This window comes from Catenuloplanes niger (genome assembly GCF_031458255.1).
Classification (GTDB): Bacteria; Actinomycetota; Actinomycetes; order Mycobacteriales; family Micromonosporaceae; genus Catenuloplanes; species Catenuloplanes niger.
Genome location: NZ_JAVDYC010000001.1, coordinates 2,697,474 through 2,812,816, shown reverse-complemented (window position 1 = coordinate 2,812,816; position 115,343 = coordinate 2,697,474). Strand labels below are relative to the sequence as shown.

Genomic DNA, 115,343 nt, shown 5'->3' with positions numbered 1-115,343 from the left:
GCACGGCGGCCGCGTTGATCGCGTCGATCGCGGTGCTGATCGCGCCGTCCGGGCGGTTCTTCATGCCGATCGGCATCGACAGGCCGGACGAGAGCTGGCGGTGCACCTGGCTCTCCACCGTGCGCGCGCCGATCGCGCCCCAGGCCACGGTGTCCGCGATGAACTGCGGCGTGATCGGGTCGAGGAACTCGCAGCCGACCGGCAGGCCCAGCTCCAGCACCTGGAGCAGCAGCTGACGGGCGACGCGCAGGCCGGTGTTGACGTCTCCGGAACCGTCCAGCGCCGGGTCGTTGATCAGGCCCTTCCAGCCGACCGTGGAGCGCGGCTTCTCGAAGTAGACGCGCATCACGATCAGCAGGTCGTCGGAGAGCCGCTCGGCGACCGGGCGCAGCCGGCGGGCGTAGTCGAGCGCGGCGGCCGGGTCGTGCACCGAGCACGGGCCGACCACGACGATCAGCCGGTCGTCCTCGCCGTCGAGGACGCGGGCGACCGCGCGGCGGCCCTCGACCACGCGGTCGGCCAGCTCCTCGCTCAACGGCAGGTGGTGGTGGAGCAGGTCGGGGGTCATCAGCGGAACGACCTTGTCGATCCGCTGATCGGTGACCCGTTGTGAGGACGTCATTGCAGATTTCCTTTCACCGGCCCGCCCCAGGGCCGGTGACCTGGAGAGCCGGGCAGCGTGTTCTGTCGCATGCGAAAAGGGCAGGGAAGAAGCTCCCTGCCCTTGCCGGCTCTCTGAAGGCTGTGGTGACGTCAGACCAGGGTCGAGTCACCGGCGCTCAGGGCCGGCCACCCAAACCAATAAAAGGACTTCGTCACGCCGGATACCTTACCGCGTCCGGCGCCGCTCGTCTGCCATCAGGGTCGTGATGGTGACTGAACACCCTCTTCGTGGGTACGAGAGGGACATGACTGATCGGGTGGAGAGCCGGGCCGCGTCGCTGCTGCCCGAGGAGCGTCGCGTCGGCAGTGACGACGTGGAGGCGCAGGCGGAGGAGATCCTGCTGGAGTCGGACGAGCGGACGGCCGACTCGACGGCGGCGCCCGACTCGTTCGTCGAGCACCGCACGTCGGTCGAGGCCGCCGGCGCGTCGCAGGAGCCACCGGACTGACCGTCCGGCCGGGTCTGCGGGACCACCGCGGGACGTGCAGGGAGGCCGCCCGCGGCCGACCGGTGCCCGCGGGAGCACTGGGAACGTGCCCGCGCCGGAAGCGGGAAGATGGGTTCAATGCCCTCTTTTGAGCCATTCGTCGAGGTGGGGTGCCTCGGCGCCGATGGTCGTGCTGTCGCCGTGCCCGGTGTGCACGACCGTCTCCGCGGGCAGGGTCAGCAGCTTCGTCCGGATCGACTCGACGATCGTGTCGAAGCTGCTGAAGCTGCGGCCGGTCGCGCCCGGGCCGCCCTGGAACAGCGTGTCCCCGGTGAAGACCGCACCCAGCGCGGGTACGTGGAAGCAGCATGCGCCAGGGGCGTGGCCGGGCGTGTGCAACACGTGCAGCGCGACGCCGCCCACCTCGATCGTCTGGCCGTCGCTCAGCTCGCCGTCGATCGTCACGTCCGGATGGGTGAGCCGCCAGACGACCAGGTCGTCCGGGTGCAGCCAGATCGGCGCGCCGGTCGCCTCCGCCAGCGCGGGAGCCCGCCGGACGTGGTCGTCGTGCGCATGCGTGGCCAGGATCGCCTTCACCGTGCGGCCGCCGACCACCCGCAGGATCGCGTCGACGTCGTGCGGGGCGTCGATCACCACGCACTCGGTGTCGTCGCCGAGCACCCAGACGTTGTTGTCGACGTCGAACGTCTGACCGTCCAGCGAGAACGTGCCGGACGTGACCGTGTGGTCGATGCGGGCCGGCATCAGAGGACCACCACCGAGCGGAGGACGTCACCGCGGTGCATCTTGGTGAACGCCTCCTCGACCTGCTCCAGGCCGATCTCCTCGGAGACGAACGCGTCCAGGTCCAGCCGGCCCTGGCGGTAGAGCTCGGTCAGCATCGGGAAGTCGCGGGTCGGCAGGCAGTCGCCGTACCAGCTGGACTTGAGCGCGCCGCCGCGGCCGAACACGTCCAGCAGCGGGATCTCCGGGATCTTCATCTCCGGCGTGGGCACGCCCACCAGCACCACGGTGCCGGCCAGGTCGCGGGCGTAGAACGCCTGTTTCCAGGTCTCCGGGCGGCCGACCGCGTCGATCACCACGTCCGCGCCGAAGCCGCCGGTCAGCCCCTGGATCGCCGCGACCACGTCGCCCTCGCGTGCGTTGACCGTGTGGGTGGCGCCGAAGCCCTTGGCCCACTCCAGCTTCCGGTCGTCGGTGTCGACCGCGATGATCGTGGTCGCGCCGGCCAGCGCCGCACCCGCGATCGCGCCGTCACCGACGCCGCCGCAGCCGATCACCGCGACCGAGTCGCCGCGCTGCACGCCGCCGGTGTTGATCGCGGCGCCGATGCCGGCCATCACGCCGCAGCCGAGCAGGCCGACCGCGGCCGGGCGGGCCGCCGGGTCGACCTTCGTGCACTGGCCGGCCGCGACCAGCGTCTTCTCGATGAACGCGCCGATGCCGAGCGCGGGCGAGAGCGGCGTGCCGTCCTCCAGCGTCATCGGCTGCTTCGCGTTGTGGGTGGCGAAGCAGTACTGCGGCTTGCCCCGGCGGCAGGCCCGGCAGTCACCGCAGACCGCGCGCCAGTTGAGCACCACGAAGTCGCCGGGAGCCACCTCGGTCACGCCCGCGCCGACCGACTCCACCGTGCCGGCCGCCTCGTGACCGAGCAGGAACGGGAAGTCGTCGTTGATCCCGCCCTGCTTGTAGTGCAGGTCGGTGTGGCAGACCCCGCACGTCTGGATCCTCACGACCGCTTCGCCGGGACCCGGGTCGGGAACGACGATCGAGACCACCTCGACCTCTGCGTTCTTCGCGCGAGCGATAACCCCGCGGACTGTCTGGCTCACGGTGTCCTCCTTCGTCTTGTCATTTTCGCCGTCAATCCGTAACACAGCGGTTGTGGGAATCGCGCCTCCTTGCGCGGATTAATCGCGTCGACCCCGTCGCGCAGGGCCGGCGAACATCGAGGCATGTCGCCGGCGGGGGCGGCCGCATTCCGGCTTCGCCATGGCGATCAACCACATGGGTACGCCGGCGCGGTACCCGCTGAGGCTCTACGGCGTGGCGGTGCGCGGGATGCTGTCGCTGGTGGTGCCGTTCGCGTTCACCGCGTTCTTCCCGGTCTCCTGGCACCTCGACCCGGACCGGAGCCGGTGGACCGCGCTGGTCACACCGGTGGTCGCGGGGGCGTGCGTGGTGGTGGGCGTGCGGATCTACCACCGGGGCGTGCGACGGTACGAGAACGCCGGGCACTGGACCCGCTTCGAGGCGGGGGCCAAACCCGCGACCTTGTCACAGATGTCGATCAGCCGCACGGCGACTCGGCGGGAGCGCTGGTAACGTTGCCGGGTGATTTTCGCCGTCGACGACGATGGGGCTGATACCGCCGGGCGCTTCGGGGCCACCGGCTTCGGGGCCACGGGCTTCGGGTCCGCGGATTTCGAGACCACGGGCCTCGGGGCCGCGGGTTTCGGGTCTGCCGGCCCGGCGTCCTCCGGGCCTGGCTCTGCGGGGCCCGACTCCTCCGGGCCGGGGTTTTCCGGGTCCGGGTCCGGGTCTGAGTCCTTCGAGCCTTCCGGGCCGCAGTCTTCCGACTCTTCCGGACCGGGGCCTTTCGGCCCGGGCGCGTCCGGGCCGGAGTCTTCCGGGCCGCACAGCGTGGAGCTGGTGGGGCTGCTGCACGAGCTGACCGCGATGCTGCTCGGCGCCACGGACATTGAGTCGGCGCTGGCCGACCTGTCGCGGTTCGCCGCCTTCGCCGTACCCGGCGTCGTCCGCTGTTCGGCTCTGCTGATCACCGAGGGCCGTCCCGCGGTCTCCGCGTCGTCCGAGACCAGCCGCCGCAAGATCGACGATGCGCAGCAGGACGAGGCCGCGGGACCGTCGCTGGACGCCATCCACACCCGCGAGCCGGTGGTCAGCACGGACCTGTACACCGACGAGCGCTGGCCCGCCCTCCAGCCGGCCGCGGTCGGGGCCGGCCTGCGCACCGCGATAGCGCTCCCGATCGACGTGAACCGGGACGCGGTCGGCGCGCTCACGCTCTACCTCACCGAGCCGGACGCCGCCGGACCCGGCCGGATGGTCGCCGCCCTGGCCATCGCCGGCCAAGCCGCGCTGCTGCTCGGCGAGGTGCTGCGCCGAGCCGAGGAGACCACGCCGCCGCTGGTCGCCCAGGAACCCTCCGACGCCACCGTCAACCACGCCGTCGGCCTGATCATGGCCCAGCGCGGGTGCGGCCCCGCCGAGGCCTTCGAGGTCATCGACGAGACCGCCACCCGCCTGGCCGTCAGCCCCCGGGTGGTCGCCGAACGCCTGCTCGAGACCGCCCAGCGCCGCTCCGGTTCCTAGCGAGTCCGCTTTTCCAGCGAGGTTGGTTTCCGGGCAGGCCGGTTTTCAGGCGGGCCGGTTTCCGGGCGGCCCCACCCGGCCCGCCGAGGAACCGGCCGGTCTCCGGCTTGCCCGCTTCCCGGTCGGGTGGACCGGTTCTCGGGAAGGCCGGTAGGGCAGGTGCCCGGCCACAGCCTGGTGTGCGGCCGATGGTTCGGTGGGCCACCAGCCTCACGGGCGGCCTGCGGTTTGGCGACGGCAGCGGCCCGTTGTCGGCTGCGGGCGGCCGGTCGCCGGTGGTGGTCAGGCGTTCTGGACGACCTCGAACTCCAGCAGGCTCGCGCCGCTCGCCACCGGGCGGGACCGCTCGCCCGCGTGGGCCGCGCGCCCGGAGCCCTGTGCCCAGGCCTGGTAGTCCTCTTCCGTCTCCCACTTGGTGTAGACGAAGTAGCGGGTCTCGCCGCTCACCGGCCGCAGCAGTTCGAACCCGAGGAAGCCCTTGGAGTTCTCCACCGCGCCCTGCCGCGCCGCGAACCGCTTCTCCAGCTCCGGGCCCGCGCCGTCCGGCACGTCAATCGCATTGATCTTCACAACAGCCATACCCCAGAGCCTAGAACCGATCCGGGGGTACGTCCCGTCCGCCCGCACCCCGCACCGCTCCCGGGCGGGTCGCCGGTCGTCGGGCTGGCACGCGCCCGGACGAGGTCTCCGGCGACGGACGAGACCTCCGGCGCGGGCCAGGACCGGCGGTGCAGGCCGGGGACCGCCGGCGCCACACGGAGCCGGCGGCGCCAAGAACGGGACCGGCGGTGCAGGCCGGGACCGGCGGCGTGAAACGGAATCGGCGGCGCCAAGAACGGGACCGGCGGAGCACGCCGGGACCGGCGGCACCGGGGGGTTTCGGTGACCACCGGTGAACCGGCTCCGATGCGGCGTCCGGAGCGAAGGCGGAGGCCGCCGCGAGGTTTGCCCGCGGGAGCATGCGGGCCGCACCACGCCGGAAGCGGGAAAAGGAAAAGGGATTTATCGGTTTTCGGCGGCGGCCTTCGCCTCGGCGTCCTCGGCGGCGCGGGCCGCGGCGGCGGAGCGGTTCTGGAGGGGGAGTTCGGGGAGGAAGAGGACGACCGCGAGGCCGGCGATCATGATGAGGGCGGCGATCAGGAAGACCAGGCTCATGGACTCGGAGAAGCCGACCTTGAAGGGGTGGGCGATCACGTCGTCGAGCGTGTTGATGAACGAGGTGTCGTCGAGGCCCTCGGCGGACTGGCCGGCCTGCAGCGCCGGTGCCTGTTCCGGGTTGTCGCGCAGCGCGGCCTGGAACTCCGGGTCGGTCTGCGCGGTGGTGAACGCGTCACGGATCCGGCCGGGGACGGCCGCGAAGAGGACCGAGAGGAACACGGCGGTGCCGAGCGTGCCGCCCATCTGGCGGAAGAACGTGACGGCGGAGGTGGCGGTGCCGATCTCGCGCGGGGAGACCGCGTTCTGGACCGCGGTGACGATGGGCTGCATGTTGCCGCCGAGCCCGAGGCCCATCAGCAGCATGATGCCCATCGTGAGCGGGAGCGGCGTGTCCGCGGTGATCAGCGAGAACAGGAACAGCGCGGCCAGCATCAGCGCGGAACCGACGATCGGGATGAAGCGGTACCGGCCGGTCCGGAAGATGATCTGACCGAAGACGATCGAGCCGGTCATGATGCCGAGGACGAACGGGATCATCTGCAGGCCGGCGACCATCGGGGACGAGCCCTTCACGATCTGCAGGTAGAGCGGCACCATCATCAGCCCGCCGAACATCGCCATGCCGACCACGAAGCTGCTGGCCGCGCCGACACCGAAGGTGCGGATCCGGAACAGCCGGGGCGGGAGCAGTGCCTCGTCCTTGTACGCCCGTTCGGCGAGGACGAACGCGACCAGGCCGACCGCGCCGATCACGTAGCAGAGGATCGCGCGGCCGGAGCCCCAGCCCCAGTCGCGGCCCTGTTCGGCGACGGTGAGCAGCGGGACCAGGCCGACGACCAGGGCCAGCGCGCCGGGCCAGTCGATGCGGTGGTCGGTGCGGTGGTGCGGCAGGTGCAGCACGCGCGCGACGACGGCCATGGCGACCAGGCCGAGCGGCACGTTGATGTAGAAGATGTAGCGCCAGCCGGCGATGCCGAGGACGTCGTCGGCCTCGGCGAACAGGCCGCCGAGGACCGGGCCGAGCACGCTGGCGCTGCCGAAGACGGCCAGGAAGTAGCCCTGGTACTTGGCGCGCTCGCGGGGCGGCACGATGTCCCCGATGATCGCCAGCGCGAGCGACATCAGGCCGCCGGCACCGACGCCCTGGACCGCGCGGTACGCGGCGAGCTGGTACATGTCGCCGGCCATGCCGCAGAGCGCGGAGCCGATCACGAAGATGCCGATCGCGGCCAGGAAGAACCGGCGGCGGCCGTAGATGTCGGAGAGCTTGCCGTAGAGCGGCGTCGAGATCGTGGACGTGATCAGGAACGCGGTCGTGGCCCACGCCTGGACGGAGAAGCCGTGCAGGTCGTCGGCGATGGTCCGGATCGCGGTGGCGACGATGGTCTGGTCCAGCGCGGCCAGGAACATGCCCATCATCAGCCCGGCCAGGATCGTCATGATCTGGCGGTGGGTGAAGTCGCCCTCGGCGGCCGACGAGGCGGGGGTGGTGGCAGAGGCGCTCACGCGTGCTCCCGGGAGATCGATTTGCTTGCACCCTACACACGTTGGGTGCTCGGCTCGTCGGATTCCCGGACGGGGCACGCGAAGACCCGCGCGGGGCGGGTCCCTCGCCTGCCGGGGAATCAGGCCACTCGCTGCACCGGCAGTCCGTGGTGGTTGGTGAGGGCCAGCCGGCTGGAGAGCGTGCCCTTGCCGGCGATCTGCGCGAAGTAGCCGGCGCGGCGGCGGGCCACGCAGCCGTCCGGGCGGCCGTTGTTCTTCACCTGGTCCGGGTCGAGGTGGCTGTTCAGGCCGTCCCGGAGCAGCACCAGCGCCTCGGCGCGCAGCTGGGAGATGCGGGATTCGGTGACGCCCAGCTCGGCCGCGATCACGGCCATCGGCTCGTCGTGCAGGAAGTACCGGGTGATCACCACGCGCAGGCGCTCGGGCAGTGCCTCGACCGCGTGGTGCAGGTAGCCGATCTTCTCGCGGTGCACCAGCATCTCCTCCGGGCCCATGGTCGGCTCGGTGACCATGTCCTCGGCGCTGCCGGTGGTGAAGCCCTGCAGCGAGAGCACCACCGCGCGCTGCACGTCGTCCTCGACCGAGGTGATCTCCGAGACCGCGATGCCGAGGTGCTCGGCCAGCTCGTACGCGGTGGGCGTGCGGCCCAGCATCGCGGTCAGCGCCTGCCGGGCGACGTCGGTCTGCCGGGCGCGGTGCCGGACCGAGCGCGAGGCCCAGTCCAGCCCGCGCAGCTCGTCCAGCAGCGCGCCGCGGATCCGGGTGGCCGCGAACCGGTGGAACGGGATGCCCCGCTCCGGGTCGAAGCCGCGCGCGGCGGTGACCAGCGCGGCCAGGCCGGCCGAGGTCAGGTCGTCGCGGTTGACGTGCGCCGGGACCCGGCCGAGCATCTCCCGCACCAGGTGACCGACCAGAGCCATGTTCGCGCGGATCAGGTCCTCGCGGTCCCGGTCGCTCATCGGTGCGGGCGCGATCGTCGTGGTGCTGCTCATCTGCGTTCCCCCTGGAAGTCGTGGCTCGCTGGCCAGGGAGAACTCTCGAATCGCACGGGTGCGGAACCGGTTGCGAACGGTTGCTATTCGGTTGTAGCGGTGGGGGACCGCTCAGGAACGCGTTCCTGAGGCTTTCTCAGCGGCGGGCGCGCCGCGCGTAGTAGACGAACGCGGGCGGCAGGTTGGCGGTGACCGTGCGGCCCAGCACGACCTCCTCGAACGCGTCCTCCAGCATGCGGCGGAAGCGGCGCGCGGCCGGCGTCCGGGCCGCCATCGTGTACGCGAACGTGGTGAACGCGCCGCCCGGGCTGAGCGTCGCGCACACCGCGTCGAGGATCGACCGCTGCGCGGACAGCGGGAACGACGCCCACGGCAGGCCGCTGATCACCACGTCGGCCCGCTCGACGCCGCGCTCGGCCAGCAGCCGGGGCAGGTCCGCCGCGTTGTCGTTGATCACCTCGACGGCCGGGTGCCGCTCCGCGATGTGCGTGGCGAGCGCCGGGTTCAGCTCGACCGCGAGGTGCCGGCCGCGGCCGGCCAGCCGCTCCTGGATGACCGAGGTGAACGCGCCGGTGCCCGGGCCCAGCTCGACCACGACCGGGTCGCCGTTCTCCGGGATCGGCGCGGTGACCGCGGTGCCGAGCCGGCGCGAGCTGGGTGCGATCGCCCCGGTGCGCGCGGGCGAGCGGAAGAACTCGCGCAGGAAGAGGGCGTTGGCCATGAGGACTCCTTGGGTGCGTGGTCGCACCAGCCTGTCAGAGGCGCTCGGACGGGTGCAGCGGAGTGTCCGCCACCGCGCAGTGGGTCCGCACCGGCGTGTCCGCGGCCCGGGTGCGGCCCGGCACGCCGAACAGCGCGATCAGCGCTCCGGCGACCATCAGGCCCGCGCAGATCCACATCGAGGACCGGTACGTGGGCGCGAGCGCGGCCGGGTCGGTCAGGCTGCCGGTGCCGATCCCGGCCGCGAGCGGCAGCACGGCCACGGACAGCAGCCCGGCCGCGCGGGCCACCGCGTTGTTCACGCCGCTGGCCACGCCCGCGTACCGGGAGTCGACCGAGCCGAGCGCGGTCGCGGTCAGCGGCGCCACGGTCGCGGACAGGCCGAGGCCGAGCACCAGCACCGGCGGCAGCACGTCGCGCACGTAGCCGGAGTCCGGGCCGATCCGGGCGAACAGCACCAGCGCGACCGCGCAGATCAGCGGGCCGAGCGTCATCGGCAGGCGCGGGCCGATCCGTTCGGCGAGCGCGCCGGCCCGGGATGACAGCACCAGCATCAGCGCGGTCACCGGCAGCAGCGCCATGCCCGCGGCGAGCGGGCTGAACCCGGTCACCACCTGGAGGTTCAGCACCACGAGCAGGAACACGCCACCGTTCGCCGCGTAGACCGCGAACGTCGACAGGTTCGTCGCCGAGAACGCGCGCGAGGAGAACACGGTCAGCGGCAGCATCGGGTGCGGCGACACGCGCTCGACCACGACGAACGCGACCAGGCCGGCTACGCCGAGCGCGAGCGTGCCGAGCACGACCGGGTCACCGCCGCCGAGCGTGGGCCAGGCGGTGAAGCCGTAGGTGAGCCCGCCGAGCCCGGCCGCGCCGACCACCGCGCCGGTCAGGTCCAGGCCGCGTGGCGCGTCCGCGTCCCGGGTCTCCGGCACGTGCCGCAGCGCGACGCCGATCACCAGCACCGCGAGCGGCACGTTGATCAGGAAGACCCAGCGCCAGCTCGCGGCCTCGACCAGCCAGCCGCCGAGGAACGGGCCGATCGCGCCGGCCACGCCGCCGAGCCCGGACCAGGCGCCGATCGCCTTCGCGCGGTCCTCCCGGACGAACACGGCCTCCAGGATGGCCAGCGAGCCCGGCGTGAGCAGTGCGCCGCCGATGCCCTGCAGCACGCGCGCGGCGATCAGTGTCTCCACGTTCGGCGCGAGGCCGCAGAGCAGCGACGCGAGCGCGAACCAGGCGACGCCGAGCACGAAGACCGTGCGCCGGCCGTAGCGGTCGCCGAGCGAGCCGCCGAGCAGGATCAGCGCGGCCAGGCTCAGCGTGTATCCGTTCACGGTCCACTGCAGCGCGGCGGCCCCGGCGTCCAGCTCCTCGCCGAGCCGGGGCAGCGCGATGTTGACGACCGTCGCGTCGATCGAGGCCAGGCCGGAGCCGAGCACGGTGGCGAGCAGGACCCAGCGGCCCGCGGGGCGGCCGAGTCGGACATCCGAGTTCATCGCGGATCAAGCTACCGCCTCCAGTGCTGGCGTTTCCTCTCGTCCCGCAACGAGATCCCGAGCCGGGCCAGCTCCCGCCGGATCGCGTCCGCCTCCTCGTGGTCGTCCCGGTCGAGCGCGCGCTGCCGGGCGAAGAACAGCGCGTTCGCGCCGCGGGGCAGGCCGTCCGGGGCGTCGTCCTCGGGAAGACCCTCGACCCAGCGGCGGTACGACGACGCGTGCGGATCACCACCGTCGTGCCAGCGGATGCCGTGCTCGGCCAGCACCGCCCGGATGTTGCCGCGTGGTGGGAGATCACCGCGGACCCGCCACAGCTCGATGCCGTCCCGGCCCAGCACCACCAGGTCCTTGCTGGTCAGGCCGCCGGACTCGTCGGCCCAGACGGTGCCGATCGCGGCGCGCCGGGCCCGCTCGGTCCGGTCGCCGCGCCGCACCACCAGCTCGTCGCCGTCCACGCCGATCACGGTGTAACCCCAGAACGCGGACGCGGTCAGCGCCAGGCCGAGCGCCAGCCCACCACCGGTGAAGCCGATCAGCGCCCACGGCTCCGGCCAGCCGCCGACCCAGCGGACCAGGCCGTGCACCGGAAACCAGTCGAGGCCGACCAGCCAGTCCCAGAACCGGTGGATCAGCAGGCCGAGGCCGGCCCCGAGCGCGGGGAAGCCGGCACAGACCAGCGCGAGATCCCAGAACGACCGTTTCACCTTCTGCACGGCCTCAGCCTGGCGCGCCCCGCCGTACCGGCGCGACCGGCATTGGTCGATCTCCCCGTAGACCAAAGTCGAGGGGCGTGGCGCTCACCGGTGCGCGCGCTCGGCGAGCCGGCGTTGCGTGGTGATGATGCGGGCGGCCTCGGCGAGGAAGGCGCGGGGGTCGTGCGCGAAGCCGGCGAACGCGGCCGGGGTGATCGCGGTGAGGACGGCGGCGAGCGTGCGGCGGGTGAGGCCGGTCGCGCCGGCCAGGTCGCCGAGCAGGTCGCCGAGCAGGTCGTGGGCGCCGGCCGGGGCGGGTTCCACGGCGCCGTCGCGGGTGCCGGCCGCGGTGGTGACGGTGCGGCGGGCCGGGACGGCCGGCAGGTGGGCGTCGAGCGCGGCGACGCAGGCGGTGACGAGCGCGGCCGAGTCGAGCGTGATCAGGCGGGTCGGCTCCGGCTGCGGCACCGGGCCGGGCCGGTCGCGGCGCGCGTCGCGGACCGCGGGCGGGCGGGGGAACTCGCGTTGCAACCCGGCCACGAAGTCGCGGTAGGTCTCCGGGGTGATCACGAGCAGCTCGTTGAGTGCGGGGTCGGTGAGCCGTTCGCCGTCCGGGCCGACCGCGAGGCGCAGGCCGCGGCCGACCTCCTGGCGGCGGGAGATCGTGCTGTCGCCGCGCTTGAGCAGGCAGATCACGAAGACGTTCGGGTTGTCCCAGCCCTCGCGCAGCGCGGAGTGCGAGAACAGGAAGCGCACCGGCTCGTCCGGCGAGAGCAGCCGCTCGCGGTCGCGCAGGATCAGGTCGATCGCGTCCTCGTCGTCCGGCGCGGCCGGGTCGGTGAGCCGCCCGGTCCGGCGGTCGACGGAGAAGTAGCCACGGTGCACGGCCTCGGGCGCGCCGGCGCCGCCGGCCCGGCGGTACTCGTCCTCGAAGACGCGCGCGTAGTCGCCCTTGCCGTCCGGGCGCGCGTAGTCGCGATAGCGCGCCACCGCGTCGATGAAGAACAGCGACAGCACCTTCACCCGGTACGGCCGGAGCCGCTCCTCCCGTTCCAGGTGCGCGCGGACCGCCTCCCGGATCTGGATCCGCCGCAGCTGCGTCTCGCTCCGGCCGGGCGCGGTCACGCCGTGCACCGCGATGCGCTTGACCAGCCCGCGCCGGTGCGCGTCGGGCGCGTCGAGCCGGTGCACCAGGTTGCGCACGACGCGGTGGGTGGCGGACCAGCGCAGGATCGCGATCGGGCGGAACGAGGCGAGCGCGTCCAGCGTGCGGCCGCCCTCCATCCGCTGCGGCTCGTCCAGGACCAGGATCGGGCGGGTGCCGGCCAGCACGTCGATCGGGCGCCGGGACTGGAAGTCGTCGCGCTCGGTGTGGATCCGGCGTCGCTCGGCCCCGGTGAACGACTGCATGTTTATGATCATGACGTTGATGCCGGGGCCGGACGCGAAGCTCTCCAGCCGGTGCAGGTGCCGGGAGCGGTAGACGAAGAACCGGGCCTTCCTGCCGTACGCGGCCATGAAGTGCTCGGCGGTCTGCGCGAACGCGCGGTCGACGCCCTCGCGGATCGCCAGGCCGGGGACGACCACGACGAACCTGCCCCAGCCGTACGCCCGGTGCAGCTCGAAGATGGTCTTGATGTAGGCGTAGGTCTTGCCGGTCCCGGTCTCCATCTCCACGTCGAGGTTGACCGGGCAGCCCGCGCTCGGGACCAGCGTCGCGGAGGCGGGCAGGCCGCGTTCCGCCTGGACCGCGCGCACGTTCGCCAGCAACCGGTCCGCGCCGATCCGCAGCGGCGCGTTGGCCGGGCCGGACAGGTGCGGCTGACCGGCGAACGCGGCCACGATCGCGTCCACCGGCTCGGTCTGGTGCGGCTGCACCGCGTACCGCAGGCGCATCAGAGCACCCGCAGGTCGATGCCGGGGCCGAGCAGCCGCTCCGCGTTGATCCGCAGCTCGTCACCGGCGAACCCGGCGTCGCGCAACACCATCCGGGCCGGCCGCCGGCGAGCCGCCTCGACGAACAACTCCGGCGTGTACGGCGGCACGGTGGAGAGACAGGCCAGCAGATCACCGGCCGCGAACACGTCGTGCCCGGCGATCCGGCCCCGGACGATGCGCGCGGCCGGGTCCACGCCGAAGCGGAGCAGCACGTCGAAGAGCAGATCCTCGTCGGTACGGCCGGGGACCGCGCGGTCGGCGTACGCCGCCAGGTCCTCCTGCCGCACCCCCGGGGGCGTGTCACGCAGACTCGGCGCGTCGACGCGCAGGCTGCGGAAGCCGACGTCCCGCAGCCAGCGCCCGTGGTGCCGCGCGGCCGCGACCTCCGCGCCGGAGCGGCGGATGCGCTCCCGGGCCAGGTCCGCGATGGTGCCGAACGCGGTGCCGGGGAACGGCTCGGGGAACTGCACCAGGACGAACCGGCGGTTGCCGCCGTCGGCCGCGTTCGCCCGGAAGACCGCGTGCGCGGTGGTGGCGGAACCGGCGAAGAAGTCCAGCACCAGCGCGTCGTCGTCCGGCGTGCTGAACGTGCGGATCAGGAACTCGATCAGGAAGACCGGCTTCGGGTAGGAGAACTCGATGCCCCACCCGGCGAGCATCGCGCTGTTCTGCTTCGTGGTGCCCATGTTGCGCAGCACGGAGACGACGTGGCCGGCGTCCGGCTCCCGGTGCTTGACGTAGTAGACGGCGCCGCGGTCGGTCAGCGCGAACGTGGTGGCGCGGCCCTTGGCGTCCCGGATCGGCGTGCAGCCGTTGGCTATGAACAACTCCAGCAGGTTCCGGCTGCTCCAGCCGCTGCGCAGCCGGGCGCTCCTCGTGAGCCGTCCGTTCCGTACCGTGATCGGGTCCAGGATTCTGGGATAACGGTCGTCCCGGGTGGCTATCTCGCCGGTCTCGAACGACGCCGGGAAACCGGCCGGCAGGGTTATCACCGACTCCGGGTTGGCCGGCCCGTTCTTGGTGACCGAGTTCTCGATGCGCTCGTTGAACAGCTTGGACTCGTCCGCCACGTTCGGGTCGATGATCGCCGGGCGGCCGAGCCGGGGCAGATCCCGGGCGTACGCGAGCACGTACTCGTGCACGCCCTTGACCGCGCTCTGCTGGTCGACGTTGCCCTCGTTGAGCCAGACGAACTGGGTCAGGAAGTTGGCCTCGCCGAAGATCTCGTCGCAGATCCGGCGCAGGTGCGCCTGCTCCACGTCGTTGATCGAGACGAGCAGCACGCCGTCCTCGCGCAGCAGCGTGCGGGCCAGCGTGAGCCGCTGGTACATCATGGACAGCCAGGTCGAGTGGAACCGGCCGTCGGTGGCCGAGTTGCCGCGCAACCCGGCCCGCGCGCGGTAGTCGTCCGCCCGCTCGCGGAACCGGTCCGGGTAGACGAACCGGTCGCTGCCCGTGTTGTACGGCGGGTCGATGTAGATGACCTTGACCTTGCCGAGGTAGGTCTCCTGCAACAGGCGCAGCGCGTCCAGGTTGTCGCCCTCGATGAACAGGTTGCGGGTGCCGTCGAAGTCCTCGCTGCGGTCCCGCTCCGGGCGCAGTGTGCGCCCGGCGGGGCGGTTCGCGGCGAGCAGGGCGTCCCGTTTGCCCGGCCAGTCCAGGTGGAAGCGCTCGCGTGGGCCCTCCACCAGGTGCTCGCCCAGCTCGGTGCGCAACAGATCGAGATCGATCGCGATGCGCACCGAGCCGTCCGGGTCCCTGGCCTCCGTCACACACCCCGGGAAGAGGCCCGCGAGCAGCGCCGCGTTGCGGGCGGCGCGGCCCTCCGGGACGCCGTGGCCATCCCGGGTGCTGTGGCCGTCTCGGGTGCTGTGGCCGTCTCGGGTGCCGTGGGCCTCGGGGGCGGTGCGATCCGGGGGACTCGTCACGTCCGTCGAGCGTAGTGCGTCTACCGGTCCTGGCAGAGCGCGTCGGTGATCAGGCGGGCGGCGCGAGCGGACGCGTTGTCCGGGTCGGTCGGGGCCGAGCTGATCGAGATGACCACCGATCGGTCGCCGTCCGGTGTGACGGCGTCCATGGTGTACATGCCGGGCACGCCACCGTCGTGACCCCAGAGGTCACCGCACTCCGACGGGGTACGGAAGACGCCCAGGCCGTACCCGGAGCCGTCCTCGCCGAGCGGCACGGTCCGGTGCATCTCGCGGAACTCGGCCGGGCGCAGCAGCCGGCCCTGCCGCAGGGCCTGCCAGAACAGGCTCAGGTCGGTCGGCGTGCTGACCAGACCGCCGGCCGCGCCCGCCGCCGTGACGTTCCACCGGGTCGTGTCGTAGCGCGGCACGTCCGGGAAGCTCTCGTACGCCTGCGCGTGCGGGTGCGGCAGGTCCGGGTCGTCGCCCGGGAAGAACGTCTGCGTCATGCCGGCCGGCTTCAGGATGCGCTGACGCAGGTGGGCGTGCCACGGCTTGCCGGTGACCCGCTCGATGACCATGCCGGCCACCGTGTAGTTCGTGTTCGAGTAACTCCAGCTCGTGCCCGGCGCGAACAGCGGCGGGTGGGCCACCGCGAGCCGGACCAGGTCCTCGTCCTCCCAGTGGTCGTACCGGTGCGCCTCGAAGTCCGCCGGCGTCTGCAGCGCGAGGTAGTCGGTGTAGTTGGCCAGACCGGACTCGTGACGCAGCAGCTGGCGGACGGTGATCGCGGAGCCGTCGTTGCCGTTGCCGGTGACCACGCCGGGCAGCCACCGCTCGACCGTGTCGTCCAGCCGGAGCCGGCCCTCGCCGACCAGTTGCAGCAGGATGACGGAGGTGAACGTCTTCGTGTTGCTGCCCATCCGGAAGTAGCCGTTCTTCGGCACCGGACGGTTCGTGGTGATGTCCGCGACGCCGGCCCGCGCCTCGGTGGTGCGGCGGCCGTCGCGGATCAGGGCCTGGACGCCGGTGATGCCGTACCCGGCGAGGTCGTCCACGGCCTGCTGGAGCAGACGGCGGTCGGAGTGTGCGGAGCCGGCGGGGCTCGCGACCGCGGGAACCGCGGTGCTCAGGGTCGCGGCTGCCGTCGCCGTCGCGACCAGGGCGGCGGCGCGCCCGATGCGTCGGTGCATGGTGAGGTGCTCCGTTCGTCGGTGTCTGACGGGTTCGAGCCTAGAAAGACAGCGGTCGAAGCGGATCGGAGGTTTTCCCTGGCGACGGCCCTGGCATTTCGGGTCCGGGGGTTCCCTGAGGTGCCGGGTGGCCACCCTGAGATCATCACTCGTTCGATGGATGTCGGCCGAGGGCTGGGGGCACGGTGCTGATTCGTGGAACGCGGTGGGTGATCACGCTGCTGGTCGCGGCGTTCGTCGCCGCGCGGATCGCGGTGGGGGCCGGTGGGCGCGTGTTCACCTCGTACGACACGTACACCTACGCGCTCCGCAACGACCCGGCCGTCGACCGGGGACCGGTGGTGTCGATCCTCGGGCACTCGCCGCGGCTGCCGGGGCTGCCGGTCTTCTACGCGCTCCTCCCGGACGACGTGTGGCGCGTGTGGGCGCAGTGGACGATCGGGACGGTGGCCTGGGCGCTGCTCGCGGTGGCGCTGTGGGCGACGCTGTCGTCGCTGGCCGCCCGCGTGGTGGCGGCGCTCGGCGTGATGTCGCTGGGCCTGGTGCCGGCCATGACGAACTGGGACTTCGCGATCCTGTCCGAGGCCCTGTCGATCAGCCTGGGCGTGCTGACGCTGGCGTGCTTCCTGCTGTGGCGGCGCACCGGGTCGATCGTCTTCCTCACGGGTACGGCCGCGGCCGGCGCGTGGTGGGCGTTCGTGCGCCCGGAGACGCGGCTGCCGGTGGGGGTGCTGGCACTGGCGGTGTTCTGGGTGGCGTGGCGCGCTTCCCGCACGCCGGCCACGTCCGCGTCCGGCACCTCGCCGATGGCCGGGTCGTCGTCGGTCGGTGCTTCGGCGGGTTCCGTTGGCGACGGGTCTTCCGTCTCGCCGGCTTCTGGTTCCGAGTCGCGGGAGTCCGGGTCGCGGGACTCCGAGTCGCGGGACTCCGGATCGCGGGACTCCGGATCGCGGGACTCCGGATCGCGGGACTCCGGATCGCGGGACTCCGGATCGCGGGACTCCGGATTGCAGGGCTCCGGGTCGCGGGGCTCCGAGGCTTCGGGCTCTGAGGCGTCGGGCTCTGAGGCGTCGGGCTCTGAGGTGCTTGTGCCGGAGGCGGCCGGGGCCGCGGCGGGTGCGCGGACCGGTGGGGTGCCGTGGTGGCGGCCGGCGCGGTGGTGGGTGCCGGGGGCGCGGGCGCCGCTCGTGGCGACCGGGGCGCTGCTGCTGGCGATCGGCTGGGTCACCGCGATCACGCCGACAGTCACGCACACGTTCCCGGGCTGGAGCGCCACCGGCCTGAGCCTGGAGGAGGAGACGCTCAACTACCGGCTGCGGCTGCAGGTGCTGCCGAACCCGGAGATCTCCCGCGTGTTCCGCGAGGATCTCGGCATGCCGGACTGCCCCGCCGCGAACCGGGTGGCGGCCGGCAAGGATTGGGCGATCGCGGAGTTCGCCGCGGCCTACCGCAGCTGCCCGGAGCTGAAGGCCTGGGGCGAGGAACACGCGACCAGCTCCGGCTACGAGTACGCGCTGGCCGCACCGGGCCAGTACATCGGCTTCCTGCGCGACGTGCTGCCGCGCTCGCTGTCCGGCATCGTGCACACCGAGGTCGGCCAGGTGCTGCCCGCCTCGGTCGAACGCCTGATCTTCCCGCCCCGGCAGGAGTTCGTCATGCAGATCGGCGTCCCGCTGGTCCTGCTGATGCTGCTGTCCGTCTTCACCCGCCGCTGGCTGCTGTGGGGCAGCGCGTTCACCGTATGCGTCATCTCCGCCGCGACGATCCTGGCCGGCCTGTCCCTGTCGGTAGGCGAGTACGCCCGGTTCGGCATCCAGGAGGCCGCCGGCTTCCGGATCGCCCTGATCATCGCTCTCGCCCTGCTCATCGACGCGGTCGTCACCTGGTCCCGCACCCGCCTCGCCACCCGCACCACCTGACGGCACCGGGCCCGGCGTCGCCCGTGCCACCTGACGGCACCGGACCCGGCGTCGTCAGCACCGCTTGACGACACCGATCCGGCGTCATCCGTGTGGTCGCGTGGCCCGTGCGGTCGCGTGGCTTCTGCGGTCGCGTGGCGCGAATGCCGGGCCGCTGGCGCCGCGTGGCACGGGCCCGTGCATTGCGTCGCCGGAGTGCCGCGTGGCTCGATCAGGGCGCGCACGGCGCGTGCCCGCGCGGCCCGGGCGTGCCCGTGTGGCCGGGTGCGAGGGCGTGGCGCGGCGTGGTGGTCAGGCCGGGGCGCCGGGGGGCACGAACGGGAGGCCGGGTGGCGGGCCGGACTCGATGAGCTGCCAGAGCGCGGTGGTGTCGAGGTGCTCCTCGACCAGGTCGGCGAGGCGGTCGAGCGTGCGGGCGCGCGCGGCGGCGAACGACGTGTCCGGGGCGACCGTGAAGCCGTGCCGGCCGGACAGGTGGGCCGCCTCGGTCAGGAAGCGGCGGCGGAAGCCGTCGGACTCGAAGGCGCCGTGCCAGTGGGTGCCGAAGACCGAGCCGGCGATCGCACCCTCGGTCCGGCCGTCCGCGTAGTGCAGGAACGGGCGCGTGCCGTCGTCCGCGGCGGAGACCAGACCGTGGTGGATCTCGTAGCCGGAGACGCTCTCGGTGCCGAACGCGCTGCCGGACGGCAGCCCGAGCGTCTTGCGCGGCGCGAACGTGATCTCGGTTGGCAGCAGGCCGAGGCCGGGCACCGTACCGTCGTGGCTCTCCACGTCGTCGTGGATGACACGGGACAGCATCTGGAAGCCGCCGCAGATGCCGAGCACCGGCTTGCCCGCGGCCGCGTGCGCCGTGACCGCGTCGGCGAGCCCGGTGTCCCGGAGCCAGCGCAGGTCGGCGACCGTGGACTTGGAGCCGGGCAGCACCACCAGATCCGCGTCCAGCAGGTCGGCGGGCGTGCCGGTCAGCCGCACCCGCACGCCCGGCTCGGTGGCCAGCGCCTCCGCGTCGGTGGCGTTGGAGATGCGCGGCAGCCGGACCACGGCGACCCGCAGCCAGTCGCGGCCGACCGGCGGCGTGGGCCGGCCGAGCGTGCTGCCGTAGGCCAGCGAGTCCTCGCCGTCGAGCCACAGGTCGTGGTCGTAGGGGAGCACGCCGTGCACCGGTCGCCCGGTCGCGCCGGTGATCATGTCAAGGCCCGGCCGGAGCAGCCCCAGATCGCCGCGGAATTTGTTGATCACGAAGCCGCTGAGCAGTGCCTGGTCCTCCGGGGAGAGCAGCGCGAGCGTGCCGAACAGCGCCGCGAACACGCCGCCCCGGTCGATGTCGCCGACCACGATCGCGGGCAGCCGCGCGCCACGCGCGAGACCCATGTTGACGAAGTCACCGGCCCGCAGGTTGATCTCGGCCGGGCTGCCCGCGCCCTCGCAGATGACCGCGTCGAACTCGGCGCGCAACTCGTCCAGCGTCGCGAACACGGTTTCCGCCAGTTTCGGCCGCAGCGCGCGATAGCTGCCCGCGCTCACCGTGTCGACCGCCTCGCCGAGCAGCACCACCTGGCTGTGCAGGTCGCTGCCGGGCTTCAGCAGCACCGGGTTGAACCGGATGTCCGGCGCCAGTCCGGCCGCCGCGGCCTGCATCGCCTGCGCCCGGCCGATCTCGCCGCCGCGCCCGTCCGGCCCGACCACCACGGCCGAGTTGTTCGACATGTTCTGCGCCTTGAACGGCGCCACCCGCACGCCCCGCCGCCACAGCCACCGGCAGATCCCGGCGGTCAACACGCTCTTCCCGGCGTCCGACGTGGTCCCGGCCACCAGCAGCCCACCGGCCCGCCGCGCGCTCATCGCCCGCCCCCCGCCGCCGGCATGCGGTCGGCGGCCGGTTGTGGCCGAGCTGCCAGGCCGGGGAGAACGGGTGCGGCGCGCAGCCCGCGCGGCCGCGTCGTGGTGTTTGTCTGCCGCGCGCCCGCCGCGTGCCTCCCGTCGTTGGCACGCGGCCGTTGGCCGGCTGGGGCTGATGGGTCAGGCGGGGTGTGGCGTGGGCGCCGCGGTTCTTGCAGCCGTGTCGGGATGTTGGTGTGCCGCGTGCTCATCGCGTGCCTTTCGTCGCCAGCGTGCGGCTGGTGGCCGACTGGGCTGAACGTTCGGGCCGGGTGTGGTGTGTTCGCGGCTGCGTCGTGGTGTTTGTCCACCGCGCGGCCGGTGCCTCTTGTCTGTCGCTGGTGTGCGGCCGGTCATCGGCTGGGCTGAGGGTTCGGGCCGGGTGTGCTGTTGTTGCCTCCCGGCCGTGGGCTGCTGCCGAGCATTCGTCGCAAGCCTTTCGCCGGCGGCACGCGGCCGGTGGCCGGCCGGATCCGCCATTGCGCGCGGAGCGGGCGGTTCCCGGTCGTCGCGGCTGAGGGAGGCAACGCCGGTTCTGCTCTGTTCCACGGCGAATCCGGCAGGGAGGGCCGGGGTCGCATCGTGTGGCGTTCATCGGGTGCCCCGCGCTCGGCCCGCGGCCCGAGCCGGCCGGGCGACGGTGGCAAAGCGCGTGGTTCCGGTGTGCGTGGTCCCGGGCTGCGTGGTGGCCGGGTGTGGGGTGGTGCGACGGCGGTGGGCGCGGAGTGCGGTGGTGAGACGGTAGGTGGCGGCCAGGGTGGCGGCGGCCAGGCCGACGGCGCCGGAGAGACGGGCGGCGCGGGCGATGTCGGGAGCCAGTGGGGGTGCGCCGTCGCCGAGGTGCGGGCGGGTCTCGGAGCGGCCGAAGTAGACGTTGCGGCCGCCGAGGCGGATGCCGAGTGCGCCGGCCATGGAGGACTCGCACTGGCCCGCGTTCGGGCTGGGGTGGCGGTGACCGTCGCGCAGCCAGACGCGCAGCGCCCGGCCCGGGTCGCCGCCGGCCAGCGGTGCGAGCGCGACGGTGAGCGCGGCGGTCAGCCGGGACGGGACGAGGTTGAGGACGTCGTCGAGGCGGGCGGCCGCCGTGCCGAACCGGGCGTAGCGCGGGGACCGGTGGCCGACCATCGCGTCCAGCGTGTTCGCCGCGCGGTAGCCGAGCAGGCCCGGCAGTCCGGCGACCGCGCCCCAGAAGAGCGGCGCGACGACGGCGTCGGACGTGTTCTCCGCGACGGACTCGACGGTGGCGCGGGCCAGCTCGGGCTCGTCCAGCGTGGACGGGTCCCGGCCGCACAGGTGACCGAGCCGGCCGCGCGCGGCCGGAATGTCGCCGCGCTCCAGCGCGCCCGCCATGGTGTGCGCCTCGGCGCGCAGCGTGCGGGCGCCGAGCACGGTCCAGGTGGCGGCCGCGACGGCCACGGCGCGCAGCACCGGGCGCCGCCGGGTCAGGCCGGCGAGCGCGGCACCGGCCAGTACCGGCGCGCCCACGGCCACGGCCGCGAAGCCGGCTCCGGCGGCTCGGCCGGGCGCGTAGACCCGCCGCTCCAGCGCGGCCGCGGCCGTGCCGAACCCGGCCACCGGATGCCAGCGCCGCGGGTCACCGAAGACCGCGTCCAGGCCGTAGCCGGCGAGCATCCCGACAGCCTCCGCGACCCGCAGCTGCCCGGCGCTCACCGGCCGCCGCTCCCGCCCGCCTCGGCGCGGTGCCGGGCTCCCGCTCCGGCCGGTCGCCGGACTTCCGCTCCGGCCGGTCGCCGAGCGCCTACCTCGGCCGGTCGCCGGGAGATTGCCCTCGTCAGGCGCGGGGCGACCACCCCGGCCCGGCGCGAAGCGACCCCCGTGACCGCGCGCGGGACGATCACCCTGGTCCGGTGCGGAGCGAGCGGCGCGGTCCGGTGCGGGGCGACCGGCGCGGTCGGCTGCCGGGCGCCGGCGTGGGGCCGGCGTCGCGCGACCGCCGTGGTCCGGTGCCGGAGCGGTCCGGACGTCCGCCGGGATAGCCGGCCGGCCGGAACGCGCGGTGAGAGCCGGTCCGTCGGTCGTGGCCCGGCTCCGCCGGCGAGCGGATCCTGCTGTCGTGAGCACTGGTCACCTCCGGCGGGCAGCCTATCGACCGGGTGCGGGGCCACCGGCGGAGGCTGATCTTCGTGTGCGCGAGAAGCCACCCACCGGCCCGGCCGGGTGCCTGCCGGGCGTCGCGATTCCCGGCGGCGGGCCGGCGGGGACGGCCCCGGTCCGGTCGCGGGCCGGTGGGTGGCGGGGGCCACCGCCGCGTAACGGGGAACGACGGCGGTGGAGCCGGAGCCGGTCAGCGACTGGACGCGAGCGCCTGGCCGCCGTCCAGCTCCCCCAGCGCGGTCTCCAGGTCCTCGTCGGCCAGCGGGTCCTCCGGGCGGCCGAGCGGCACGGCCGGCGGCTCGTAGCCGTCGTCGTCGCCGGCGGAGACCTCCGGGAAGTCGCCGAAGCGGGCCGGGACCTCGTCGGGCGGGAGCGGCTCGGTGGCCTCACCACCGGCCTGGGCGTCGGCCGCCGCGTCCTCGACGCCGCCGGTGGCCGGCCCGCCGGGCTTGACCCGCTCGAACCTGCTCTTGCCGCGGGCCAGGTCGTGACCGACCGCGACCGCCTCCAACTCGTACTGCACGCGGGGATTGCCCTCCAGGTCGGTCCAGTCCCGCGTGTAGAGGCGGCCGGTGACGATGACCGGGTCGCCGGTCATCACGGACGCGGACACGCCCTCGGCGAGGCGGCGCCAGCAGGTGACGCGCACGCGCAGCGCGTTGCCGTCGACCCACTGGCCGGTCTCGCGGTCCATCTTGCGGGCGGTCGAGGCCACCTTGAAGTGGCAGACCAGCGCTTTGGTCTTCTCGGTGCGGCGCCACTCGGGTGCGGTCAGCACGTTGCCGACCACGGTGACGTAGGTGTCGAACATGGGACCCCCTTGCTCGGATCTGAGGGGTCCAGACTTCCGCCGTACCGTCGCGGGATTCTCTGCCTGTGGACGACGGAACCGCCTGTGGACAACCGACCGGACGACCGGATGATCTGCTATGACGAGGGACTGCGAGTAGGGTCGCTGACGTGGAGATTGATGTTCTCGGCGAGCCGTACGAGCGCCGCGTGATCGACCTCGGGAACGACGACGAGGGACCCGTCGTCGCCACGCTGGTGCGCCGACGCAGCGAACATCCGGACGGCCGCGCGGTGCTCTACGTGCACGGCTTCGTGGACTACTTCTTCCAGACCCACCTGGCCGAGTTCTTCACCGACCGCGGCTGGGACTTCTACGCGCTGGACCTGCGCAAATACGGGCGGAGCCTGCTGCCGCACCAGACGCCGAACTTCTGCCGCAGCCTGGACGAGTACTTTCCCGAACTGGACGAGGCGGCCCGGATCATCCGCGAGGAGGACGGTCACGACCGGATGCTGGTCGCCGCGCACTCCACCGGCGGGCTCATCGCCTCGCTCTGGGCGGACGCGCGGCGTACCCGCGGATGGGTCGACGGGTTGTTTCTGAACAGCCCGTTCTTCGACCTGAACCTGCCCTGGGTGGTGCGCCGGCCGTTGCTGTCCGCGGTGTGCCGGGCGACGCGGCGCAACCCCTACGGCACGCTGCCGCAGGGCCTCAACCAGATCTACGGCGAGAGCATCCACGCCGACCACCGGGGCGAGTGGAACTACAACCTGGAGTGGAAGCCGCTGGCCGGCTTCCCGGTGCGGTACGGCTGGCTGAACGCGATCCGGGAGGCCCAGGCCCGCCTGCGCCGCGGCCTGGACGTCGACGCGCCGATCCTGCTCGCCTGCTCGGCCCGGAGTTTCCGCGGCGTGCGCTGGGACGAGGCGGCCCGGCTGGCCGACGCGGTGCTCAACGTCGAGCACATCGCTCAGTGGGCGACGCACCTCGGCGGCCACCTGACGCTGGTGCGCTTCGACGGTGGCCTGCACGACCTGACGCTGTCCGGCCCGGAGGTGCGGGAACGCGTCTTCACCGAGGTTGATCGATGGGCTCAGGTGTACGTGCCGGCTCCGTCTCCGGGAGATCAAGATCGGGAAGCAGGATCTCGGGGGACGACTCCTCCTCCGGCCGCGGAAGCGGCACCCAGCCGCCCGCTCGCCACACCAGCAGATCGTGCATGAGCAACTGGCTGCCGCCGGCGAAGAACATCCGCTCCACCGCGCGGCGGGTCTTCTCCAGGCCGGCCGCCGACCCGGAGCCGGTGACGATCACCACATCCCGCGCCGGTACGCCGATCACGAGCTCGCCCGGCACCTGCTCGGCCAGGTCGTTCCAGAACTCCTCGACGAGCAGGACCGTGGACTCGAGCCCTTCGAAGGAGAGCATCAGCGATGGCGGCTGACCGTGGATCCGCAGCTGGGACATGGCCGCGTAGAGCGTCTCCTCGGCCTGCCGCTTGACCGTACGCCGGCTGACCCGCATCTTCTCCAGGTCCGGCCAGGTCACCATCGTCTCGCCGAACGGCGGGCCGAAGCTGTACCCGACGGCCAGGCCGGGAATGAAGCGGTCCAGCACCCAATCCGGGTGAAACTCCGCTTCCCGGGCGGAGATCAGGATCGGGAAATAGGTCGTACTCGTCACCTGCACGCTCGAAAACCTAGTATGTCCCTGCACGGTGATCCATGCCCCCTCCAGCGAGGGTGTGGCCACCGGCGGTAATCTGCACACGTCGGCACGCGCGCTCATAGCTCAGTTGGATAGAGCAGTGGACTTCTAATCCACCGGTCGCAGGTTCGAGTCCTGCTGGGCGCACCTATCCTGAACAGCCAAAACGTTCAACATAAAGATCTTGAAAGAACACTCGATCTCGCCGTGGGCCAACCGTGGGCTAACGAGTTGGTTTTTGAGGCCTCTACCACTCGCCTCGGGCCGGAGTTTGGCACGGCGGTGCGTAAGGCGCGTTGCCGTAGTGCGGTGTAGCTGGTAGACGCCGCAGGGGTTGCGGCTGTCTGGGAGAAGCTCAGCTTGACCAGCAGGCCAGCCCTCTCCTACGGCTCCGGCGTCAGCGTGTCGGCGGGCGCGGCCTGGGAAGCTGCGGTCATGCACGCGGACTGTCAGCGCGCACGGTCCCTACGCCATCAACTGGCCCGGACGGCGGGACGCTGCCCCCAGAAACTCACCGTCTGCAGCCATCCGGCGCGGGCGACCAGCCTGCGCGGCATCTAGCCGCTGAAGTTGAACCCGACGCGTCCCTCACCCTGCGCCTCCAGGTACAGCTGCCAGCGGTCCCCTGGAGAAGACACCATCCAGCAGCAGATTCCATGCGCCACCATCACGCAGGTAAACCCGGTCACCGCACCGGATGTCTACGCCTTCAGCATCCTCCAGGCACGCTCGGGCGTACTAATGTAGCGGACCTCGGTCAACGTCAACCAGATCGACGTGCACCGAGGCGGCACGGTGTTCGGGCCGCCGGAGCTGTTCAGCGCCGGACCGATGTCCAGAGTGCCGGCGTTCGACGCCGCCTGGCACGCCTCAGTTTCATCCTGTGGCGCCTGCTCCGGCTGATCCCCCGGCCGCGGTGCGGCCGGGGCCGCGGACGTCGGCACAGGACTCTGTCCTTCCGGATCGGCGGTCGGACTCGCTAGTGTCCTGCGCCGGAAATTCGGCTACAAAATCGGGCGAGTGATTCGAGGATTTCTTCGGCGGTTTTAGTCCAGATGAACGGGCGTGGGTGGGTGTTCCAGTCGGTGATCCACGCGCGTATGTCGGCTTCGAGGGCTTGGACGCTTTTGTGGGCGCCGCGGCGGATCTTCTGCTCGGATAGGAACCCGAACCAGCGTTCGACGTGGTTGATCCAGGAGGAGCTGGTGGGGGTGAAGTGCATGTGGAACCGTGGGTGGCGGGCGAGCCAGGCCCGGACGGCCGGGGTTTTGTGGGTGCCGTAGTTGTCGCAGACGAGATGGATGTCCAGCCCGGCGGGGACGGTCTTGTCGATCGTGACCAGGAACTTCTTGAATTCGGTGGCGCGGTGCTGGCGGTGCAGTTCGCCGATGACGGTGCCGTCGGCGATGTTGAACGCGGCGAACAGGCTGGTGATCCCGTTGCGGGCGTAGTCATGTGTGCGCTGCTCGGGCATGCCGGGCATCATCGGCAGGACCGGCTGGGAGCGGTCCAGGGCTTGGATCTGGGACTTCTCATCGACGCACAGCACGACGGCCCGTTCGGGCGGATGGTGGTAGAGGCCGACGACGTCGACGACCTTCTCGATGAACTGCGGGTCCGTGGAGAGTTTGAACGTCTCCGCCCGGTGAGGCTGCAGGCCGAAGTCCCGCCAGATCCGGCCGATCGTGGACTTCGACAACCCCGATTTCTCCGCCATCGACTTGCGGGACCAGTGCGTGGCGTTGCGGGGCGTCTGCTCCAGGGTGTCGACCACGACCCTCTCGATCCGGTCGAGGCTGATCGACGGCGGCCGGCCCGGCCGCTGCTCGTCGATCAGCCCGTCAAGGCGCTCGGCCAGGAACCGCCGCCGCCACTTACCCACAGTGGACAGGTGCACCTTCAGATCCGTTGCCACATCGACGTTCGACGCGCCCGACGCACACGCCAGGATGATCCGGGCCCGCATCGCAAGGACCTGAGCGGTCTTCGCCCGCCGCGACCATCGCGTCAGCGCCTCACGCTCGGCATCCGTCAGCACCAGCGGCGCAGTGGGACGACCAGTTCTGGGCATCCCACCACGCTACACCACTTATCAGGCGAATTTACGGCGCAGGGCACTAGTGGGTGGCCGCCATATGTGAGCCGACCGGTTTAGCGTACGGCTGTCCTTCTAGTGTCCGACCTTGCTGATCTCTTTCCAGGTATCGGCTGACCAGTTGCGGAGGAGGTCTTGTGCGGCGGTGATGTCTGATGCCGCTAGCTTGTCGATCCGTCTGACCCGGTTGGTGAGCGCTGCGAAGTATTTTTTCTCGTATTGTTCAGGTCCTAGAAGGATTGTAGATGCGGCTTTCCTTGCCGCGTCGACGTCACCTTGAATCACGTGGATGTAACACAGTGCTTCATAGTGGTTGCAGTCGTACGGCCCTGAGTTGCTTCGATCCTGTATCAGTTCCTTGTATCCGGTTAGTGTTCCCGCATGGGCAAAGTACGGCAATGCGTCCTGGTGGATCGCAGTCAAGATATCGCTCATTACGGCCCTTGCGCCTTCCGCGTTTTCTGGAAGTGGCAGGGTGCCCGTTGCGTTTCTTTCCGGCAGAGTTTCATAAAACGGGCCAACGCGATATTTGTGTGGACGAGCGAGAAGTTGGACGAGGCGTTCGACCTTAAACCAGGAAGCTGCGGGGTAGCGATTGGGATGCAAGCCGCAGACAATCCATTCGCTTGACTGCGTGTGCAGTAAGTCGCCGGTTACCTTCCACTCTCCGGGAAGATGGGGGATTAGGTATTGCTCCGCGCAGGCGCGCCACATTCTGCTATCCATGACATTCCTTAGGGGCAGTTGAGACGAATGACGCGGGCATCTTCATAGCCGGCAGGAAGTTTTCTATTCAGATCGGTCAGCCAGCCGCGCGGTATCAGGCTGAGGCCAGTCTTGAGGTCGAAAAGCAGCTCCGGCTTGTCGGCGGCTACGCCCCATACCGCATCCGGATATCTAAATCCGTTCTGCTTGCTTGGTCCGGGTATGGAGACGCCGCCATTGTAGCCCGTTTCGCCCCAGATCTTGGTTCCCGGCGTGGCGTTCCGATGGTTCTGTATCAATTGTGCAAAGTGTGCGTGAACGGCGTTCCCGTAGTCTGCCTTCTGTTGCTTGGTCAGTGTTGTTGCGGTCCCGAGGGGTGTGGGCTTAGGGACCGCAGCGCAGGCAAGGTCCGCCATCTGCTGAAACTTTTGCCACGCTTCGTAGTGTTCTGTCTTCATCATCGCCTTGCGGCGGTTTGACTGTTTGAGCGTGTAGTACACGGTGGTGATTTGTGCCGCCAGGTCGGCCCACGTCATTGATTCATCGATCACCTTCATTATATACTCGGGCGAGCAGTCGATGGGTGGGTCGATCGCCTCGTACTCGCAGTGATCGGCCGCAATTTCGGCAGCGTAAACGGGATTGAGGCTCCCGTCGCGGCTGTACACCAATTGTGTGTCGATCATCAGATAGAGAATGTCCTGTGCGAAATCGACGACGGTGCGTTTGGTTAACTCTGCACTTAACTGATCCCACCACGTGTAGCCGCCACCCTCGGCTTTGTATAGTTCCTCTGCGAGCCAATAGAGAAGATCGCAGTTTTCTATGCAGGTAGCACTCTCGGCCCTGCGCACCTTGAAGCCGTCGATTATGCCAAAATAGCCGGTGATGGGCCCGGGTGACCAGACGAGTGGCGTTTTGTTTCGGTGGTGGGACGGAAGGTCGAGGATAATCGGGTCGGCCGCAGTGGCGTACTCGTAAGGATTTATGGGAGGAAGGTTCTCGGGATGTGCAAAGTAGTTCTGCCAGAGGCTGGACGCGGTCGGGCGTGGGCGCACCGGCTGCTCGGGTCCGATATCGATCGCACGCGTGCCGGCTCGGCCGTCGTGGCGCGCGCTGGCTACCGGTGGTTCGTTGCTGCCTGCCACGATCGCGTCAATGGCCGCGAGGGGGTCACTTACTTTCCTCAGATGCGTCGTAGCCGTGCCCTGGTCGAGTACCAGTAGATTTTTGCCGTCGGCCGCAAGCCCGGTGATGCTGGAGAAGGCCGCATAGATCCATCCGCCGTCGCGGTGTGCCGAAGCCTCGGTGCCGGCCAGTTCTTCCGACGCGTAGCTGTATTTGTTGATCGCGACCAGTGTGGTGAAGCCGTAGGGCTCCTGGGTGCTTCTGATTGCCGCGTACAGCATTCCCCCTGCCGAGACGAGGGCGGACGCGACGCGGCTCCTGCCGACGGTGTCGCAGGCCGCGCCCCTGCATACGGGTAGGCTGCCGCCGATCGCTTCCGTCTCCAGTGTGTCAAGGGGAATGCGGTGTAGGACGCCGCCCCACCCGTCAACGTGCCAGACCGATTCGGCATCGGCGGCGATGGGACCCGGCGCGGGCGTCCAGCCGATCTGTGTGCGCTGAGTCGGGCTGCCCAGGTTGTGACGGTAGATTTCGCCGTCGCGAGTGATGCCGTACAGGAATTGCCCGGCCACGGTTCCGTAGTCGTACCGTTCGGTGGCTATGTTCGTGGTGGCGCCGGTGGTCGCGTCGATGCGGCGTGGGCCGCATTCGAAGTCGGCGACGTAGATGTAGGCACCGTCGGTGCCCATCATCCTCGTCAAGTCGCGGCCGAATCTGACCGCGGAACCGGTAGGGCTGTTCTGGCATCCGCTCGCCGACTGATCGCCGGCGATCGGGGTGATCGCGCCCGATGCGGTATCGACTCGCACCAGTCGGCGGCCGTCGACGGCTACGACGTCCTTCCCGAGTGTGGCGATGCCGCCGGACTGTAGATCGAGTAGGGGAGTCGGCTGCATGGCGACACGGCTGAGCGTCGAGACGACCGCCGTGTCGAGCTCGGGTCCCGCCGCGGGGGGAGTGAAGGTGGGGACTGTGCCACGAGGGGTGTTTCCGGCCCGACACGCCGGGCTGAAGTCCTGGCGGGATGGGCACCGTGAGTGATGACATCGAACGTTGTGAGTCCACGGAAGAAGATCGAGGGTGACGGGCGGCAGCTGTCGCCGGAGCAGGCCGCTGCGGCGGCGATGGTGGCCGAGGCGAAGGCGCGCGGGCTGGAACTGACCGGTCCGAACGGCCTGTTGAAGCTGTTCACCAAGAATGTCCTCGAGACCGCGTTGAACGAGGAGATGACTGAACACCTCGGTCATGCGAAGAACCAGGCATCGCCGGAGCGTGAGTCGACAAATGTGCGCAACGGCAGCCGCGGCAAGACGGTGATCTCGGATGCGGCCGGTGAGGTGCGTATCGACGTGCCGCGAGATCGGGAAGGGACGTTCGAGCCGCAGATCGTGAAGAAACGGCAACGGCGCCTGACCGAGGTCGACGAGATCGTGTTGTCGTTGTATGCGAAGGGAATGACGACCGGGGAGATCTCCGCGCATTTTGCGGAGATCTACGGTGCGTCGGTGTCGAAAGAGACGATCTCGCGGATCACCGATAAAGTCGTGGCGGAGATGACGGAATGGTCGACCCGGCCACTCGATGCCGTTTACGTGGCCGTGTTCATCGACGCCATCGTCGTCAAGGTCCGTGACGGCCAGGTCGCCAACCGGCCGGTCTACGCGGCCATCGGGGTCACCGTGGACGGCCACAAAGACGTCCTGGGGTTGTGGTCCGGCTCCGGTGGCGAGGGCGCCAAGTTCTGGATGAGTGTCCTGGTGGATCTGAAGAACCGTGGCGTGCGGGATGTGTTCTTCGTCGTCTGCGACGGGCTGAAAGGGCTGCCGGACACCGTCGAGGCGGTGTGGCCGCAAGCGATCGTCCAGACCTGCATCATTCATCTGATCCGGAACACTTTTCGTCTGACCTCCCGGGCGGATGCCGACGCGATCAAACGCGACATCAAACCGATTTACACGGCGGTCAACGCCGACGCCGCGCTCGCCGCTCTGGACGACCTCGAGGAGAAATGGGGGAGTAAATACCGGGCGATGATCCGGTTGTGGCGTAACGCGTGGGATGAGTTCATCCCGTTCCTCGATTACGACGTCGAGATCAGGAAGGTGATCTGTTCGACGAACGCGATCGAATCATTGAACGCCCGCTACCGTCGTGCTGTTCGCGCACGCGGGCATTTCCCCAGCGAGCAGGCCGCGTTGAAATGCCTGTATCTTGTGACCCGCAGCCTGGACCCGACCGGGGCCGGCCGCGCACGATGGACGATCCGCTGGAAGCCCGTGCTGAACGCCTTCGCCATCACCTTCGGTGACCGCTGGCCGGCCGCCGAAACCTACTGACCGAAGAGCCGGAAACACCGATCTTGGTACGGACCCGACTGGTCATGTCACTTGTCGGTGGCAGCATGCTGGGGGCGTGCGCGTGGTCAGGGGAGTCTCGGTTTCGGCCCACCCAGGATGCGGCGGCCAGGGTGAGGGCGGCCAAGGCCGTTGAAGAAGCCCGTCTCCGTGCGTCGTTCGGCAGACTGGCTTTGGGCGCGTCGTTCAGCCTCATTCGGTTGGTGATTTGGTGGGTAGGTGAATGGTGAAGGTGGTGCCCGGGCCTGTGTGTTGGCCTAGGGTGATGGTGCCGTGGTGGCGGTCGATGATGGTGCGGGTGATGATCAGTCCGAGGCCGGTGCCGGGTATTCGCCGCTCGAGGGCGGTGGATGCGCGGTAGAAGCGGCGGAACAGCCGGGGGCGTTCGTCGGGTGGGATCCCGATGCCGGTGTCGGCTACTGACCAGGTGATCCATTGCTGACCGCTCACGTCGGGGACCGCGTCGGCGGTGGCGGTGATGGTGATGGTGCCGCCGTTTGGGGTGTACTTGATGGCGTTGGTGAGCAGGTTATCGGCGACTTGTCGGAGCCGGTCGGCGTCGGCGTGCATTGGCAGCGCGGTAGGGACATCGACGGTGATAGCGAGGCCTTTGTGTTCGGCTTGCCGGGCGAGGGCCTCGTGGCAGGCGGTGATGACCTCGCGAAGGTCGGTGGCGGTGGGGGTGATGCTGATGTGGCCTGCTTCGAGGCGGGCCAGGTCGAGTAGGTCCTGCGACATGACGGTGAGTCGTCCGGCGCTGCGGGCGATGACGTTGAGGGTCGTCTTGAGTTCGTCGGGGCTGAGGGTGTCCAGGTCATCGAACTCGCCCAGAGCAGCGGTGATGACCGACAGCGGGTTGCGTAGTTCATGCGTTACCAGTGCGATGAATTCGTCCTTAGTGCGGGCGAGTTCGACGGTGAGTTCCTCGGCGCGGCGCCGTTCCCAGTACTGGCCGATTTGCGCGGCCAGGCCGGTGAGGAGGCTGACCAGTGTGTCCTCGGGGTCTTCGGCCCGGTCTCCGTAGACGCACAACGCGCCCAGCCGATGGCTCCCACTGGCGATCGGCACGCCGACAGCTACGTGCAGGCCGGCCTGTGCCGCAGCTCGTGACCGTGGGGAGACTGTGTCGGCGGCCAAGTCGGGGATCCACCATGGCCGGTTGGTCTGATGCACGCGGCCGGGGAGTGCGACACCGAGTTCCAACTCATCAAGGGCGAAACGGCCGAGCACTTGTCTCGGGCCGCTGTGCCGGGCCGCGCAGTACAGCAACTGTCGGGCCTCGTCGGCGAGCCACAGCTCCGCGACCGGCCATCCCATCGTCACTCCGAGCGCTTCGACGACCCGGGCGGCGGCGGCTTTCGAGGAGCCGGCCTCGGCGAGACCACGGGCCACTGCCTGCTCAACCGCACCGAACCGGGCTGCTCGCTGAACGATCGTTATGTCCCGGGCGAAGATGTGAAGAATTGGCCCTGCGGGCCCGGTGGTGACGGCCAGGCTCACCTCGATGGGGAACTCGTGACCGTCGGCATGCCGGACCACTCGTTGCAGCCGGCGTCCGGCAACAGGTTGGCCGCCGGCGGCCAACCTGGCCAGGGTCTGCTGGAAGGCCGTCGCGTACCGCTGCGACACGATCAGCTCGTCCAGCGTGCGCCCGCACGCCTGGGCCCGCGAGTAACCGAAGGTCGACTCGGCCGCCGGGTTCCAGCCGACCACCCGACCTGCCGCATCGATCGCCACATAGGCCTCGACCGCGGCGGCCAGCAGGTGTTGCGGGTCACCCACTTTCGCCCGGTCGCAGAACACTGCCGTCGGCGCCGACCGGTGCGTCGCGGGTGGCTCCAAAGCGTCGGAATGCAGGTCGGAGGGCATGGCAGCCTACCTTCGTGTTAACTCTGGCACTCCGGGTGAACGCGATCAGTCCCCGGCCGGCAAACGGCGAACGGCAGAGGATCACCGCGGCGTTGTGGACGCTATACCCTGCCGGTTGCACCGACCCGGCAATCACCGATGTGCTGACCCCTACGCCAAACATCTGAACATCTACCCACGGCCGGGGGCCCGAACTGTTGCTGTGTGAGCGTGCGGCCCGGGCGGTGGCGGAAGCTCGGCAGATGTGCGAGAGCGCGCGGGCTGCGTCCATGCGACGGTCCTTGAGTCAGGGTTCCGCGTCTCGTCGTCCGGTCTGAGCCCTGCGTTAGAAGGGCGGCTGAGCGGAGTCGTGGTCGTGCTGGCAGGCGTCGAGCGTCCAGTTCTCGATGTCGTCCGGCCAGGGCACGGGGCGGCCGAGGTCGTCGAAGAAGCCGGTCTCGGTGTTGTCGGCGAACAACCCGGCGTTGAGTGCCTCGCGTTCGGGCCAGGACGGGAGGTTTCGTGGTGCCGGACCGGTCATGGTGCGGGCAGGGCGCTCGGCGCGGCAACAAGGCCGTGGGGGATCATTTGCCTGGGGCTGGGGCTGGGGCATTAGGTCGTTTGTTCGGCCGGTAGGACGGGCCGTTCATGAAGACCTGGTGGCTGTTGTTGATCAACCGGTCCAGCAGTGACTCGCCGACGACGGGGTTCGGGAACAGCGGATACCAGTCCTGGGGCGCCCGGTTCGCGGTGATCGCGTTGGAGCGGCCTTCGGCGATGCGCTGGGAGATCAGTTCGTAGAGGTCGTCGGCTTGGCCGGGGGTGAACTCGCGCATCGCGAAGTCGTCGAGGATGAGCAGGTCGGCTTTGACGTGGGCGGCCAGGCGTTTGTCGAAGGTGCGGTCGGCGTGGCCGCCGGCCAGATCGGCCAGGATGCGGCTGGTCTTGTGGAAACGAACCTCGGCGCCGGCGCGGATGGCCAGGTGTCCCATGGCCTGCGCGACGTGAGTTTTCCCGACGCCGACGGCGCCGTAGAGGATGATCGATTCTCCCGCTTGCAGCCAGCGCAGCGCAGCGAGGTCACGGATCTGCGCGGCGGGCAGTTTCGAGTTCGCGGAGAAATCGAAGCCTTCGAGGGTGGTTTCGGTGTCGAAGCGGGCGCGGCGCAGCCGGCGGCTCATGGCGACTTGTTCGCGGCGGGTGATCTCGTCGTCGCAGAGGATCTGCAAGAACTCCAGATAGCCGAGGTCGCCGCCTTGGGCTTGGGCGAGGCGGGCGTCGAGGGTCTCGAGCATCCCGGACAGTTTCAGGGCCCGGAGGCTGTCGGCCAGGGCGGGGCGCAGGATCGTCATCGTGTCGTCTCGGCCTTCGTCGCTTCGGCTGGGGTGAGCAGGGTGGGGGTCATGACGCGGCGTCGTGTGGCGCGTCGGCCTGACGAGCGGGCTTCGGCTCGCTCGTCGTGTCCGCGCTCGTCGCGGCGGCCGGGGTCGGGACGGGGAACGGGATGATGTCGGCGAACAGGCCGGCGGGGCCGTGCAGGAACGCGGGCGCGCCGCCGTCGCCGGTGGGGCGGTCGGCTTCGATGTCCTCGAGCCCGGCAGCCAGGATGTTGCGGATGGTGCGGTAGGACGGATCGTCGGCCGTGGCGGCCTTGCGGCAGGCTGCTTCCAGGCGGTCGTCGGAGTACTTGCCGGCCAGGTTGAGGATCGCCTGCGCCGAGCGCAGCCGATGCAGCGCCGGCCCGTCCAGCAGCTCGGCGACAACGGCGGCGGTCGCGGGCCCGGTCTGCTCGGCCCGGTCCCGGCACCACTGCGGCGTGCGCGTGTGGAACGCGATCTTCTCCGGCGGATAGTCCGCGACGTCCGTGGCCCGGCCCCTGTCCGTGCGGACGTGCGTCTTGACCAGCTCACCGTGGTGGAAGACCTGCACCATTGTCGCGGTGGCGCGGATGTCGACCAGCTGCCCGATCAACCGCCAGGGCACCGAGTAGAGCGCCTTGCCGCACTTGACGTGAACGTCCGAGCCGACCTTGGCCCGCGACCACTCCGCCAAGGTGAACGCCGCGACCGGCAGCGGGGTCAGCGTGCCCGCCTCGGCCTGGTCGAACACCTGGATCGGGGTGCGTCCGTCCAGGCCGCGGTGCTTGCGTTGCCCGGCGACCTCCCGGCACCAGTGCAACGCGGAAGCCTGCATCTCGACCAGCGAGGTGAACTCCCGGCCCTTCCACCACGAGTCCCGGATATAAGGCATCTGCCGCTCGACGCGCGGCTTGTCCTTGGGCTTTCGGGCCCGCGCCGGGTCGACCAGCACGCCGTAGTGCGCGGCGAGCTCGGCATAGGCCCGGTTGAGTTTCGGGTCGTAGAGGTCGGGCTTGTCCACCCCGGTCTTCAGGTTGTCCGGGATCAGCCGAGCCGGACTACCGCCGAAGAACGCGAACGCCTCGACATGACTGGCCGTCCACGACGCCTGATCCATACTGATCACCGGCCGCACGAACATGTGCCGCGAGTGCGACAACACCATCACGAACGCCCAGACCCGCTGCGAACGGCCGGTCCGCGGATCCATCCACGAGCCCAGCAGGCCGTAGTCGATCTGCCCTTCCAGCCCCGGCTCCGGGTCGGCACGCAGCACCGTCACCTTGTCCCGCGCCGCGTCCTCAGCCAGGTTCGCCGTGACATACCGCTTGAACGAGGCCAGCGACCCGGCAACCCCGTGCTCGTCACGCAACCGCTGATGGATCGTCGCCTTGGTCACCCCGGCCCGCAGCATCTCGACGATGTAGTCGTGATGCTTCGCGAACTCCGGCCAGGTCACCTGCCGAAGCCGGGTATCGGTCAGATGCGGAAACCACTGCCTGACCAGCGGCGCCCAGTCCTCCTGACTCATCGGCGGCGTCCCACCCGGCACGAACCCCGCCGCGACCGCCGCCTCGACATACCGCCGGATCGTCTTGCGGTCCACCCCCAACGAGCCCGCGACGTCGTACTGAGACCGGCCCGCGTACCAGTGCGCCAGGATCTCGGTTATATCGATCACGTGGAACGTCCTCCTCGCCATCCGCTCCCCAAAGGGCATGCCGACGTGAAGATGATCTACGCGACAGAGCGATGATCTTGGCAACTACGGCGGAACGCTCGCCGTCCCCTTCACGAACATCACGAGCGGCCCGGTAGTCCATGACGAGCGCGCACCAGGGGAATTACGTGAGCGGATCACGGGCCCTTGGGGGAATTACGTGAGCGCTGACAGGCGTACAGCCCGGATGGGAAGCACCTGGCCAGCGCCAGCTTTGACAGGACGCTGCGGGTCTGGGACGTTGCCACCGGGCAGTCACGCAACCTGACCGACTACACCGAGGCGGTGAGGGCCGTGGCGTACAGCCCGGACGGGCAGCACCTGGCCAGCGCCGGCGACGGCGGGACGCTGCGGGTCTGGGACCTTCGGTCACGCACCCTGACCGGCCACACCGGGCCAGTGATCTCGGTGGCGTACAGCCCGGATGGGCAGCACCTGGCCAGCGCCGGCCAGGACGGGACAGTGCGGGTCTGGGACCTTGCCACCGAGGAGTCACGCACCTTGACCGGCAACACCGAGACAGTGGAGGCAGTGGCGTACCGCTCAGACGGGCAGCACCTGGCCGGCGCCAGCGCCGGTGGGATGCTGCGGGTCTGGGACCTTGTCACCGGGCAGTCACGCACCCTGACCGGCTACATCGAGCCGGCGGGGGCGGTGGTCTCCAGCCCGGACGGGCAGCACACAGCGAACATCGTCGGCGACGGGACGCTGCAGGTACAGGACCTTCACACAGGGCGGTTACGCACCCTGACCGGCTACACCGAGATGGGGGAGTGTCAAGTTAACGGCTGATCTTGGTTGTTGAGGTGGTCAGTTGTCGGCCGGGGTGAGCCGGCCTTCGAAGGCGATCTGGAAGGCGTTCAGGGGTGCCTTCCAGCGCATGGTCCAGCGCCTTCGGCCCGCGCCGGTGGGGTCGAGGCTCATCAAGGCCATGTAGACGCACTTGAGCGCGGCCTGCTCATTCGGGAAGTGGCCGCGAGCTCGCACGGCCTTGCGGATACGGGCGTTGACCGACTCGATCGCGTTCGTGGAGCAGATGACCTTGCGGATCTCGGCGTCGAAGGCGAGGAACGGCACGAACTCGGCCCAGGCGTTTTCCCACAGCTTCACGATCGCCGGATACTTACGGCCCCACGCCTCGGCGAACTCGAGGAACCGCTCGGCCGCGGCGTCCTCGGTCGGTGCGGTGTAGACCGGCCGCAGCGCCTTGGCGATCTTGTCCCAGTCCTGGCGCGCGGCGTAGCGGAACGAGTTGCGCAGCAGGTGCACCACACACGTCTGCACGATCGTGCGAGGCCAGACGGTCTCGACCGCCTCCGGCAGGCCCTTGAGCCCGTCGCAGACGAGCATCAGCACGTCGGCGACGCCGCGGTTCTTCAGCTCGGTCAGCACGTGCAGCCAGTGCTTGGCGCCCTCACCGCCGTCACCGGCCCAGATGCCAAGGATGTCGCGGTGCCCGTCGACGGTGACCGCCATGGCGAGGTAGATCGGCCGGTTCGCGACCTGCCCATCGCGGATCTTGACGTTGATGGCATCGATGAACACGACCGGGTAGACCCGGTCCAGAGGCCGGTTCTGCCACTCCGCCATGCCGTCCATGACCTTGTCGGTGATGGTGGAGATGGTCTGCTTGGACACCTCAGCGCCGTAGACCTCGGCCAGGTGCGCGGCGATCTCGCCGTGGGTCAACCCCTTGGCCGACAACGACAACACCATGTCGTCGACGCCGGTCAGCCGCCGCTGCCGCTTACGCACGATCTGCGGCTCGAACGTGCCCGCGGCATCGCGTGGGACTCGCACCTCGACCGGCCCGACGTCGGTGAGCACGGTCTTGGTTCGGCTGCCGTTACGGGTGTTCCCGCTGCCACGACCTGCCGGGTCGTGCTTGTCGTAGCCGACGTGGTCGGTGATCTCACCGTCCAGCGCTGACTCCAGCACCCGCTTGGTCAGCTGCTGCAGCAGCCCACCCTCACCGGTCAGCTTCAGCCCGTCACCACGAGCCCGATCGACCAGCATCGCGATCAACTGCTCATCCGTGACCGCATCCGCCGGCCTGGCGGCCGGCTCCTGCCCCGAGGTGATCTCGGTCGTCATCTGGCGTCTCTCCCTTGATCGGTCGATCAGCCGTTATTTGTACAGTCCCATCCATAGCCACCGTCACGCGACTACCGCGGTACATCACCGGCACGCTCGTTAAGGAGCCGTGATGAGTGCAGGTGGCCGCTACTTGCCGACCGTCAAAGTCGGCGCGCCGGTAGGCGGGCGTTCCGCTCGGTGTCGTCATGACGAGTCCTTTCGGCTGAATGCGCCTCTACGGCGGATCCCGTTCGGGCGATAGTGACTCAGCGGCTACCTGCTTCTTCGTCCATCTTAAGTAGACCGGTCTCTTTCAACCGTGTCAATGCAATTGGGGGAGCTGCTATGGCGCACGATGTGCGAGCGCGGGGTGTGACGCATCCGTTTGATTGTGCACGTCTAGTTGGTGCGTGGTTGCCGCGCCACGAAATACTTCTAAATGTTCGAGGAACGGGAGTCCGCGACGAGTCAGCTCTAGGCCGCAGTGGGAAGTCGGTACCTGTTCCGCTGCTCGCGCAGCAAGGCCTCGGACTTCACCAGTGCTGTGAGAGTGTACGCCAGAGTTGTCTTCGTTAGCCTATCACCAATCTTGGCCGTGAGATCCTTCCGGGCGACGCGGCCGTCCTTATCGGCGACTGAACGGGCAGCGGCTAGTACCACCTCACGTGACGTCGTTTTCGGCAGGCTCAAAGGCTTCACCGCCGTTGGTCGGCCGGGCTTGCTGCGCGTGGCAGCGGTAATCGCGTCTATGGCCGCTTGCTCGGCCTTCGGAAGTAGCCCGCCGTAGATGTCGACGGTGGTACGTATGCTGCCGTGACCCAAGCGCCGGCTGATGGCGTTGACGGTAACGGTTGGATTGGCGAACAAGAATCCCGCATGGCTGTGACGCAGGTCGTGTTCGTTAAGGTTTCTCGGAAGCACCCCGGGACACCCACAGGTGGAGACGGCGTCTGCGCGTGGCCCGAAATGGCGACCGCACCGGTTGTATCCCGGCACCACGGAGAGGTTGCACGGTTTCCCGCTGTAGGCGCCGATGCCCCCGTAATCGCCGCAGCGGCCGGAAGAGCCCTCCATGCGGGTTTCCTGGTTGGGGGGAGGATGCAGGCCACAGCGCCGGGCGTTCAGCACCGCCGGTTTCCAGATGTGCGTGTGCCAGTTCTGATAGCGCATCGGCCCTCCCCGGCGCGCCCGGACGACGAACGCCTCCGGTGGCAGGCCCTGCACGTAATCGACCAGCTGCTCATACAGGTTCATGGAGATTCCGACAGTGCGTCGCTGCCGGCTCTTCGGCGGGCCGAGGTACCAGGAGCCCTTCTTCTCGCGGCTCTCCTTCCATGCACGACGAAACCGGATCCGCGGGCCCTCCGTAGCTGTCGGAGCCAGGATGTCCTCCACCGCCAGTGCCGTGACCTCGGAGTACCGCCCACCGGTACCAACAAGCAGCTCGATCACGATGCGGTCCTCGGGTTTGAACGCGGACAGCAGTACCTGGTATTGGTCCTCGGTGAGGTAGAAGCGGTGCTCGGTCCCCTCGTCGTCATGGTCCGTCTCGTTACGGACGAACCCGGACTCCAGACAGGGGTTGACGGTTATGTGCCCCCTGGCCACGGCAGCCTTGAAAAGAGAGAAGACCACTGAGTAGTACCGGGTTACGGAGGTGTTCGCGAGGGGCTTGTGCCCGCTGCTGACGGGTGGCACCCTCAGGTCGTTGATGATCTTTCCGATCTCAACGAAGGTCACCTGGTCCACGGGGAGATGTCCGATCAGTGGGGCGATGCGTCGCTCGAACTTCGAGCGATAGTTCCTGCGCTCCCGTGGACTGAGCCGTACACGTGACCCGATCCACTCCTCGAACCAGTCGCGGACCAGGGGCGTACTGCTCACCTTCTTGCGCTCTCCAAGGACGGATGCGTAAACCTCGTCGCTGGTGATGCGGTGCCGGCGAGCCTCTGCCAGCTCCTTCGCGGTGTTTGCCAGCGAGAGCGCGCCCTTGTCGAGCCCGGTGAAGGTGCAGGTTTGCGTCTTGCCGCCCCGAGAGCCGCCGAACAGCCAACTGACGCGGTATGAACCCGACTTGCCGTCCTTGCTGCGTCGCGTCTCAAGCTTGGCCACGTGCGTCAGCGTACCCAAATCGGTTAGCCCATGGGCTAACCGAAATGGTCCGAAGAGGTCGTGCATGGTCGGGGGTGGTCCTAGTTGGTGCTATCTGAGCTGGGCAAACGCAATTCCCCCTGGTGGAGGTCCTGACTGAACGAGGACTTCTAATCCACCGGTCGCAGGTTCGAGTCCTGCTGGGCGCACCCTCACCTCCGCCGTCGGCATGCATCGACGGCGTCGTGCACTCGATGTCACGCAGGTGAATTCCGGACACCGGCGCTCACGAACCGTAGCCGCCGGATGCCGCCCTCAAAGTTGATCTTGCAGGTGGGATGCGTATCGATCCCGCTCTACTCGGTGACCGCCCGTAGTGCGGCTGTCTCATGTGGTTAGTGGGCACCGAATGTGATATTGACACGACATTCAGTTAAGCCTAACGTCTCGCCTCGACCTTGATCCATGTCTGACGGGGGAGGCGTGATGGTCGGTCGACTCATCAAGTCCTGGAAACGCCGTAGCCGATCGACGCGTGTGCGCGGTCTGGCCGCGTTCAGCGCCATCATCGTCTCCTCGACGCTGCTGCAGGTCGTGGCCCAGCCGGCCACGGCCGCACCGGGACTGAGCCGTCCGGCCACACAGGAGCAGGGCGAGCCGGTACGCGGTGTGGACGGCACCGCGAAGCCGCGCCCGGTGAACCCGGTGCACGCCATGACCGCCACCCCGGCCACGGTTGCCTGGCCCGCGGCCGGGACCGCGGAGGTTGCGGTCACCGCCGGTGCGAAACCGGTCGCTGTCGGCGGTATGTCCGTGTCGGTCAAGGCACCCGCGGGACGTTCGGCCGCCGCCGCGGCTCGATCGGCGCCGGATCGGGTGCGGGTGCAGACGCTGGACCGCGCGACCTCCGCACGCGCCGGTGTGGACGGCCCCGTGGTGCGGGTCGGCGCGGTCGCCGGCAAGTCCACCGGATCGGTGCGGTTGTCGCTGAGTTACGCGGGCTTCGCCGACGCGTTCGGCGGCGACTACGGCGCACGACTGCGCCTGGTGCGGCTGCCGGAGTGCGCGCTGACCACGCCGAACGTCGCCACGTGCCTCCCGGTGCCGTTGCAGACGGAGAACGACGCGCAGGCACGGACGCTGTCCGCGGACGTACCCTCGTCGTCGCTGATCGCGGCGGCCGCGGCGGAGGCGTCGGCGCAGGGCAGCTACGCGGCCACGTCGCTGTCGCCGTCGTCGAAGTGGAACGTGGCGAACTCGTCCGGCGCGTTCAGCTGGTCCTACCCGATGCGCGTGCCGCCGGTGCCGGGTGGTGAGGCGCCGGGCGTGACGCTGTCCTACAGCTCGCAGACCGTGGACGGGCGCACCTCGGCCACGAACAACCAGGGCTCGTGGATCGGTGAGGGCTTCGCGTTCGAGCCGGGGTTCATCGAGCGGTCCTACAAGGCATGTGTGGACGACGGCCACGACGCGGTCGGTGACCTCTGCTGGGCGTACGACAACGCGACGATCTCCCTGGCCGGCCGGTCCGGGAAGCTGATCAAGTCCGGTAACGCGTACAAGCTGAGCTCGGACGACGGCACGAAGATCGAGCGCCTGACCGGTGCGACGAACGGTGACTCCAACGGCGAGCACTGGAAGGTCACCACGGTCGACGGCACGCAGTACTTCTTCGGCCTGAATCGCCTGCCGGGATGGTCGTCGGACAAGCAGGAGACGAACTCGGCCTGGACCGTGCCCGTCTACAGCGACGACGCGGGCGAGCCCTGCTACAACGCCACCTTCGCGAACGCGGCGTGCACCGAGGGGTGGCGCTGGAACCTCGACTACGTCAAGGACCTGCACGGCAACGTCGTCTCGTACTTCTACCAGAAGGAATTCAACTACTACGCGAAGAACGCGAAGTTCGACGTCAACGGTACGAGGTACGACCGCGGCGGCTACCTGACCCGGGTCGACTACGGGCAGAAGGACGGCGCGGTCTACTCCACGAACGCGCCGGCCCGGGTGCACTTCAAGACGGATGAGCGGTGCCTGCCCACCAGCACCGTCAACTGTGCGCCGGGCTCGCTGAACGCCGGCACCGCGACGTCGTGGCCGGACGTGCCGTGGGACCGCAACTGCGCGGAGAACACGAAGTGCACGCCGTCGCAGGCGTCGCCGTCGTTCTGGACCCGCAAGCGCCTGACCTCCGTCACCACCGAGATCCGCGGCGCCTCGACGTGGACGCCGGTGGACGCGTGGGACCTGACGCACACGTTCACCAACAACGCGGACGGCTCCCGCTCGCTGTGGCTCCACAAGATCCAGCACCGTGGCCTGGCCGGTGGCACCGTCACGATGCCCTCGGTCGAGCTCGGCCCGAAGCAGCTGCCGAACCGGATCGACAACGGCACCGCGGACAACATCGCGCCGCTGATCCGCCCCCGCCTCACCCTGGTGCTGAACGACACCGGCGGTCAGGTCGACGTCAACTACAAGGACGCGGACTGCGCCATCGGCAGCCTGCCGACGTCGGAGTCGTCGAGCACGAAGCGCTGCTACCCGGTCAAGTGGAACCCGACCGGCGAGAAGGAACCGATCACGGACTGGTTCCACAAGTACGTGGTGGACTCCGTGATCGAGACGGACAACACCGGTGGCGCGCCGGACATGGTCACCTCCTACGAATACCTCGGCAACGCCGGGTGGAAGAAGGAGGAGCCGAACGGCCTCTCCGACGCCAAGTACCTGACCTGGTCGGACTGGCGCGGCTACGCACACGTGCAGGTGCGGCAGGGCAACGGGCAGATCACCACGACCCGCGGCGACCACTTCTACCTGCGCGGTCTGGGCGGCACGGTCACCGACTCGGTCGGCACCGTGCACACCGACCACGACGAACTGGTCGGCTTCGGGTACGAGACGCAGGCCTTCGACGGCGCGACGATGATCTCGAAGACGGTCACGTCACCGTGGCGGCACGAGACCGCCGCCGTGCAGCACAGCTGGGGCTGGGACCGCTCGTTCTTCGTGTCGCCGGCCTCCGAGCGCGGATTCACCGCGCTGGAGTCCGGCGGGTGGCGGGAGACGAAGACCATCACCACCTACGAGACCGCGCTCGGCCGGGTGACGAGCGTCGACGAGCACGGCGACGTGGCCGTGACCGGTGACGAGAAGTGCACCCGCACCACCTACGCGGACAACCCGAACATCCACCTGTACCAGGTGGTGTCGCAGGTCGAGGGCTTCTCCGTGCTGTGCTCGGCGACGCCGAACCGGGCCACGCAGCTGCTCACCCACGACCGGAACTACCACGACGGCTCGACCGTGCTCGGCGCCGCGCCGTCCAGGGGCGACGTGACGCGGACCGAGAAGCTGGCCACGCACGACGGGACCACGGCGACGTTCGTGCCGGTGGCGAGCACGGTCTACGACGGCTACGGGCGTCCGGTCGAGTCGCGCGACGGCGTCGGGACGCTCACCAAGACCGCGTACACCGAGATCAACGGGCTGACCGCGCTCAAGGTGGAGACCAGCCCGGCACCGTTCAACTTCGTCACCACCACGGAGTACGAGCCGGCCTGGGGCCTGCCCAAGTCGCAGTCGGACCCGAACGGGCGCAAGACCGAGATGGCGTACGACGCGATCGGCCGGCTCGTCAGCGTGTGGAACCCGGACCGGTCGCGAGGCGCGGGCACGACACCGTCGATCAAGTACAGCTACACGATCCAGGCCGGCACGATCGTGTCGACCAAGACCGAGAAGATCGAGGCGGACGGCGTCGGCTACGGCGCCGAGTACACGCTCTACGACGGTTTCCTCCGGCCGCGGCAGACCCAGTCCGAGGGCCCCGAGGGGGGCAGGCTGGTCGCGGACACGTTCTACACGCACACCGGCCAGCTGGCGAAGGTCAACGACACGTACTTCGCGGCGGGTGCGCCGTCGGGCGCGCTGCTGACCAGCGACGGTACGAAGGCGATCGACAACGGGCTGGTCGACCTGCAGACCGCGTACACCTACGACGGGGCCGACCGGGTCAAGGTGACCACGACGCTGGTCTCGGGGCAGGAGAAGTGGCACTCGACCACGCGTTACGGCGGGGATCGGGTGCACGTCGACCCGGTCGCGGGCGAGACTCCGACGACGCGGATCACCGACGCGCGGGGCGCGCTGATCGAGCTGCGGCAGTACCACGGTTCGACCGCGAACGGTGCCTTCGACGCCACGACGTACACGTACAACGTGCGTGGGCAGCAGGCGACGGTCACCGACCCGGAGGGCAACGTCTGGCGGTACTTCTACGACCAGCGCGGCCGGAAGATCAAGTCGGAGGACCCGGACGCGGGCACGTCGACGATCGCGTACAACGACCTCGACCGGCCGGTCACCACGACGAACGGCAACGGCGAGAGCATCCACACCGAGTACGACGTGGTCGGGCGGCCGCTGGCCACCTACGCGGGCACGGACAAGACCGGCACGAAGCTGACCGAGTACACGTACGACACGGTCGCCAAGGGCGAGATGTACACCGCGAGCCGGATCGTCAACGGCAGCAAGTTCATGCAGATCAACTCGGCTTTCGATGTCAACTATCGGCCGACCGAGGTGCGGTTCAGCTTCCCGAAGGCCGAGGTCGGCGACGCCCTGGGCGGCACCTACATCTTCCACACGGCATACAACGCCGACGGGTCGGTGAAGTCGACGACGTTCCCAGCGTCCGGTGGCCTGCCCGGGGAAGGTGTCATCTACTCGTACGACGATCTGCAGCGGCTGACCGGCATCCGAGACGCTACGTCGACGATCCTGACCAAGACGTCGTACGGGCAGACCGGTGAGCTGCTGCAGGCCGAGCTGAACACCGGTGGCAAGAAGGCGTGGCAGACCTTCGAGTACGAGGAGGGCACCAGCCGCCTGGTGAAGTCCCGGCTCGACCGCGAGGGCGCCCCGGTCATCGACTTCGACCAGCGTTACACGTACGACGCGTCCGGCAACGTCGAGAGGATCGAGGACAAGCCGGCCGGCGGCCAGACCGACATCCAGTGCTTCACCTACGACTACCTGCGCCGGATGACCGAGGCCCGGTCGACCGCGGACACGTGTGAGTCCGGCACGGTCGGCGGACCGGCGGCGTACCGGTCGACGTACACCTACGACAAGGCCGGCAACCGGGTCTCCGAAACCCAGCACGGCATCGGCGGCGCCGCCAGCGTGACCCGCGACTACGTCACGCCGGAGCCCGGCGCGGCCCGGCCGCACGCGCTCACCCAGGTGACCGAGAAGACCATCTCCGGCGACCGGCTGCACACCTACGAGTACGACGCCGCGGGCAACATGACCAAGCGCGTACAGGTGGGCGAGGAGCAGACGTTCGACTGGAACGCCGAGGGCAAACTCGACTCGGTCACCAAGGCGGGCCAGAAGACCAGCTACATCTACGACGCCTCCGGCAACCGGATCGTCCGCAAGGAGCCGGGCGCGACCACGCTGTACGTCGGCGGCATGGAGCTGAAGCTGAAGACGGCCACCGGCGTCGTCGACGGCACCCGCTACTACCCGGTCGGCAGCGGCGCGGTCGTGGTCCGGACCGTGGCGGGCACGTTCTTCGAGGTCGCCGACCACCACGGCACCGGCCAGGCCAGCATCGACGCCACGACCGGCGCGATCACGATGCGGCGCAGCACGCCGTTCGGTACGCCGCGCGGCACCCAGCCGGCGTCGTGGTCGAGTGAGAAGGGCTTCGTCGGCGGGACACAGGACTCGTCGACCGGGCTGACGCACCTCGGGGCGCGCGAATACGACCCGGCGATCGGCCGGTTCATCTCGGTCGATCCGATCATCGACAGCGCCGACCCGCAACAGATGCACGGGTACGCCTACGGCAACAACAACCCGACCTCGTACTCCGACCCGGACGGACTCCGCCCGCTGGTCACCGAGGGCGGCCACGCCGAGGAGATGTTCCACAAGACCAACAACACCCAGTTCAAGAAGGCCTCGAACGGCAAGTTCTACCTGTACGACCGCCCCAGCGGCAAAAAGGCCACCACCGCCAACATCGGCGGCTACAGCGTCGCCCCCACGCCCACGGTCGACCCCGCGGTCGCGCGCGCCCAGGCCGAGGCCGAGGCGGCCAGGCAGATGGTCATCTCGGTCGCCAAGGAACTCGGCGTGATCCTGATGGAAGAATTGGGCATCACCGACGCCTTGGACTGCTTCACCAAGGGCGACCTGGGCGGCTGCGCCGCCACCGCAGTCACCGTCCTCACCAGCTTCATCGGCGGCCTCCCGGCCAAACTCGCCGCGAAGTACGGCCTCCGCTGGGGCAAGGCCGCAGCCCTGGGCAAACGCCTGTACAACCTCGGCGGCAAGCTCATCGAGGGCGCCCAGAAGTGGATCGCGAGCCGCAAGCGCGTTGACGCTCTCGGGAGTTGTCTTACAAGCGGCAGGCCTAACAGCTTTACGCCAGGGACCCTGGTGCTGATGGCCAACGGCACTACCAAGCCGATCGAGGACGTCGAGGTCGGAGATCAAGTCCTGGCCACACAGCCTGAGACGGGCGAGACCGCAGCAAAGACGGTAGTCGCCACGATCGTCGGCAGCGGCGAGAAGAGCCTTGTTCGGCTCACTGTCGACACCGACGGTGACGAGGGTGACTCGGTTGACGAGATCACGGCCACCGACAATCACCCGTTCTGGATCCCCGAGGCAGGTGAATGGTTGCAGGCTATCGACCTGCAACCAGGTCAGTGGCTTCAGACATCTGCCGGCACCTGGGTCCAGATTACTGCGGTCTCTCGGTGGACTCAGTCTTATCAGCAGGTGCGCAACCTTACCGTCGGCGAGATTCACACATACTATGTTGTCGTCGGCAGTACTTCTGTACTCGTACACAATTGTGGGGACGAGTACGACGGGTTGCACCGTGCGGAAGGTGAGTCCAGTCAACTCGAAGATTACGAACCGCAGCACCTTCGGCCGGAGGCGACTGCTGAAGTACCGCTGAAATTTGCAGTGGTTGGGGCCGTTGAAGGTGCGACGGATAAATGGTCGGCCAGCCTTCCGTCGAAAATCCTCGGTTACTTGCCGGAGGGCAACTTGAAAACCGGATTGGATGTCGCTGGGCGGGTCGCGTATGGTGCCTACTATTCTAGGCGTGCATACTATGAAAACGGCGGTGGGTATCCGGCAATGCATCGAGCGCCTGAGCGGTATCGCGGTCGGCATCGCTCATAGCAATAGGCTGATGACGGAGTTGAGGTATCGATGTCTGTTGTTGTTGGTGGCGGCCTGTACCGAGTGCTTCAAGGCGCATGTCGAGTTGCCGCTGACCTGAATCAGCTGGCAATCGGTACGGACACGGTTTTTGTCGCATTGCTTAATGCATTCCCTAATATTGCTTCGTTGGTAGGCCCTCGGCCGGTCAGGGTGACTGGATACGATTTGCATCAGGGCGTGGAAGCTGCCGCAGTCGATCTTGTACCTGAGGTCGAAATTGAGTTGGGACGCGCTCTGAAGGAAGTGCATTGGCGTGTGTTTGGCTGGGTGCGTGACGGCACGCCATCGAATGTTCCCTCTTGGACAAATGGGGCGCGATCGGTGCTTCGTCTCGCGATGGCGATCGCTGCTTCGCGCCGGGATTCATGGGTGGGTGCAGATCACCTGCTAGAGGCGCTGATGGCGGACCAAGAGGGAGTGCCGGCTCGATTGATTCGGCAGCGAGGAGTGAATCTGGATCACTTGACGACGGTTGCGCGACAGGTGTGGCCGACACCCGGAGGTGAGCCTCCGCGTCGGGCGCTCGCCGAGCTGATGCACCGGGCTGGGGTTCTCGTCTCGCCAGGCCAGGAGAACCGTGCAATGGGGGCGTTGACACGTCATCTGACGTCTGGAGTCGTTCATCTGTTGACTAACGCGAGCCCGGCTCTAGCGTTTTTGGAAGACGAAGCCATTGCTGAAACGGTCCGCTCGGGGTGGCCTCAGACGACGTCGGCGCATTTGCTGCTGGCGGTTGTGGTGCTGGAAGAAGAGATGATGGCGGGTGATTTTTACCCGTCGGATAATTATCTTTCAGCTTGTGGCATCGTACTGAAATCCATCGGATTTGATCGAGGAAAGGCGTACCGATACCTCGAATCGGTCATGCGGGAAGAGCAGTCCGCTTCACCGCAGAGGCGGCGGGCCTGGAGGAGTAATCCGAAGAATCCGCCGTGGACGATAACTGCGGTGCGAGTCGCGGACTCTGCGCGAGGTGTTGGTAGCGCGCCGGTGGGAAGTGCGCATCTCTTGTATTCCATTCTCGTCGACTCCGACGATATTGGTCGGCGCCTGTTGCGCGAGCAGGCCATCGATCCGCAGGACGTTCGCGTTTCGTTGGCGCGGCGTCTCGCCTTGGGTAACTCTGAGGCTTAAGTGGCGGCGGGTGGATGGCTGTCGTCCCCGCGTGGTAATTGGGTGATAAGGCCGATGTCTTTGATGCGGCACGTGCAGTGGCGGTCATTTGCTGTTCGTCGACCGGCTAATAGCTGCAGCGAATGTTTGGGTTACGCCTTGATTTTTGTCGTTTCTCTGAGGGGAATGTTGTGTCAAGTTTGCGCGGCTTTCCATTAGTTGGATATAGGGGTCGATCTCGTCATGCGCTCGCAATCTTCGGCTGCGTGCTGATTGCTGCTGTGTCGCTCAATGGCTCGGCATCTGCGGCGCCCATTTATCTAGCAAGAGCTGTCCCTGTTGGAATATCGACTGATTCTGCATTTGCTGGCAGCGTGGCGGCGGGCGTGTGTAATGGGACCGGTGGTGCGTATGACTTTCAACGGGGATCGGCGCCGAGATGTTGCTATAGCCGACCCTGGTGCTAATGATGGCGCTGGACGAATAATAGTGCAGTACGAGGGAATCAACACCACTCAGGTCCTTGATCCGGCCGTCGCCGGTAACAATAAGTTCGGTGCTCAGGCCGGGGATCAGTTCGGGTATTCAATGGATATCGTGGACTGGGATTCGGATGGGTGCACGGATCTGCTGGTCGGGGTGCCCTTCGAGGATCTGGCGAGCGGTGGGCGCGATCACGGCATGGTGCACCTGATCTACGGGTCGCCGGACGGGCTGGGCAAGGGCAAGGTCAGTGAGAACTGGACGCAGGACAGTGACGCCGCCGGGTTCGGGGATGTCGCGGAGAGCCGGGACAACTTCGGGTTCTCCGTTGCCGCGTCGCGGACGGCGGCGAATCAGCCGTACCTCCTGATCGGGGTGCCGGGCGAGGACACCTTCGGCCACTGGGACACGGGGCTCGTGCACATGCTGCGCGGGACCATGAACTACACGCTCTGGGTCGGCGACGGGATTCCGGGCGCGGCGGTGGCTGACGGTCGGGTCGGCTACCCGCTGAACGCAAGTGCGCATGATTTCGTGCTGAGCGGTCGGATGGCGTCATCGGCAACGTTGCGTTCGTCGGCTCGACGGAGGTGTTCAGCAGTACGGCGATGAACCGGGGGCTGTCGAAGCTGGTGGCTGACATCGATCAGGACTCGAAGGACGGTTCCAGGACCGAGATGGCTGGGCGGGTGATCAGCGGTTCGTTGTAACGGACCCGGCGTATGCCGCGCTCGGTACGGGCACCGGGATGAAGCGGGAATCAGCGGGCGTCCGCAGTGCGGTGGTTACTTTCCAAGAATCTGCGGCGTACGCCGACTGGCATTGGTGCCATGTCGTTCTTTGTCGTAGTCGCATTTTTGGAGGGAGGAACTGTGGATGTCATGCGCGGGATTCTGAAAATAAGACCGGATGGTCGATCGCGTCACGTGTTCGCGGTCTTTGGTTGTGTACTCATCGGTGCGGGGTTCCTCACCGGTTCGGCATCCGCCGGGCCTCGGCAGCCTACGGCGGCGGAACCGGCTGCCGTGGCGGACGCTGTGGCGGCTGCCAACACTCTGGCGCCTGCCGACGCTCTGGCTTCCGCCAGCACTGTGGCGGCCGCCAACGCTGGTGCGGTCGCGGCCGGCTGTGGTGGGACCATCGGTGGTGCGCACGATTTCAATGGGGATCTGAAGCGCGACATCGCCATCGCCGACCCGGGGGCGAACAACGGCGCCGGGCAGATCGTGGTGCAGTACGAGGGGGTGGCCGGTACTCAGGTCATCGATCAGACGTTCGCCAGTGGCGGTGCCTTCGCGGCCGGGGCTGAGGACCAGTTCGGCTTCGCGATGGAGGCCGTGGACTGGAACTCGGACAGCTGCACGGATCTGCTGGTCGGGGTGCCGTACGAGGATTCGACGGCCGGTGGGCGGGACCACGGGATGGTGCACCTGATCTACGGGTCGCCGGACGGTCTCGGCAAGGGGAAGGCCAGTGAGAACTGGACGCAGGGCTCCGGCGGCTTCGGCAATGTCGCGGAGGGGCGGGACAACTTCGGGTTCGCCGTCGCGGCGGCGCGGACGGCCGCGTTCGAGCCGTACCTGCTGATCGGTGCGCCCGGGGAGGATCTGGGCGACATCTGGGACGCGGGGATCGTGCACGTGGTGCGGGGCACGGCGAACTACGCGATGTGGAGCGGCAACGGCGTACCGGGTGATCCGGAGCGTGACGACCAGGTCGGCTATGCCCTTGACGCGTCCACCCATCATTTCGTGCTGGGGCGGCCGGGGCAGACCGTCTCCGGCCAGGGATTCGCCGGGGCGTCGCAGGTGTACAGCAGCGTGGCGATGAACGGTGACCTGCCGAAGTGGGTGGCCGACATCAACCAGGACTCGAAGGACACCGCGGGCACCGAGATCCCGGGCGTGGCCCGGCGCGGCGACCAGTGGGGCAAGTCGGTGGCGATCATCCAGTACAAGGGGACCGCCACGTCGCTGCTCGCGGTCGGTGTGCCGAACGAGGAGGTCGGCGGCGTCCCGGATGCGGGCATGGTGCAGCGGTTCGTCGTGACCGACACGGCGTACAGCGTGCTCGGCGCGGTGACGGAGGCGACGCCGGGAATCGGTGGCGACCCGCAGCGCGGTGGCTACTTCGGCTTCAGTGTGCGGCTGGCTCACCACGCCGCGCCCGGGCCGGTCACCGACGACACGCTGCTGCTGGCGGTCGGCGTGCCGGGCAAGGATGTGCGGGGGGTGCGGAACGCGGGCACGATCCGGGTCTTCCGCGCCACGTCCACCACGATCCCGGGTGACATCGGCGTGGACCGGGACACGATCCTGCCGGGTGATCCGACGGCCGGCGAGATGATCGGCATGGCGATGAGTGAGTCCGCTGCCCGGCTGCACATCGGTACGCCGACCGGCGACGACAAGCTCTTCGGTATTCCGTGGTTCTGGCTGGCGGCCGGGACGCTGAACTACGACTACGTGTTCCCGAACGCCGGCACCACCGCTCCCGCCGGTTCCGCACTCATCGGATGGACCGCGTCATGACGACACACGGCAAGCGATGGATACGCGCGGCCGGGCTCACCGCCGGACTTGCCGGCCTGCTCGGCGCACTCGCCTATGTGGAATACGTGCCGGAGGTGGCGGTGGCCGCTCCGGCGGTGTCCGCCCCGGCGGAGGACGGGCGGCAGACGCAGGAGGCCGCGATCGAGGCGGCGGCGAAGACCGGTAAGCCGGTGGAGATCCTGGCGTTCCGCGGTGAGCGCCGCGAGGTGTTCGCCAACCCGGACGGCACCACGACCGAGAACACGTACGTCCAGCCGGAGCACGTGGCGAAGGGTGACTCCTGGGTGCCGGTGGACACCACGCTCGTCGCACGCTCGGACGGGTCGGTCGCGCCGAAGGCCGTACCGTTCGGTGCGGCACTGTCCGGAGGCGGTGCCGAGGATCCGTTCATCGAGGTGGAGCGGGCCGGCCGCACGCTCGGTCTGACCTGGCCGGGGGCGCTGCCGAAGCCGGTGCTCAACGCCGATCAGGCGACGTACGGCGAGGTGCTGCCCGGTGTCGACCTGGTGGTCAACGTGACGTCGACCGGGTTCTCGCACGTGCTCGTGATCAAGAACGCCGAGGCGGCCGAGAATCCGGAGCTGGCCGAGCTCGACCTCGGGCTCAGCACCGGCGGGCTGAGCGTGCGCGCGGAGGACGGCGGCCTCGTCGCGGTGGATGCCGCGACCGGTGGCGCGGTCTTCGAGGCGGCGCCCCCGGTCATGTGGGATTCCGGATCGGCGCCGCGGGCCGGTGCCCGCACCGCCGCGCCGGAGCAGGCCGACCCGACGCGCGCCGCGCCGAACAACGCCAAGCGCGCGAAGCTCGGCGTGCGGCTGGACGAGGACGGGCCCGGCGGGGACGCGCCGGGCAAGGACCAGACGACGCTGACGCTGACGCCGGACCGGGCGATGCTCACGGCGAAGGACACCCGCTGGCCGGTGTACGTCGACCCGGTGTGGGCCGACACGTCGAACTCCGGCTGGGCCGGTGTGCAGAAGGCGTTCCCGAACCAGCGGAACTGGAAGTTCTCCGGTAACGCGGGCGTCGGCCTGTGCCCGCCGGAGGACGCCAACTGCGCGGGTGGCAACGACGTCAAGCGCATCCTGTACGCGCTGCCGTCGCCGTACCAGGGCAAGGACATCATCAGCGCGCAGTTCCACGTGGGCATGACGTACAAGTGGGGCAACGTCACGAAGCCGGTGTCGCTGCACCTGGTGCACGGCGAGATCTCCGCCGGTACGACCTGGGGCAACCAGCCGGGGATCGGGACGTTGCAGGAACAGAAGTCACCGACGAACACGGTCGCCTGCAACGCGCGCAACGTCGAGTTCAACGTCAAGGACGCGCTCACGTACGCCGCCGCGATCAAGGTGTCGACGACCACGTTCGTGCTGAAGGCGACGAACGAGGGTGACGGCCAGGCGTGGAAGCGCTTCTGCGGCAACGCGTTGCTGCGGGTCAACTACAACACCCCGCCGAACCGGCCGGCGCAGAGCCAGCTGGTCACCACGCCGGGCGGTGCCTGCGTGCAGGGTGCGAACGTGCCGTACACCGACACGATCCCGGAGCTGAAGGCCACGCTCTCCGACCCGGACCACAACCCGGGCCGGCACACCGAGGACCTGCTCGCCGACTTCGAGCTGACCTGGACGACGCCGGCCGGGGAGAAGGTGTCCCGGCTGATCGCCACTCCCACGAAGGCGAGCGGCTCGCAGTTCAGCATCACCGCGCCGGCCGACATACCGGAGAACGTGGTGGTGTCCTGGCAGGTGCGGGCGTGGGACGGGCGGGCCCGCAGCCAGTGGAGTGGCGAGGGCGGGCAGACGGTCTGCCAGTTCGTCTACGACCGGAGCCAGCCGGAGGGACCGGACATCGACTCGGCGGAGTATCTGCCCTCGGACGCCGCTGACACGACGCCCGCCTGTGTGGAGAGCGAGGCCTGGCTCGGCTCGGTCGGCGGGTACGGGACGTTCACGTTCGACAGCCCGTCGGCGGACGTCACGAGCTACCGGTACGGCTTCAACACCAACCCGTCGGCGAACAACGTGCTGACGCCCTCGACGCCGGGTGGGCCGGTGTCGGTGGAGTGGATGCCGACCGCGGAGGGCCCGAATTTCGTCACGGTGCAGGCGTTCGACAAGGCGAACAACGACACGGTGACGTCCGTGTGCACGTTCCGGGTCGGCATCCGGCCGTCCACGGCGGAGTGGGCGCTGGACGAGCCGGCCGGCGCGACCACCGCGGCTGACGCCCGCGGGACGCTGCCGGCCACGGCCGCCGCCGGTGTCACGTTCGACGTGCCGGGCCCGGCCTGCCAGGACACCGCGACCGGGTGTACGGACAATGCGGTGGCTCTGAACGGCACCGCGACCGGGTATCTGACCACCGGCGCGGGTGCGGTGCCGATCGACACCAGCCGGGCGTTCGCGGTCGGGGTGTGGGCGCGCCTGGCGGACGACGCCACCGCGCGCACCCGCGACCAGGTCGTGCTCAGCCAGGACGGCACCGGTGAGTACGCGTACTCGATCGGTTACGAGGCGGCGACCCGCACGTGGACGGCTCGGGTGCCGCACAACGACGTGATGAACGTCGACTCGCACTGGGCCAAGAGCACGGTGCCGGCCGTCTTCGGCGAGTGGACACACCTGGCGCTCGTCGTGAACGCACCGGCGCGGAGGATGACGTTCTACGTCAACGGCATCCCGCAGGGCCAGGATCTGGTGTCGGCCAGCTGGTACGCGGACGGACCGGTGCAGATCGGCCGCCGGTACCACAAGACCGGCTACCGCGACTTCTTCCAGGGTGAGGTCGCGGACGTGGCGCTCTTCGACCGGGTGCTGATGCCGGAACAGGTCCGGGCGGCGTCCGAACTGCCGCCCCGCCGGGTCGGCTACTGGACGCTCAACTCGGCCGCCGGTGGCACGTCGCCGTACTACAGCGACGACGACGTCACTCCCGGCCAGGACCTGACGCTGGCCGGCGGACCGGTGCTGTACGCGCCGGACCTCGACGCCGACCCGACGGCCACGTCGGCACTGGTCGGTGCCGGTCATCTGGTCCTCGACGGCGTCGACGACCATGCGTACACGGGCGGGCCGGTGGCCGCGACCGACGGCAGCTTCACGGTGTCCATGCGGGTGCTGCCCTCGTCCGCGCAGTGCGGTACCGGCCGGGCGGCGATCTCGCAGGCCGGCACCCGGTCGAGCGGTTTCGTGATCCGGTGCGGCACCAGCGGCCGCTGGGAGGCGGTCCTGCCGCGGGACGACGCGAACGGGGCGGCGGCCACCGTCATCGACACCGGGGTCCCGGTGAGCACCGATGGCAGCGGGCAGCATCTCGCGCTGGTCTACGACGCGTTCCTGAACACGGTGTCGCTCTACGTGGACGGCGCGCTGAGCGCCACGGCGACGGCCTCGCACTCGTCCGACTGGGCCGCCGGCGGCGGGCTCCAGGTCGGCCGGGCGCTGGCCGACGGCGTGTACGGCCAGTACTTCGCCGGTGTCGTCGACGACGTGCGGGTCTACACCGGCGTGGCGACGACGCCGATGGTGCAGCTGCTGGCCTCGCGGCAGGAGCAGACGCAGCTCTGACGAACGCGTCCGGTCCGTGGGAGGGTGACGTCTCTCCCACGGACCGGACGCGTCGCGGGGCCGGTCAGGCCGGTGGCAGGCCCGCGTGGATGGCGCGGACCGTGGCGATGGTGTCGGCCTCGGCCGCGGTCTTGTCATCGCGGTAGCGCAGCACGCGGGCGAAGCGCAGCGCCACGCCGCCGGGGTAGCGCGGGCTGGTCTGGACGCCGTCGAAGGCGATCTCGACCACCTGCTCGGGCCGGACCGTGACCACCCAGTCGCCGCGGTCGACGGCGAGGGACAGGAAGCGCTCGGTCTGCCAGCGCAGCAGTTCGTCGGTGAGGCCCTTGAAGGTCTTGCCGAGCATGACGAACCCGCCGGTCTGCTCGTCGCGCGCGCCGAGGTGCAGGTTGGACAGCCAGCCCTTGCGGCGGCCGCTGCCCCACTCGACCGCGAGCACGACCAGGTCGAGCGTGTGCCGGGGCTTGACCTTGACCCAGGCGCCGCCGCGGCGGCCGGAATCGTACGGCGCGTCCAGCGACTTGACCACCACGCCCTCCTGCCCGGCGCGGATCGCGGTGGCGAACAGCTCGGCGCCGCGCTCGGCGTCGCCGGCCCGCTCACGGCCGACGATCAGCTCCGCCGGCAGCGTGTCCGCGAGCGCGGCCCAGCGCTCGGCGCCGGGCGCGTCCAGCAGGTCGGTGCCGTCGAGGTGCAGCAGATCGAAGAAGTACGGCGTGAGCAGCGTGCCGGTCGCGGAGACGGTGCCGCCGGTGCGGGTCGCGGCGCGGGCGGACGTCTCCTGGAACGGGCGCGGCCGGCCGGTGGCGTCCAGCGCGATCGCCTCGCCGTCCAGCACCAGGTCGCCGGGCGGCAGCGTGCGGACGGCCGCGACCACCTCGGGCATGCGGCCGGTGACGTCGTCGAGGCTGCGGGTGAAGACGGAGACGTCGTCGCCGGTGCGGTGCACCTGGATGCGGATGCCGTCGAGTTTCACGTCGACCATCGCGGGCGCGCCGGTGCTCTCCAGCGCGGCCTCGACCGTGGGCGCGCTCTGCGCGAGCATCGGGGCGAGCGGGCGGCCGACCCGGAGGCTGAACTCGGCGAGCGCGGGTGCGCCGCCGTGCAGCGCGGCCGCGGCCACGGTTTTGAGGTCACCGCTGAGCAGCAGCGCGCGGCGCACGGCGGGGGCCGGGACGTCCGCGGCCTTCGCGATCGCGTCGGCGAGTATGCCGGCCTGGGCGCCCTGGCGCAGCTCGCCGCTGAACAGGCCGGTCAGCAGCCGCTGCTCCTCGGCGGTGGCGGCGGTGAAGAGCGCGCCGACCAGTGCGCGGCGTTTGGTCTGGGAGCCGGTGCCGGCGACCGCGGCCAGCTCCGCGATGGCGGCGTCCACGCCGGCGACGGTCAGCGTCGGCTCGGCCGCGGGCGACGGGAGGTCGCGCAGGCTCGCATAACCCACGCCGGTCTGGCGCTGGCGCAGCTCACCGGCGAGATAGGCGGCACCGGCGGTCACCTCGCCGGGGTCGAGCCGGCGCAACGCGTCCGCGAGCAGCTCGATCTTCGCCTTACGCGCCGGCGTGGCCGCGACGGCGGAAGAGGTGGCTGCCAGGTCGATGAACCTCACGGATCCATCCTGGCAGCCACCTCCGACAATTACGCGGCAATAGAGGGCTCCACGACCCGGAGGCCGCGGGCCCGGACCGCGTCGGCGAGGCGGGCGAGCTGACCGTCCACCGCGACCAGGGCGGCGGAGAGGTCGTCGAGGTGCTCGGCGAGGACGGTGTCGTCCCACCCGGAGACGTCCACGTCTCCCAGCGCGCTCACGGCGGCGTCCAGCCGCGCGATCACATCATTCGTACTCATGTACGAATGCTAGCGCATCTACCCCTTGTGGAGTGCTTTCGCCACGGTCGACAGCAGCAGCGCCTCCGCCAGGCACGCGCGCTGGAACTCGCCCAGGTGCAGGCTCTCGTTCGGGCCGTGCGCCTTGGAGTGCGGGTCCTCCACGCCGGTGACCAGGATGGCCGCGCCGGGGAACATCTTCTGGAACGTGGCGATGAACGGGATCGATCCGCCGATGCCCACGTCGACCGGCTCGGCGCCGTCCCACGCGGTGCGGAACGCGTCCCGCGCCGCGTCGAACGCCGGGCCGGTCGCGTCGATCACCGAGGGCGAGCCGTCCTGCTCCAGCGTGACCGTGACCCGCGCGCCCCACGGCGCGTGCTTCTCCAGGTGGGTCTTGAGCGCGGCGTACGCCGTCTTCGGGTCGTCGCCGGGCGCCAGGCGCAGGTTGAGCTTCGCCCGGGCGGACGGGACCAGCGCGTTCGGGGCCTCCGCGGTCGGCGGCGCGTCGATGCCGAGGATCGCCAGCGACGGCTTGGTCCACATCCGGTCGGTGAGCCGGTCGGTGCCGATGAACTCGACGCCGTCGAGCATCCCGGCCTCGGCGCGGAGCCGGTCCTCCGGGTAGTCGAGCGCGGACACGGCCCGGCCGAACAGGCCCGCCACGGCCACGTCGCCGGCGTCGGTGTGCAGCGTGCCGAGCAGCTTGACCAGCGTGGTCAGCGCGTCCGGCGCGACGCCGCCGAACATGCCGCTGTGCACCGCGCTGTCCAGCGTGCGGACCTCGACGAACGCGTTGACGATGCCGCGCAGCGAGGTGGTCAGCGCGGGCACGCCGACGTCCCAGTTGGCCGAGTCGGCGATCACGATGACGTCCGCGGCGAGCCCGGCGCCGTGCGCCTCCAGCAGCGCGTCCAGCGACTCGGAGCCGTACTCCTCCTCGCCCTCGATGAAGAGCACCACGCCGACCGGCAGCGCGTCACCGTACGCCCGGAGCGCCGCGATGTGCGCCATCACGCCCGCCTTGTCGTCGGCGGCGCCGCGGCCGTAGAGCCGGCCGTCCCGCTCGACCGGCTCGAACGGGTCGCTCTGCCACATGCTCCGGTCGCCGATCGGCTGCACGTCGTGGTGCGCGTAGAGCAGCACGGTCGGCGCGCCGGGCGGGGCCGGCTTGGTCCCGATCACGGCGGGCTGGCCGCCGGCCCGCACGATCCGGGTCTCCAGACCCTCCGCGCGCAGCAGTTCGGCGACCGCCTCGGCGGAGCGCTCCACGTGCGAGAAGTCGAACCCCTCGAAGGCGATCCCGGGAATCCGCACGAGCCGTTCCAGGTCGGCGCGCACGCCCGGCATCTCCCGCAGGATCGCCGCGCGGATCGCCGCCTCATCCATGATCAAATCCGTCATACCGCAATCCTATTGCCGGTCGCCACGTGGGCGACCGGCAACGATCCCACCGCCGCGGTCCCGGGAGGCGGGAGTGCACTATCGGTCGGCGCCGCCGTTCGCACCCGGCGGGCGGCGCCGGGCCGCGCGGGACGCGGAGTCGGCCGCGGTGGCCGCCCAGTCGCGCGCCTTGCCGGCCTGGCTGCCGGCCCACTCGCCGATGTCGGCCGCGCCGCCGCCGACCCGGCGGACCAGCCCGACCAGCGGGTCGGTCGAGTTCGCGAAGGACTCGCGGTAGGACTCCGCGGCCTCCTTCGCCGCGTCGCTGACCGTGGCGTCGCCGTCCGTGTCGCGGTGCGGATAGTCGCCGCCGAGAATCCGCGCGTACGCCCCCGAGTCGATCCACTGGCGCAGGTCGGCCGCGCGCGCGACCGGCACCGGGTGGCTGCTCCACGCGGTCATCCGCAGCTTGTGCAGGCTGTCCCGGACGTCGCCGCCGCCGGTGTACTCCGCGGCCTGCTCCAGGAACGCGGTGGTGTCGATCTGGCTGAGGTCGCCGCCGCCCGCGAGCTTCATCAGCAGGCGCAGCGCCGCGGCCGGGTCCTGACCGGCGAGCAGGCCGGCGCGGTCCGCGGAGAGCTCGGCCTTGCGCCACCACTCGTACATCGCCGCGATGATCGCCCGGATCGCGATCGCGCCGACCGGCAGCCAGGCGATGTTGGTCGCCCAGCGGGTCAGCACCATCAGGATCGTCTTGTAGACCGCGTGGCCGCTGCGCACGTGGCCCAGCTCGTGCCCGAGCAGCGTGCGCAGCTCCTCGTCGTCGAGCTGCTGCACCGCGCCGGTGGTGATCACGATGAACGGGCGGTCCAGGCCGATCGCCTTGCCGCCGATCATGGGATTCTGCTCGACGAACAGCTCGGGCAGCTCCTCGATGTCGAGCGCGGCGCCGGCCTCCGCGTAGCGCGCGTAGACCGACGGGTACTGCCGGTGGTCGACCCGGATGCCGCCGGCCAGGTAGGAGAGGCGGAAACCGCGCTCGTTCCACATGCCGAAGAACGCCTTCACCACGTCGTCGAAGCCGCGCAGCTCGCGGAGCGCGGTGAGCGCGCCCCGGTCGGCCGGGTGCTCCCAGGCCCGGGAGCTGACGCCGGTCAGCGTCACCCGCCGTCGGGCCGGGGTGTTGCCTGTGGGGTCGGTCGTCATGTCACGCTCCCGAGATAGCCGAACTCCCTGCGATCGTGCCCCAGCCCGGCAACCCCCGCGACCCTGAGCTTCCCCCTAGGGCGTGGCCCGCCGGCCACGCCCGGGGGTCTACGGCCACGCCCGGGGGCTCATGCGCCGCGGATGGCCTCGCCGGCGATCTCGATCCGGACCTTCTTGCCGACCAGTACGCCGCCGCTCTCCAGCGCCACGTTCCAGAGCAGGCCGTAGTCCTCGCGGTTGATCTCGGTGTGCGCGCTGAAGCCCACGATGTCCCGGCCGTACGGATCGCGTCGCGCACCGCCGAACTCGACCTTCAGCTCCACCGGGTGGGTCACGTCCTTGATCCGCAGGTCGCCGGAGAGCACGAACCTGCCGGACCGCTTGGCCGCCGGCTCCGGCACCGTCGCCACGGAACGCCGGGTGAGTTTGTTGCCGGCCCGCATCTTCGCCCACGAGAAGATGGCGTCGTCGGGCTCCTCGTATTTCACCCCGGTGCTCCGGAATTCCAGCGTCGGGAACGTCTCGACGTCGAGGAAATCGGCGCCGGAGAGATGCGCGTCACGTTCCGGATTCGTGGTGTCGATACTGTTTGCCTGAATGACGGCCGTCACACCGGATTGCAGTGGGTCGTCGGCCACCGTAATCGTGGCCCGAGCCCGGGTGAACTCTCCGCGCACCGGGCTGACCATCATGTGCTGCGCCGTGAAGCCCACCCGCTTGTGCGCCTCGTCCAGCTCGTATGTCCCGGGCGACGGAATGACCATGCCATTCCACTCCCGCGTCGGGCTGTCGGCCATGGTTACACGTACCCCCGAAATCGCATTGACCCTTCGTCCGATTAGATCACAGCAATTCCGTCGCCCATATTGTCCTATTTCGTGGATGTTTCGGGCCGTTAACCGCGGATGTCCGGACGGCATGGGTTAATTCCGGGGGAAAGAAATGTGGCCGAAGATTCACTGAGAGAATTCCGACAGTCGTCACGGGTGGCGGTGGGGCGAATAGGTGGGCGTCGCTAAACGCGGCGAATGTGCCCGTGACCCCGCCCATGATATCGATCAGCCCGCACCTCGGCACGAGTTGCCCGGAAGTCCGGAGCACGATCCCGGCGAATGCCATATTCATTCCGACGGCTCGTGGTGAGGAGGGGCGATGAGGGGACCGGTGGCCGCGTTCCGTGACCTGCGGGTCGCGGGAAAACTCGCGCTCAGCTTCACGGTGGTCCTGCTGCTGTCGCTGGTGATCGGCCTGGTCGGCATGGTGCAGCTGCGCCAGGCGCAGGACCGGCTGCAGGGCATGTACCGGGACAGCCTGCAGGCGATCTACTGGCTCGGCCTGGTCGACACGGCCAACCAGGAGACCGGCCGGGAGCTGTTCAACTACGCGATCGCGCCGACCGGGACCGCGATGGCCGAGATCGCGGACGAGATGGCGGTGACCGACGAGGAGCTGGACAGCAACTGGGGGCTCTACACGGCCACCGACATGACCGGCCGGGAGGAGGCACGCGACCGGTTCGACGCCGCACTCACCGAGTTCCGGCAGGTCCGCACCGCCTCGCTGATCCCGGCCGCCGAGTCCAGCGACTTCGACGCGTTCCTGACCGCGTACGACGCGCGCGGCCGGGCGCTGGAGAGCGCGATGAGCGAGGCGCTGGACGACCTGCAGGAGATCGAGGACACCGCCGCGCAGCAGGCGCTGGACGACGCGACCGCCGCCTCCACCGCGGCCGCGACGCTGATCTGGCTCTTGATCGCCGGTGCGATCGCGCTCAGCGTGGCGGTGGTGATCGTGATCAGCCGCATGATCGCCGGGCCGCTGGCGCGAACCGTGGCGGTCCTGAACGGACTGGCCGAGGGCCGGCTCGACCAGCGGCTCGACGTGACCGGCCGGGACGAGGTCGGACGGATGGCCACGTCCTTCAACACGGCGCTGGACCGGATCGCCGGCGCGATGCGGGAGATCGGCACGAACGTCGACACGCTCGTCTCGTCCAGCGAGGAGCTCTCCGCGGTCGCCGGGCGCGTCAGCGACTCGGCCGCGCGCTCGTCCGCGCAGGCGCAGGCCGCGTCGTCCGCCGCGGAGCAGATCAGCGTGAACATCTCCACCATCGCCGCCGGGAGCGACGAGATCGGCGCCTCCATCTCGGAGATCGCCCGCTCCACGTCCAGCGCCGCCGACGTCGCGGCCGGCGCGGTGACCGCGTCCGCGCGGGCCGGCGAGATCCTCGACCAGCTGGGTGCGTCGTCCGCCGAGATCGGCAACGTGGTCAAGCTGATCACCGCGATCGCCGAGCAGACCAACCTGCTCGCGCTGAACGCCACGATCGAGGCGGCCCGGGCCGGCGACGCGGGCAAGGGCTTCGCGGTGGTGGCGAGCGAGGTCAAGGACCTGGCGCAGGAGACCGCGCGGGCGACCGGTGACATCGGCAGCCGGGTGGCCGCGATCCAGGGCGACGCCGAGGCCGCGGTCGCCGCGATCGCGGACATCAGCGGCGTGATCGAGCAGATCAACGCGACCCAGACCGCGATCGCGGCCGCGGTCGAGGAGCAGACCGCGACCACGGCCGAGATGAGCCGTAACGTGAACGAGGTGGCCACCGGCTCGTCGGAGATCAGCGCGAACGTCACCGGGGTCGCGGACGCGGCGGCCGAGACGACCGGCGCGGCCGGTGACACGGCCCGGACCTCGACCGATCTGGCCCGGGTGGCGACCGCGTTGCGGCAGAACCTCGCGCTCTTCCGCTACTGATCACGGCGCGTGCGGTTGTCCGCGACCGCCGCGTGACCGGCAGGGAGGCCGCCCGCGGCCGACCGGTGCCCGCGGGAGCACTGGGAAGGTGCCCGCGCCGGAAGCGGGACGACGGGTTCGGTCAGGGTTTTTCGGCGGCGGCGTTCGCGTAGTGCTCCGCGTCCTCGGCGAGACGGCTGCCGGCCGGGGTGACCGGGCCGCGGGCCTCACGGCGGGCGGCCCAGCCGAAACCGGCCAGCGTGAGGACGGCGAAGAGCCACCACTGGACGGCGTAACCGCCGTTCTGCCACGCGTTCTCGTGGCGCGCCTCGATCTGTGTGAAGATCGGGTCGGCGGCCGGCTGCTGCTCGGTGAGCTGCAGGAACGTGCCGTAGATCGGGTACGGCAGCTCCGGCGCGAGCAGGGGCAGGCCGATGCGCCGGGTCTCCACCCGGCCGTCGCGCCGCTCGATTGCGCCGGCCTTGCTCTCGGTGAGCCGGATCTTGCCGATCACGGTGACCGTGCCGGCCGGCGCCGGCGGGATCGCGGGCCGGGCGAGCGCGCCGCCGTCGGCCGGCGGGATCCAGCCGCGGTCGACCAGCACCGCGGTGCCGTCCGGCAGTCGCAGCGGTGTGACGACCTCGAAACCGACCTGGCCGGCGACGGTACGGCTGCGCGCCAGGATCTCGTGCGCCGGGTCGTAGACGCCGGTGACCGTGACGCGGGTCCACTCGGCGTCCTGGCCGGGCGCCGGGCCGGGCGTGCCGGTCGCGGTGGGTGCGGCCGCGATCTCGCCCAGCGGGACCGGCGCGACGCTGTCCGCGCGGTCGATCCGGTCGTTGATCGCGGTGCGTTCCTGATAGCGGCTCAGCTGCCAGTTGCCGAGCAGCACCATGACCGCGGCCGCGGCGAGGGCCAGCGCGAGGTAGCCCAGCCAGCGGGGGGTGAACAGGAAGCGGTACACACCTCGCAGGCTACTCGCGGATGATAAGGCCGTTCCTGGCGGTGGTGATCTGTCGGTTTTCGGCCTCTTCGCACGATCAAAGCCGACTATATCCGGTGAAAAGACATGAATAATCGGGGAGAAGTGTCGTACCCGACCGGTAGGGTCCTCCGAGTGACTGGCCTTGTGGCGGTGCGCCCGTTCCCGGCGTTGACCGTCTCCACCCCGCGTCTGACCGTCCGCGCCCTGACCGGCGCCGACGCGAAGCAGATAGGGGCCGTCTTCAGTGACCGCCTGACCCGGCGCTGGCTGCCGTTCGACGAGGACTCGATCGACGGCCTCGAGTGGTGCACGGACGAGGCGCAGGAGCGGCGGGACAGCGGGGCCGGCGACCACCTCGGCATCGTCCGCCGCGAGGACGACCGGCTGATCGGCAGCCTGTGGACGAAGCGTACGGACTGGGCCGGCCGGGTCACCGAGATCAGCGTGGCGCTGGAGCCGGGCGCGCGCGGCTTCGGGCTGGCCGCGGAGGCGGTCATCGCGGCGTCGTTCGCCCTGATCGTGGAGCACGGGTTCGCGCGGCTGGAGATCCGGGTGCCGCCCGGCAACGTGGCCGCCCGCCGCGTCGCGGAGAAGGCCGGCTTCAGCTACGAGGGCGTGCTGCGCAGCGCCGGCCACGTGCTCGGCAGCCGCGCCGACCTCGAGGTGTGGTCGCTGGTCGCGGCCGACCTGCGCTAGCGGTACCGGTCCCGGTAGCGGTACCGGTCGCGGTCGCCGTCACGCTCCCAGTCCTCGCCGCGGGTCAGCTCCTTCGACGGCGGGGTGAACTTCTCGATCGGCTGGTCCCGCAGCGCGTCGCGCAGCGTCTCCGCGACCGTGACCCGCGACTTGTAGCCGTTGCCGGTGCCGACCCGGTGCTGTGGATTGTCCGGGTCGGCCAGGAACGCGGCCACGGCCAGCTGCGGGACGTAGCCGACGAACCAGGACGCCTGGTAGTTGTCCGTGGTGCCGGACTTGCCGGCCACCTGGCGGTCGACGGTGTAGCGCACGTCCGGCGCGGTCGACCAGCCGCCGCACCGGCCGCTCTCCGACGACCCGGTGGTGCACCGGGCCGCGTCCGTCGCCGCGCGCGCCACGTCGGCCGGGATCGCCTGGTGGCAGCGCGGCGCGGCCACGTCGACCGCGGCGCCGTCCACGGCGCGCTTGGCGGGCGTGCCGTCCGGGTTCGTCACGGTGAGCACCGGCAGCGGCTCGCAGTACCGGCCGTCCGCGGCCACGGTCGCGAACGCGTTCGCCATCTCCAGCGGCGTGGTGTCCGCGACGCCGAGCGTGAACGCGCCCCAGCCGCGCGCCCGCTCCGGTGAGGCCTGGAGCCGGTCGATCTCGGTGCGCCAGCGCAGCCCGAGCCGTTCCGCCATCCGCACCGCCCGGTGCGCGCCGACCTTCTGCTCCAGCTGTACGAAGTACGTGTTCACCGACTGGCCGAAGCCGGACCACATGTTCTTCCGCCCGGTCATCGAGTTGCTGGCGTTGCGCACGCACCACCGGTCGCCGCACTTCGTCGGGTCGCTCCAGTCCGCCGGATACTTCGTCTTCAGCCGGGACGGGGAGTAGAAACTGGTGCTCAGCGGCATGCCCTCGTCCAGCGCCGCCAGCATGGTGAACAGCTTGAACGTGGAGCCCGCCTGATAGCCGGGCATGTCGCCGCCGCCGAGCAGCGGGTTGACCGTGTTCGGGTAGTTGCCGAGCACCCCGGCCCGGCGCTGCCGCGGGTCGCTGTGCCGGCCGTTGTCCTTCTGGTCGAGCGAGAAGACCCGGTTGACCGCCATCGCGCGCACGTGCCCGCTGCCCGGCTCGATCGCGACCGAGCCGTGCGCGAAGCGGCTGCGCGTGCGCTCCTTGTCCAGCACGTTCTTCAGCGCGCCGGCCTGGATCGCCGGGTCGAGCGTGGTCACGATGTGGAAGCCGCCGCGCCGGAGCCGGTCCAGCCGCGCGGCCGGGTCCGCGCCGAACGCGTCCTGCTGCATCCACCAGTTCTTGAAGTAGTCGCAGAAGAAGCCCCAGTCGTTGGTGTCCTCGGCGACGGAGACGCAGTCGTTCGGCGGGTCGGTCAGCTTCAGCGCGATCGGCGTCTTCTTCTCCTTCTCCGCCTCCCGGGCCGTGACGAACCCGGCCTCCGCCATCCGGTCGATGACGTAGTCGCGGCGGGCGATCGCGGCCTCGGCGTCCCGGCCGGCCGGGTCGTACGCGGAGGGCGCCTTGACCAGGCCGGCCAGCAGCGCGGCCTCGGCGACGGTCAGCGACGTCGCGTCCTTGGAGAAGAAGACCTCGGCCGCGGCCGCGATGCCGTACGCGCGGTGCCCGAAATAGGCCGAGTTGAGGTACCCCTCCAGGATCTGCTCCTTGGACAGCCGCTTCTCGATCTCCATGGCGAGCCGCATCTCGCGCAGCTTGCGCCCGGTCGTCTGCTCGGTGGCGGCGAGCGCCTCGACCGGGGACTCGGCGCCGTCGCGCAGCGCCATCCGGACGTACTGCATGGTCAGCGTGGAGGCGCCCTGGGAGACACCGCCGGCGCGCTGGTTCGCGACGAACGCGCGGGCCGCGCCCTTCATGTCGACGCCGTTGTGCTCGTAGAAGCGCACGTCCTCGGCCGCGATGATCGCGTGCCGGACGTGCTCGGAGACGTCGGCGATCGCGACCGGCTTGCGATGCTCCTCGTAGAACATCGTGATCAGCGTCTTGCCGTCCGCGGCGTAGACGTAGCTGGTCTGGGCGGACGGCGGCACGGTGAGCTCGTGCGGCAGCTCGCGCACCTTCTCGATGCCGGCCTTGGCCCCGAGGCCCGCGAGCGCGGCCAGTGGATACGCCATGCCCGCCAGAATCACCCCGACGATGATCCCGGTACGAAGCATGGCGGCGAGACGGCCGACCGCGGAGGTTGTGCGCTCCATACGCCAAAAGTAGGACATATTCGCTTATGCGAGGGTGGAAAGGAGTGAACCGCTCCTCACATCTCGCCTGGCGGTCTGTGAGGGCGCCGGACCGGTCCCGCATGCTGTTGTGGACTTTGCAATGTCGAGAGGGGCACGGGTTGGGTGAGGAGCTGGGCCATCACGGTGACGCCGAAGTGGCGCCCGGGCTGGTCGACCTGGCGGTGAACGTCCGCCGCGACCCGATGCCCGACTGGCTGTCCGCGCCGGTCCTGGCGTCGATGTCCACGCTCGCGGCGTACCCCGACCCCGGGCCGGCCACCGCCGCGATCGCCGCCCGGCACGGCCGCCCGGCGGACGAGGTGCTGCTCACCGCGGGCGCCGCCCAGGGCTTCGTGCTGCTGGCCCAGGCGCTGCGCGGGGCCCGGTGCCCGGTCGTGGTGCATCCGCAGTTCACCGAGCCGGAAGCGGCGCTGCGCGGTGCCGGGCACGACGTGCGGCGGGTCGTGCTCACCGGCGACTTCCGCCTCTCCGCGGAGTTCGCCCTGCCACCCGATGCGGACCTGGTCTTCATCGGCAACCCGACGAACCCGACCTCGGTGCTGCACCCGGCCGAGCGGATCGCCGCGCTGGCCGCGCCCGGCCGGGTGCTGGTGGTGGACGAGGCGTTCGCGGACAGCGCGTACCGGCCCGGACTCGACCGCGAACCGGAGTCGCTGGCCGAGCGGCGCGACGTCCCCGGGCTCGTGGTGGTCCGCAGCCTGACCAAGACGTGGGGCCTCGCCGGGCTGCGCGTCGGATATCTGCTCGGCCCGGCCGACCTGATCGAGCGGTGCCGGGCCGTACAGCCGCTCTGGCCGGTCTCCACGCCCGCGCTCGCGGCCGCGGCGGCGTGCGCGTCCCCGGTGGCGGTCGCCACCGAACGTGAGATCGCCGCGCGGCTGGCCGACGATCGGCGATACCTTGTGCGCCGGCTCGGCGAACTGCCGGGCGTGCGCGTGGTCGGCGAGCCGGCCAGCGCGTTCGTGCTCGTGCGGGCGGCCGGCGCGGACAAGCTCCGGCTGGCGCTGCGGGAGCGCGGCTTCGCGGTGCGGCGTGGCGACACGTTCCCCGGACTGGGGCCGGATTACGTGCGCGTTGCGGTGCGGGACACTGCCACCACGGACCGTTTCGTAGCGGTGTTCCACGACATCCTCGTGGATTCTGAGGGAAAGGCCTGATGATGCGGGAGACGCTGGACGCGATCCGTCCGCTGGACGCGGAGGCGATGTCGGCCGCACGGGCACGGCACGGCCGCCTGACCAAGCCGGCCGGCTCGCTCGGCACGCTGGAGGAGCTCTCGATCCGCCTCGCCGGGCTGGCCGGGGTCTGTCCGCCGCCGCTGCCCGCCCCGGCCGCGGTCGCGGTCTTCGCCGGCGACCACGGCGTGCACGCCCAGCGCGTCTCGCCGTGGCCGCAGGAGGTCACCGTGCAGATGGTGGCGAACTATCTGGCCGGTGGCGCGGTGATCAACGCGTTCGCCCGGGAGGTCGGCGCGGACGTGCACGTGGTCGACGTGGGCGTGGCCACGGAGATCGACGCCGCACCCGGCCTGATCGCGGCGAAGGTCCGGCCCGGCACCGCCGACCTGGCGACCGGGCCCGCCATGACCACCGACGAGGCGCGGACCGCGATCGAGACCGGCATCCGGGTCGCCGGGCAGCTCGTCGACGGCGGCGCGAAGATGCTGGTCGCCGGCGACATGGGCATCGCGAACACCACGCCCGCGGCCGCGCTGATCGCGGCGTTCACCGGCCGGGACGCGGGCGAGGTGACCGGGCGGGGCACCGGCATCGACGACGACACCCACCACCGCAAGATCTCGGTGGTACGGACGGCGCTGCGCCGGTTGCCGCCCGACGCGGACCCGCTGCGCGTGCTCGCCGAGGTCGGCGGGCTGGAACACGCGGCGATCGCCGGCTTCGCGCTCGGGGCGGCGGCACACCGCGTGCCGCTGATCCTGGACGGCGTGAACGCGGTGGCGGGCGCGCTGGCCGCCGCGGCCCTGCACCCCGGCGTGACCGCCGCGCTCGTCGCCGGACACCGGTCCGCCGAGCCGGGCGCCACCGCCGGCCTCGCCCACCTGGGCCTCGAACCCCTCATCGACCTGCACATGCGGCTCGGTGAGGGCACCGGCGCGGTGCTCGCGCTGCCGATCGTCTCCGCCGCCGTGCGCGTGCTGCACGACGTCGCCACCTTCGACTCCGCCGGAGTGACCGAGAAGTGACCGAACTCTATCCTCTCGCGCTGCGCCTGACCGGCCGCAAGGTCCTCGTCGTCGGCGGCGGCGCGGTCGCCACCCGCCGGGTCCCCGCGCTGCTGTCCGCCGGCGCCCGCGTGCTGCTCGTCTCGCCGCACCTGACGCCCGCGCTGCAGTCGCTGGTCGACGCGGGCCGGATCACCTGGCTCGCCCGCCGGTTCGAGCCCGCGGACGTGGACGGGTCCTGGCTGGTCCAGGTCGCGGTGGACGACAACCTCGCGGCCGCGGCGGTCAGCGCCGCCGCGCTGGAGCGCCGGGTGTTCTGCGTCCGCGCCGACGACCGGGAGGCAGCGACCGCGTGGACGCCGGCGGTGGCCCGGCACGGCGCGGTCACGGTCGCGGTCACGGCCGGCGGCGACCCGCACCGGGCCCAGGTGGTCCGGGACGGCATCCGGGACGGTCTGGCCGACGGCACGCTGCCGGGCTGCCACGTGCCGGACACGCCGGCCGGATTCAACGCCGCGTCGCCGGACGTGCCGGTCGCGCCCGGCCGGGTGGTACTGGTCGGTGCCGGGCCCGGCGACCCGGAGCTGATCACGGTCAAGGGCCGGCGGCTGCTGGCGGTGGCGGACGTGGTGGTCGCCGACCGGCTGGTGCCCGGGCTGCTGCTGGACGAGCTGCGCCCCGAGGTGGAACTGGTCGACGCCTCCAAGATCCCCTACGGGCCGGCGAAGGCGCAGGAGGAGATCAACCGGATCATCGTGGATCGCGCGCGGGCCGGCGCGTTCGTGGTGCGGCTCAAGGGCGGCGACCCGTACGTCTTCGGGCGCGGCGGCGAGGAGGCCATCGCGTGCGCGGAGGCCGGCGTGCCGGTCACCGTGGTGCCGGGCGTCACCAGCTCGATCGCGGCGCCGGCGGTGGCCGGGATCCCGGTGACGCACCGGGGCGTGGCGCACGAGTTCACCGTGGTCTCCGGCCACGTGGCGCCGGACGACCCGTCGTCGCTGGTCGACTGGCCGTCGCTGGGCGGCATGCGCGGCACCGTGGTGATCCTGATGGGGCTGAAGAACCTGCCCAAGATCGCGGCCACGCTGATGACGCACGGCCGGTCGGCGGAGACGCCGGCGGCGGTGGTGCAGGAGGGCACGACGGGGGAGCAGCGGGTCGTGAAGGCCACGCTCGGCGACGTCGTCGACAAGACGGCCGCGGCCGGCATCCGCCCCCCGGCGATCGTGATCGTCGGCGACGTGGTGAACGCGCTCGCGTCGGTCCCGGTCCCCTGACCGGACGAACCGGCCGCCGCGACGGATCGCGGCGGCCGGTCGATCGGTTACCTCGGGCTCACGCCGGGGTGAGCACGTTGTTGAGCAGCAGTGCGCAGCGGACCAGGCCGAGGTGGCTGTAGGCCTGCGGGTGGTTGCCCAGGCCGCGCTCGGCCATCGGGTCGTACTGCTCGGGCAGCAGGCCGGTCGGGCCGGCCGTGTCCAGCATCTGCGTGAACAGCTCCTCCGCGTCGGCCCGGCGGCCGGTGCGCAGGTAGGCCTCGATCAGCCAGGCCGTGCAGATGTGGAAGCCACCCTCGCGGCCGGGCAGGCCGTCGTCCCAGCGGTAGCGGTAGACCACCGGACCGGAGCGCAGGTCGGCCTCGATCTTGAGGACCGTGGCCAGGAACCGCGGGTCGTCGTCGGGGAGCAGGCCGGAGAGGCCGATCCACAGCGACGACGCGTCCATGTCCTCGTCGCCGTACGCCACCGAGTAGGCGCCGACACCCTCGTGCCAACCGTGCTCGAGCACGTCCGCGCCGATCCGGTCGCGCAGCTCGACCCACTCGGGCCGGGGTGCGCCGCCGTGGTTGTCGACCATGCGGACCGCGCGGTCCACGGTCATCCAGCACATGACCTTGGAGAACACGTGGTGGCGGGGGGCCAGGCGGGCCTCCCAGATGCCGTGGTCGGGCTCGTGCCAGCGGCGTTCGACGGCCTGGACCATCGATTCCAGCAGGCCCCACTCCTCGTCGCGGACCGAGCCGCGGGCGTCGGCGACGGCCGCGATCAGGTCCGCCACCGGGCCGAAGATGTCCAGCTGGAGCTGGTGGTTGGCCAGGTTGCCGACGCGCACCGGGCGGGAGCCGGCGTAGCCCGGGAGCGTGTCGATGACCGCCTCGGCGCCGAGCTCGTAACCCTCGACCGTGTAGAGCGGGTGGAGCCGCTCCGGGTGGCCGCCGCTGCGCTCGACGCAGCCGTCCACCCAGCGCAGGAACGCCTCGGCCTCGCCGAGCGAGCCCAGGTCGACCAGCGCGCGGGCGGTCATCGCGGCGTCCCGGAGCCAGCAGTACCGGTAGTCCCAGTTGCGGACGCCGCCGACCTCCTCGGGCAGCGACGTGGTGGCCGCGGCCAGGATCGAGCCGGTCGCCTCGTGGGTCAGGCCGCGCATGGTGAGCGCGCTGCGCAGCACCAGGTCGCGGGCGACCGAGGGCAGGGTCAGCGTGTTCGCCCAGTCGCGCCACGGGCGTTCCGCGTTCTCCTGGCGGGTGAGCGCCGGGATGCCGGTGTGGCCGAGGTCGTGCGACCCGAACCGCAGCTCCAGCGTGACCTCGCCGCCGGCCTGGGTGAGGTCGACGACGGCGCGGGCGGTGTCCCGGTCGCCGCCGTCGGAGTCGACCGTCCAGTTGACGCCGGGGGAGTAGAGCGCGACCGGCTCGTTCGAGCCGAGCACCAGCAGACCGTCGCCGGACGGCTGGAGCTGCACCGCGACCTGGCCGAACTCGGGGCGCGGCGCGAACTCGAGCCGCACCCGGCCGTGCCCGGTGACGCGCCGGATCAGCGTGGAGTCCGCGGTGGCGACGGTCAGCTCGCCGGTCTCGTCCTCGTGCACGCTGGTGTCCAGCCAGTCCGTGACCGTGAGGCCGGACCAGCGGGTCTCGACGGTCATCGTGCCCGGCCGGTAGCGCTGGCCGAGCGGGATGCCACCGCGTTCCGGCGCGACCGAGAAGTAGCCGGCCGGGTTGCCGCCGAGCAGGTCCGCGAAGATCGCCGACGCGTCCGGGCGCGGGTGGCACAGCCAGGTGAGCTTGGCCTCCGGCGTGATCAGTGCGACCGTGCGCCGGTTGGAGAGCATCGAGTGGCGCTCGATCGGCACCGCGTGCTCGCCGAACAGCCAGTTGCGCCGGGTCTGCAGCACGAGCGCGAGCAGCCGGGCCGCCTCGATCGGCTCGCCGACCCGGAAGCCGGCCCCGGTGTCGCCACTGCCGATCTTGATGCCGACGTCCGGGCCGTGCAGCGTGCCGAACGCGTCCTCGTCGGTGACGTCGTCGCCGATGTAGAGCACCGCGCTGGCGGAGAGCTGGCTGCGCAGCTGGTCGATGGCGGTGCCCTTGTGGGTGGTGACCACGGAGAGCTCCAGCACCTCCTTGCCGCGCTTGACGTAGACGCCGGGCCAGGTGGCGGGCCCGGCCTCGATCGCGTCGACGACCTGGCGGGCCACGATCGGCTCGGCGCCGCGGTAGTGCACCGCGATGCTGGCCGGCTTGGCCTCCAGCCGGACGCCGGCCCGGCCGCCGGTGATCGCGCGGATCTCCATCTGCAGCCGGGTCCGCACCTCGATCAGCTCGGGGTCGAGCCGCTCGATGAAGCCGATGTCGAACTCGGAGCCGTGGCTGCCGACGAGGTGCACCTCGCTGGGCAGCCGGGAGAGCGTGGCCAGGTCGCGCAGCGCGCGGCCGGACACCACCGCCACGGTGGTCTGCGGCAGCGCGGCGAGCGCCCGGATCGCGGCGACCGACTCGGGCAGCGGGACGGCCCGGGCGTGATCCTCCACGATCGGGGCGAGCGTGCCGTCGTAGTCGCAGGCGACCAGGAGTTGCGGGACGCGGGCGATCCGCCCGATGGCGGCGCGCAGGTCCGGGTCGAGCTGAGGACCTCGGAGGTCGAGGTCGAGCGGAGACGTCACGCCGCCTCCGGAACGCCGAGCTCGTTCAGGAACGAGCGAGCCCAGTGGTCGACATCGTGCGTGCGCAGGTGCCGCTGCATGACGCGCATCCGGCGACGGGCCTCGGCCGGCTCGATGTTGACGGCGCGCAGCAGCACCTCCTTGACGCCCTCGGGGTCGTGCGGGTTGCACAGAAACGCTTGACGCAGCTCGGTCGCGGCACCCGCGAACTCGCTGAGCACCAACGCGCCGCCGGTGTCGGCGCGCGATGCGACGTACTCCTTGGCCACCAGATTCATTCCGTCTCGCAGAGGGGTAACCATCATGACGTCGGCCGCGCTGTAGAGCGCGGCCAATTCACTGCGACTGTACGACTGGTGGAGATAGTGAACGGCGGGCACGCCCACCCGTCCGAACTCACCGTTGATCCGCCCGACCTCGCGCTCAACCTTGACTCGTAGCGCCTGGTAGTGCTCGACTCGCTCTCGGCTCGGCGTGGCCACCTGGACCATGACCGCGTCCGGAACTGTCAGCTTTCCGTCAGCGAGTAGTTCGCGGAACGCCTTGAGCCGCAGCTCGATGCCCTTGGTGTAGTCGAGCCGGTCCACGCCCAGGATGATCGTTTTCGGGTTGCCCAGCTCGCCGCGGATCTCCTTGGCCCGGGCCTGGATCGCCGGGTCGGCCGCCAGCTGCTCCATCTGCGCGGTGTCGATCGAGATCGGGAACGCGCCGGCCTTCACCTGGCGCCCGTCGACCTGGATCATCTGGCCCTCGTAGCGCAGGCCGAGCAGGTGCCGGGCCAGCCGGACGAAGTTCTGCGCGGCGAGGCGCTGCTGGAAACCGACCAGGTCCGCGCCGAGCAGCCCGCGCAGGATCTCCGTGCGGAACGGCATCTGCATGAACAGCTCGATCGGCGGGAACGGGATGTGCAGGAAGAAGCCGATCTTCAGATCCGGGCGCAGCTCGCGCAGCATCGCCGGGACCAGCTGCAACTGGTAGTCCTGCACCCAGACGACCGCGCCCTCGGCCGCGACCTCGGCCGCCGCCTGCGCGAAACGCTGGTTGACGGCCCGGTAGGTCTCGCGCCAGGAGCGCTTGTAGGCCGGGGTCTCGACCGCGTCGTGATAGAGCGGCCAGATCGTCGCGTTCGACTGGCCCTCGTAGTAGCGCTCCAACTCCTGTGCGCTCAGCGGCACCGGATGGATGTTGATGCCCTCCAGTTCGAAGGGCTCCGGGGCGTCGCCGGTGCCACCGGCCCAACCGATCCAGGTGCCGCGCTCGCGCACGAGCACCGGGTGCAGTGCGGTGACCAGTCCGCCGGGGCTCGGCCGCCACTGGCGCCCCTCCGGGGTGGTCACCTCATCCACGGGCAGGCGGTTGGCGACGACGACGAAGGAACTACGCTCGGCCACGTTCCGTACACCTCCGGTGTAATGCGGGGTTCCGGCTGAGCCTACTGTCCGGGTGCTGACAATCGGCGTCGCCGGTCAAACCGTGGAATGCCACACAGCGTGGCAACCCAAACGCGGAGGTGACACGACCAACATCAAGATCTTTTCACGCGTACGGCGTCGGAGCTCGATGATTGGCCGTAATGCCTCGACAGGGTGGTGTGCGCGCTGCGTACCGGACCTGTCAGGATTGACGGTGTTGTCTGCTGCCCTCGGCGGAGCCGCGGCCAGACCGCCGGAACGATTCACCACTGACTCGGAGGTAGGGCACACCGTGGCCCAGTACATCTACGTCCTGGAAAAGGCGCGCAAGGCGCACGGCGACAAGGTCGTGCTCGACAACGTGACGCTGAGCTTCCTGCCCGGTGCCAAGATCGGTGTGGTCGGCCCGAACGGCGCCGGTAAGTCCAGCCTGCTCAAGATCATGGCCGGGCTGGACCGGCCCAGCAACGGCGAGGCCCGCCTGATGCCCGGCTTCACGGTCGGCATGCTGGCGCAGGAGCCCCCGCTGAACGAGGAGAAGGACGTCCTCGGCAACATCGAGGAGGCCGTCGCCGAGACCAAGGCGAAGCTCGCGCGCTTCAACGCGATCGCCGAGGAGATGGCGACCAACTACACCGACGAGCTGATGGAGGAGATGGGCAAGCTCCAGGAGGAGCTGGACCACGCGGACGCGTGGGACATCGACGCCCAGCTCCAGCTCGCCATGGACGCGCTGCGCTGCCCGCCGGCCGACGCGGATGTCACCCAGCTCTCCGGTGGTGAGCGCCGCCGCGTCGCGCTGTGCAAGCTGCTGCTCGAGGCGCCCGACCTGCTGCTGCTCGACGAGCCCACCAACCACCTGGACGCGGAGAGCGTGCAGTGGCTGGAGCAGCACCTCGCGAAGTACGCCGGCACCGTCCTGGCGATCACCCACGACCGGTACTTCCTGGACAACGTGGCCGGCTGGATCCTGGAGCTGGACCGCGGCCGGGCGATCGGCTACGAGGGCAACTACTCCACCTACCTGGAGAAGAAGGCGGCGCGTCTGGCGGTCGAGGGCCGCAAGGACGCGAAGATGAAGAAGCGCCTCTCCGAGGAGCTGGAGTGGGTCCGGTCGAACGCGAAGGCGCGGCAGACCAAGTCCCGCTCCCGCCTCGACCGGTACGAGGAGATGGCCGCGGAGGCGGAGAAGACCCGCAAGCTCGACTTCGAGGAGATCCAGATCCCGCCGGGCCCGCGCCTGGGCAGCACGGTGATCGAGGTCAACGGGCTGACCAAGGGCTTCGACGGCCGCACGCTGATCGACAACCTGTCGTTCTCGCTGCCGCGCAACGGCATCGTCGGCATCATCGGCCCGAACGGCGTCGGCAAGACCACGCTGTTCAAGACGATCGTCGGCCTCGAGCAGGCGGACGCCGGCTCGGTGAAGATCGGCGAGACCGTGCAGCTGTCCTACGTCGACCAGAACCGCTCCGGCCTGGACGGCGACAAGACGCTGTGGGAGGTCGTCTCCGACGGCCTGGACCACATGATGGTCGGCAAGGTCGAGATGCCGTCCCGGGCGTACGTGGCGGCGTTCGGCTTCAAGGGCCCGGACCAGCAGAAGCCGACGAAGATCCTCTCCGGCGGTGAGCGGAACCGGCTGAACCTCGCGCTGACGCTGAAGATCGGCGGCAACGTGATCCTGCTCGACGAGCCGACCAACGACCTCGACGTCGAGACGCTCTCCAGCCTGGAGAACGCGCTGCTGGAGTTCCCCGGCTGCGCCGTGGTCATCTCCCACGACCGGATGTTCCTGGACCGCGTCGCCACCCACATCCTGGCCTGGGAGGGTGACGACGAGAACCCGGCGAAGTGGTTCTGGTTCGAGGGCAACTTCGACGCGTACGAGAAGAACAAGGTCGACCGGCTCGGCGCCGAGGCCGCCCGTCCGCACGCGGTGACCTACCGCAAGCTGACCCGCGACTGAGATCCGGCCGTCTCGAGGGCGTCCGGCGGTCGCCGGGCGCCCTTGCCATCAGAACGGGGGTTGGGCGTGCGCTTCGTCCACCACTGCGCGCTCCGCTGGTCGGACATGGACGCCTACGGCCACGTCAACAACACGCGCTTCCTGACGCTGTACGAGGAGGCGCGCGTCGCGTTCATCTACGTCCTGGCGAAGGAGCGGGGCGGCCCGTCGCTCGTCGACGACGGCACGGTGATCGCCCGCCACGAGATCGACTACCTGCGGCCGGTGGTCTACCGCACGCACGCGAGCGAGGCGCCGCCACCGCCGCCGCACGTGCGCATCGAGCTGTGGACCGAGAAGGTCCGCGGCGCCCAGTTCACCGTGGCCTACGAGCTGTTCGACGGCGACCTGCTGGCCAGCCGCGCCCGTACCGTCTGCGTGCTCTTCGACCTGGCCGGGCAGCGGCCGCGCCGGATGACGGAGTGGGAACGCGACTTCCTGAGCCGGTACGAGGTCGCCGCGTGAGCGCGCCGGTGGCCGGCCACGGCGTGACCGGCGCGCAGGACGCGGGCGCGTTCCTGGTCCGGTTGACCCGGCTCGACCCGGGCGCGGTGGTGCGCCTTCGCTCGCACCACGGCCGGACCGAGCTGTGGGCCCGGCTGCCGTGGAACGTGCTGGTCTCCCGCTCGGTGGACGGCGCGGGCCCGGGCGACGCCACGGTGGTGGCCGCGGATCTGCTCACCCAGCTGGCCCGCGGCGGCCGCTCGCTGCCGGTGCGCCGCGACTCGGACTGGCGCTGGGGCCTGCCGCCGGACGGCGCCCGGTCGGTGGAGCGGCTGCCCTCGGCGGAGCTGCACCGGGTCGCCGAGGCCGCGGCCGGGACGCTGCGGGACGCGACCGCGCACGGCGTCGGCGGGCAGCCGGTCGGCGAGCGGGCGCTGCGCGACGCGTTGCTCGATCACGTCGCAATCGTGGTCACAACGGACAGCACGGAGCGTATCGAAATATCTCAACGTCTTGTCCAGGGTGTTACGCGCATGGGCTTTCTGGGTGGACGGCCGTCATCCGAAGAGTCCGATCTGTCTGATGTGCACGTTCGGATCGCCGGACGATGGGTCGGATTGGCCGCTCCGTACGGCGCAGCCTGGCTTCCAGCAGCGAATCAGCTCGGCCTCCGACCGGCCACTCCTCGTACGTTCGGCTGATGCTTGATGGTCCGTTTGGTTTTGTGCGGGCGTTGGGGGGATGACCTCAGGCGACGATCCGGGTAGCGTCGGGCCTCGGGTCCAACGCAACGTAGGCGGCCGGATCCGCTGGGGAGTGAGGTGCGCAAGCGATGCCGTGGTGGTCATGGCGCCCCGGTCACGCCGGTGGCGGCGAGCCGGAGTCCCGAGGTGGAACGTCGACGGACAGCAAGGTCCGGGTGGGTGTCACCCCACCGGCCCAGCGAGAGCCGGAGCGGTTAGCCCCGGTCCCCACCGTCGAGCTGGCGCCCGCGGTCGCGCCCGTGACGCTGCGCCGGGTCGGCGACGCGCTCGACATGCTCGACATCCGCTACCTCGCCGACGGCGACGGCAGCCTGCTGGCCATGTGGGAGCGGCACGCCGTGCTGTTCACGCTGGAGGGCCCGGAGGACGAGATCCTGGTGATGCGCGCCCGCCCGCACTCCACCGTCCCGCCGGACTGGGCCGACCGGGCGTACCGGGTGGTCAACGAGTGGAACCACACCCGCCGCTTCTGCAAGGCGTACGTCGGCGATCCCACCGAGCGCGGGCAGCTGCCGATCTACGCCGAGCTGCAGGTGCCGCTCGGCTCCGGCGCCCACGACGCCCTGCTGGTCGAGATGCTGGACTGCGGCGCGGCCGTCGCCACCTCCTTCGTCGACTGGCTGCACGACGAGGGCGCACTGCTCTAGGCAGTACATCTAGGGCGTGTTCGACGCATCCGGACGGCCTGCGGCGCGGTCCATCAAACACGCCCTGGGTGTGTCGTCCCGCACGTCGTTCCGGCGACGCGCGGGACACCTCGACCCGGTGGCCGGTCAGGAGCGGGGGAACAGGCCGATCCGGCCGTGGTACTCGCCGCCGAGGCGGGTGGTGTCGGAACCGACCAGCAGGCCGGCGTTCGTGGAGACGAACGAGCGGACGCCGACGCCGCGGTCACGGCCGGGGTTCCACGGGAGCGTGCGGCCGGTGCGCGGGTCGAGGGCCGCGATACCCTCCCGCTTGATCGCGCCGGGCCCGGCGAACTCGTGGCCGCCGGGGTTGCTCATCCAGCGCTGGTGCCCGCCGACGTAGACCGCGCTGCCGGTCACCGCGACCGCGTACAGCGAGTCGCCGCCGGTGTGGTTCTGCCAGGTGGGCACGCGACGGCCGGTGCCGGCGGTCTCCCAGCGGCTCGCGGTGTCGCAGAGCTTCTGACGGTGGTTCTCCCGGCCGGTGGTCACCACCACGAAGTAGCTGCCGTCCGGCGAGAACTTGACCTGGCGCATGTAGGTCTGGAAGCCGTTCCGGCAGCTCGGCTTGAACGAGTCGGTGTACCAGTCGCTGACGACCGCGCTCGGCCCGGCCACGTCCAGCATCACCAGCTGCGTGCGGTCCCGGACGCCGGCCCGGCCGATCACGCCGACCGCGACCAGCTTGCGCCCGTCCGGCGAGATGTCGAAGTACTCCACCCGGGTCCGGTCCTTGCCGGGTGCGGAGAGCTTCGCGTCGAAGCCCTTGTCGACCGCGCCGGTCGACGGGCTCATCCGGGCCAGCGCGGTCCGCGGCACCCCGTTGATCGCGGAGAACGTGCCGCCGGCGTAGAGCCGGCCGCCGGCCAGCCCGAGCGAGCGCACGTCACCCCAGTTGATGGCGGCCTTGAAGCCGGCCACGGTCCGGCCGGTGGCCAGCGCGACCTTGCCGAGCCCGCGCTGCGCCACGCCGTTGACGCTCTTGAACGCGCCGCCCAGGTAGATGCTGCCGTCCGCGCCGGCCGTGACCGCGTAGACCGGGCCGTCGACCTGCGGTGCGAAGTCGCGGACCACGCCGTCGCGCAGGCCGAACGCGAAGAGGTGCCGCCGGGGGTAGGTCCGCTTGCCGGTGCGGTCGGTGACCGTGGTGAAGTTGCCACCCACCACCACCGTGTCGCCGACCACCACGGCCGACCAGACCGTGCCGTCCTTGATGTGCGGGGTGTAGTCGACCGGGTCGGCCGAGACCACGGCCGGCTGGGCCATGTCGGCGCTGGCCGGCATCATGCCGGCGGCCGTGGTGAAAGCGGCCAGCGCGAGCGCGGCGAGCAGACGGCGTCGCATGGAGGGATACCTCTCGAAGGGTGGCGTGGACTCACCCGATCAACGAGGCAGTATGAGGCCGGAAGTGCGGTTCGCGGCTAAACCAGCCGATCGGCCGATGTGTCCTAATCCATCTTGTTGACCATGAAGTAGGCGGCCCGCTCCAGGTACTGCCAGAGCTGGTCGTGCTGCTCCCGCGGCAGGTCGAGCGAGTCCACGGCCACCCGCATGTTCCGCAGCCAGGCGTCCCGGGCGGCCGCGTCCACCACGAACGGCGCGTGCCGCATGCGCAGCCGGGGATGGCCGCGCTCCTCCGAGTAGGTCGTCGGGCCGCCCCAGTACTGCATCAGGAACAGCCGCATGCGGTCCGAGGCCGGGCCGAGGTCGCCCTCCGGGTACATCGGCCGGAGCAGCGGGTCGGTCGCGATGCCCTCGTAGAACCTGTCCACCAGCTTCCGGAACGTCGGCTCGCCGCCGACCGCCTCGTAGAAGCTTGTCTCTTCACCGGTAGCCACGGTCCAAGAATGCCACTGTCTCAGACGCGGCCGGGCTGCGGCTCCCGTTCGGCCGCGGCCGCGATCGCCGCCTCGAAACGCTGCTCGGTCGGCCAGCGCAGGCTCACCGCGACCATCACCAGCACGCCGGCCAGGCTCCAGGAGCTGACCACGCCGGGCAGCGGGAAACGATCGGCCAGCAGACCGGTCAGCGCCACGCCCGCGCCCTGCATCAGTGTCACGCCGGTCTGCATCACGCCGTACGCCCGGGCGCGGAACCCGTCCGGCACCACCATGGCGAACAGGCCCTGCGCGGGCGGCAGCACGCCACCGACCGCGAAGCCGCAGGCCGCCACCATCAGGATCACCACCACCACGGACGGCTCGAAGAACGCCGGCACCAGCGTCAACGGCGCCACGATCGCGGCCGGCCGGATCAGCGCGCGCCGCCGTGACGGCCGGATCAGCCGGCCCACGATCAGGCTGCCGGCCACGAACCCGAGCGGCGTGGCCGCCATGATCAGGCCCTGGGTGAGGCCGCGCTCGTCGTCCGCGACCAGCTCGCTGGCCCAGGCCGCGGCCAGCCCCTCCGGCACGGCCACGAAGAACATCGCGCAGAACAGCAGGATCGCGATCGACCGCAGCTCGGCACGGCCGAAGACCAGCCAGAAGCCCTGGCCCATGCCGCCGAGCAGGGTGCCGCGATGCGCGTCCGTGCCGGTGGCGGACCAGCCGCGCAGGCCGAACAGCACGATCGTGGCGGCGCCGCCGAAGAGCGCGGCCGTGACGAACAGCACCAGGTGGGTGCTGATCCCGGCGAGCGCGGCTCCCACCACGTACCCCACGATCTGGGTGATCTGGTTGAGGCCGCCGATCAGCGACAGGCCGACCACGAGCCGGTCCTTCGGCAGCGCGCGGGGCAGCAGCGCGGAGCGAGCGGCCTGCTCCGGCGCGGCCGAGAGCGTGCTGAGGAACAGCGCCGCGACCAGCACCCCGCCCGGCCAGTGGAAGAGCGCGACGATCAGGAAGAGCGCGGCCCGGAAGACCAGCGTGACGCCGATGACCGTGCGATACGGATAGCGGTCGGCGAGCGTGCTCAGCAGCGGGCCGCCGATCAGCCAGGGCAGGTAGCTGACCGCGAACGCGAGCGCGGAGAGCGCGACCGAACCGGTCTTCTGGAAGACCAGCAGCGTGATCGCGGCCTTGGCCATCGGCTCGGCGAGGTTGGAGAGAGCAACCGCGCCGTAGACGACGCGGAACTCGGAGTGCGAGAAGACCTCACGATATGTCGCGGGACGGTCCTGATCAGCGGAGGTCACCGGACGACCCCTCAGCCAGGTCCCTCACGGATCGCTGCTCCCCACTCGGCCGGTGCCATCCCCCCGGAATATTCGGCTGAGTGAATTCTGCCCGATAGTCTGACCGGTGGCTAGGGTGATCGGCCGAGGTAAATTTTTGACAGCGATCGACGCGTGACGGTTCCTACGTCGCCCCGCCGCGGCCCGGGTCCGTGCTCCCGCCGGGTGGCGCCGCCGGCCGCGGGAAGAGCCGGGCCGCCGCGATCCGGTCCGCGATGCCGGAGGTCTCCAGCGCCTCGGTCAGCCGGCGCCGCAGTTCCCGCGACACGGTGAGCTGCCCGTCCGCGGTGGTCTTCGCGACGGTCCGGATCACCGCGCCGTCCACGGTCACCTGCTCCACACCGATCACGTCCGGCGGCTCGAGCAGGCCGGTGGCCAGCTCCGGGTCGGCGGCGACCGCGGCGGCCGCCTCGCGCAGCACGGCCGTGGCCTCCTCGCTGTTCACGAACCCGATCGGCATGTCGATCACGACCATCGCCCAGCCCTGCGACTTGTTGCCGACCCGGATCACCTCGCCGTTGCGGATGTACCACAGCACGCCGCGGCCGTCCCGGACCGTGGTGACGCGCAGCCCGACGGACTCGACCACGCCGATCGCCTCGCCCAGGTCGACCGTGTCGCCCACGCCGTACTGGTCCTCGATCAGCATGAACAGGCCGGCCAGCACATCCTTGACCAGGCTCTGCGCGCCGAAACCGAGCGCGACGCCGACGATGCCGGCGCTGGCCAGCAGCGGAGCCACGTTGAAGCCGAGCTCGCCCAGCACCATCAGGGTGGCGACGCCGAGCACGATCGCGGTGACGAAGCTGCGCAGCACCGAGCCGATCGCCTCGGCCCGCTGCCGCCGGCGCTCCGGGAAGACCGTGCCGGCGTCCAGCAGCGCGGTCGGCACCTTCTCGTGCAGCGGCTTCAGGATCGACGGCATCGCCGTGTTCGACGTGGTCGTGACCAGCTTGGTGATCGTGCGCGCGATCAGGAACCGGATCAGCATCGCGATCGCGATGATCGCCAGGATCCGGAGCGGCTTGATGATCACCCAGTAGCCGCCCTCGGCTATCCACCTGTCGACGCCGAGGTCGAGCAGCTGGCTGCAGAGCCGGTCGGTCTCGCAGCTGGCGTCGACGGACGGCACGAGGTCGGAGGGCGAGGGATTGGGTGTCACTGGTGCTATCACGGTGGGACTCGAGCTCCACGGGTTGCGGGTGCGGGCTGTCTGGAACGTTCGTATCGCATCCGCCTGTGAGCGCCGATTCCGGGGTCACGGGCGATGGTTCCGAACCGGGCATCCTCGCACGAGTCACCTGAACTTCACGAGGCGGCCCCGATTAGTGCGTGCAATTTGGTCACCTATCAGGGACTATTGGCGCACGGACGTTGGTGATCCGCCAGCGTGGGGCCGGACGGTGACGCGCGGCCCGAGGCGGGTGGAACGCGACAGGGAGTGCCGAAAGACCGACCAGAAGGGTGATCGCGATGCCTGACATACGACCCACGGTGGGCTCCGGAGCGTTGGTGCTCAACGTGACCTACGAGCCGCTGTGCGTCGTCTCAGTGCGTCGAGCCGCGATTCTCGTCCTTTCGGGTAAGGCCGCCCTGGTCACGGACGGGGACGGCATCCTGCACTCCGCCCGCGACGAGATCCCGGTACCGTCCGTGATTCGTCTCACACGCTACGTGCGTGTGCCGTACCGCACTCACGTCGGGCTGTCCCGCCGCGCGATCTTCGCCCGGGACGGCTGGCGCTGCGCCTACTGCCGGGGGCCGGCCCAGACCATCGACCACGTGTTCCCCCGCAGCCGCGGTGGCCTGCACGCCTGGGAGAACGTGGTCGCGGCCTGCGCCAAGTGCAACCACACCAAGGGCGACAAGACGCCGGCCGAGCTCGGCTGGCGGCTGCACGGCGGCGCGCCGGCCGCGCCCAAGGGTCAGGCCTGGCGCGTCCTCGGCCACCGCCTCCCCGACCCCCGCTGGGCCGACTGGCTCGACATCCCGCTGCCGGAGACCGCGGCCGCGGCCGCCTAGCGGTCCGCGGTCCCGACCAGCGTCGCGAAGACGACCACGTTGTCGCGGTAGCCGGTGGTGCCGCCGGTCCACCGGCCACCGCAGGTGATCAGGCGCAGGTGCGGGCGGGTGAAGTCGGCGTAGACGCGGTCGACCGGCAGCCGCGCCTTGTCGAACAGCTCGACGGACAGCACCCGGAACACCGCGGTGGTGCGGTCCTCGCGGCTGACCTCGATGGTGTCGCCGGCATGCAGGTCCGGCAGGCCGGCGAAGACCGACGGGCCGGTGCGGCTGTCGACGTGACCGACGATCACGGCGGAGCCGAACTCGCCGGGCGTCGGCCCGTCCCGGTACCACCCGGTCACGTCGTGCTCGCCCGGCGGCGGCACGTCTATCGAGCCGTCCGCGGCCAGCCCGACCTGCCGGACCGGCGCCTCCACCCGGATCGCCGGGATGGTCACCCGGGTCGGGCGGCTCGCGGCCAGCACCGGGAACTCGCGCGGCGGCGGCTCGCCGGGGCGGTCGAACCACGACGGCAGGCGCACGCCGGTCAGCTGCCCGAGCCCGGCGCCGGCCGCGAACACGCCCACCACCAGCAGCGCCACGGCCAGAAAGCCGAGATCCGGACCCCGGCGCGGGTACGCCGCGGGCGCGGGCGGCACCGGAGCACGATGCCGGCCGGGCGACCCGGCCGGCGGGAAGCGCACCCCCGCGTGCCGGGCCAGCGGCGAGTACCGGTGCGCGCCCACGACGCTCACCCCAGCCGGCGGCGTCGCAGCCGGAACACGAGCAACGCGGCACCCGCGGCCGTCGCGGCCAGCCCGGCGCCGAGCAGTGCCAGCCCGCCGGCGTCCGGACCCGCGCCCGCCAGGCCGCCGAACCCGGTCGCCGGGCCCCGCGACGGACGCGTGTCGGCCACCACCCGCAGCGTCCCGAGCGCGCGGCCACCACCGGTGCAGACCAGCTCCACCCGGTAGTCGTCCGCGGCCGTACCCGCCGGGATCTCGGTCCGGCCGGTCAGGAACCCGTACTCCGGGGCGACCCGGAGCTCACCGAACGCGTCCGACCGGACCACCGCGCCGTCGACGTTCTCCGTACAGCTGGCCCGGACGCTCACCTCGCCGCCGGCGGCGATCGTGCTCGGGTTCACCTCGACGAACACGTCCGCCCTCGCCCGGGCCACGCCCGGCGCGCTCAGCACCGCGGCCACCAGCGTGCTCAGCACCGCGGCCACCAGCGCGAGCGGCACCGCGAGTCGGAGAAGGCTGCGCATGGTCCTCCCATCGGACGTGGGGGAGTGCTGAGGTCGATTTTCGCACGTGACGGCCGAAATTTCGCGAGACGGACTCATCCCGCCGGAGTACGCCCCGATGATCTGCGGGGACCCACGTTCCGCTACCGTGAGAGAAGCATCAGTACCTATCAGACCGCCCAGACACCGAGTGTCTTGCCACGTTGGGGGCGTTCACCGTGCAACCGTTAGAAGTCGCACTCGTCTTCGTTGTCGCGCCGCTCGCCGTCGTCGGTGTCCTCGCAGCATTGACGCTGCCCGGAGGAGACCGCCGCACCAAGGAGAAGCGTTACCGGCCCGGCCGGCCGTTCGAGTTCACGCCGGTCTGGTTCCTCTCCTCACCCGGTCAGCTGGCCGGGCGGCTCGCGCTCACCTCCTCCGACCCCGCGGGCGACGCCGCCGCCGGGAACCCGCACGGCCCGACGGGAGGCGCAAGTGACCGCTGGTGAGCAGGCCCTGACCCACCTCGACCACCCGGGCGGCGAGACGCTGGCCGCGGAGACGCAGCCGGACGTGCTCGACGGCCCGTTCTCCACGCGGCAGCTGCTGCACATCGACGAGGCGCTGCGCATCGCGGACCGGGAGACCGGCCTGACGTTCAGCGTGTACGTCGGTGACCTCGCCGACCCGCAGCGCGCCGCCGCCGAGAAGCTCCACGGACAGCTCGCGGACCCGGACCGGTCCGTGCTCATCGCGTTCTCGCCGAACCAGCGCATCCTCGAGGTCGTCACCGGCGCCGAGGCCCGCCGCCGGATCCCGGACCGCGACGCGAAGCTGGCCTGCCTCTCGATGGCCGCGGCCTTCGCGGGCGGCGACCTGGCCGGCGGCGTCATCCACGGCCTCGACCAGCTCGCGACGCACGCGGGTCGCGCCTAGCACCTGTTTCACCGGGACGGCCGGCTGCGGCGCGGACCCCCCGTGACAGCGGCTCTGGCCGTCTTCCGCCTCCGAACGGCCGGTCCCAGTCGGGCCGGCCGTTTCGCGTACCCATGACGCAGGAGCCGACAACCGGCGCTCTTCGCGCAGAACCGGATGTTCCCGCTTCCGGCGGGCCGGGTTCCGCATGCTCCCGCGGGCACCGGTCGTCGCTGGCGCTCCTCCCTGCGGCATCCGTGGCCGCAAGATCGCATCCACAGCGCAACGGCAGGTCGCCTCGACCCCCGACGCGTCCCGCTCCGGCAGCGCGCCCGCGCGTCTCGGCGGCGCGTCCGCACACGGTCCCGTGACGCTTCCCAGTGAGGTTCCGCCGCGCCCGCACGACGTCCCGCGACGCGTCCTGTAGATCCGTGGTGCGTTCCAGGCCGTGCGAGGTGCGGTGCCCTGCTCATCGGGGAGCGCGGACGCCTTCATGACCGCGCTGTCATTTCCGCCGCGGGCGACGCAGCGGCCGCCCCCGTGGGCACACGTCTCCCGAGCCGTCTCCCGCGACGCGATCTTTGTTGCCGACTCTCCGACCCACCGAGTCGCCGGCCGGCGCGAAAGCCGTGAGTCGATCTTCACGGTGCGGGAAGGCCGACTGGTACAACGTACTTTTGGTACGGATTCGAAAACACCGATCTAGAACAACAAGCAGATCGCCATGGCACGGTAAGCAGAGCAAACGTCGTACAGACGCGTCATGTGTGGCTTTTGTGCGGTTTCTGTGCTGGCACGGGTGCGGAGGCACAAAAAAGCGCCCCACCGGCCGTGCGGGCCGGTGGGGCGCTGGACGAAACGGTCAGCCGCGGTCCTTGGCGCGGGCGGCCAGCGCGCGCACCACGCCGTCGCGGCCCTCCGCGACCAGGCGGCGGAGCCCGGCCGGCTGACCGGTGCCGGCCAGCCAGGACTCCGTGGCCGCGACCGTGGCCTCGGTGATCTGGTAGGACGGGTACGCGAAGAGCGCGAAGTCCTGCGCCGGCTCACTGTCCCGGCTCGCCCACACGGTGGCCGCCTCCGCGAAGAAACGGTCCGCGAACGGCGCGGTCAGCTCCACCTGTGCCGGGTGCTGGAAGCCCTGGAGCAGCGCCCGGTTGCGCCAGTTCGGCAGCGCCTGCGTCGAGGTCAGCTCGTCCCAGACGCGGGCCTTGTTCTCCGCGGTCGGCAGCAGCGCGCGGGCCAGCGCGGCCTCGCGCTCACCGCCGGCGGTGCGGTCGTTCGCCAGCTCGGCGTCGATCTCCTCCGCGGCGGCCGCGCCCTTGGCGATCAGCGTCTGCAACAGCGACCAGCGGAACTCGGTGTCGATGGTCAGGCCGGCCGGCACGTTCTGCCCGGTCAGCCAGCCGCGCAGCACGGCCAGGTCCTCGGCGGAGCGGGACGCGGACGCGTACGCGCGGGCCCAGGCGAGCTGGAAGCCGCTGCCCGGCTCGGCCACCGCGAGCGCGTCGCGGGCGGTCCCGGCGAGCTGCGCCCAGCCGGTCGGCGCCCACTCCGGGTCGGCGTAGCTGGCGATGGCCGTGGCGGCCTGCCGGAGCGTGGCGGTGACCAGGTTGATGTCCTGCTCGTTCGGCAGGCCGGAGGTGGCCAGCGCGATGTAGTCGCGGGTGGACAGCTCGGCGTCGCGGACCATGTCCCACGCGGCCGCCCAGACCAGCGCGCGGGCCAGCGACGAGTCCAGGCCGTCGATGTGGTGCACGACCGTGGCCATCGAGCGCTCGTCCAGCCGCAGCTTGGCGTAGCTGTGGTCGTCGTCGTTGAGCAGCAGCACGTCGGCGGCGGGCAGGCCGGCCAGCTCGGCCAGCTCGGTGCGCTCACCGGCGATGTCCACCTCGACGATCCGGCGGCGGACCAGCTTGCCGTCGGTGACGTCGTAGAGGCCGACGCCGATGTGGTGGGTGCGCAGCGTCGGGTAGTCGGCCGGGGCCTCCTGCAGCACGGCGACGGAGGTGTAGGTGCCGTCCTCGGCGATCGTCACCTCCGGGCGCAGCGTGTTGACCTGCGCGGTCTCCAGCCACTGCGCGGCGAACTTGCGCAGCTCCCGGCCGGACGACGACTCCAGCTCGGTGAGCAGGTCGTCGAAGGTCGCGTTGCCCCAGGCGTGCGCCGCGAAGTAGGAGCGCAGGCCGGCCAGGAACGGGTCCAGCCCGACGTACGCCACCAGCTGCTTGATGACGCTGGCGCCCTTCGCGTACGTGATGCCGTCGAAGTTGACCTCGACGGCCTCCAGGTCGGGCATCTCGCAGTAGACCGGGTGGGTGGAGGAGAGCTGGTCCTGGCGGTAGCCCCAGTTCTTCCGCACGGACAGGAACGTGGTCCACGCGTCGCTGAACCGGGTGGCCTCCGCGTTGCACCAGTGGCTGGCCCACTCGGCGAACGACTCGTTCAGCCACAGGTCGTTCCACCAGCGCATGGTGACCAGGTCGCCGAACCACATGTGGGCCAGCTCGTGCAGGATCGTGTTCGCGCGCTGCTCGTACTCGAAGTCGGTGACCTGCGAGCGGAAGATGTAGTGGTCCTCGGCGTGCACGACGCAGCCGAAGTTCTCCATCGCGCCCGCGTTGAACTCGGGCACCCACACCTGGTCGTACTTCGGCAGCGGGTAGCGGATGCCGAACTTGTCGTGGAAGAAGTCGAAGCCCTGCACGGTGACCTTGTGCAGGTCGTCGACGTCGAAGTACTGCGCCATGCTGGCCCGGCAGAAGTAGCCCATGTCGATGCCGTCGTGGGTGAACTGCACCTCGTGGAACGGGCCGGCACAGAGCGCGGTGATGTACGTGCTCATCCGCGCGGACCGGGTGAAGTGCACGGTCTTCGCGCCCTCGCCGGCCGGCTCCTCGCGGTCGACCGGCATGTTCGACACCACGCGCCAGTGCGCCGGGACCGTGGCGTGCCAGGTGTAGACGCTCTTCAGGTCGGGCTGGTCGAACGCGGCGTAGACCCGCTGCGCGTCCGCGGTCTCGAACTGGCTGTAGAGGTACGCCTCGCCGTCCACCGGGTCGACGCTGCGGTGCAGGCCCTGGCCGCTGTGCGAGAACGGGAACTCCGCCTCGACCACCAGCGTGTTCTCCGCCGCGAGGCCGGTCAGCGTGAGCCCGCGCTCGGCGGACCAGCCGGACGTGTCGACCGGCGCGCCGTTCAGCGTGGCCGTGTGCAGACGCTCCGCGGCGACCTCGATGAACGTGGTGGCGCCGGGCTCGCGGGAGGTGAACTCGACGGTGGTCACCGACCGGAACGAGACGTCGCCCGTCAGGTCGAGCCTGATGTCGTACGAGGTCACGTCCAGCACGCGGGCACGCTCGGCCGCCTCGACCTGGGTGAGATTGCGCACTCCGGCCACGATCACTCTCCATCCGGTGCCCAGCCCGCACGGCCGGGCGCCGGTGGGGCGGAAAAGTCCGCAGTAAGTGTTTCACGTCGACGTCGATCACGGGTGTGCCGGTCCACCCGTGGCGGGGATTACGTCCGGGTTGCGGCGCGGGTCCGAATTTTCGGGTCGGCGATGCCATGTCAGCAACTCGTTAACTCTTCTTTTCGCAACCGTTCAGCAGCCCGAGATGACCGAGGATGAGGGCGTGGGCGTGACCGGTCACCGACAGTGTCGTTGCGATGTGCGCGACATCTGCGTTATGGCTGGTTGAGGCGCTGAGAACCGGGGAATAGGGAGTAACTATGGAACAGCAGATCGTTACCACGAGTGATGAGGCCCTGGAGCGCGCCTACTGGGCCGTGCGCGCGGACGACTGGGCGGACGTGTGCCCCGGGCTCTCCGCGGAGGACGCCGCGATGCTGGCGCCGGTGGTGGTCGTCGAGGCGGTTCCGGTCGGCGCGAGCTGATCCGCGGGAGGTTACCCGTACCACCGCCTGGAACCGTTCTGGGGTGCGCAAACGGCGGGTGCCGGGCGTCGGTACCGTGATTGCACATGACGATCGTGCACCCGATCGACCGGGCCTGGATCACGACCGGTGGCACCGGCGCGCAGAACTATGACGAGTTCGCGGACGACGCCGAGATCACCGCAATCATCGCCGACAACCCGCGAAGCGCTCTCGCCGTCGAGATGCCGCACCTCGCGCCAGAGACGCTGGGCCGTTCCTTCGCCGACTCACTGCCGGCCGCCGCCGAGCGGCTGGCCGAGGCGAAGGCGGCCGGCAGCTACGCCTCCGCCGAGCAGGTGATCGTCCTCTACCGGATCGCGGATCCGGACGGCGGCAACGCCGCCTACGGCATGTACTGCATGGTGGACACCGACCAGATCTCCACCAGCCCGGACGAGCCGGGCCTGGTCATCCGCAACGAGGACGTGTTCATCGAGAAGGTCCGCGAGCGGGTCGACCTGGCGAACACGCTGCGGAACCTGCTCTCCCCGGTCCTGCTGCTGCAGACCGGCACCGGCGACCGGCTGCACGAGGAGCTGGAGTACGCGATCGCGCACGCGGGGGAGCCCGCCGCGACCGACGTCGACCCGGCCGGCCGGGTGCACGCGATCTGGACCGTGCCGGCCGGCTCCGTGCGCGACGAGCTGTGCGCGCTGGCCGGCGCCGGCGAACTGGTCGTCGCGGACGGCAACCACCGCAGCCTGGCCGCGCAGACCGGCGGCTACCCGCGCTTCCTCGCCGTGATCACCACGCCCGAGTCGCTGGTCATCGCGCCGTACAACCGGCTGATCAAGCTGCCGATCGCCGCCGGGGAGCTGGCTGACCGGCTGCGCGCGGCCGGTCTGCAGCCCGAGCCGGCCGCCGGCGGCCCCGCGGTCCCGCCGACCGGTGGCACCATCCAGCTGTACGTGGGCGGCGAGACCTGGTCCGTGAAGCTGCCGTCGCACGGCGGCGGTGACCCGGTCGAGGGCATGGACCACGCGCTCGTCGAGCGGGTGCTGGTCAACGAGGTGCTCGGGCTGGACGCCGGCGACAAGCGCATCGTCTACGTCGGCGGCGACTACCCGGCCGAGTGGCTGCGCGGCGAGGTCGACGCGGGCCGCGCGGACCTGGCCGTGCTGATCGCGCCGGTCACCATGGACGAGTTCGTGGCGGTCAACCTGGCCCGCCGGAAGATGCCGCGGAAGAGCACCTGGTTCACCCCGAAGGCGCGCGGCGGGCTGGTCGTCGCGGAGATCTGACGGTCCCACCGGCCGCATCAGGCGTCCCCGTGCCGTTCCCGCGGCATCGGGGACGCCCGCGGCACGGTGCGGACGGACTCAAACTTGGCAGCCGCCGCCACGGCCGCACCGGCGGGCTGACAGACTGCGCGTTATGCGCGTTTATCTGGGAGCCGACCACGCCGGCTACGAGCTGAAGGTGCACCTCGTCAACTACCTGTCCAAGCAGGGGTACGAGGTGGTCGACGTCGGCCCGCACGTCTTCGATCCGGAGGACGACTACCCCGCCTACTGCCTGCACACGGCCGCCCGCGTGGTGGCCGACCCGGGCAGCCTCGGCATCGTGATCGGCGGTTCCGGCAACGGCGAGCAGATCGCCGCGAACAAGGTCAAGGGCACCCGTGTCGGCCTGGCCTGGAACCTCGAGACCGCCCGCCTGACCCGCGAGCACAACGACGCGAACCTGGTCGGCATCGGCGCCCGGCAGCACACGCTGGACGAGGCGACCGCGATCGTCGAGGCGTTCCTGACCACGCCGTTCTCCAACAGCGAGCGGCACTCCCGGCGGATCGCACAGGTCGCGGCGTACGAGACGTCCGGCGACCTGCCCGACCTGCCCCGCTAGCCCGCGACCCGGCCCGTCACCGGCGGGCCGGCAGCTCCTCGCGGGGGATCCAGTTGCGGCGCACGATCACCAGCCGCTCCTGGGCCTCCGCCAGATCCTCGTCCGTCGGCCGGGACGCGTCCCGGGCCCGCATCGCGGCCCGCACGCTCACCTGCGACGAACCGGAGCCGACCAGACCACGCAGACCACGTTCGGCCTCGCGGTCCTCGGCGCTGGCCTTCTCCCGGCCACGCGGCGGCCCGTCACCCGGCCCGGTGGCGCGCGGGCCGTCCGGTTGCCGCACCGGCGCGGCCTCCTCCGGATCGTGCACCGGTGACGTCTCGGCGACCGGCGGCTGCGGTCTGGGCGCGGCCGGCTTCGGCGGCGGGACCGGCGACGGACCGGGCGTGGGCACCGGCGTGCTCCGCGGCAGGTCCGCCGGCGTCGGCCGCGGGCCGCCGGCCGGTGCCGGCCGGCCCGGATCCGCCTGTCCGGCCTTCCCGGCGGTCGCCTGCGCCGACTGTGCCGGAACCGCCCGACCCGGCTTCGGGGTGGGTGCCGGCGTCGTCCGGGCCGGTTTCGCGGCATCCGGTGGGATCGGCTTCGCGAGGTCGGCCGGGGAGGGCCGGTGCGGGTCGGCCGGAACCGGTCTGACCGGCTCCGCCGGCGCGGACCGGGCGAGATCCGACGGGGACGGCGGAACGGCCGGCCGCGGGCCCGCGGCCGGTGGCCCGGGCCGGGGCACCGGCGTGCGGCGAACCGACGGCGTCGGCGGTGCCGGCTTCGGCGCCTCGACCGGCCCCGGCGCACGCCCGACGCGAGCGACCTCGCCCGCCGGCCCGGCGGTCGGCCCGGCGGTCGGCCCGGCGGTCGGCCCGGCGGTCGGCCCGGCGGTCGGCCCGGCGGTCGGCCCGGCGGTCGGCTCTGCGACCGGCCCGGTGGTCGGCTGCGCGGCCGGCCCGGTGGTCGGCTGCGCGGCCGGATCGCCGGTCGGCTCTGCGACCGGATCGCTGGTCGGCTGCACAACCGGATCGGCGGCCGGATCGCTGGTCGGCCCTGCGGCCGGATCGGCGGTCGGCTGCGCGGCCGCCGGCTCGCCGGCCGGATCCGGCGTGGTGGGCTCCTCGGCGCGGTGACGGCGAAGTCGGCGGCGGCGACGCTCGGGCTCTCCCATCAGCCGACGGTATCGCGCCGCGCCGCCGGACGGTCCCGCCGCCGGCCGTCAGAACGTCTCGTTCATGCTGGGGGCACGGTGCCAGCCGAACGCCGCGTTCGCCGCGGCGAGCGTGCCCGCGCCCCGTTCCTCGACGAGCCCGGCACCGGCCAGCGCGGCCAGCGGCGTACCGCCGAGGTATGCGGCGCCGAGGTCGCGCACGTCCAGCGCCAGCGCGGCCGGGGCCGTGGTGCGCTCACAGGTCGCGCCGTCCGGGCCGCCGCGCAGGTGCCAGCGGCCCGCGTTCCGCGGCAGCAGCGCGTCCGTCACCTCCAGCACCACGTCGACCGGCAGGGCGTAGCGCCGGGCGGACAGCGCGGCGGGCACGTCCCGGACCCGCAACCAGAGGCCGTGCTCCCAGCGGGTGCCCAGCCAGCCCGGGTCGTCGGCCAGATACAGCAGCGGCTCGTCGAGCGGCGCGTGGTGGTAGGTGACCCGGGCGGTCAGGTCGACGCCGAACAGGAACCGCCACAGGTCCAGGCGGGCCGCGGCCGTCGCGGCCACCAGCTCCTTCACCTGCAGGGTCGCGGAGACCCGCGGATTGTCCGGATTCTCACCGTCGACGACGCGCCAGAGCGCGTACCCGTCGACGCCGTGCGCGCCCTCGCGGACCACGGCCCGCAGCGCGGTGCCCGACCCGCGGACCCACGCGGCGTCGTCGAGCCGGTGGTCCCACCACGCGCCCGGCCGGCTCGACCAGCCGGGCCGGTCCGGACGCACGGCCTCGAAGACCTCGACCATCTCCTCGCGCAGCGTCGCGGGCGGTCCGGCGCGCAACCGGCCGGCGGGGCCGTCCGGCAACCGGACCTCACGCACGAACGCCCGCAGCGTGAGATGCGGCGCGGCCAGGCCGTAGCCGTACCGCGGATAGATCCGGCCCTCGCTGGCCCACAGCACCGCGATCGGCTCCGGCGCGTCCGCGAGATGCCGGCGCATCATCCGGTTCAGCACGCCCCGCCGCCGGTGGGTCGGGGCCACCGCCACCTGGGTCACGTGCGCGGCCGGCACGATCGCGCCCGGCACGGTCAGGTCCCGGGCGAACGAGCCGAGGTGGCCGGCGAGCGTCTCGCCGTCGACGGCCACCACCGACCGGGCCGGCTCGGTCTTGGACCGCTCCGAGGCCTCGCGCGTGGCGTCGGGCGGGTCGTGGAACGCCGCGAACAACAGCGGGACGATCGCGTCGAGGTCGGCCTCGGTGCCGGGCCGTACGGCGATATCGGGAAGGATGGGCGACATGTCTCGTGTGTAACGGACATGCGTCGGTGTAGGCCAGCCGTTTTGCGGGCTCGCTACGCTCGATGGTGCAGGGCCCGACAGGGGGAGGAGCTATGACAGATCAGACGCAGTCATGGGCGGAGCGGACGGTGCCGGTGCCACCGGACATGCACCCGCAGGCGTCTGACGCGGGTTACGACGACGACCCGACACGGCTCAACTTCCAGCGGGGCCGTGCGTCCGTGGCGCCCCGGGCGTCCCGGCACCACGACGACCACGAGATCGCGCCGCACGAGCCGACCGGCACCGGCTGGCCCGACTCGCCGCCCCCGCCACCCGCGGTGCCGCTCGGCGTGCAGCTGCGCCGCGGCCGTGAGTGGGGCGTGCTCGGCCTCGCCTTCTCGTTCGTCTGCTGGGGCATCTGGGCACTGTCGGACGGCGGCTCGTTCCTCGGCTCGTTCCTGACGTACGTGGTGACGCTGATCGTCGCGGTCGGCCTGTTCGCGCTGGCCCGGCTGGTCGGCCGCCTGGTCCTGGAGCGTCAGCTGCACCGGATGCGGCACAGCGCCCGCGGGTCGTACCTGATCGTCGGCGCGTTCCTGATCGCGGTCGGCATCGGCTACCTGACCCAGACCGGGTGGGTCATGGACGTCTGGGGCTGGCTCAAGGCCAACTTCTACTGATCGACGCTTTTTCCGATCGACGCGCGGATCGGGGGCGCCACACGCCCCCGATCCGCCCGGTCACTGTTCCAGCGTGAACGTGCCGACGCCCGCGGTGATGGCGATGTCGTACCGGTCGTCCGCGCCCTCCCAGGCCTTCGGCGTGAAACGCGAGTTCGGCGCGACCCGCCCGCGCGCGTCACCCAGAAGCGTGACACTGTCCGCGCCCGCGCCGAACCGGAGCCGCGACGGTACGTCCGCGGGCGTCCGCAGCACGAACTGACTGATACCGGAACTGACCTTCAGGCGTACGGACTTCTCCGGCGCGGGCAGGTCCAGCTCCAGCCGCGTAGCGCCGCCCAGCACGTCGAACCCGGACAGCCGCCCCTCGCTGAAGTCGACCACGTGCTCGGTGGCGCCACCGGTCAGCCGTACGTCCCAGCGCACCTCCGAGCTCAGCCGCACCTCCACCAGGCTCGGGCCGCGCGCACCGGTCTCGGCCATCTGCAGCATCAGCCGGTCGCCCTGGTCGATCGCCTCCGGCCGCACGTTCGAATCCTGCGGCGTCGAGATGCGGTAGAGGTCGCCCTCCAGGTCGTCGCTGGTCACGCTGACCGAGGTGACGCCGGAGACCAGGTCGAAGACGAGCGCGTCCCGGCCGTCCAGCGGTGCGGAGATCGCGTGCGGGCCGTCGCCGGCGGCGGCCAGGTTCAGCCCCGGCACGCCGCGCAGCGCAGCCAGCCCGCCGGCCGCGACCGCCACCGCCACCACGACGGCGGCCACCATGATGCCGACGCCCCGGCGCCGCGGCTTCTCGCTCTCGTCCCCGGTGTACGTGCTGAGCACGCGCACGTCGCTCTCGGCGCCGTGCCGCGGCCGCGCGTCCCGCCGGCCGGACCGCCGTCCGCCGGGACCGCGCTCGCCCGGCCCGCGCTCCGCCGGACTGCGCTCCGCCGGACTGCGCTCGGCCGGACTGCGCTCGCCCGGCCCGCGCTCGACGGCGCGGTGGTCGGCGGACGCGGCGCGGCGGTCGGCGAACCGGCGTCCGGACGGTGCCGCGCGATCCGGGCCGGGTGACGGCGGCGTGGCCAGGTGGGGCGGCGGTGCCGGTACGGCCGACCAGGCCGGCGGCTCGTCGGGCTGGGACCGGTCGCGACCCGGGACCTGGTCGCGACCGGTGGTCAGGGTGCCGTCCACCAGGTCGCCGTGCGTGCCGGACTCCTCCGTGACCCGGTCGGCGCGGCCGGACCACCCCGGGTCGGCCGCGTCCGGGCTGCGCAGCGGTGGCTGCTCGCGGGTGCCGCGGTCGACCGGGGAAGGGGACGGGGAGGCCCAGGAGGGCGTCGTGTCCCAGGCCGGCTCGTCCGCCCCGGTGGCGGGGCGGCGATACATCGCGTACGGATCGTCGCGTGGCGCGGGCTCGTCCCAGCCGGGCGCGGCCGCCGGCGACGCGGCCGGGTCGTGTGGTGTCGCCGGGTCCGGTGGTGCCGCCGGGCCCGACAGCGCCGCCGGGTCCGGTGCGTTCTCCGACCGTGACGGGACGAGCCACGAATCCCCGGCCTGCGCGGACGCGGCCGACTGCGGCGGGCCGGACCGGTGCGCCGAGGCCGCCGGCTGCTCCGGGCTGAACTGCGGCGACGTGCCTGCCCGCGGTGCACCGCCGGGCTGCTGAGATGCGTCGGCATACGGAGACGCGCTGGTCTGCGGTGATCTGCCGGTATGCGGAGGTGCGCTCGACTGCGCCGACGTGCCGGACCCGTCGGCCTGCGCCGATGCGTTGGACCCGCCGGACTGCGGTGACGTGCCGGATCCGCCGGCCTGCGGCGATGCCCCGGACCCGCCGAACTGCGGTGACGCGCCGAACGTGCCGGACTGCGGTGACATGCTGGTCGTGCCGGACTGCGGCGATGCCTCGGACCCGCCGGACTGCGGCGATGCCCCGGGCCCGCCGGACTGCGGTGACGCGGTGTGCTGTGGAGATGCGTCGGTCTGCGGTGACGTGGTGGAACTCGGCGACGTGGTGGGGTGTTGAGCCGTCGGGGTCGTGGTCCATGCCGTGCCGTCCGCGTCGGCCCAGAGGTCCACCACCGGTGGGCGCTCCGCCCAGCCGTTCTGGCTCGGCGTCTCCGCCCGTGGGCGCGCGACGGCCGGGTCCGCCGGCTCGGGTTGCCGGTCCGCCGGGTCGGGAGGCGTGCCCTCGATCCGGTTGTGCGCGGCGGTGGACGAGACCGCCCAGGTGGGCGGCTCCGCCCGGCCGGGGGTCGTCGGCGCGGCCGGATCCGACAGACGCGGCTCGACGTGCGTGAACCATTCGGAGGTCGGCCCGGGATCCGCGGCGGCCACCGGCACGAACGCCGCCTCCGCCGACCCGGCGGTGTTCCACGCCGGCCTGATCGAGTCGGTCCCGGACGCCGGTGCGACCGGCCCCGGCGTGCCGGCGACCGCCGGCGGGCGTGCCCCGACGCTGTCGCCGGCCTTCACCTCGGCCCGCGATGCCGGATCGAACGGCGCCGTCCGCGACGAGTCCGAAGCCGCCTGCGCGAAGAATCCCGAATCCGGCGAGGCCGGCTCCGGGGAACCGGCGTCGGGCCAGCTGACCGGCGCGGGAGCGGGCACGCCGGGAGTGCCCGCGTGCGGTGTCGGCGTGGACGGCCAGGAGGCCGGGCTGCCCCAACTGCGCGTGCCGCCGCTGCTCTCGGGGTTGTCCGCCGCGATACCACCGGCCGGCAACCCGCCCGACGCGCCGCTGTCCGCGGTCCCGTGCGGCGCGCCTCCCGGACCGCCGACGGTGCCGGCCCCGGCGGCCCCGCCGGTTCCCGCGGATCCCCCGAAGGCGCCGGTCCCCGTGGTGTCGTCGAAGGCACCGGCTCCGGTGAACCCGCCGACGGAGTTGGCCCCTGCGGTGCCGCCGAGGGCGCCGGTCCCTGCGGTACCGCCGAGGTCGCCGGTCCCCGCGGTGTCGTCGAAGGCGCCGATTCGCGCGGTCCGGCCGAGGGTGCCGGCTCCGGCAGTGTCGCCGAAGGCGTCAACGCCCGCGGACCCGCCGAAGGCGCCGGTGTGCGTCGGCTCCGCATCGGCAATGGGGCCGGTCCTGGGCCCGGTGGAGCCGTCGGTCGCCGGGACGTCCCGTGCCGGCCAGGCCGCCGGCAGGTCGGCCGGTGGCAGCAGTGACAGGCCGTCCTGGGGGATCGGCGACGGCCACGGCTGCTTCCGGTCCGCCGGGCGGGCGACCGGTGCGGCACCGGGCTGATCCGCGCCGCCGACGTCGCGCGTGCCCGCCGGGACGCCGCCGCGCGGACCCCCGGGGACGTCGCCGTGCGGTGCCGCCGGGGTGCCGGTGCGATGGCCCGGCACCACGCCGTCCGGTGACGTCGTGCCGTCCGGTGACGTCGTGCCGTCCGGTGACGTCGTGCCGTCCGGCGACGTCGTGCCGTTCGGCGACGCCGGTGCGGTGCCGTGCGGGACGGGCGTCGTGTCGTGCGGTGTGGCTGCCGCGGGCCAGGTTCGGCCCGTACCGTCGAGGGGTTGCGCGGACCAGGGCTGGTCGTCGGTGCCCGGCCGCTCCCGGTTACGCGGATGCTTGGGCGGCTTGGCCGCTTTGGGGGTCTTCGCGGATCGGGCGCGGCCGACCAGGCCGGCCAGCATGGCCCGTAGGCCGCGTGGCTCGTCGGAGCCGGTTCGCGGTCCGAGGTCGATGAAGGCCGGTTCGTTCTCCCGCGGCGGTGCCGTGCCGAGGCCCGCGGGCTTGGTCAGGGTGGACACGCTGCCCGGCGTCTCGATCCCGCGCCAGGCGTCCCGGTTCGTGCGCGGCGCCCCGGGGAACCGGTCCTCCAGATCCGCCTCCGGGTCGAACTCGGCCGTCTCGGCATCCGCCGACGCCGCGTCCGGCATCGCCGACCGCGTCCCTGCCGATGCCGCGCCGGGCGATGTCGACCGCGTCCCTGCCGATGCCGCGCCGGGCGTCGCCGACCGGCTCCCGGCCGATGCCGGGGACGACGGCGTCGCGAACGATGCCGTAGCCGGCGGCATCCCGCCCACGACCGCGGCCGACTGCGCCGGGGCCGGCCCCGCCACGGACATCGGCGTCGCGAACGATGCCGTGGCGGGCGGCGTCCCGCCCGAGATCGGGGCCGGCTTCGCCACGGATGTCGGCGTCCCGGGCGGTGGCGGCGCGGGTGGGGAAACCGGCCCGCCGAAGATCGCGGCCCGCGGCTCGCCGGGCCGATCCGGCACCTCCCACATCGGTGCCGACTGCGCCGGCACCGCGTCCGCGGGCATCGCGCCCGCCGGGACCGCGCCGGCCGGGGCCGGAAGGCCCCGTACCGCGTCGTTCCCCGCCGCGGAAGCCAGGTCCGCCGCGAACGTCTGCCCCGCCGCGAACGTCTGCCCCGCCGGGAAAGCCTGGCCCGCCTCGAACGCCTGCCCGGCCGAAGCCTGGCCCGCCTCGAGGTCGGTGGCCGTGGCCCGTTCCATGCCGCCCTCCGTCCGTCACCGGGCCGGCCCGGCGATGAAGGGGTGTGCCGGGCGGCCCGCATCGAGGCCGTGCACGGCCTCAACCGGCAGTACGCACCGGACGCCGCCGCGGATCGAACCCGCGGATGGATTTGGGGATGACCGGCGGAACTTAACCCGTTCCTAAGAAACGCCCGCCCGGGACGTCACGCGGTGTGACGGTCCCGGGCGGGCAAAGGCGAAGATTTCACAGGTTTCCGCGCCGCTCCTGCTCACGCTCGATCGCCTCGAACAGCGCCTTGAAGTTGCCCTTGCCGAAGCCGAGCGATCCGTGCCGCTCGATCAGCTCGAAGAACACGGTCGGCCGGTCACCGACCGGCGCGGTGAAGATCTGCAGCAGGTAGCCGTCCTCGTCCCGGTCGACCAGGATGCCGCGCTTCTGCAGCTCCTCGACCGGCACCCGGACCTCGCCGATCCGCGCGCGCAGCTCCGGGTCCTGGTAGTAGGAGTCCGGTGTCACCAGGAACTCCACGCCTTCGGCGCGCATCGCGTCCACGGTCCGCAGGATGTCGTTCGTGGCCAGCGCCAGGTGCTGTGCGCCCGGGCCGCCGTAGAACTCCAGGAACTCGTCGATCTGCGACTTCTTCTTCGCCACCGCCGGCTCGTTGAGCGGGAACTTGACCCGGTGGTTGCCGTTCGCCACCACCTTGCTCATCAGCGCGGAGTAGTCGGTGGCGATGTCGTCGCCGATGAACTCCGCCATGTTCACGAAGCCCATCACTCGCCGGTAGAAGTTCACCCACTCGTCCATCCGGCCCAGCTCCACGTTGCCGACCACGTGGTCCAGCGCCTGGAACAGCCGCTTCGGCGCACCGTCGCGCTTGACGTAAGCAGAGCTGCGGGCGACGTATCCGGGCAGGTAGGGGCCGGTGTAAGCAGAGCGGTCGACCAGCGTGTGGCGGGTGTCGCCGTATGCCGCGATCGCGGCGAGCCGGACCGTGCCGAACGAGTCCGTGACGTCGTGCGGCTCCTCCAGCACGGTGGCGCCGGCCGAGCGGGCCTGGGCGACGCACCGGTCCACGTCCGGGACCTCGAGTGCGATGTCGGAGACGCCGTCGCCGTGCGCGCGGTGGTGGTCGAGCAGCGGGCTGTCCGGTGCCACGCCACCCTTGATCACGAAGCGGCAGGAGCCGGACTTCAGCACGTACGCCTTGTGGTCGCGGTTGCCGGTCTCCGGGCCGGAGTAGGCGACGAGTTCCATGCCGAACGCGGACTGGTAGAAGTGGGCGGTCTGGGTGGCGTTGCCGACGACGAAGACCACCGCGTCCCACCCGGTGACCGGGAACGGGTCGCGGCTGGCGTCGTACTCCACGAGCCCGACGAGCTGCCGGAGGGTGTCGGCGTCGAGCTGGGCCTGGCGTTCCTGATCGGTGAGCGGTGCGCTGGTCACGAGCGGCCTCCAACCGAGGAGCGGGGAAAGGGGTGTGCCCCCATCGCAGCGCCCCCGGGGAGACAACGCAACAGTCCCAACGAAAGCTGAACAACCTGGCCAGACTGTCGAAGCGAGGCCGAGAGCTGCTATACAAATTGCGTGGTCGACGAGCTGGACGCGCGCATTCTGCGGATCTTCGACGAGGACCCGCGGATCGGGGTGCTGGAGGCGTCGCGGCGGCTCGGCGTGGCCCGCGGCACGGTGCAGGCCCGGCTCGACCGGCTGGAGCGGCGCGGCGTGATCACGTCGTTCGCGCCGTCCGTGTCGCCGGCCGCGCTCGGCTTCGAGGTGACCGCGTTCGTGACGCTGGAGATTCGGCAGGACGCCGGGCACGACGCGGTCGCGGCGCACCTGGACGGCATCCCGGAGGTGCTGGAGGCGCACACCGTCACCGGCTCCGCGGACCTGTTCCTGCGCGTGGTGGCGCGCACCAACGCGGACCTGCAGCGGGTCATCGACCGGATCGTGGCCGGCCCGGCGATCGAGCGGTCGGCGAGCGTGATCGCGCTGAAGACGCAGATCCCGTACCGCGTGATGCCGTTGATCAGGGCTTCAACAGCACCTTGATGGTGCCGTCGGTCTTACGCTGGAAGTTCTCGTAGGCGGCCGGTGCCTCGTCCAGCGGCAGCCGGTGGGTGGCGAACTCGTCCACCCCGAGGACGTCCTCCGGAGACGTCAGCAGCGGCAGGATCTCCGGCACCCAGCGCTTCACGTTGGCCTGGCCCATCCGCAGCTGGATCTGCTTGTCGAACATGGTGAGCATCGGCATCGGGTCGGCCATGCCGCCGTAGACGCCGATCAGCGAGATCGTGCCGCCGCGCCGGACCACGTCGATCGCGGTGTGCAGCGCGACCAGGCGGTCGACGCCGGCTTTCGCCATCACCTTCGCGGCGAGCGCGTCCGGCAGCAGCCCGGCCGCCTGCTGCGCGAACTTGCCGAGCGGGGCACCGTGCGCCTCCATGCCGACCGCGTCGATCACCGAGTCCGGGCCGCGGCCGTCCGTCATGTCGCGGATCACGTCGCCGAGCTTGTCGTCGTGGTCCGCCAGGTTGAGCACCTCCGCGCCGTGTGCCGAGGCCCGCGCGAGCCGCTCCGGGACCAGGTCGACCGCGATCACCCGGCCCACGCCGAGGTGGCGCGCGACCCGGACGCACATGTCGCCGATCGGGCCGAGGCCCAGGATCGCCAGCGTGCCGCCGGGCGGGACGGCCGCGTAGTTCACCGCCTGCCACGCGGTCGGCAGCACGTCGGACAGGTAGACGTACCGGTCGTCCGGGCCGTCCGGCGGGACCACGATCGGCCCGTAGTGCGCGTGCGGTACGCGCAGGAGCTCGGCCTGCCCGCCGGGAATCTCGCCGTAGAGCTTGGTGTAGCCGAACAGCGCCGCGCCCATGCCGTGCGTGCGCACCTGGGTGATCTCGCACTGCGTCTGCAGGCCCTGGTTGCACATGAAGCAGTCGCCGCAGGAGATCTGGAACGGGATGACCACCCGGTCGCCGGCGCGGAGGTTCGGGACGTCCCGCCCGACCTCCTCCACGATGCCCATCGGCTCGTGCCCGAGGATGTCGCCGTCGCCCATGAACGGGCCCATCACCTCGTAGAGGTGCAGATCGGAGCCGCAGATCCCGGTCGAGGTGACCCGGATGATCGCGTCCGTCGGGTAGTAGATCTCCGGATCCGGGACCGTCTCCACGCGAACGTCCCGCCGGCCGTGCCAGGTGACCGCCTTCATGTCCACAGGCTCGCCGGTGAACATGAAGGCGGTGTCACTTATGCGAGATCACGCATAGGTCAGGCGGGGGATTCCGACTTGTCGCCCGCCCACTGCGTGTGGAACGACCCGTCCCGGTCGGTCCGGCGGTACGTGTGCGCGCCGAAGTTGTCGCGCAGGCCCTGGATCAGCGCGGCCGGCAGCCGGTCGCGGCGCAGCGCGTCGTAGTAGGCCAGCGACGACGAGAACGCCGGTGCCGGGATGCCCGCGCGCGCCGCGGACGCGACGACCCGCCGCCACGACTCCACGCCGCTCTGCACCGCCTCCGCGAAGTACGGCGCGACCAGCAGCGACGGCAGCTTCGGGTCGGCGTCGTAGGCCTCCCGGATGCGGTTCAGGAAGCGGGCCCGGATGATGCAGCCGCCGCGCCAGATCGTGGCCATCGCGCCCGGGTCGATGCCCCAGTTGTACTCCTCCGAGCCGGCGACCACCTGGTCGAAGCCCTGCGCGTACGCGACGACCTTCGACGCGTAGAGCGCGGCGCGCACGTCCTCGATGAACTGCTCCCGGTCGGTGACCTCGAGCGAGCCGACGGAGGAGCCGAACGCGCGGGCCGCCGCGGCGCGCTGGTCCGCGTGGCCGGAGATCGACCGGGCGAACGTGGCCTCCGCGATGCCGGTGATCGGCACGCCCAGGTCGAGCGCGGACTGCACGGTCCAGCGGCCGGTGCCCTTCTGCTCCGCCTGGTCCAGCACGATGTCGACGAAGCCCTTGCCGGTCTCCGCGTCGGTGTGCTTGAGCACCTGCGCGGTGATCTCGATCAGGAACGACTCCAGGTCGCCCTGGTTCCACGTCTCGAAGATCTCGCCGATCTCCGCCGGCGTCGCGTTCAGGCCCTCGCGGAGCAGGTCGTACGCCTCCGCGATGAGCTGCATGTCCGCGTACTCGATGCCGTTGTGCACCATCTTGACGAAGTGGCCGGCGCCGTCCGGGCCGACGTGCACGCAGCAGGCCACACCGTCCACCTTGGCGGAGATCGCCTCGAACATCGGGCCGAGCTTCGCGTACGACTCCTTGGAGCCGCCGGGCATGATGCTCGGGCCGAGCAGCGCGCCCTCCTCGCCGCCGGACACGCCCGTACCCACGAAGTGCAGGCCCTTGGCGCGCAGCGCCTCCTCGCGACGCCGGGTGTCGGCGAAGTGCGCGTTGCCGCAGTCGATGACGATGTCGCCCTCTTCGAGCAGCGGGACCAGCTCGTCGATCACCGCGTCGGTCGGGCCGCCGGCCTTGACCATGATGATCACGGCGCGCGGGCGCTCCAGCGACGCGACGAACTCCTCCAGCGTCTCGCCGGGGATGAACGTGCCCTCGTCGCCGTGGTCCGCGACCAGGGTGCGGGTGCGCTCGGGCGAGCGGTTGTGCACCGCGACCGTGAAGCCGTTGCGGGCGAGGTTGCGCGCCAGGTTACGCCCCATGACGGCAAGGCCGGTGACCCCGATCTGCGCCTTGCCGGTCTTCTCTTCGCTCATCGGATCTCGCTTCTTCTCGTGTGTGCCCGGTCTTCGGGTCCGACTCTGCCACGAATGGAGGCCGTCGTCCGTGTCTCACATCGCATGTGGGACGGCTATCCGGCGATACGGCCCCGGCCCGTCTCGCGGTTCAGTTCGCCCCTCCGGCGAGCGACCGTGAAGCTAAGCTTCCCTGCAGGTAACGGTGAAGTAACGTACGCGGAAAGGCCGGGCCCTCGATCGGAGGTGCCGAGGCCGCCGCCGACGACCGCGCGAAGGGAGAGCCAGATGGCGAAGAAGTCGAAGAAGGACAAGAAGAAGAAGGACAAGAAGAACAAGAAGAAGAAGTGACCTCGCGGACCGGCCGGATCTTGATCCGGCCGGTCGCGCGGTTTTCTGGCTAGGGTGTCCGGCGTGACCGCACCACCACGCCCGGGACCCGCACTGCGCATCCCCACTCCCCAGCTCAACCCGGCACTCAGGTCGTTCCTGAGCAACGAGGCGGGCAGCGGCGCCGCTCTGCTGATCGGTACCGTGCTCGCCATCGTCTGGGCCAACTCCCCCTGGTGGGAGTCGTACTTCGCGCTCTGGCACACCCACGTCTCGCTGCACGTCGGCGGCTGGGCGCTGGAGATGGACCTGCACCATGTGATCAACGACGCGTTGATGGCCGTCTTCTTCCTCGTCCTCGGCCTGGAGATCAGTCGCGAGGCGGTCTCCGGCGAGCTGCGCGACCGGCGCACCATGCTGGTCCCCACGCTCGGCGCGGTCGGCGGCATGGTCCTGCCGATCGCGATCTTCCTGGCCATCAACCCGTCCGGCGAGGCCGCGCACGGGTGGGGCGTCGTCATGTCCACCGACACCGCGTTCGTGCTCGGCGTGCTCGCGCTCTTCGGCCCGCGCTGCCCCGATCAGCTCCGCGTCTTCCTGCTCACGCTCGCCGTGGTCGACGACATCGGCGCGATCGGCGTGCTGGCCGTCTTCTACACCGACACCGTGCGGGTCGGCCCGCTGGTGGTCGCGGCCGTCCTGCTCGGCGTGGTGCTGCTGCTGCGCTGGCTCGGCGTGTGGCGGCTGGCGCCGTACGTGGTGCTCACCATCGCGATGTGGATAGCGGTCTACGAGTCGGGCGTGCACCCCACGCTGGCCGGCGTGCTGATCGGCCTCTCCATCTCGGCGAAGCCCGCGCCCCAGGAACAGATCCGGCGCATCCCGCTGTACGGCCGCGCGCTGATGGAGTCGCAGAGCGCGGAACGCGTGCAGCAGGCGATCCTGCAGGCCTCCGCGACCGTCAGCGCCAGCGAACGGATGGAACGACGGCTGCACCCCTGGTCGGCGTACCTGGTCGTGCCCGCGTTCGGCCTGGCCAACGCGGGCGTCCACCTGACCGGCGACGTGGTGCGGGACGCGGTGTCGTCACCGCTGACCATCGGCATCGTGATCGCGCTGGTGGCCGGCAACACGGTCGGCATCTTCGGCGCCTCCTGGATCGCGCTCCGCACCGGCCTCGGCGTGCTGCCCGGCCGGGTCCGCTACAGCCACCTGCTCGGCGGCTCGCTGCTGGCCGGGATGGGGTTCACCATCTCGCTGTTCATCGCGGAACTCGCGTTCGAGGACGAGCAGCTGCGCGACCAGGCGAAGATCGGCATCCTGGCCGGGTCGTTCATCGCGGCCGTGGTGGGTGCCTGGGTCATCCGGTGGATGGGCGAACGGGCGCCGCTCTGCTCACCGTCCAGCGACGGGCCGCCGCCGCTGCCGCCGCTGCCGTGGATCGCCCCGGTGCCGCCGAACCGGCCGGGGCCGACCGGTTTCGGCTTCCCGGCGGACGTGCGTGACACCCTGCCGTCGACGACGTCGCCGGACCTGGCCTCGACCGTGGCGACGCTCGATCCCGAGGACGCGGCCGGGCGATGCGAGCCGGGGGAGAAGAGCACCGAGCGATAAGCCATTGCTTTCCCGCTTCCGGCGGCTCGAGCCGGGCTCGCTCCCGCGGGCACCGGTCGTCGCCGGCGCTCCTCCCTGCCGGTTCCGGCGTGGTGCGGTCCACCCTTCCCGCCGTCCGCCGGCACCGGGGTGGGCGTCACCGGGCGGAACCGGCCGGGCGGACACCGGCGATCACGGCGAGGCCAGCGGCTCGGGGGTCTGGTTCTGCATCTGCTGGAAGATCATCGAGGTGCGGAAGTCGGTGATCTCGCGGCGTTTGCTCAGCCGGTCGAGCAGGAACGCGTGCAGGTGGTCGAGGGTCGGGACGGCGACGTGCAGCAGGAAGTCGTCGCCGCCGGCCAGCACGAAGACGCTGAGCACCTCGGTCATCTCGCTGGCGGCGGCCTTGAAGGCGTTGATCACGTCGCGGTTCAGCGGGCGGACCTGGACGGAGACCATCGCCTGCACGCCGCGGCCGAGCGCGATCGGGTCGATGTCCGCGTGATAGCCGCGGATCACGCCGCGCCGGGTCAGCGCGCGCACCCGCTCCAGACAGGTCGAGGGTGCGATGCCGAGGCGGCGGGCGAGCTCGCGGTTGGACAACCGCGCATCCGACTGGAGGAGGCGGATCAACGCCGAATCTAGTTCGTCCATGCCGTGACTATGGCAGGCAAAATCGGCCGAACGTTCGGTGCGGGGCCGTTCGGCCGGTCGAAGTGCCTAGCTTCGGCGGCATGAAACGGCTCAACATTCGGTACGGGACGGCTATTCTGCTCGGCGGCGTACTCGGGCCGGGGGTGCTGGTGCTGCCGCAGCTCGGCGCCGCGGTGGCCGGCCCGGCGTCGGTCCTCGCGTGGGCGGCGCTGCTGCTGCTCAGCGCGCCGGTGGCGATCACGTTCGCGGTGCTGGGTGTGCGCTACCCGGACGGCGGCGGCGTGGCCGCGTTCGCCCGGCGCGCGTTCGGCGACCGTACCGCCGCGGTGGTGGGGGTCTGGTTCTACGGCGTCATCCCGCTCGGGACGTTCGCCGGGGCGCTGGTCGGCGCGGAGGCGGCCACCGCCGCGCTCGGGCTCGGCCGGGGCGTCGCGCTGGTCGTCGCCGTCCTGCTGATGGCGGCCGCGTTCGCGGTCAACGCGGCCGGCCTGCGCACCTCCGGGCGGGTGCAGATGTGGCTGCTGACGCTGCTGGTCGGCCTGCTCGGCACCGCGATCGTCACGGCCGGTGGTCAGGTGCAGGCCGCGCACTTCACACCGTTCGCGCCGCACGGCCTCGGCGGCGTGGCCGCGGCGATCGGTGTGCTGCTCTTCGCGTTCGTCGGCTGGGAGGCGGCCAGCCACCTGTCCGCCGACTTCGCCGCGGGTGCCACCGACCGGGACGGCCGCCGCGTGCTGCTCCGTTCCACGCAGGGCGCGCTGGCGATCGTCGGCGTGCTCTACCTCGCGCTGGCCGTGGTGACCGTCGGCGTGCTCGGCCCGCGCGCCGCCCAGCCCGGCGCGCTCGGCGCGCTGCTGGAGACCGGCATCGGCCCGGCCGCGCGCCCGATCCTGGCCGTGGCCGCGCTGCTGCTCAGCTTCGGCGGCATCAACACCTACCTGGCCGGTGCGGCCCGCCTCGGCGCGGCCCTGGCCCGGGACGGCGTGCTGCCCCGCTGGTTCGCCCGCGGCGGCGAGCCCGGCGCGGTCCCGCTGCGCAGCCTCGGCCTGCTCGCCGCGATGAGCGCGGTCTGCGCCGTACCCGTCGTGCTGCTGCATTTCGATCTTGATTTTCTGCTGCGCGTCACCGCCGCCTGCCTGGCCGCGGTCACGTTCGTGGGTGCCGCCGCTGCCGCGCGCCTGCTCCCGGCCGGCCGCGAACACCGCACCGCCGTCCTCGCCACCGTGCTGTCCGGTCTCGCGCTGCTCTGCTGCGGCGCGTTCCTGCTGGCCCCGGCCCTGCTCGCGGCCCTCACGCTGGCCGGCCCGGCCGGCCGGAAACCCACCGCGCCGCGGCCGGCCGCGGCGTCCGTCGCGCGGCTCGCACCGCACGACCATGAGGCGACCGCCCCGGCCACCGGAACGCTCAGGCGCGGCGGAGCGTGAGGGCGGTGGCGCGGCGCAGGTCGGGGAGTTCGATCCGGCCCTCGTACGGGATGTCGTTGATGAGCAGGCTGGGGGTGCCGCCGATGCCGGAGGCGACGCCGGTGGTGTAGTCGTCCTGGACCTTCGGGGCGAACTGCTGGGCCGCCTCGCCGGTGGCCAGCTCCGGGTCGGAGCCGACCGCCTCCGCGTAGTGGCGCAGGAACGCGTCCTCCAGTCGGTCCTGCTTCTTGAACAGCACGTGGTGCATGTCCCAGAAGACGCCGGCCGCGGTCGTCGACTCGGCCGCGAGCGCGGCGGTCAGCGCGTACTCGTGGATCTCGAAGAGCGGGAAGTTGCGGAAGATCAGGCGCACCTGACCGTCCGACTCCTCGACGAGCCGGCGCAGGACCGGAGCCGCGCCCGCGCAGTAGGGGCACTGGTAGTCGCCGTACTCCAGCACCGTCACCGGCGCGTCGACGTTGCCGAACACATGGTCCATGCGCCCCATCTTGGTCAGTGCACCGCCACCTCGACAACCGAGGCGTCCGTCACCCGCACCGGATAGGCCGGCAGGTTCACGCCCGGCACGTCCAAGCAGTCGCCGGTGCGCAGGTCGTAGACCTGCTTGTGCAGCGGCGACGCCACGGTGGGGACGTCGCCGCGGCTGCCGACGATGCCGCGGGACATCACGTACGCGCCGGAGATCGGGTCCTGGTTGCCGACCGCGTAGATCTCGTCGTCCGACGTGCGGAACAGCGCGACCTGCACGCCGTCGACCAGTGCGGCGATGCCGCGGTCCGGTTCCAGGCGGTCCACCGGGCAGACGGCCTGGAACAGCTGAACGTCGAGGATCATGCGGGGCTCCCCTCGGTGACGGCCGGCATGCCGAGCAGCACCGGCTGGCGGTTGACGGAGTCGGCGGAGACGGGCACGGGCTGCCCGCGCTCGACCGTGAAACTGATCGACGGGTCCGGGGCGTCGGGCGCGTTGACGAACGAGACGAAGCGCGCGAGGCGGTCCGGGTCGTCGAGCGTCGCGGCCCACTCGTCCGCGTAGTTCGTGACGTGGCGGGCCATGGCGTCGTCCAGTTCCGCGCACAGACCGAGCGAGTCGTGGACGATCACGTCGCGCAGGTGGTCGAGCCCGCCGTCCAGCGACTCGATCCAGGCCGCGGTCCGCTGCAGCCGGTCCGCGCTGCGGATGTAGAAGATCAGGAACCGGTCGATGGTCCGGACCAGTTCCTCCGTGGTCAGGTCGGTGGCGAAGAGGTCCGCGTGCCGGGGCCGGAAGCCGCCGTTGCCGCCGACGTAGAGGTTCCAGCCGTTGTCGGTGGCGATGATGCCGAAGTCCTTGCTGCGCGCCTCCGCGCACTCGCGCGCGCATCCGGACACCGCGGACTTGAGCTTGTGCGGCGACCGCAGGCCCCGGTAGCGCAGCTCCAGCGCGACCGCGAGGCCGACCGAGTCCTGCACGCCGTACCGGCACCAGGTCGACCCGACGCACGACTTGATGGTGCGCAGCGACTTGCCGTACGCGTGCCCGCTCTCGAACCCGGCGTCGACCAGCCGCTTCCAGATCTGCGGCAGCTGTTCCACCCGCGCGCCGAACATGTCGATCCGCTGCCCGCCGGTGATCTTCGTGTACAGGTTGAAGTCGCGCGCCACCTCGCCGATCACGATCAGCTTCTCCGGCGTGATCTCGCCGCCGGGGATGCGCGGGACCACCGAGTACGTACCGTTGCGCTGGATGTTGGCCAGGAAGTGGTCGTTGGTGTCCTGCAGCGAGGCCTGCTCGCCCTCCAGCACGTAGCCGGTGTTGAGCGACGCGAGGATCGACGCCACCGCCGGCTTGCAGATGTCGCAGCCCTTGCCCCGGCCGAGTTCGGAGATCAGCGCGGAGAACGACCGGATGTTCCGCACCCGGACGATGTCGAACAGCTCCTGCCGCGAGTGGTCGAAGTGCTCGCACAGCGCCTTCGACTGGGCCACGCCCTCCAGGGTCAGCAGCTGCTTGAGCATCGGTACGCAGGACCCGCAGCTGGTCCCGGCGCGGGTACAGGCCTTGATCGCCGGTACGTCCGCGCACCCTTCCGAGTGGATGGCGGAGACGATCTGGTCCTTGGTGACCGCGTTGCACGAGCAGACCTGCGCGGACCCGGGCAGCGCGGCCAGCCCGGCACCCGGGTCGACGTCGGCACCGGCCGGCGCCAGCAGCGACAGCGGGGGAGCGGAGAGCTCCAGGCCCACCCCGGCCCGCAGCGTCGGGTACGCGGTGGCGTCGCCGACCAGCACGCCGCCGAGCAGCGTCTTCGCGTCGTCGGAGAGCACCAGCTTGGCGTAGACCCGGGTGGCCGGGTCGGTGAACGTCACGTCCAGGCAGCCCTCGGTGGCGCCGTGCGCGTCACCGAACGACGCCACGTCCACGCCGAGCAGCTTGAGCTTGGTCGACATGTCCGCGCCCGGGAACGTGGCCGCGCCGCCGAGCAGCCGGTCCGCGACCACCTCGGCCTGGGCGTAACCGGGCGCGACCAGGCCGTAGCAGACGCCGTCGACGGCCGCGCACTCGCCGACCGCGTAGACGTCGTCCGCGGAGGTCCGGCAGGTGGCGTCGACCAGGATGCCACCGCGCGCGCCGACGGACAGGCCGGCCGCGCGGGCCACGTCGTCGCGGGGCCGGATGCCGGCCGCCACGATCACCATGTCCGCCTTGACCACCGCACCGTCGGACAGGCTGAGGCTGGCCACCGCGCCGTCCTCGCCTGCGTTGAGGGCCGTCGTCCCGGTGCCGGTGTGGACGGTCACGCCCAGGTCCTCGACGTAGCGCCGGAGCATGGCGCCGCCGGCCTCGTCCACCTGCACCGGCATCAGCCGCGGCGCGAACTCGACCACGTGGGTGGACAGCCCGAGCAGCCGCATCGCGTTCGCGGCCTCCAGCCCGAGCAGCCCGCCGCCGATCACCGCGCCGACGCTGCGGCCGGCCGCGTAGGCCCGGATCGCCTCCAGGTCGTCCAGCGTGCGGTAGACGAACACGCCGGGCAGGTCCTTGCCCTCGACCGGCGGGACGAACGGGTACGAACCGGTCGCGAAGACCAACGCGTCGTACGCGTAGGTCCCGGCGGCCGTGGTCACCACCCTGGCCGTCGTGTCCACCGCGAGCGCCGGTTCGCCCAGCCGGAGCTCGACCCCGTCGTCCGGCGTGTGCAGGTTCAGATCCGCCGCGGAGGAACCGTCGAAGAACGCGGACAGCTTCACCCGGTCGTACGCGGGCCGGCTCTCCTCGGCCAGCACCGTGACCGACCACTCGGCCGCGGTGTCCCGGGCCCGCACCGCCTCGACGAGCCGCTGCCCGACCATCCCGTTGCCGATGATCACTAGCCGCTTCATGCCAGAACCTCCGAGGCAGGGCTGTCCACGGCGGACAGCCAATCGACGATGCCGCAGACCGCGTCCCTGCAGGTCCCGCAGCCGGTGGTGGCGCGCGTCGCGGCGACCACGTCGCCGACCGAGCGGGCGCCGGACCGCCAGCAGCGCACGATCGCGCCCTTGCTGACGTTGTTGCACTGACAGACCGTGGCCGCGTCCGGCATCAGCGCCGGCGACTCGGCCACCGTGACCGGCGCGGCACCGAGCGCGCGGCCGAGCAGCAGCGCCCGGCGGTCGCTCGGCACCGGCGTGCCGCGGTCGAACAGTTGGATGACGGTGCCGATCGCCGGGTTGTCGCCCAGCATGATCGCGCCGGCCAGCCGGTCCCCGTCGATGACCAGCCGCGCGTACGTGCCGCGTGCCGGGTCCGCGAACGTGAGCTCCTCCGGCCCGGTCAGCGCACCCATCGCGGCCAGGTCGATGCCGGCCGCCTTGAGCCGGGTCACCACGGCCGGCGGCCGGTAGACCGCGTCCGGGTCCTCGCCGGTCAGCCGCGCCGCGACCACCCGCGCCTGCTCCCAGGCCGGCGCGACCAGCCCGCCGGTGACGCCGTCGTGTTCCGCGCAGTCACCGATCGCGGACACGCCCGGGTCGGAGGTGCGCATCGCGTCGTCGACCAGCACGCCGCGCCGCACCGCCAGCCCGGCCGCGCGCGCCAGGCCGGTCTCGGCCCGCACCCCGCACGCCAGCACCAGCAGGTCCGCGGCGAGGACCCGGCCGTCGGCCATGGTCAGCCGCACGCCGTCCGGGCCGCTCGCCACGCGCGCGGTCTCCGCGCCGAGATCACACGCGATGCCCAGACCCGCGAGGGTACGGGTCAGCACGCCGCTCGCCCCGGTGTCGATCTGCCGGTTCATCAGCCGGTCCACCGCGTGCACCACGCGCACGGACAGCCCGCGCGCGGTCAACCCGCGCGCCGCCTCCAGCCCGAGCAGCCCACCGCCGAGCACGATCGCGGTGCGCGCGGTCTCGGCCACGGCCAGGATGCGCCGGCAGTCGTCCAGCGTCCGGAACACCGCCACCCGCTCCGGCAGGTCCCCGGCCAGGCCCGGCACGTCCGGGATGATCGCCTCGCCGCCGGTGGCCAGCACCAGGTGGTCGTAGGGGTGGATCTCGCCGCACGCGGTGGTGACCGTCCGGGCGTCCCGGTCGATCGACACGACCGTGGCGCCGGGTCGCACGTCCACGCCGTGCCCGGCCGCCTCGGTGATCTCCACGTCCGCCTCGCCGACCTTGCCGGCCAGCAGGTTCGACAGCATGATCCGGTTGTAGGCGCGATGCGGTTCCGCGCCCAGCACGGTGACCTTCACGTCCGCCTGGCGCGCCCGCAGTTCCGCGGCGAGGCGGGAGCCGGCCATGCCGTACCCGATGATGGTGACCTTCACGGTTGTTCGGCCCTTTCCACGCGGACCGCGCAGACCTTGAACTCCGGCATGCGGGAGGTCGGGTCGAGCGCGTCGTTGGTGAGCGAGTTCGCCCGGCCCGCACCGGCCCAGTGGAACGGCATGAACACCGTGTCCGCCCGGATCGCGTCGCTGAGCCGGGCCGGTGCCGTGACCTCGCCGCGTCGCGAGGTGACGGTCAGCGACTCCCCGTCCGTGACGCCGAGGCGCCCGGCCAGGTCCGGGTGCAGCTCGACGAACGCGTGCGGCGCGGCTCTGCGCAGCGCGCCGACCCGCCGGGTCTGCGTGCCGGACTGGTACTGCGCCAGCACCCGCCCGGTGGTCAGGTAGAGCGGGTAGTCGGCGCACGGCTCCTCGGCCGCGGCCCGGTGCTCGACCGCGACCATCCGGGCCCGTCCGTCCGGTGTGCCGAAGCGCTCCGTGAACATCCGCGGCGTGTCCGGCCCGTCGGTGTCCGGGCACGGCCAGAAGACGCCGTCGTTCGCGTCGATCCGCTCCCAGGTGACGCCCGCGTAGTCCGCGACGCCGCCCGCGCTGGCCCGGCGCAGCTCACCGAAGACCTCGGCCGGGTCCTCCGGGAAGCCCCGGTCGACGCCCAGCCGTTCCGCGAGCGCGTGCAGGATCTGCAGGTCGGTGCGGGCCTGGCCGGGCGGGCGGCGGATCGCGTGCCGGCGCAGCACCCGGCCCTCCAGGTTCGTCATGGTGCCGTCCTCCTCGGCCCACATCGCGGTGGGCAGCACCACGTCCGCGAGCGCGGCCGTCTCGGAGAGCAGGAAGTCCGCGACGACCAGGAACTCCAGGCTCTTGATCCGCTCGGTGACCCGGCCGGCGCGCGGCGCGGAGACCACCGGGTTCGAGCCGAACAGCAGCATCGCCTTGGGCCCGGCGTCGGTGCCGAGCGAGTCGAGCAGCTCGTAGGCGGAGACGCCGGGTCCGGGCAGGCTGTCCGGGTCGATTCCCCACACGCCCGCCACGTGCTGCCGGGCGGCCGGGTCGTCGATCTTTCGGTAGCCGGGGAGCTGGTCCGCCTTCTGCCCGTGCTCGCGGCCGCCCTGCCCGTTGCCCTGCCCGGTCAGGCAGCCGTAGCCGGAACCGGGCCGGCCGGGCAGCCCGAGCGCGAGCGCCAGGTTGATGAACGCGGAGACCGTGTCCACGCCCTTCGCGTGCTGCTCGGCGCCGCGCGCGGTCAGGATGATCACGCGCTCGCCGCCGGCCAGTGCCCGGGCGGCCGCCTCCAGATCCGCCACGGGTACGCCGGTCAGCCGCTCCACCCGGGCCGGCCAGTAGTTCGCCACGGTCCGGCGCACGTCGTCGAAGCCGGTGGTGCGCTCCGCCAGGTAGTCCTTGTCCAGCAGGCCCTCGGTGAGCGCGACGTGCAGCAGCGCGTTCGCGATCGCCAGGTCGGTGCCGGGCGTCGGCTGCAGGTGCAGCGTGGCCTGCTTCGCGGTCGGCGTGGCGCGCGGGTCCACCACGATCAGCGTGCCGCCGCGCGCCTTCTGGTCGGCCAGCCAGCGGCCGAACGGCGGCATCGTCTCGGCCACGTTCGCGCCGACCAGCAGCAGCGTGTCCGCCTCACCCACGTCGGAGAGCGGGAACGGCAGGCCGCGGTCGATGCCGAACGCGCGGATGCCGGCCGCGGCCGCGGACGACATGCAGAACCGGCCGTTGTAGTCGATGTTGCGGGTGCGCAGCGCGACGCGGGCGAACTTGCCGAGCGCGTACGACTTCTCGTTGGTCAGCCCACCGCCGCCGAACACGGCCACGGCGTTCTCGTCGTACCGCTGCCGGATGTCCTCGATCCGGTCGGCGACCAGCGTGAGCGCCTCGTCCCAGGTGGCCGGCGTCAGCTCGCCGTCCCGGCGCACCAGGGGGGTCAGCAGCCGCTCGGGATGGTCCAGCAGTTCGGCGGCGGTCCAGCCCTTCTGGCAGAGCCCGCCCCGGTTGGTGGGGAAGTCGCGCGGCTCGACCGAGATAAGATCATCGTCGGTACGCAGCGTCATGCCGCACTGCAGCGCGCAGTACGGACAGTGCGTCTCAACGCGGTCGCCATCGGTCATGTACGGAAGCGTCGCCAGGCGGGATTTCCCGTCCGGGTCTCTTCCGTGTCGGTCGTGTCAACTGGCTCTCACCACCGCCCGATGGTCATCGTGAACTCACTTCCGCAGGTCAGGGCCGGTTAGGTCGACGTTGCAGGCCTGACTCACGACTCGAACTCCGGAGAAATCCCGGCTACCTACGTTTCGGTGTGTTACTGATCCTTCACGGCGGAAACCGGAGTCGATCATGAGCACCGCGACGCTTGCCCCCACCGACACGATTGCCGCAGCGGCGCGGCGGCACGGACGCTGGATCGACGACTGGCGGCCGGAGGACCCGGACTTCTGGGCGAACGGTGGCGCGCGGATCGCCCGCCGCAACCTGATCTTCTCGATCTTCTCCGAGCACGTCGGCTTCTCGATCTGGACGCTGTGGTCCGTGCTGGTGCTCTTCCTGGGGCCCGCCTACGGCATCGACCCGGCGCAGAAGTTCCTGCTCACCGCGGCGCCGGCCGCGCTCGGCTCGGTGGTGCGGCTGCCCTACACGTTCGCGGTCGCCACGTTCGGCGGGCGGAACTGGACGATCATCAGCGCGCTGCTGCTGCTCATCCCGGCCGGACTGGCCGCGTTCCTGATCCAGCCGGGCGTCTCGTACACCACGCTGCTGATCATCGCGTGCGTGGCCGGCGTCGGCGGCGGCAACTTCGCGTCCTCGATGGCGAACATCAACGCGTTCTACCCGCAGCGCCTCAAGGGCTGGGCACTCGGCCTGAACGCGGGCGGCGGCAACCTCGGCGTGGCCGTGGTGCAGCTGGTCGGCCTCGCGGTGCTGGCCACGGTCGGCGCCGGGCGGCCCGGCCTGATCGCCGGCATCTACATCCCGCTGATCGTGGTCGCGGCGGTCGCGTCCGCGCTCTACATGGACAACCTGACCGTGGCGTCGAACGAGAAGGGCGCGCTGCGCGAGGTCAGCCGCGACCCGCACACCTGGATCATGTCGGTGCTCTACATCGGCACGTTCGGGTCGTTCATCGGGTTCGGGTTCGCGTTCGGGCAGGTGCTGCAGGTGCAGTTCAAGGACTCGTTCAGCACGCCGGTCGAGGCCGCGTACCTGACCTTCCTCGGCCCGCTGCTCGGCTCGCTGATCCGGCCGATCGGCGGCGCGCTCGCGGACCGGTTCGGCGGCGCGTTCGTCACGATGCTCAACTTCGCGGCGATGGGCGCGGGCGCGACCGTGGTGCTGTACGCGTCGACCGCCCGCTCGCTGCCGCTCTACCTGGTCGGCTTCGTGCTGCTGTTCGTCTTCTCCGGCGTCGGGAACGGCTCCACGTACAAGATGATCCCGGCGATCTTCAAGGCGAAGAGCACGCTGAGCGACGCGGCCCCGGAGATCGCCGAGGCCCGGGCCCGCCGCCTCTCCGGCGCGCTGATCGGCATCGCGGGCGCGATCGGCGCGTTCGGCGGCGTGCTGGTCAACATCGCGTTCCGTCAGTCCTTCCTGACCACCGGCTCGGCCGAGGCGGCGTACGTCGCGTTCATCGCCTACTACGCGCTCTGCCTCGCCGTCACCTGGTTCGTCTACCTCCGCCCGTCCGCGAACCGCCTCGCCGGCGTCTGACCGCGGGCCCGCCCGAACCGGCCGGTCCGGGCGGGCCGCCGTCTCATCCGTCCAGATCCAGCGACAGCTCCCGCGATCCGCCGTTACGCGACCGTCAGCACGATCTTGCCGCGAAGGTGCCCGCGCGCCGCCCGCTCGTGCGCCGCACGCGCCTCGGCCAGCGGGAACGTGCCGTCGATCGCGGCCCGGACGGTGCCGCCGGCGAGCAGCCGGCC

84 protein-coding genes, 1 tRNA gene and 2 pseudogenes (2 of these 87 cut by a window edge) are annotated in these 115,343 nt (G+C 71.0%); 34 read left to right on the top strand and 53 right to left on the bottom strand.

Annotated elements, in window-relative coordinates; genetic code table 11:
• Positions 1-622 carry the 5' portion of a 3-deoxy-7-phosphoheptulonate synthase gene (locus tag J2S44_RS12075; protein ID WP_310412159.1) on the bottom strand. 455 nt of this gene lie to the left of the window's left edge, so 622 of the gene's 1,077 nt are visible here — the first part of the coding sequence; the start codon lies at positions 620-622; its stop codon lies beyond the left edge, outside the window.
• 286 nt (positions 623-908) lie between these two features.
• On the opposite strand from J2S44_RS12075, the gene J2S44_RS12070 reads away from it, so the two are divergent.
• A complete protein-coding gene (locus J2S44_RS12070) occupies positions 909-1,112 on the top strand; it encodes a hypothetical protein (RefSeq protein WP_310412157.1) in 204 nt (67 codons plus the stop codon).
• A 114-nt stretch (positions 1,113-1,226) separates the two neighbouring features.
• On the opposite strand, the gene J2S44_RS12065 is transcribed toward J2S44_RS12070, so the two are convergent.
• Both J2S44_RS12065 and J2S44_RS12060 read right to left on the bottom strand, forming a co-directional pair.
• Complete coding sequence (locus tag J2S44_RS12065; RefSeq protein WP_310412154.1) at positions 1,227-1,856, bottom strand: MBL fold metallo-hydrolase; 630 nt, start codon at positions 1,854-1,856, stop codon at positions 1,227-1,229.
• Positions 1,856-2,944 (bottom strand): S-(hydroxymethyl)mycothiol dehydrogenase, encoded by a 1,089-nt coding sequence (locus tag J2S44_RS12060; RefSeq protein ID WP_310412151.1) that lies wholly within the window; start codon positions 2,942-2,944, stop codon positions 1,856-1,858. The genes J2S44_RS12065 and J2S44_RS12060 overlap by 1 nt, the downstream gene beginning before the upstream one ends.
• A gap of 160 nt (positions 2,945-3,104) precedes the next feature.
• Between J2S44_RS12060 and J2S44_RS12055 the strand changes: the two genes are divergently transcribed.
• Entirely contained in the window at positions 3,105-3,437 is a 333-nt protein-coding gene (locus tag J2S44_RS12055; RefSeq protein ID WP_310412148.1) for an ABC-2 family transporter protein, read from the top strand.
• Between the two features lie 327 nt (positions 3,438-3,764).
• Positions 3,765-4,448 (top strand): GAF and ANTAR domain-containing protein, encoded by a 684-nt coding sequence (locus J2S44_RS12050; RefSeq protein WP_310412145.1) that lies wholly within the window; start codon positions 3,765-3,767, stop codon positions 4,446-4,448.
• 282 nt (positions 4,449-4,730) lie between these two features.
• Here J2S44_RS12050 and J2S44_RS12045 read toward each other — a convergent pair whose 3' ends face one another.
• The 9 genes from J2S44_RS12045 to J2S44_RS12005 all read right to left on the bottom strand — a co-directional run bounded on the left by J2S44_RS12045 (position 4,731) and on the right by J2S44_RS12005 (position 16,053).
• Positions 4,731-5,027 carry an antibiotic biosynthesis monooxygenase family protein gene (locus J2S44_RS12045; protein ID WP_310412141.1) on the bottom strand — a complete coding sequence of 99 codons (297 nt, stop codon included), beginning with the start codon at positions 5,025-5,027 and terminating at the stop codon, positions 4,731-4,733.
• A 423-nt stretch (positions 5,028-5,450) separates the two neighbouring features.
• Complete coding sequence (locus J2S44_RS12040; RefSeq protein WP_310412138.1) at positions 5,451-7,112, bottom strand: MDR family MFS transporter; 1,662 nt, start codon at positions 7,110-7,112, stop codon at positions 5,451-5,453.
• 119 nt (positions 7,113-7,231) lie between these two features.
• Entirely contained in the window at positions 7,232-8,104 is an 873-nt protein-coding gene (locus tag J2S44_RS12035; protein WP_310412135.1) for a sigma-70 family RNA polymerase sigma factor, read from the bottom strand.
• A 136-nt stretch (positions 8,105-8,240) separates the two neighbouring features.
• Positions 8,241-8,825, bottom strand: a complete 585-nt coding sequence (locus J2S44_RS12030; protein ID WP_310412132.1) for a class I SAM-dependent methyltransferase — start codon at positions 8,823-8,825, stop codon at positions 8,241-8,243.
• Positions 8,826-8,859: 34 nt separating this feature from the next.
• On the bottom strand, positions 8,860-10,323 hold the full coding sequence (locus tag J2S44_RS12025; RefSeq protein WP_310412129.1) for an MFS transporter: 1,464 nt from the start codon (positions 10,321-10,323) through the stop codon (positions 8,860-8,862).
• Between the two features lie 11 nt (positions 10,324-10,334).
• On the bottom strand, positions 10,335-11,036 hold the full coding sequence (locus tag J2S44_RS12020) for a YqeB family protein (RefSeq protein WP_310412127.1): 702 nt from the start codon (positions 11,034-11,036) through the stop codon (positions 10,335-10,337).
• A gap of 84 nt (positions 11,037-11,120) precedes the next feature.
• The gene (locus tag J2S44_RS12015; RefSeq protein WP_310412124.1) at positions 11,121-12,911 is read right to left on the bottom strand and encodes a DEAD/DEAH box helicase family protein; all 1,791 of its coding nucleotides are present in this window, start codon (positions 12,909-12,911) and stop codon (positions 11,121-11,123) included.
• The gene (locus J2S44_RS12010; protein WP_310412121.1) at positions 12,911-14,881 is read right to left on the bottom strand and encodes a site-specific DNA-methyltransferase; all 1,971 of its coding nucleotides are present in this window, start codon (positions 14,879-14,881) and stop codon (positions 12,911-12,913) included. Before J2S44_RS12010 ends, J2S44_RS12015 begins: the two co-directional genes overlap by 1 nt.
• 20 nt (positions 14,882-14,901) lie before the next feature.
• Positions 14,902-16,053, bottom strand: coding sequence for a serine hydrolase domain-containing protein (locus J2S44_RS12005; RefSeq protein ID WP_310412118.1), 1,152 nt, complete (start codon positions 16,051-16,053; stop codon positions 14,902-14,904).
• A 209-nt stretch (positions 16,054-16,262) separates the two neighbouring features.
• On the opposite strand from J2S44_RS12005, the gene J2S44_RS12000 reads away from it, so the two are divergent.
• Positions 16,263-17,972, top strand: coding sequence for a hypothetical protein (locus tag J2S44_RS12000; RefSeq protein ID WP_310412115.1), 1,710 nt, complete (start codon positions 16,263-16,265; stop codon positions 17,970-17,972).
• 291 nt (positions 17,973-18,263) lie between these two features.
• Here the strand turns inward: J2S44_RS12000 and J2S44_RS11995 are convergent, their stop codons facing one another.
• The 3 genes from J2S44_RS11995 to ssb form a co-directional block, all read right to left on the bottom strand.
• Positions 18,264-19,814 (bottom strand): cobyric acid synthase, encoded by a 1,551-nt coding sequence (locus J2S44_RS11995; RefSeq protein ID WP_310412113.1) that lies wholly within the window; start codon positions 19,812-19,814, stop codon positions 18,264-18,266.
• A 627-nt stretch (positions 19,815-20,441) separates the two neighbouring features.
• Positions 20,442-21,482, bottom strand: a complete 1,041-nt coding sequence (locus tag J2S44_RS11990; RefSeq protein ID WP_374727976.1) for a cobalamin biosynthesis protein — start codon at positions 21,480-21,482, stop codon at positions 20,442-20,444.
• A gap of 673 nt (positions 21,483-22,155) precedes the next feature.
• On the bottom strand, positions 22,156-22,776 hold the full coding sequence (gene ssb, locus J2S44_RS11985; RefSeq protein WP_310412107.1) for a single-stranded DNA-binding protein: 621 nt from the start codon (positions 22,774-22,776) through the stop codon (positions 22,156-22,158).
• 149 nt (positions 22,777-22,925) lie between these two features.
• On the opposite strand from ssb, the gene J2S44_RS11980 reads away from it, so the two are divergent.
• Both J2S44_RS11980 and J2S44_RS11975 read left to right on the top strand, forming a co-directional pair.
• Positions 22,926-23,981 (top strand): alpha/beta hydrolase, encoded by a 1,056-nt coding sequence (locus tag J2S44_RS11980; RefSeq protein WP_310412104.1) that lies wholly within the window; start codon positions 22,926-22,928, stop codon positions 23,979-23,981.
• Positions 23,982-24,538: 557 nt separating this feature from the next.
• Positions 24,539-24,612, top strand: a tRNA-Arg gene (locus J2S44_RS11975).
• 832 nt (positions 24,613-25,444) lie between these two features.
• Here J2S44_RS11975 and J2S44_RS11970 read toward each other — a convergent pair.
• The 3 genes from J2S44_RS11970 to J2S44_RS11960 all read right to left on the bottom strand — a co-directional run bounded on the left by J2S44_RS11970 (position 25,445) and on the right by J2S44_RS11960 (position 29,289).
• Positions 25,445-26,536: an IS630 family transposase gene (locus tag J2S44_RS11970; protein ID WP_310412101.1), complete on the bottom strand. Its 1,092-nt coding sequence runs from the start codon at positions 26,534-26,536 to the stop codon at positions 25,445-25,447.
• 99 nt (positions 26,537-26,635) lie between these two features.
• Complete coding sequence (locus J2S44_RS11965; RefSeq protein WP_310412098.1) at positions 26,636-27,286, bottom strand: hypothetical protein; 651 nt, start codon at positions 27,284-27,286, stop codon at positions 26,636-26,638.
• 8 nt (positions 27,287-27,294) lie between these two features.
• Positions 27,295-29,289, bottom strand: coding sequence for an NHL repeat-containing protein (locus tag J2S44_RS11960; RefSeq protein ID WP_310412095.1), 1,995 nt, complete (start codon positions 29,287-29,289; stop codon positions 27,295-27,297).
• A gap of 159 nt (positions 29,290-29,448) precedes the next feature.
• Between J2S44_RS11960 and J2S44_RS11955 the strand changes: the two genes are divergently transcribed.
• On the top strand, positions 29,449-30,729 hold the full coding sequence (locus J2S44_RS11955) for an IS256 family transposase (protein WP_310407910.1): 1,281 nt from the start codon (positions 29,449-29,451) through the stop codon (positions 30,727-30,729).
• A gap of 210 nt (positions 30,730-30,939) precedes the next feature.
• Here the strand turns inward: J2S44_RS11955 and J2S44_RS11950 are convergent, their stop codons facing one another.
• The 4 genes and pseudogenes from J2S44_RS11950 to istA form a co-directional block, all read right to left on the bottom strand.
• Positions 30,940-32,616 carry a sensor histidine kinase gene (locus tag J2S44_RS11950; protein WP_310412093.1) on the bottom strand — a complete coding sequence of 559 codons (1,677 nt, stop codon included), beginning with the start codon at positions 32,614-32,616 and terminating at the stop codon, positions 30,940-30,942.
• Positions 32,617-32,941: 325 nt separating this feature from the next.
• Complete coding sequence (locus tag J2S44_RS11945) at positions 32,942-33,136, bottom strand: hypothetical protein (RefSeq protein WP_307237306.1); 195 nt, start codon at positions 33,134-33,136, stop codon at positions 32,942-32,944.
• A gap of 43 nt (positions 33,137-33,179) precedes the next feature.
• Complete coding sequence (gene istB, locus J2S44_RS11940; RefSeq protein WP_310412090.1) at positions 33,180-33,947, bottom strand: IS21-like element helper ATPase IstB; 768 nt, start codon at positions 33,945-33,947, stop codon at positions 33,180-33,182.
• Positions 33,948-34,071: 124 nt separating this feature from the next.
• Positions 34,072-35,634 (bottom strand): annotated as a pseudogene (gene istA, locus J2S44_RS11935) (IS21 family transposase); the annotation flags it as partial.
• A 219-nt stretch (positions 35,635-35,853) separates the two neighbouring features.
• On the opposite strand from istA, the pseudogene J2S44_RS42885 reads away from it, so the two are divergent.
• Positions 35,854-36,138: pseudogene (locus tag J2S44_RS42885) on the top strand (WD40 repeat domain-containing protein); the annotation flags it as partial.
• Positions 36,136-36,465 carry a WD40 repeat domain-containing protein gene (locus tag J2S44_RS11930; protein WP_374727975.1) on the top strand — a complete coding sequence of 110 codons (330 nt, stop codon included), beginning with the start codon at positions 36,136-36,138 and terminating at the stop codon, positions 36,463-36,465. The pseudogene J2S44_RS42885 and the gene J2S44_RS11930, both read left to right, overlap by 3 nt.
• Positions 36,466-36,483: 18 nt before the next feature.
• Here J2S44_RS11930 and J2S44_RS11925 read toward each other — a convergent pair whose 3' ends face one another.
• Positions 36,484-37,767 carry an IS256 family transposase gene (locus tag J2S44_RS11925; RefSeq protein ID WP_374727795.1) on the bottom strand — a complete coding sequence of 428 codons (1,284 nt, stop codon included), beginning with the start codon at positions 37,765-37,767 and terminating at the stop codon, positions 36,484-36,486.
• Between the two features lie 456 nt (positions 37,768-38,223).
• Positions 38,224-39,861 (bottom strand): tyrosine-type recombinase/integrase, encoded by a 1,638-nt coding sequence (locus J2S44_RS11920; RefSeq protein WP_310412080.1) that lies wholly within the window; start codon positions 39,859-39,861, stop codon positions 38,224-38,226.
• Between the two features lie 465 nt (positions 39,862-40,326).
• Here J2S44_RS11920 and J2S44_RS11915 point away from each other — a divergent pair, with 465 nt between their 5' ends.
• The 5 genes from J2S44_RS11915 (at position 40,327) to J2S44_RS11895 (ending at position 54,820) form a co-directional block, all read left to right on the top strand.
• Entirely contained in the window at positions 40,327-47,058 is a 6,732-nt protein-coding gene (locus tag J2S44_RS11915) for an RHS repeat-associated core domain-containing protein (RefSeq protein ID WP_310412077.1), read from the top strand.
• A 30-nt stretch (positions 47,059-47,088) separates the two neighbouring features.
• The gene (locus tag J2S44_RS11910) at positions 47,089-48,234 is read left to right on the top strand and encodes a Clp protease N-terminal domain-containing protein (RefSeq protein ID WP_310412074.1); all 1,146 of its coding nucleotides are present in this window, start codon (positions 47,089-47,091) and stop codon (positions 48,232-48,234) included.
• 468 nt (positions 48,235-48,702) lie between these two features.
• Entirely contained in the window at positions 48,703-49,308 is a 606-nt protein-coding gene (locus tag J2S44_RS11905) for an FG-GAP repeat protein (RefSeq protein ID WP_310412071.1), read from the top strand.
• 260 nt (positions 49,309-49,568) lie between these two features.
• A complete protein-coding gene (locus J2S44_RS11900) occupies positions 49,569-51,227 on the top strand; it encodes a hypothetical protein (protein WP_310412067.1) in 1,659 nt (552 codons plus the stop codon).
• Positions 51,224-54,820 (top strand): LamG-like jellyroll fold domain-containing protein, encoded by a 3,597-nt coding sequence (locus tag J2S44_RS11895; RefSeq protein WP_310412065.1) that lies wholly within the window; start codon positions 51,224-51,226, stop codon positions 54,818-54,820. The genes J2S44_RS11900 and J2S44_RS11895 overlap by 4 nt, the downstream gene beginning before the upstream one ends.
• A gap of 64 nt (positions 54,821-54,884) precedes the next feature.
• Here the strand turns inward: J2S44_RS11895 and J2S44_RS11890 are convergent, their stop codons facing one another.
• From J2S44_RS11890 to J2S44_RS11870, 5 genes are all read right to left on the bottom strand, one after another.
• Positions 54,885-56,423 (bottom strand): ATP-dependent DNA ligase, encoded by a 1,539-nt coding sequence (locus J2S44_RS11890; protein ID WP_310412062.1) that lies wholly within the window; start codon positions 56,421-56,423, stop codon positions 54,885-54,887.
• 29 nt (positions 56,424-56,452) lie between these two features.
• Positions 56,453-56,662, bottom strand: coding sequence for a hypothetical protein (locus J2S44_RS11885; protein ID WP_310412060.1), 210 nt, complete (start codon positions 56,660-56,662; stop codon positions 56,453-56,455).
• An 18-nt stretch (positions 56,663-56,680) separates the two neighbouring features.
• Positions 56,681-58,045 (bottom strand): dipeptidase, encoded by a 1,365-nt coding sequence (locus tag J2S44_RS11880; RefSeq protein WP_310412059.1) that lies wholly within the window; start codon positions 58,043-58,045, stop codon positions 56,681-56,683.
• A 78-nt stretch (positions 58,046-58,123) separates the two neighbouring features.
• Complete coding sequence (locus J2S44_RS11875) at positions 58,124-59,230, bottom strand: M48 family metallopeptidase (protein WP_310412055.1); 1,107 nt, start codon at positions 59,228-59,230, stop codon at positions 58,124-58,126.
• A gap of 128 nt (positions 59,231-59,358) precedes the next feature.
• On the bottom strand, positions 59,359-60,027 hold the full coding sequence (locus J2S44_RS11870; protein WP_310412052.1) for a YceI family protein: 669 nt from the start codon (positions 60,025-60,027) through the stop codon (positions 59,359-59,361).
• 355 nt (positions 60,028-60,382) lie between these two features.
• On the opposite strand from J2S44_RS11870, the gene J2S44_RS11865 reads away from it, so the two are divergent.
• Positions 60,383-61,981, top strand: coding sequence for a methyl-accepting chemotaxis protein (locus tag J2S44_RS11865; RefSeq protein ID WP_310412050.1), 1,599 nt, complete (start codon positions 60,383-60,385; stop codon positions 61,979-61,981).
• A 121-nt stretch (positions 61,982-62,102) separates the two neighbouring features.
• On the opposite strand, the gene J2S44_RS11860 is transcribed toward J2S44_RS11865, so the two are convergent.
• Positions 62,103-62,924, bottom strand: coding sequence for an SURF1 family cytochrome oxidase biogenesis protein (locus tag J2S44_RS11860; RefSeq protein ID WP_310412045.1), 822 nt, complete (start codon positions 62,922-62,924; stop codon positions 62,103-62,105).
• A gap of 153 nt (positions 62,925-63,077) precedes the next feature.
• On the opposite strand from J2S44_RS11860, the gene J2S44_RS11855 reads away from it, so the two are divergent.
• A complete protein-coding gene (locus J2S44_RS11855; protein ID WP_310412042.1) occupies positions 63,078-63,641 on the top strand; it encodes a GNAT family N-acetyltransferase in 564 nt (187 codons plus the stop codon).
• Here the strand turns inward: J2S44_RS11855 and J2S44_RS11850 are convergent.
• Positions 63,638-65,854 (bottom strand): transglycosylase domain-containing protein, encoded by a 2,217-nt coding sequence (locus J2S44_RS11850; RefSeq protein ID WP_310412039.1) that lies wholly within the window; start codon positions 65,852-65,854, stop codon positions 63,638-63,640. The genes J2S44_RS11855 and J2S44_RS11850 overlap by 4 nt on opposite strands.
• Positions 65,855-65,994: 140 nt before the next feature.
• Between J2S44_RS11850 and cobC the strand changes: the two genes are divergently transcribed.
• The 3 genes from cobC to cobA are packed head-to-tail and all read left to right on the top strand — an operon-like array spanning position 65,995 to position 69,355.
• A complete protein-coding gene (gene cobC / locus J2S44_RS11845) occupies positions 65,995-67,053 on the top strand; it encodes an Rv2231c family histidinol phosphate aminotransferase CobC (protein WP_310412036.1) in 1,059 nt (352 codons plus the stop codon).
• A complete protein-coding gene (gene cobT, locus J2S44_RS11840) occupies positions 67,053-68,099 on the top strand; it encodes a nicotinate-nucleotide--dimethylbenzimidazole phosphoribosyltransferase (RefSeq protein ID WP_310412033.1) in 1,047 nt (348 codons plus the stop codon). Before cobC ends, cobT begins: the two co-directional genes overlap by 1 nt.
• Entirely contained in the window at positions 68,096-69,355 is a 1,260-nt protein-coding gene (cobA, locus tag J2S44_RS11835; RefSeq protein WP_310412029.1) for a uroporphyrinogen-III C-methyltransferase, read from the top strand. The genes cobT and cobA overlap by 4 nt, the downstream gene beginning before the upstream one ends.
• Positions 69,356-69,413: 58 nt before the next feature.
• Here the strand turns inward: cobA and otsB are convergent, their stop codons facing one another.
• On the bottom strand, positions 69,414-72,020 hold the full coding sequence (otsB, locus tag J2S44_RS11830; protein WP_310412026.1) for a trehalose-phosphatase: 2,607 nt from the start codon (positions 72,018-72,020) through the stop codon (positions 69,414-69,416).
• On the bottom strand, positions 72,017-73,411 hold the full coding sequence (locus J2S44_RS11825; protein WP_310412024.1) for an alpha,alpha-trehalose-phosphate synthase (UDP-forming): 1,395 nt from the start codon (positions 73,409-73,411) through the stop codon (positions 72,017-72,019). The genes otsB and J2S44_RS11825 overlap by 4 nt, the downstream gene beginning before the upstream one ends.
• Before the next feature lie 313 nt (positions 73,412-73,724).
• On the opposite strand from J2S44_RS11825, the gene ettA reads away from it, so the two are divergent.
• The 4 genes from ettA to J2S44_RS11805 all read left to right on the top strand — a co-directional run bounded on the left by ettA (position 73,725) and on the right by J2S44_RS11805 (position 77,295).
• Positions 73,725-75,401 (top strand): energy-dependent translational throttle protein EttA, encoded by a 1,677-nt coding sequence (ettA, locus tag J2S44_RS11820; RefSeq protein ID WP_310412021.1) that lies wholly within the window; start codon positions 73,725-73,727, stop codon positions 75,399-75,401.
• Between the two features lie 60 nt (positions 75,402-75,461).
• Complete coding sequence (locus tag J2S44_RS11815; RefSeq protein WP_310412018.1) at positions 75,462-75,905, top strand: acyl-CoA thioesterase; 444 nt, start codon at positions 75,462-75,464, stop codon at positions 75,903-75,905.
• Positions 75,906-75,913: 8 nt separating this feature from the next.
• Positions 75,914-76,585 (top strand): DUF8185 domain-containing protein, encoded by a 672-nt coding sequence (locus J2S44_RS11810; RefSeq protein ID WP_310429610.1) that lies wholly within the window; start codon positions 75,914-75,916, stop codon positions 76,583-76,585.
• 131 nt (positions 76,586-76,716) lie between these two features.
• Entirely contained in the window at positions 76,717-77,295 is a 579-nt protein-coding gene (locus J2S44_RS11805) for a type III secretion system chaperone family protein (protein WP_310412015.1), read from the top strand.
• Positions 77,296-77,421: 126 nt separating this feature from the next.
• Here J2S44_RS11805 and J2S44_RS11800 read toward each other — a convergent pair whose 3' ends face one another.
• The 4 genes from J2S44_RS11800 to J2S44_RS11785 form a co-directional block, all read right to left on the bottom strand.
• Positions 77,422-78,678: a PKD domain containing protein gene (locus J2S44_RS11800; RefSeq protein WP_310412012.1), complete on the bottom strand. Its 1,257-nt coding sequence runs from the start codon at positions 78,676-78,678 to the stop codon at positions 77,422-77,424.
• A 104-nt stretch (positions 78,679-78,782) separates the two neighbouring features.
• Positions 78,783-79,172: a globin gene (locus J2S44_RS11795; protein WP_310412009.1), complete on the bottom strand. Its 390-nt coding sequence runs from the start codon at positions 79,170-79,172 to the stop codon at positions 78,783-78,785.
• A gap of 20 nt (positions 79,173-79,192) precedes the next feature.
• Complete coding sequence (locus J2S44_RS11790; protein WP_310412006.1) at positions 79,193-80,470, bottom strand: MFS transporter; 1,278 nt, start codon at positions 80,468-80,470, stop codon at positions 79,193-79,195.
• 163 nt (positions 80,471-80,633) lie between these two features.
• Positions 80,634-81,680 carry a mechanosensitive ion channel family protein gene (locus tag J2S44_RS11785; protein ID WP_488193098.1) on the bottom strand — a complete coding sequence of 349 codons (1,047 nt, stop codon included), beginning with the start codon at positions 81,678-81,680 and terminating at the stop codon, positions 80,634-80,636.
• A gap of 302 nt (positions 81,681-81,982) precedes the next feature.
• Here J2S44_RS11785 and J2S44_RS11780 point away from each other — a divergent pair, with 302 nt between their 5' ends.
• Positions 81,983-82,531 carry an HNH endonuclease gene (locus J2S44_RS11780; protein WP_310412001.1) on the top strand — a complete coding sequence of 183 codons (549 nt, stop codon included), beginning with the start codon at positions 81,983-81,985 and terminating at the stop codon, positions 82,529-82,531.
• On the opposite strand, the gene J2S44_RS11775 is transcribed toward J2S44_RS11780, so the two are convergent.
• Both J2S44_RS11775 and J2S44_RS11770 read right to left on the bottom strand, forming a co-directional pair.
• Complete coding sequence (locus J2S44_RS11775) at positions 82,528-83,259, bottom strand: class F sortase (protein ID WP_310411999.1); 732 nt, start codon at positions 83,257-83,259, stop codon at positions 82,528-82,530. The genes J2S44_RS11780 and J2S44_RS11775 overlap by 4 nt on opposite strands.
• A 5-nt stretch (positions 83,260-83,264) precedes the next feature.
• On the bottom strand, positions 83,265-83,783 hold the full coding sequence (locus J2S44_RS11770) for a hypothetical protein (RefSeq protein WP_310411996.1): 519 nt from the start codon (positions 83,781-83,783) through the stop codon (positions 83,265-83,267).
• Positions 83,784-83,980: 197 nt separating this feature from the next.
• Between J2S44_RS11770 and ctaJ the strand changes: the two genes are divergently transcribed.
• Together ctaJ and J2S44_RS11760 are read left to right on the top strand one after the other, a co-directional pair.
• A complete protein-coding gene (gene ctaJ / locus J2S44_RS11765) occupies positions 83,981-84,250 on the top strand; it encodes an aa3-type cytochrome oxidase subunit CtaJ (protein ID WP_310411993.1) in 270 nt (89 codons plus the stop codon).
• A 7-nt stretch (positions 84,251-84,257) separates the two neighbouring features.
• Positions 84,258-84,677 (top strand): DUF5130 family protein, encoded by a 420-nt coding sequence (locus J2S44_RS11760; protein ID WP_374727974.1) that lies wholly within the window; start codon positions 84,258-84,260, stop codon positions 84,675-84,677.
• An 841-nt stretch (positions 84,678-85,518) separates the two neighbouring features.
• Here the strand turns inward: J2S44_RS11760 and pepN are convergent.
• On the bottom strand, positions 85,519-88,044 hold the full coding sequence (pepN, locus tag J2S44_RS11755) for an aminopeptidase N (protein WP_310429606.1): 2,526 nt from the start codon (positions 88,042-88,044) through the stop codon (positions 85,519-85,521).
• Positions 88,045-88,385: 341 nt separating this feature from the next.
• On the opposite strand from pepN, the gene J2S44_RS11750 reads away from it, so the two are divergent.
• The 3 genes from J2S44_RS11750 to J2S44_RS11740 all read left to right on the top strand — a co-directional run bounded on the left by J2S44_RS11750 (position 88,386) and on the right by J2S44_RS11740 (position 90,437).
• Positions 88,386-88,550 (top strand): hypothetical protein, encoded by a 165-nt coding sequence (locus tag J2S44_RS11750; RefSeq protein WP_310411991.1) that lies wholly within the window; start codon positions 88,386-88,388, stop codon positions 88,548-88,550.
• An 86-nt stretch (positions 88,551-88,636) separates the two neighbouring features.
• Positions 88,637-89,833: a DUF1015 family protein gene (locus tag J2S44_RS11745; protein WP_310411989.1), complete on the top strand. Its 1,197-nt coding sequence runs from the start codon at positions 88,637-88,639 to the stop codon at positions 89,831-89,833.
• Between the two features lie 133 nt (positions 89,834-89,966).
• Positions 89,967-90,437 carry a ribose-5-phosphate isomerase gene (locus J2S44_RS11740; RefSeq protein ID WP_310411986.1) on the top strand — a complete coding sequence of 157 codons (471 nt, stop codon included), beginning with the start codon at positions 89,967-89,969 and terminating at the stop codon, positions 90,435-90,437.
• Positions 90,438-90,453: 16 nt separating this feature from the next.
• On the opposite strand, the gene J2S44_RS11735 is transcribed toward J2S44_RS11740, so the two are convergent.
• Positions 90,454-90,747, bottom strand: coding sequence for a hypothetical protein (locus tag J2S44_RS11735; RefSeq protein ID WP_374727973.1), 294 nt, complete (start codon positions 90,745-90,747; stop codon positions 90,454-90,456).
• A gap of 891 nt (positions 90,748-91,638) precedes the next feature.
• On the bottom strand, positions 91,639-92,865 hold the full coding sequence (locus J2S44_RS11725; protein ID WP_310411983.1) for a GNAT family N-acetyltransferase: 1,227 nt from the start codon (positions 92,863-92,865) through the stop codon (positions 91,639-91,641).
• Positions 92,866-92,957: 92 nt separating this feature from the next.
• Between J2S44_RS11725 and J2S44_RS11720 the strand changes: the two genes are divergently transcribed.
• Entirely contained in the window at positions 92,958-93,527 is a 570-nt protein-coding gene (locus J2S44_RS11720; RefSeq protein WP_310411979.1) for a hypothetical protein, read from the top strand.
• A 60-nt stretch (positions 93,528-93,587) separates the two neighbouring features.
• On the opposite strand, the gene J2S44_RS11715 is transcribed toward J2S44_RS11720, so the two are convergent.
• Complete coding sequence (locus J2S44_RS11715) at positions 93,588-97,979, bottom strand: hypothetical protein (RefSeq protein WP_310411977.1); 4,392 nt, start codon at positions 97,977-97,979, stop codon at positions 93,588-93,590.
• Between the two features lie 226 nt (positions 97,980-98,205).
• Positions 98,206-99,408 carry a 4-hydroxyphenylpyruvate dioxygenase gene (hppD, locus tag J2S44_RS11710; protein ID WP_310411973.1) on the bottom strand — a complete coding sequence of 401 codons (1,203 nt, stop codon included), beginning with the start codon at positions 99,406-99,408 and terminating at the stop codon, positions 98,206-98,208.
• A 141-nt stretch (positions 99,409-99,549) separates the two neighbouring features.
• Here hppD and J2S44_RS11705 point away from each other — a divergent pair, with 141 nt between their 5' ends.
• On the top strand, positions 99,550-100,017 hold the full coding sequence (locus tag J2S44_RS11705) for an Lrp/AsnC family transcriptional regulator (protein ID WP_310411969.1): 468 nt from the start codon (positions 99,550-99,552) through the stop codon (positions 100,015-100,017).
• Here the strand turns inward: J2S44_RS11705 and J2S44_RS11700 are convergent.
• On the bottom strand, positions 99,995-101,182 hold the full coding sequence (locus J2S44_RS11700) for a zinc-dependent alcohol dehydrogenase (RefSeq protein WP_310411966.1): 1,188 nt from the start codon (positions 101,180-101,182) through the stop codon (positions 99,995-99,997). The two genes, J2S44_RS11705 and J2S44_RS11700, sit on opposite strands and share 23 nt — an antisense overlap.
• A gap of 59 nt (positions 101,183-101,241) precedes the next feature.
• On the bottom strand, positions 101,242-102,690 hold the full coding sequence (gene gnd / locus J2S44_RS11695; RefSeq protein ID WP_310411963.1) for an NADP-dependent phosphogluconate dehydrogenase: 1,449 nt from the start codon (positions 102,688-102,690) through the stop codon (positions 101,242-101,244).
• 393 nt (positions 102,691-103,083) lie between these two features.
• Between gnd and nhaA the strand changes: the two genes are divergently transcribed.
• Positions 103,084-104,613, top strand: coding sequence for a Na+/H+ antiporter NhaA (gene nhaA / locus J2S44_RS11690; protein ID WP_310411960.1), 1,530 nt, complete (start codon positions 103,084-103,086; stop codon positions 104,611-104,613).
• Positions 104,614-104,784: 171 nt separating this feature from the next.
• On the opposite strand, the gene J2S44_RS11685 is transcribed toward nhaA, so the two are convergent.
• Positions 104,785-105,246 carry an Lrp/AsnC family transcriptional regulator gene (locus J2S44_RS11685; protein ID WP_310411956.1) on the bottom strand — a complete coding sequence of 154 codons (462 nt, stop codon included), beginning with the start codon at positions 105,244-105,246 and terminating at the stop codon, positions 104,785-104,787.
• An 80-nt stretch (positions 105,247-105,326) separates the two neighbouring features.
• Here J2S44_RS11685 and J2S44_RS11680 point away from each other — a divergent pair, with 80 nt between their 5' ends.
• A complete protein-coding gene (locus J2S44_RS11680) occupies positions 105,327-106,670 on the top strand; it encodes an APC family permease (protein ID WP_310411954.1) in 1,344 nt (447 codons plus the stop codon).
• Here the strand turns inward: J2S44_RS11680 and J2S44_RS11675 are convergent.
• From J2S44_RS11675 to J2S44_RS11655, 5 genes are read right to left on the bottom strand one after another with little or no spacing between them, the layout of a single operon-like run.
• Positions 106,651-107,148, bottom strand: a complete 498-nt coding sequence (locus J2S44_RS11675) for a DsbA family protein (protein WP_310411951.1) — start codon at positions 107,146-107,148, stop codon at positions 106,651-106,653. The genes J2S44_RS11680 and J2S44_RS11675 overlap by 20 nt on opposite strands.
• Before the next feature lie 14 nt (positions 107,149-107,162).
• Positions 107,163-107,504: a nitrite reductase small subunit NirD gene (gene nirD, locus J2S44_RS11670; RefSeq protein WP_310411948.1), complete on the bottom strand. Its 342-nt coding sequence runs from the start codon at positions 107,502-107,504 to the stop codon at positions 107,163-107,165.
• Entirely contained in the window at positions 107,501-110,032 is a 2,532-nt protein-coding gene (gene nirB / locus J2S44_RS11665; protein WP_310411944.1) for a nitrite reductase large subunit NirB, read from the bottom strand. Before nirB ends, nirD begins: the two co-directional genes overlap by 4 nt.
• The gene (locus tag J2S44_RS11660) at positions 110,029-111,456 is read right to left on the bottom strand and encodes an FAD-dependent oxidoreductase (RefSeq protein WP_310411941.1); all 1,428 of its coding nucleotides are present in this window, start codon (positions 111,454-111,456) and stop codon (positions 110,029-110,031) included. Before J2S44_RS11660 ends, nirB begins: the two co-directional genes overlap by 4 nt.
• On the bottom strand, positions 111,453-113,531 hold the full coding sequence (locus J2S44_RS11655; protein WP_374727833.1) for a molybdopterin oxidoreductase family protein: 2,079 nt from the start codon (positions 113,529-113,531) through the stop codon (positions 111,453-111,455). Before J2S44_RS11655 ends, J2S44_RS11660 begins: the two co-directional genes overlap by 4 nt.
• Before the next feature lie 226 nt (positions 113,532-113,757).
• Between J2S44_RS11655 and J2S44_RS11650 the strand changes: the two genes are divergently transcribed.
• Positions 113,758-115,128: a nitrate/nitrite transporter gene (locus J2S44_RS11650; RefSeq protein WP_310411938.1), complete on the top strand. Its 1,371-nt coding sequence runs from the start codon at positions 113,758-113,760 to the stop codon at positions 115,126-115,128.
• An 83-nt stretch (positions 115,129-115,211) separates the two neighbouring features.
• Here J2S44_RS11650 and J2S44_RS11645 read toward each other — a convergent pair whose 3' ends face one another.
• Positions 115,212-115,343: the 3' portion of an NADP-dependent oxidoreductase gene (locus tag J2S44_RS11645; protein ID WP_310411936.1), read on the bottom strand. It continues 855 nt past the right edge of the window; only the last 132 of its 987 coding nucleotides appear in the window; its start codon lies beyond the right edge, outside the window; its stop codon occupies positions 115,212-115,214.

Coding starts and splice junctions, on each gene's coding strand:
- J2S44_RS12070 (WP_310412157.1), top strand. CDS start 909: ATGACTGATCGGGTGGAGAGCCGGGCCGCGTCGCTGCTGCCCGAGGAG.
- J2S44_RS12065 (WP_310412154.1), bottom strand. CDS start 1,856: ATGCCGGCCCGCATCGACCACACGGTCACGTCCGGCACGTTCTCGCTG.
- J2S44_RS12055 (WP_310412148.1), top strand. CDS start 3,105: ATGGCGATCAACCACATGGGTACGCCGGCGCGGTACCCGCTGAGGCTC.
- J2S44_RS12045 (WP_310412141.1), bottom strand. CDS start 5,027: ATGGCTGTTGTGAAGATCAATGCGATTGACGTGCCGGACGGCGCGGGC.
- J2S44_RS12035 (WP_310412135.1), bottom strand. CDS start 8,104: ATGAGCAGCACCACGACGATCGCGCCCGCACCGATGAGCGACCGGGAC.
- J2S44_RS12030 (WP_310412132.1), bottom strand. CDS start 8,825: ATGGCCAACGCCCTCTTCCTGCGCGAGTTCTTCCGCTCGCCCGCGCGC.
- J2S44_RS12025 (WP_310412129.1), bottom strand. CDS start 10,323: ATGAACTCGGATGTCCGACTCGGCCGCCCCGCGGGCCGCTGGGTCCTG.
- J2S44_RS12015 (WP_310412124.1), bottom strand. CDS start 12,911: ATGCGCCTGCGGTACGCGGTGCAGCCGCACCAGACCGAGCCGGTGGAC.
- J2S44_RS12005 (WP_310412118.1), bottom strand. CDS start 16,053: ATGCACCGACGCATCGGGCGCGCCGCCGCCCTGGTCGCGACGGCGACG.
- J2S44_RS11995 (WP_310412113.1), bottom strand. CDS start 19,814: ATGAGCGCGCGGCGGGCCGGTGGGCTGCTGGTGGCCGGGACCACGTCG.
- J2S44_RS11990 (WP_374727976.1), bottom strand. CDS start 21,482: ATGCTCGCCGGCTACGGCCTGGACGCGGTCTTCGGTGACCCGCGGCGC.
- ssb (WP_310412107.1), bottom strand. CDS start 22,776: ATGTTCGACACCTACGTCACCGTGGTCGGCAACGTGCTGACCGCACCC.
- J2S44_RS11970 (WP_310412101.1), bottom strand. CDS start 26,536: ATGCCCAGAACTGGTCGTCCCACTGCGCCGCTGGTGCTGACGGATGCC.
- J2S44_RS11965 (WP_310412098.1), bottom strand. CDS start 27,286: ATGGATAGCAGAATGTGGCGCGCCTGCGCGGAGCAATACCTAATCCCC.
- J2S44_RS11960 (WP_310412095.1), bottom strand. CDS start 29,289: ATGCAGCCGACTCCCCTACTCGATCTACAGTCCGGCGGCATCGCCACA.
- J2S44_RS11950 (WP_310412093.1), bottom strand. CDS start 32,616: ATGCCCTCCGACCTGCATTCCGACGCTTTGGAGCCACCCGCGACGCAC.
- J2S44_RS11945 (WP_307237306.1), bottom strand. CDS start 33,136: ATGACCGGTCCGGCACCACGAAACCTCCCGTCCTGGCCCGAACGCGAG.
- istB (WP_310412090.1), bottom strand. CDS start 33,947: ATGACGATCCTGCGCCCCGCCCTGGCCGACAGCCTCCGGGCCCTGAAA.
- J2S44_RS11925 (WP_374727795.1), bottom strand. CDS start 37,767: ATGACGACCGAGATCACCTCGGGGCAGGAGCCGGCCGCCAGGCCGGCG.
- J2S44_RS11915 (WP_310412077.1), top strand. CDS start 40,327: ATGGTCGGTCGACTCATCAAGTCCTGGAAACGCCGTAGCCGATCGACG.
- J2S44_RS11910 (WP_310412074.1), top strand. CDS start 47,089: ATGTCTGTTGTTGTTGGTGGCGGCCTGTACCGAGTGCTTCAAGGCGCA.
- J2S44_RS11895 (WP_310412065.1), top strand. CDS start 51,224: ATGACGACACACGGCAAGCGATGGATACGCGCGGCCGGGCTCACCGCC.
- J2S44_RS11885 (WP_310412060.1), bottom strand. CDS start 56,662: ATGAGTACGAATGATGTGATCGCGCGGCTGGACGCCGCCGTGAGCGCG.
- J2S44_RS11880 (WP_310412059.1), bottom strand. CDS start 58,045: ATGACGGATTTGATCATGGATGAGGCGGCGATCCGCGCGGCGATCCTG.
- J2S44_RS11875 (WP_310412055.1), bottom strand. CDS start 59,230: ATGACGACCGACCCCACAGGCAACACCCCGGCCCGACGGCGGGTGACG.
- J2S44_RS11870 (WP_310412052.1), bottom strand. CDS start 60,027: ATGGCCGACAGCCCGACGCGGGAGTGGAATGGCATGGTCATTCCGTCG.
- J2S44_RS11865 (WP_310412050.1), top strand. CDS start 60,383: ATGAGGGGACCGGTGGCCGCGTTCCGTGACCTGCGGGTCGCGGGAAAA.
- J2S44_RS11850 (WP_310412039.1), bottom strand. CDS start 65,854: ATGGAGCGCACAACCTCCGCGGTCGGCCGTCTCGCCGCCATGCTTCGT.
- cobT (WP_310412033.1), top strand. CDS start 67,053: ATGATGCGGGAGACGCTGGACGCGATCCGTCCGCTGGACGCGGAGGCG.
- J2S44_RS11805 (WP_310412015.1), top strand. CDS start 76,717: ATGCCGTGGTGGTCATGGCGCCCCGGTCACGCCGGTGGCGGCGAGCCG.
- J2S44_RS11800 (WP_310412012.1), bottom strand. CDS start 78,678: ATGCGACGCCGTCTGCTCGCCGCGCTCGCGCTGGCCGCTTTCACCACG.
- J2S44_RS11780 (WP_310412001.1), top strand. CDS start 81,983: ATGCCTGACATACGACCCACGGTGGGCTCCGGAGCGTTGGTGCTCAAC.
- J2S44_RS11770 (WP_310411996.1), bottom strand. CDS start 83,783: ATGCGCAGCCTTCTCCGACTCGCGGTGCCGCTCGCGCTGGTGGCCGCG.
- J2S44_RS11750 (WP_310411991.1), top strand. CDS start 88,386: ATGGAACAGCAGATCGTTACCACGAGTGATGAGGCCCTGGAGCGCGCC.
- J2S44_RS11745 (WP_310411989.1), top strand. CDS start 88,637: ATGACGATCGTGCACCCGATCGACCGGGCCTGGATCACGACCGGTGGC.
- J2S44_RS11740 (WP_310411986.1), top strand. CDS start 89,967: ATGCGCGTTTATCTGGGAGCCGACCACGCCGGCTACGAGCTGAAGGTG.
- J2S44_RS11725 (WP_310411983.1), bottom strand. CDS start 92,865: ATGTCGCCCATCCTTCCCGATATCGCCGTACGGCCCGGCACCGAGGCC.
- J2S44_RS11720 (WP_310411979.1), top strand. CDS start 92,958: ATGACAGATCAGACGCAGTCATGGGCGGAGCGGACGGTGCCGGTGCCA.
- J2S44_RS11715 (WP_310411977.1), bottom strand. CDS start 97,979: ATGGAACGGGCCACGGCCACCGACCTCGAGGCGGGCCAGGCTTCGGCC.
- J2S44_RS11700 (WP_310411966.1), bottom strand. CDS start 101,182: ATGAAGGCGGTCACCTGGCACGGCCGGCGGGACGTTCGCGTGGAGACG.
- gnd (WP_310411963.1), bottom strand. CDS start 102,690: ATGAGCGAAGAGAAGACCGGCAAGGCGCAGATCGGGGTCACCGGCCTT.
- J2S44_RS11685 (WP_310411956.1), bottom strand. CDS start 105,246: ATGGACGAACTAGATTCGGCGTTGATCCGCCTCCTCCAGTCGGATGCG.
- J2S44_RS11680 (WP_310411954.1), top strand. CDS start 105,327: ATGAAACGGCTCAACATTCGGTACGGGACGGCTATTCTGCTCGGCGGC.
- J2S44_RS11675 (WP_310411951.1), bottom strand. CDS start 107,148: ATGGACCATGTGTTCGGCAACGTCGACGCGCCGGTGACGGTGCTGGAG.
- nirD (WP_310411948.1), bottom strand. CDS start 107,504: ATGATCCTCGACGTTCAGCTGTTCCAGGCCGTCTGCCCGGTGGACCGC.
- nirB (WP_310411944.1), bottom strand. CDS start 110,032: ATGAAGCGGCTAGTGATCATCGGCAACGGGATGGTCGGGCAGCGGCTC.
- J2S44_RS11655 (WP_374727833.1), bottom strand. CDS start 113,531: ATGACCGATGGCGACCGCGTTGAGACGCACTGTCCGTACTGCGCGCTG.
- J2S44_RS11650 (WP_310411938.1), top strand. CDS start 113,758: ATGAGCACCGCGACGCTTGCCCCCACCGACACGATTGCCGCAGCGGCG.